At 67.0% G+C, this 113,777-nt stretch carries 101 protein-coding genes and 1 tRNA gene (2 of these 102 only partly in view); 56 read left to right on the top strand and 46 right to left on the bottom strand.

The window, feature by feature from the left end; genetic code table 11:
• The 4 genes from M1L61_RS06280 to M1L61_RS06295 all read left to right on the top strand — a co-directional run.
• Positions 1-2,690, top strand: the 3' portion of a protein-coding gene (locus M1L61_RS06280) for an autotransporter outer membrane beta-barrel domain-containing protein (protein WP_248854452.1). 181 nt of this gene lie to the left of the window's left edge; 2,690 of the gene's 2,871 nt are visible here — the last part of the coding sequence; its start codon lies off the left edge, out of view; its stop codon occupies positions 2,688-2,690.
• A gap of 97 nt (positions 2,691-2,787) precedes the next feature.
• Positions 2,788-3,792 carry a 2-hydroxyacid dehydrogenase gene (locus tag M1L61_RS06285; protein WP_248854453.1) on the top strand — a complete coding sequence of 335 codons (1,005 nt, stop codon included), beginning with the start codon at positions 2,788-2,790 and terminating at the stop codon, positions 3,790-3,792.
• A 50-nt stretch (positions 3,793-3,842) separates the two neighbouring features.
• Positions 3,843-3,918, top strand: a tRNA-Thr gene (locus tag M1L61_RS06290).
• Between the two features lie 194 nt (positions 3,919-4,112).
• Positions 4,113-4,547 (top strand): hypothetical protein, encoded by a 435-nt coding sequence (locus M1L61_RS06295; RefSeq protein ID WP_043396702.1) that lies wholly within the window; start codon positions 4,113-4,115, stop codon positions 4,545-4,547.
• Between the two features lie 118 nt (positions 4,548-4,665).
• Here the strand turns inward: M1L61_RS06295 and M1L61_RS06300 are convergent, their stop codons facing one another.
• Positions 4,666-5,001, bottom strand: coding sequence for a hypothetical protein (locus M1L61_RS06300; RefSeq protein ID WP_248854454.1), 336 nt, complete (start codon positions 4,999-5,001; stop codon positions 4,666-4,668).
• Positions 5,002-5,014: 13 nt separating this feature from the next.
• Positions 5,015-5,650 (bottom strand): GyrI-like domain-containing protein, encoded by a 636-nt coding sequence (locus tag M1L61_RS06305; protein ID WP_248854455.1) that lies wholly within the window; start codon positions 5,648-5,650, stop codon positions 5,015-5,017.
• 351 nt (positions 5,651-6,001) lie between these two features.
• Between M1L61_RS06305 and cyoA the strand changes: the two genes are divergently transcribed.
• The 4 genes from cyoA to cyoD are packed head-to-tail and all read left to right on the top strand — an operon-like array spanning position 6,002 to position 10,018.
• A complete protein-coding gene (gene cyoA / locus M1L61_RS06310) occupies positions 6,002-7,042 on the top strand; it encodes a ubiquinol oxidase subunit II (protein ID WP_049455618.1) in 1,041 nt (346 codons plus the stop codon).
• A 2-nt stretch (positions 7,043-7,044) separates the two neighbouring features.
• Complete coding sequence (gene cyoB / locus M1L61_RS06315) at positions 7,045-9,042, top strand: cytochrome o ubiquinol oxidase subunit I (RefSeq protein WP_005408582.1); 1,998 nt, start codon at positions 7,045-7,047, stop codon at positions 9,040-9,042.
• Complete coding sequence (gene cyoC / locus M1L61_RS06320; RefSeq protein ID WP_005408583.1) at positions 9,039-9,677, top strand: cytochrome o ubiquinol oxidase subunit III; 639 nt, start codon at positions 9,039-9,041, stop codon at positions 9,675-9,677. Before cyoB ends, cyoC begins: the two co-directional genes overlap by 4 nt.
• Positions 9,677-10,018: a cytochrome o ubiquinol oxidase subunit IV gene (gene cyoD, locus M1L61_RS06325; protein WP_005408584.1), complete on the top strand. Its 342-nt coding sequence runs from the start codon at positions 9,677-9,679 to the stop codon at positions 10,016-10,018. Before cyoC ends, cyoD begins: the two co-directional genes overlap by 1 nt.
• A gap of 138 nt (positions 10,019-10,156) precedes the next feature.
• Here the strand turns inward: cyoD and M1L61_RS06330 are convergent, their stop codons facing one another.
• The gene (locus M1L61_RS06330; RefSeq protein WP_248854456.1) at positions 10,157-12,214 is read right to left on the bottom strand and encodes a bifunctional diguanylate cyclase/phosphodiesterase; all 2,058 of its coding nucleotides are present in this window, start codon (positions 12,212-12,214) and stop codon (positions 10,157-10,159) included.
• Positions 12,215-12,363: 149 nt separating this feature from the next.
• Between M1L61_RS06330 and radA the strand changes: the two genes are divergently transcribed.
• The 4 genes from radA to M1L61_RS06350 all read left to right on the top strand — a co-directional run bounded on the left by radA (position 12,364) and on the right by M1L61_RS06350 (position 18,744).
• Complete coding sequence (radA, locus tag M1L61_RS06335; protein ID WP_049482731.1) at positions 12,364-13,740, top strand: DNA repair protein RadA; 1,377 nt, start codon at positions 12,364-12,366, stop codon at positions 13,738-13,740.
• 239 nt (positions 13,741-13,979) lie between these two features.
• On the top strand, positions 13,980-15,836 hold the full coding sequence (locus M1L61_RS06340) for an ATP-binding protein (RefSeq protein WP_010483275.1): 1,857 nt from the start codon (positions 13,980-13,982) through the stop codon (positions 15,834-15,836).
• Between the two features lie 48 nt (positions 15,837-15,884).
• A complete protein-coding gene (locus M1L61_RS06345; protein ID WP_159359913.1) occupies positions 15,885-18,191 on the top strand; it encodes a tetratricopeptide repeat protein in 2,307 nt (768 codons plus the stop codon).
• Positions 18,192-18,285: 94 nt separating this feature from the next.
• Positions 18,286-18,744, top strand: coding sequence for a hypothetical protein (locus M1L61_RS06350; protein WP_029379862.1), 459 nt, complete (start codon positions 18,286-18,288; stop codon positions 18,742-18,744).
• Between the two features lie 41 nt (positions 18,745-18,785).
• On the opposite strand, the gene ccsA is transcribed toward M1L61_RS06350, so the two are convergent.
• Complete coding sequence (gene ccsA / locus M1L61_RS06355) at positions 18,786-19,580, bottom strand: cytochrome c biogenesis protein CcsA (protein ID WP_049482736.1); 795 nt, start codon at positions 19,578-19,580, stop codon at positions 18,786-18,788.
• 122 nt (positions 19,581-19,702) lie between these two features.
• Here ccsA and ffh point away from each other — a divergent pair, with 122 nt between their 5' ends.
• The 10 genes from ffh (at position 19,703) to M1L61_RS06405 (ending at position 26,773) form a co-directional block, all read left to right on the top strand.
• Positions 19,703-21,079 carry a signal recognition particle protein gene (gene ffh / locus M1L61_RS06360; RefSeq protein ID WP_010483267.1) on the top strand — a complete coding sequence of 459 codons (1,377 nt, stop codon included), beginning with the start codon at positions 19,703-19,705 and terminating at the stop codon, positions 21,077-21,079.
• Between the two features lie 144 nt (positions 21,080-21,223).
• Positions 21,224-22,300: a nitronate monooxygenase gene (locus M1L61_RS06365; RefSeq protein ID WP_248854457.1), complete on the top strand. Its 1,077-nt coding sequence runs from the start codon at positions 21,224-21,226 to the stop codon at positions 22,298-22,300.
• Entirely contained in the window at positions 22,297-23,079 is a 783-nt protein-coding gene (locus M1L61_RS06370; RefSeq protein WP_248854458.1) for an aminotransferase class IV family protein, read from the top strand. Before M1L61_RS06365 ends, M1L61_RS06370 begins: the two co-directional genes overlap by 4 nt.
• Positions 23,080-23,209: 130 nt before the next feature.
• Positions 23,210-23,470 carry a 30S ribosomal protein S16 gene (gene rpsP, locus M1L61_RS06375; protein ID WP_005415733.1) on the top strand — a complete coding sequence of 87 codons (261 nt, stop codon included), beginning with the start codon at positions 23,210-23,212 and terminating at the stop codon, positions 23,468-23,470.
• Between the two features lie 44 nt (positions 23,471-23,514).
• Positions 23,515-24,027 carry a ribosome maturation factor RimM gene (gene rimM, locus M1L61_RS06380; RefSeq protein ID WP_248854459.1) on the top strand — a complete coding sequence of 171 codons (513 nt, stop codon included), beginning with the start codon at positions 23,515-23,517 and terminating at the stop codon, positions 24,025-24,027.
• Between the two features lie 8 nt (positions 24,028-24,035).
• The gene (gene trmD / locus M1L61_RS06385; RefSeq protein WP_248854460.1) at positions 24,036-24,794 is read left to right on the top strand and encodes a tRNA (guanosine(37)-N1)-methyltransferase TrmD; all 759 of its coding nucleotides are present in this window, start codon (positions 24,036-24,038) and stop codon (positions 24,792-24,794) included.
• A 154-nt stretch (positions 24,795-24,948) separates the two neighbouring features.
• Positions 24,949-25,350: a 50S ribosomal protein L19 gene (gene rplS, locus M1L61_RS06390; protein ID WP_005415736.1), complete on the top strand. Its 402-nt coding sequence runs from the start codon at positions 24,949-24,951 to the stop codon at positions 25,348-25,350.
• 82 nt (positions 25,351-25,432) lie between these two features.
• On the top strand, positions 25,433-25,813 hold the full coding sequence (locus tag M1L61_RS06395) for a DUF6404 family protein (protein ID WP_010483248.1): 381 nt from the start codon (positions 25,433-25,435) through the stop codon (positions 25,811-25,813).
• Positions 25,814-25,892: 79 nt separating this feature from the next.
• Positions 25,893-26,327 (top strand): DUF1801 domain-containing protein, encoded by a 435-nt coding sequence (locus M1L61_RS06400; protein WP_248854461.1) that lies wholly within the window; start codon positions 25,893-25,895, stop codon positions 26,325-26,327.
• 38 nt (positions 26,328-26,365) lie between these two features.
• Complete coding sequence (locus M1L61_RS06405; RefSeq protein WP_010483245.1) at positions 26,366-26,773, top strand: DUF1801 domain-containing protein; 408 nt, start codon at positions 26,366-26,368, stop codon at positions 26,771-26,773.
• Between the two features lie 74 nt (positions 26,774-26,847).
• Here M1L61_RS06405 and M1L61_RS06410 read toward each other — a convergent pair whose 3' ends face one another.
• Positions 26,848-28,320: an MATE family efflux transporter gene (locus M1L61_RS06410; protein ID WP_043396657.1), complete on the bottom strand. Its 1,473-nt coding sequence runs from the start codon at positions 28,318-28,320 to the stop codon at positions 26,848-26,850.
• A gap of 62 nt (positions 28,321-28,382) precedes the next feature.
• On the opposite strand from M1L61_RS06410, the gene M1L61_RS06415 reads away from it, so the two are divergent.
• The 3 genes from M1L61_RS06415 (at position 28,383) to M1L61_RS06425 (ending at position 30,340) form a co-directional block, all read left to right on the top strand.
• Positions 28,383-28,622, top strand: a complete 240-nt coding sequence (locus tag M1L61_RS06415) for a hypothetical protein (RefSeq protein ID WP_010483240.1) — start codon at positions 28,383-28,385, stop codon at positions 28,620-28,622.
• A 9-nt stretch (positions 28,623-28,631) separates the two neighbouring features.
• Positions 28,632-29,039 carry an RNA-binding S4 domain-containing protein gene (locus tag M1L61_RS06420; protein ID WP_010483238.1) on the top strand — a complete coding sequence of 136 codons (408 nt, stop codon included), beginning with the start codon at positions 28,632-28,634 and terminating at the stop codon, positions 29,037-29,039.
• Between the two features lie 113 nt (positions 29,040-29,152).
• Entirely contained in the window at positions 29,153-30,340 is a 1,188-nt protein-coding gene (locus M1L61_RS06425; RefSeq protein ID WP_248854462.1) for a cellulase family glycosylhydrolase, read from the top strand.
• Positions 30,341-30,412: 72 nt separating this feature from the next.
• Here the strand turns inward: M1L61_RS06425 and M1L61_RS06430 are convergent, their stop codons facing one another.
• From M1L61_RS06430 to mutS, 3 genes are all read right to left on the bottom strand, one after another.
• Entirely contained in the window at positions 30,413-31,015 is a 603-nt protein-coding gene (locus tag M1L61_RS06430; protein WP_010483234.1) for a DUF937 domain-containing protein, read from the bottom strand.
• 108 nt (positions 31,016-31,123) lie between these two features.
• The gene (locus tag M1L61_RS06435; protein ID WP_187296457.1) at positions 31,124-32,635 is read right to left on the bottom strand and encodes a catalase; all 1,512 of its coding nucleotides are present in this window, start codon (positions 32,633-32,635) and stop codon (positions 31,124-31,126) included.
• Between the two features lie 318 nt (positions 32,636-32,953).
• Positions 32,954-35,509 carry a DNA mismatch repair protein MutS gene (gene mutS, locus M1L61_RS06440; RefSeq protein WP_248854768.1) on the bottom strand — a complete coding sequence of 852 codons (2,556 nt, stop codon included), beginning with the start codon at positions 35,507-35,509 and terminating at the stop codon, positions 32,954-32,956.
• Positions 35,510-35,859: 350 nt separating this feature from the next.
• Between mutS and M1L61_RS06445 the strand changes: the two genes are divergently transcribed.
• A complete protein-coding gene (locus M1L61_RS06445; RefSeq protein ID WP_043396651.1) occupies positions 35,860-37,137 on the top strand; it encodes an O-antigen ligase family protein in 1,278 nt (425 codons plus the stop codon).
• The gene (locus M1L61_RS06450; RefSeq protein WP_227199540.1) at positions 37,137-38,129 is read left to right on the top strand and encodes a glycosyltransferase; all 993 of its coding nucleotides are present in this window, start codon (positions 37,137-37,139) and stop codon (positions 38,127-38,129) included. Before M1L61_RS06445 ends, M1L61_RS06450 begins: the two co-directional genes overlap by 1 nt.
• Positions 38,130-38,159: 30 nt before the next feature.
• Here the strand turns inward: M1L61_RS06450 and M1L61_RS06455 are convergent, their stop codons facing one another.
• A complete protein-coding gene (locus tag M1L61_RS06455) occupies positions 38,160-38,552 on the bottom strand; it encodes a barstar family protein (RefSeq protein WP_049451902.1) in 393 nt (130 codons plus the stop codon).
• 282 nt (positions 38,553-38,834) lie between these two features.
• Between M1L61_RS06455 and M1L61_RS06460 the strand changes: the two genes are divergently transcribed.
• Positions 38,835-41,057, top strand: a complete 2,223-nt coding sequence (locus M1L61_RS06460; RefSeq protein ID WP_029379860.1) for a methyl-accepting chemotaxis protein — start codon at positions 38,835-38,837, stop codon at positions 41,055-41,057.
• 166 nt (positions 41,058-41,223) lie between these two features.
• Positions 41,224-41,592 (top strand): glycine zipper 2TM domain-containing protein, encoded by a 369-nt coding sequence (locus M1L61_RS06465; protein WP_005415760.1) that lies wholly within the window; start codon positions 41,224-41,226, stop codon positions 41,590-41,592.
• A gap of 128 nt (positions 41,593-41,720) precedes the next feature.
• On the opposite strand, the gene M1L61_RS06470 is transcribed toward M1L61_RS06465, so the two are convergent.
• The 5 genes from M1L61_RS06470 to M1L61_RS06490 form a co-directional block, all read right to left on the bottom strand.
• Entirely contained in the window at positions 41,721-42,848 is a 1,128-nt protein-coding gene (locus M1L61_RS06470; protein ID WP_248854463.1) for an ABC transporter permease, read from the bottom strand.
• Positions 42,845-44,032, bottom strand: coding sequence for an ABC transporter permease (locus M1L61_RS06475; RefSeq protein WP_057502540.1), 1,188 nt, complete (start codon positions 44,030-44,032; stop codon positions 42,845-42,847). The genes M1L61_RS06470 and M1L61_RS06475 overlap by 4 nt, the downstream gene beginning before the upstream one ends.
• Positions 44,017-45,030: an efflux RND transporter periplasmic adaptor subunit gene (locus M1L61_RS06480; RefSeq protein WP_019337572.1), complete on the bottom strand. Its 1,014-nt coding sequence runs from the start codon at positions 45,028-45,030 to the stop codon at positions 44,017-44,019. Before M1L61_RS06480 ends, M1L61_RS06475 begins: the two co-directional genes overlap by 16 nt.
• The gene (locus M1L61_RS06485) at positions 45,023-46,435 is read right to left on the bottom strand and encodes a TolC family protein (RefSeq protein WP_248854464.1); all 1,413 of its coding nucleotides are present in this window, start codon (positions 46,433-46,435) and stop codon (positions 45,023-45,025) included. Before M1L61_RS06485 ends, M1L61_RS06480 begins: the two co-directional genes overlap by 8 nt.
• Before the next feature lie 78 nt (positions 46,436-46,513).
• Positions 46,514-47,407 (bottom strand): LysR family transcriptional regulator ArgP, encoded by an 894-nt coding sequence (locus M1L61_RS06490; protein WP_010483208.1) that lies wholly within the window; start codon positions 47,405-47,407, stop codon positions 46,514-46,516.
• 104 nt (positions 47,408-47,511) lie between these two features.
• Between M1L61_RS06490 and M1L61_RS06495 the strand changes: the two genes are divergently transcribed.
• Positions 47,512-48,132 (top strand): LysE/ArgO family amino acid transporter, encoded by a 621-nt coding sequence (locus M1L61_RS06495; RefSeq protein WP_248854465.1) that lies wholly within the window; start codon positions 47,512-47,514, stop codon positions 48,130-48,132.
• Between the two features lie 175 nt (positions 48,133-48,307).
• Positions 48,308-48,976, top strand: coding sequence for a hypothetical protein (locus M1L61_RS06500; protein ID WP_010483204.1), 669 nt, complete (start codon positions 48,308-48,310; stop codon positions 48,974-48,976).
• On the opposite strand, the gene map is transcribed toward M1L61_RS06500, so the two are convergent.
• The 15 genes from map to M1L61_RS06575 form a co-directional block, all read right to left on the bottom strand.
• Entirely contained in the window at positions 48,973-49,755 is a 783-nt protein-coding gene (gene map, locus M1L61_RS06505) for a type I methionyl aminopeptidase (protein ID WP_029379858.1), read from the bottom strand. The genes M1L61_RS06500 and map overlap by 4 nt on opposite strands.
• A gap of 10 nt (positions 49,756-49,765) precedes the next feature.
• Positions 49,766-49,978: a ParD-like family protein gene (locus tag M1L61_RS06510; RefSeq protein WP_005412680.1), complete on the bottom strand. Its 213-nt coding sequence runs from the start codon at positions 49,976-49,978 to the stop codon at positions 49,766-49,768.
• 68 nt (positions 49,979-50,046) lie between these two features.
• Entirely contained in the window at positions 50,047-50,406 is a 360-nt protein-coding gene (locus tag M1L61_RS06515; protein WP_010483197.1) for a VOC family protein, read from the bottom strand.
• Positions 50,407-50,578: 172 nt separating this feature from the next.
• Complete coding sequence (locus tag M1L61_RS06520; protein ID WP_171954037.1) at positions 50,579-51,463, bottom strand: arginase family protein; 885 nt, start codon at positions 51,461-51,463, stop codon at positions 50,579-50,581.
• A gap of 3 nt (positions 51,464-51,466) precedes the next feature.
• Positions 51,467-52,531, bottom strand: coding sequence for a GNAT family N-acetyltransferase (locus tag M1L61_RS06525; RefSeq protein WP_248854466.1), 1,065 nt, complete (start codon positions 52,529-52,531; stop codon positions 51,467-51,469).
• 28 nt (positions 52,532-52,559) lie between these two features.
• Positions 52,560-53,960 (bottom strand): aminotransferase class III-fold pyridoxal phosphate-dependent enzyme, encoded by a 1,401-nt coding sequence (locus M1L61_RS06530; RefSeq protein ID WP_005408663.1) that lies wholly within the window; start codon positions 53,958-53,960, stop codon positions 52,560-52,562.
• Between the two features lie 48 nt (positions 53,961-54,008).
• The gene (locus M1L61_RS06535; RefSeq protein ID WP_248854467.1) at positions 54,009-54,725 is read right to left on the bottom strand and encodes an MtnX-like HAD-IB family phosphatase; all 717 of its coding nucleotides are present in this window, start codon (positions 54,723-54,725) and stop codon (positions 54,009-54,011) included.
• Positions 54,726-54,899: 174 nt separating this feature from the next.
• Entirely contained in the window at positions 54,900-56,102 is a 1,203-nt protein-coding gene (locus tag M1L61_RS06540; protein WP_248854468.1) for a DegT/DnrJ/EryC1/StrS family aminotransferase, read from the bottom strand.
• Positions 56,103-56,112: 10 nt separating this feature from the next.
• On the bottom strand, positions 56,113-56,511 hold the full coding sequence (locus M1L61_RS06545) for a DMT family transporter (RefSeq protein ID WP_010483185.1): 399 nt from the start codon (positions 56,509-56,511) through the stop codon (positions 56,113-56,115).
• The gene (locus M1L61_RS06550; protein WP_012479558.1) at positions 56,508-56,867 is read right to left on the bottom strand and encodes an EamA family transporter; all 360 of its coding nucleotides are present in this window, start codon (positions 56,865-56,867) and stop codon (positions 56,508-56,510) included. Before M1L61_RS06550 ends, M1L61_RS06545 begins: the two co-directional genes overlap by 4 nt.
• Position 56,868: 1 nt before the next feature.
• The gene (locus M1L61_RS06555; RefSeq protein ID WP_019337582.1) at positions 56,869-57,705 is read right to left on the bottom strand and encodes an alpha/beta fold hydrolase; all 837 of its coding nucleotides are present in this window, start codon (positions 57,703-57,705) and stop codon (positions 56,869-56,871) included.
• A 79-nt stretch (positions 57,706-57,784) separates the two neighbouring features.
• A complete protein-coding gene (locus M1L61_RS06560; RefSeq protein WP_010483178.1) occupies positions 57,785-59,164 on the bottom strand; it encodes a sensor histidine kinase in 1,380 nt (459 codons plus the stop codon).
• The gene (locus M1L61_RS06565; RefSeq protein WP_019337583.1) at positions 59,161-59,844 is read right to left on the bottom strand and encodes a response regulator; all 684 of its coding nucleotides are present in this window, start codon (positions 59,842-59,844) and stop codon (positions 59,161-59,163) included. Before M1L61_RS06565 ends, M1L61_RS06560 begins: the two co-directional genes overlap by 4 nt.
• Positions 59,845-59,978: 134 nt before the next feature.
• Positions 59,979-61,106 (bottom strand): metallophosphoesterase, encoded by a 1,128-nt coding sequence (locus tag M1L61_RS06570; RefSeq protein ID WP_248854469.1) that lies wholly within the window; start codon positions 61,104-61,106, stop codon positions 59,979-59,981.
• Between the two features lie 73 nt (positions 61,107-61,179).
• Complete coding sequence (locus tag M1L61_RS06575; RefSeq protein ID WP_010483172.1) at positions 61,180-61,629, bottom strand: helix-turn-helix domain-containing protein; 450 nt, start codon at positions 61,627-61,629, stop codon at positions 61,180-61,182.
• A gap of 78 nt (positions 61,630-61,707) precedes the next feature.
• Between M1L61_RS06575 and M1L61_RS06580 the strand changes: the two genes are divergently transcribed.
• Positions 61,708-62,925 carry an MFS transporter gene (locus M1L61_RS06580; protein ID WP_345779129.1) on the top strand — a complete coding sequence of 406 codons (1,218 nt, stop codon included), beginning with the start codon at positions 61,708-61,710 and terminating at the stop codon, positions 62,923-62,925.
• A gap of 95 nt (positions 62,926-63,020) precedes the next feature.
• On the opposite strand, the gene M1L61_RS06585 is transcribed toward M1L61_RS06580, so the two are convergent.
• The gene (locus tag M1L61_RS06585) at positions 63,021-64,436 is read right to left on the bottom strand and encodes a GGDEF domain-containing protein (RefSeq protein WP_248854471.1); all 1,416 of its coding nucleotides are present in this window, start codon (positions 64,434-64,436) and stop codon (positions 63,021-63,023) included.
• A 286-nt stretch (positions 64,437-64,722) separates the two neighbouring features.
• Here M1L61_RS06585 and M1L61_RS06590 point away from each other — a divergent pair, with 286 nt between their 5' ends.
• Together M1L61_RS06590 and M1L61_RS06595 are read left to right on the top strand one after the other, a co-directional pair.
• Positions 64,723-66,972, top strand: coding sequence for a TonB-dependent siderophore receptor (locus M1L61_RS06590; protein WP_159359928.1), 2,250 nt, complete (start codon positions 64,723-64,725; stop codon positions 66,970-66,972).
• A 141-nt stretch (positions 66,973-67,113) separates the two neighbouring features.
• Positions 67,114-68,094 (top strand): cation diffusion facilitator family transporter, encoded by a 981-nt coding sequence (locus M1L61_RS06595; protein WP_043396598.1) that lies wholly within the window; start codon positions 67,114-67,116, stop codon positions 68,092-68,094.
• 38 nt (positions 68,095-68,132) lie between these two features.
• Here the strand turns inward: M1L61_RS06595 and nfi are convergent, their stop codons facing one another.
• Positions 68,133-68,807: a deoxyribonuclease V gene (nfi, locus tag M1L61_RS06600; protein WP_010483161.1), complete on the bottom strand. Its 675-nt coding sequence runs from the start codon at positions 68,805-68,807 to the stop codon at positions 68,133-68,135.
• 94 nt (positions 68,808-68,901) lie between these two features.
• Between nfi and gpmA the strand changes: the two genes are divergently transcribed.
• Complete coding sequence (gene gpmA / locus M1L61_RS06605; RefSeq protein WP_019337589.1) at positions 68,902-69,651, top strand: 2,3-diphosphoglycerate-dependent phosphoglycerate mutase; 750 nt, start codon at positions 68,902-68,904, stop codon at positions 69,649-69,651.
• A gap of 211 nt (positions 69,652-69,862) precedes the next feature.
• Positions 69,863-71,956 carry a M13-type metalloendopeptidase gene (locus M1L61_RS06610; RefSeq protein WP_049455646.1) on the top strand — a complete coding sequence of 698 codons (2,094 nt, stop codon included), beginning with the start codon at positions 69,863-69,865 and terminating at the stop codon, positions 71,954-71,956.
• Between the two features lie 95 nt (positions 71,957-72,051).
• On the opposite strand, the gene M1L61_RS06615 is transcribed toward M1L61_RS06610, so the two are convergent.
• The 4 genes from M1L61_RS06615 to rlmJ all read right to left on the bottom strand — a co-directional run bounded on the left by M1L61_RS06615 (position 72,052) and on the right by rlmJ (position 77,805).
• Positions 72,052-72,669, bottom strand: coding sequence for an HD domain-containing phosphohydrolase (locus M1L61_RS06615; protein ID WP_043396591.1), 618 nt, complete (start codon positions 72,667-72,669; stop codon positions 72,052-72,054).
• A 45-nt stretch (positions 72,670-72,714) separates the two neighbouring features.
• Positions 72,715-76,179, bottom strand: a complete 3,465-nt coding sequence (gene mfd, locus M1L61_RS06620; RefSeq protein WP_248854472.1) for a transcription-repair coupling factor — start codon at positions 76,177-76,179, stop codon at positions 72,715-72,717.
• A 127-nt stretch (positions 76,180-76,306) separates the two neighbouring features.
• Entirely contained in the window at positions 76,307-76,852 is a 546-nt protein-coding gene (locus tag M1L61_RS06625; protein ID WP_004150340.1) for a GNAT family N-acetyltransferase, read from the bottom strand.
• Positions 76,853-76,947: 95 nt separating this feature from the next.
• Positions 76,948-77,805: a 23S rRNA (adenine(2030)-N(6))-methyltransferase RlmJ gene (gene rlmJ, locus M1L61_RS06630; protein WP_019338445.1), complete on the bottom strand. Its 858-nt coding sequence runs from the start codon at positions 77,803-77,805 to the stop codon at positions 76,948-76,950.
• Positions 77,806-77,840: 35 nt separating this feature from the next.
• Here rlmJ and creB point away from each other — a divergent pair, with 35 nt between their 5' ends.
• The 7 genes from creB to M1L61_RS06665 all read left to right on the top strand — a co-directional run bounded on the left by creB (position 77,841) and on the right by M1L61_RS06665 (position 85,664).
• On the top strand, positions 77,841-78,566 hold the full coding sequence (gene creB, locus M1L61_RS06635) for a two-component system response regulator CreB (protein WP_191863873.1): 726 nt from the start codon (positions 77,841-77,843) through the stop codon (positions 78,564-78,566).
• A gap of 3 nt (positions 78,567-78,569) precedes the next feature.
• Positions 78,570-80,030, top strand: a complete 1,461-nt coding sequence (creC, locus tag M1L61_RS06640; protein ID WP_019338443.1) for a two-component system sensor histidine kinase CreC — start codon at positions 78,570-78,572, stop codon at positions 80,028-80,030.
• 81 nt (positions 80,031-80,111) lie between these two features.
• Positions 80,112-81,431: a cell envelope integrity protein CreD gene (gene creD, locus M1L61_RS06645; RefSeq protein ID WP_071305705.1), complete on the top strand. Its 1,320-nt coding sequence runs from the start codon at positions 80,112-80,114 to the stop codon at positions 81,429-81,431.
• A gap of 10 nt (positions 81,432-81,441) precedes the next feature.
• Positions 81,442-81,852: a hypothetical protein gene (locus M1L61_RS06650; RefSeq protein ID WP_049482784.1), complete on the top strand. Its 411-nt coding sequence runs from the start codon at positions 81,442-81,444 to the stop codon at positions 81,850-81,852.
• 196 nt (positions 81,853-82,048) lie between these two features.
• Positions 82,049-83,641, top strand: a complete 1,593-nt coding sequence (locus M1L61_RS06655; protein ID WP_248854473.1) for a M28 family metallopeptidase — start codon at positions 82,049-82,051, stop codon at positions 83,639-83,641.
• A 93-nt stretch (positions 83,642-83,734) separates the two neighbouring features.
• Positions 83,735-85,138, top strand: a complete 1,404-nt coding sequence (gltX, locus tag M1L61_RS06660; RefSeq protein WP_248854474.1) for a glutamate--tRNA ligase — start codon at positions 83,735-83,737, stop codon at positions 85,136-85,138.
• A gap of 34 nt (positions 85,139-85,172) precedes the next feature.
• Complete coding sequence (locus M1L61_RS06665) at positions 85,173-85,664, top strand: Fur family transcriptional regulator (protein WP_004150412.1); 492 nt, start codon at positions 85,173-85,175, stop codon at positions 85,662-85,664.
• A gap of 70 nt (positions 85,665-85,734) precedes the next feature.
• Here the strand turns inward: M1L61_RS06665 and M1L61_RS06670 are convergent, their stop codons facing one another.
• The 4 genes from M1L61_RS06670 to M1L61_RS06685 all read right to left on the bottom strand — a co-directional run bounded on the left by M1L61_RS06670 (position 85,735) and on the right by M1L61_RS06685 (position 91,501).
• Positions 85,735-86,883 carry an HlyD family secretion protein gene (locus tag M1L61_RS06670; protein ID WP_345779130.1) on the bottom strand — a complete coding sequence of 383 codons (1,149 nt, stop codon included), beginning with the start codon at positions 86,881-86,883 and terminating at the stop codon, positions 85,735-85,737.
• Positions 86,884-86,893: 10 nt separating this feature from the next.
• The gene (locus M1L61_RS06675; protein ID WP_248854476.1) at positions 86,894-88,567 is read right to left on the bottom strand and encodes an MFS transporter; all 1,674 of its coding nucleotides are present in this window, start codon (positions 88,565-88,567) and stop codon (positions 86,894-86,896) included.
• Positions 88,567-89,133, bottom strand: coding sequence for a TetR/AcrR family transcriptional regulator (locus M1L61_RS06680; protein ID WP_010483118.1), 567 nt, complete (start codon positions 89,131-89,133; stop codon positions 88,567-88,569). Before M1L61_RS06680 ends, M1L61_RS06675 begins: the two co-directional genes overlap by 1 nt.
• Before the next feature lie 163 nt (positions 89,134-89,296).
• Entirely contained in the window at positions 89,297-91,501 is a 2,205-nt protein-coding gene (locus M1L61_RS06685; protein ID WP_019338436.1) for a TonB-dependent receptor, read from the bottom strand.
• A 135-nt stretch (positions 91,502-91,636) separates the two neighbouring features.
• Here M1L61_RS06685 and M1L61_RS06690 point away from each other — a divergent pair, with 135 nt between their 5' ends.
• On the top strand, positions 91,637-92,050 hold the full coding sequence (locus tag M1L61_RS06690; protein ID WP_019338435.1) for a MerC domain-containing protein: 414 nt from the start codon (positions 91,637-91,639) through the stop codon (positions 92,048-92,050).
• 110 nt (positions 92,051-92,160) lie between these two features.
• The gene (locus M1L61_RS06695) at positions 92,161-92,340 is read left to right on the top strand and encodes a 30S ribosomal protein THX (protein WP_010483110.1); all 180 of its coding nucleotides are present in this window, start codon (positions 92,161-92,163) and stop codon (positions 92,338-92,340) included.
• Between the two features lie 130 nt (positions 92,341-92,470).
• Here the strand turns inward: M1L61_RS06695 and M1L61_RS06700 are convergent, their stop codons facing one another.
• The 3 genes from M1L61_RS06700 to M1L61_RS06710 form a co-directional block, all read right to left on the bottom strand.
• Positions 92,471-93,721 carry an ectonucleotide pyrophosphatase/phosphodiesterase gene (locus tag M1L61_RS06700; RefSeq protein ID WP_248854477.1) on the bottom strand — a complete coding sequence of 417 codons (1,251 nt, stop codon included), beginning with the start codon at positions 93,719-93,721 and terminating at the stop codon, positions 92,471-92,473.
• A gap of 425 nt (positions 93,722-94,146) precedes the next feature.
• The gene (locus M1L61_RS06705) at positions 94,147-94,638 is read right to left on the bottom strand and encodes a methylated-DNA--[protein]-cysteine S-methyltransferase (RefSeq protein ID WP_010483106.1); all 492 of its coding nucleotides are present in this window, start codon (positions 94,636-94,638) and stop codon (positions 94,147-94,149) included.
• The gene (locus M1L61_RS06710; protein WP_049455656.1) at positions 94,635-96,113 is read right to left on the bottom strand and encodes a DNA-3-methyladenine glycosylase 2; all 1,479 of its coding nucleotides are present in this window, start codon (positions 96,111-96,113) and stop codon (positions 94,635-94,637) included. The genes M1L61_RS06705 and M1L61_RS06710 overlap by 4 nt, the downstream gene beginning before the upstream one ends.
• A gap of 405 nt (positions 96,114-96,518) precedes the next feature.
• Between M1L61_RS06710 and M1L61_RS06715 the strand changes: the two genes are divergently transcribed.
• The 4 genes from M1L61_RS06715 (at position 96,519) to ubiM (ending at position 99,946) form a co-directional block, all read left to right on the top strand.
• Positions 96,519-97,682 (top strand): hypothetical protein, encoded by a 1,164-nt coding sequence (locus M1L61_RS06715; RefSeq protein WP_010486407.1) that lies wholly within the window; start codon positions 96,519-96,521, stop codon positions 97,680-97,682.
• A 58-nt stretch (positions 97,683-97,740) separates the two neighbouring features.
• Positions 97,741-98,286, top strand: a complete 546-nt coding sequence (locus M1L61_RS06720; RefSeq protein WP_010486405.1) for a DUF4019 domain-containing protein — start codon at positions 97,741-97,743, stop codon at positions 98,284-98,286.
• A gap of 11 nt (positions 98,287-98,297) precedes the next feature.
• Positions 98,298-98,687 carry an MAPEG family protein gene (locus M1L61_RS06725; protein WP_248854478.1) on the top strand — a complete coding sequence of 130 codons (390 nt, stop codon included), beginning with the start codon at positions 98,298-98,300 and terminating at the stop codon, positions 98,685-98,687.
• Positions 98,688-98,767: 80 nt separating this feature from the next.
• Positions 98,768-99,946 (top strand): 5-demethoxyubiquinol-8 5-hydroxylase UbiM, encoded by a 1,179-nt coding sequence (gene ubiM, locus M1L61_RS06730; protein ID WP_248854479.1) that lies wholly within the window; start codon positions 98,768-98,770, stop codon positions 99,944-99,946.
• An 11-nt stretch (positions 99,947-99,957) separates the two neighbouring features.
• Here ubiM and M1L61_RS06735 read toward each other — a convergent pair whose 3' ends face one another.
• Complete coding sequence (locus tag M1L61_RS06735; RefSeq protein WP_010486399.1) at positions 99,958-100,179, bottom strand: RNA-binding S4 domain-containing protein; 222 nt, start codon at positions 100,177-100,179, stop codon at positions 99,958-99,960.
• A gap of 267 nt (positions 100,180-100,446) precedes the next feature.
• Between M1L61_RS06735 and M1L61_RS06740 the strand changes: the two genes are divergently transcribed.
• The 6 genes from M1L61_RS06740 to M1L61_RS06765 all read left to right on the top strand — a co-directional run bounded on the left by M1L61_RS06740 (position 100,447) and on the right by M1L61_RS06765 (position 110,036).
• Positions 100,447-102,393, top strand: a complete 1,947-nt coding sequence (locus M1L61_RS06740; protein WP_019337605.1) for a DEAD/DEAH box helicase — start codon at positions 100,447-100,449, stop codon at positions 102,391-102,393.
• 218 nt (positions 102,394-102,611) lie between these two features.
• Positions 102,612-105,035 carry an EAL domain-containing protein gene (locus M1L61_RS06745; protein ID WP_248854480.1) on the top strand — a complete coding sequence of 808 codons (2,424 nt, stop codon included), beginning with the start codon at positions 102,612-102,614 and terminating at the stop codon, positions 105,033-105,035.
• Between the two features lie 110 nt (positions 105,036-105,145).
• Positions 105,146-106,810, top strand: coding sequence for a diguanylate cyclase (locus tag M1L61_RS06750; protein WP_248854481.1), 1,665 nt, complete (start codon positions 105,146-105,148; stop codon positions 106,808-106,810).
• Positions 106,811-106,844: 34 nt separating this feature from the next.
• Positions 106,845-107,567, top strand: coding sequence for a pseudouridine synthase (locus M1L61_RS06755; protein ID WP_010486389.1), 723 nt, complete (start codon positions 106,845-106,847; stop codon positions 107,565-107,567).
• 116 nt (positions 107,568-107,683) lie between these two features.
• Positions 107,684-108,754 carry a sensor domain-containing diguanylate cyclase gene (locus M1L61_RS06760; protein ID WP_248854482.1) on the top strand — a complete coding sequence of 357 codons (1,071 nt, stop codon included), beginning with the start codon at positions 107,684-107,686 and terminating at the stop codon, positions 108,752-108,754.
• 121 nt (positions 108,755-108,875) lie between these two features.
• Positions 108,876-110,036: an AAA family ATPase gene (locus M1L61_RS06765; protein WP_054171319.1), complete on the top strand. Its 1,161-nt coding sequence runs from the start codon at positions 108,876-108,878 to the stop codon at positions 110,034-110,036.
• 30 nt (positions 110,037-110,066) lie between these two features.
• On the opposite strand, the gene M1L61_RS06770 is transcribed toward M1L61_RS06765, so the two are convergent.
• From M1L61_RS06770 to M1L61_RS06780, 3 genes are read right to left on the bottom strand one after another with little or no spacing between them, the layout of a single operon-like run.
• Complete coding sequence (locus tag M1L61_RS06770; RefSeq protein WP_010486385.1) at positions 110,067-111,014, bottom strand: DMT family transporter; 948 nt, start codon at positions 111,012-111,014, stop codon at positions 110,067-110,069.
• Positions 111,015-111,048: 34 nt separating this feature from the next.
• On the bottom strand, positions 111,049-111,867 hold the full coding sequence (locus M1L61_RS06775; protein WP_126559942.1) for a DUF72 domain-containing protein: 819 nt from the start codon (positions 111,865-111,867) through the stop codon (positions 111,049-111,051).
• Positions 111,864-112,307, bottom strand: coding sequence for a VOC family protein (locus tag M1L61_RS06780; RefSeq protein WP_248854483.1), 444 nt, complete (start codon positions 112,305-112,307; stop codon positions 111,864-111,866). The genes M1L61_RS06775 and M1L61_RS06780 overlap by 4 nt, the downstream gene beginning before the upstream one ends.
• Positions 112,308-112,417: 110 nt before the next feature.
• On the opposite strand from M1L61_RS06780, the gene M1L61_RS06785 reads away from it, so the two are divergent.
• Positions 112,418-113,777: the 5' portion of a serine hydrolase gene (locus tag M1L61_RS06785; protein WP_057503243.1), read on the top strand. 200 nt of this gene lie beyond the right edge of the window; 1,360 of the gene's 1,560 nt are visible here — the first part of the coding sequence; the start codon lies at positions 112,418-112,420; its stop codon lies beyond the right edge, outside the window.

Here is a 113,777-nt window from a genome sequence, read left to right on the forward strand (position 1 = left end):
AAGGCCGGCCGGTCCGTGAGGTGGTGCTGCGCACGTCCAATGGTGGTGCGTTGATCGCCGGCGAGTGGCTGCAGGGCATCATCCGCACCTCCGGACTGAACACCATCGTGTCCGGCAATTGCATCTCGTCCTGCTCGATCATGCAGTCTGGCGGCGTCGAACGCTATCTGGCCGGCGATCTGCCGCTCATCGACTCGGTGCAGATCCACGCGGCCAGCAGCGGCGGCAAGGTGATCTACACGCCGTCGCCGCGCATGACCCAGATCTACACCGGCAACTACGGTGGTGGCATGGATGCCGGGCTGCTGCACAAGGCCATGTACGAAGTGGTGAAGCCGAACGGCCTGCTGGTGTTCCGCGATCCGGCACGCAGCACCGGTTCCTCGGTCACTTTCGACCCCGATGGCAGTGGCAGCAAGCTGGAGTCGTTCCCCGGTCAGGACATCTACAGCAACAGGATCATCACCGCGAACGGGTACCGCGATCCGGGCGACACCTTGAATGTCACCGCCAACGTGACCGGCGACATCAACCCCGGCTACCTGCGTACCGGACGCCAGTTGCAGGCGTTCGTCGATGATGATTTCGCGCGCTGGAATACCGACTGGCGATCCACCTACATCAATCTCGCGCAGAGCATCTACAACGCATCCAGCAAGGGTCCGCAGGGCATCGGTGCGCTGTCGGTGCAGGGTTACCTCAGTGACCCGGACATCCAGGACCTGTTGCTGTCCAAGCTGCGGCTGGCTGATCTGGATGTCTCCACGCTGGACAACGCCATGGGCGTGATCCGGGTGACCAACGGCGCCACCTGGCGCACGTCCGCGACGACGGGTGCGGATTTCATGCTGGTCGACAATGGCATCATCGCGCTGGAAGGCGGTGCCCTGCGCGCATCGGAAGTGCGCGTGCTCGGCGCAGGCATGCTGGTCGGCCATGGCGACGTGGCGGGTACGGCGATGGACCGCGCTGCATTGCTGGACGGCACCGGCCCGTCGTACCGCGAAGACGGTTTCAACCGCCTGCGCGTGTTCGGCACGCTGATGCCGCGCGGTGGCGACCTGGTCACCCATGGCTACGTCAACATCATGCCGGGCGGCAAGGTGCTGTTCGACGTTACAGAGAATGGCGGCACCGCTGCAGGCCGCCTGCGCGTGGGTACCTTCTTCGATGACGAGCAGACCGAGGGGGCACTGGTGATCTCCAAGGGGGCCTTCCTCGAACTGAACGTGGCGCAGGGCTACTACGGCCAGGATTTCCGTCGTGATCTGGTTGAGGGCCCGATCTACCAGGGTGGCTTCGAAGAGGCCGTGCGCCTGGGTGACACCGGCTACAGTGCCAGCATCAGCGGTGATGTGTTCCGTCCCCGCCACAATTCGCTGTTGAGCTTCAACGTGAAGCAGACGGCCGATGGCCTGTGGCTGACCGCCAACCCCGGCTTTGACCAGCTGGGCCTGTTCGCCAACGGTACGTCCGGCGACGGCCTGGGCCGTGCGCTGGCGACGGCCTCCGATCGCCAGGACAAGGGGCTGAGATCGCTGCTGGGCGCACTGCAGTTCGCCGACCGCGATGTGATCGCACAACAGGCCGGTGCCCTGCGCGGTGATGCGCACGCCAGCCTGCGCCTGGCAGACACCGCACTGGTGGGCAGCATCGGCAACGTCGTGCAGCAGCACCAGTCGGCCATGCGCAGCGGCGGCGATGCCGATGGCCTGGCCTCGCAGGTGGCGCAGTCGGTCTCCTCCCAGCCGGGCATGCGCCATGGCAGCCTGTTCAACCAGCTGGCGATGCACCTGGTCGAACCGGCGCCGGGCAGCGTTGCGGGTAGCGGTGACGCCGGACGCAGCCATGGCATCTGGGCACGTGGTTTCGCCAGCCATGGCCGCATCGATGCCGACGGTGGCGTGGCCGGCCTGAGCCACAACATCGGCGGCATCGTGGTCGGTGCCGACACCCGCGTGGCCGATGACCGCGTGACCCTGGGCGTCAGCGTGGCCGCGGCGGACATGTCGACCAAGGCCAGCGATGGCTCTGGTTTCACCGGTGATGTGCGCGCGCTGGACGTGGGCGGTTACCTCGATGTGACGTACGCGCGCGGCTATCTGTCGGCGGCCGTGCGCTACACCGATCTGCGGCATGACACCCGTCGCAGCATCGGCGGTATCGATGGCCTGCAGCAGCCCCTGCGCGCGAAGTACAGCAACGATGCGATCTCCGCACGTGTTGAACATGCGTTCTCGTTCACCACCGGCAAGGGCCTGGTGATCCAGCCGTTGCTGCCGGTGGTGGACTACGCGCGCACGTCGGCCACCCGCTTCAACGAAGGGCAGGGCGCCGGTGCGCTGGTTGGCCGCAGTGGCAGCCTGGAGAGCATCCGCGTGGGTGCGGGCCTGCAGCTGTTCAAGACCTTCGAAGGCAACAACGGTGAGCGCATCACCCCGCGCGCCCGGGTGGTCTGGCAGAAGGAGCTGGGCGATTCGCAGGCCCGCTACAGCACCGGCTTCGCCGCAGCTCCGGATCTGGTGTTCGGCGCCAGCAGCCAGGCGGTGGGCGAGCAGGTGCTGGCCTGGAACCTGGGTGTGACCAGCCGTGCCAGCGAGCGGCTGTCGATCATGGCCGATTACGTGGGCGAGCGCCGCGACGGGCAGATCCAGAACGGCGTGATGCTGGGCCTGGGCTACAGGTTCTAAGTGGCACCCGGCACCGGCGATGACGGCATCGCCGGTGCCATCCCAACGCGGGCGCTGGTGCGGTATGGTCGGTATGGCATTCCACCCAGGCCCATCCATGCAGATCGCCGTCTTCAGTGCCCGTCCCTACGACCGCCGCTTCCTTGATGAGGCGAACCAGCGCGATGCGGCTGGGGACGGCTTTGCGTTCGTGTACTTCGATGTGGCGCTGGACGTGCACACGGCGGCGCTGGCGCAGGATTGCGCAGCCGTATGCGTGTTCGTCAACGACCGCCTGGATGGGCCGGTACTGCACGCCCTGCATGCGGTGGGGGTGCGGGCCGTGCTGCTGCGATGCGCAGGTTTCAACAACGTGGATCTGGCGGTTGCAAAAGCGCTGGATCTGTTCGTCGCACGCGTACCGGCCTATTCGCCGGAGGCGGTGGCCGAGCATGCGCTGGCGCTGGTGATGACCCTCAACCGGCAGACCCATCGCGCCTACAACCGGGTGCGCGAAGGCAACTTCATGCTCGATGGCCTGCTCGGGCGCACCCTGCATGGCCGCACCGTGGGCATCGTCGGTACCGGCAAGATCGGGCTGGCCACCGCGCGCATCTTCAGGGGCATGGGTTGCATCGTGCTGGGGCACGACCCGTACCCGTCGCCGGCCTTCGCCGGCGTGGGCGACATGGTTGGGCTGGATGAACTGCTGGCGCGCGCCGACATCGTGTCGCTGCATTGCCCGCTGACGCCTGAGACCCACCACCTGATCAATGATGCGTCGCTGGCGCGGATGAATCCGGGCGCGATGCTGGTCAACACCTCGCGCGGCGCGCTGGTCGATACCCATGCGGTGATCCGCGCGCTGAAGTCGCGGCGGCTGGGTCATCTGGCCATCGACGTCTACGAGCAGGAAAGCGCGCTGTTCTTCCAGGACCTGTCCGGCGAGATCATCGATGATGAGGCCTTCCAGCGCCTGATGACCTTCCCCAACGTGCTGGTGACCGGCCACCAGGGGTTCTTCACCGTAGATGCGCTGCAGGAGATCTCGGCAATCACGCTGGGGAACCTGCGGGATTTCGCCGAGGGGCGGGTGTGTTCGAACCGGGTGGAGGCGAGCTGAGCCGGGTGAATTGACCGCCGGGGCGCCCAGCCCGTAAAATCGCGGGCTCCGCCGGAATAGCTCAGTTGGTAGAGCGGCGCATTCGTAATGCGTAGGTCGCAGGTTCGACTCCTGTTTCCGGCACCAGTTGTAATGAAAAGCCCCGGCCTAGGTCGGGGCTTTTTGTTTGGGCTGTGCTGGCGCGGCCCGGCCCTGGCGGAAGCGTCCGATGGAACTGCAGGCATGTACTGGCTCAGTCGGGGTCATTACCATTGCCGTCGTGGATTGCTTGCGGCCCTGGGCTGGATCGGGCAAGTCAGTTTCAATCAACAGGGGGTGTCATGAAGAAGATCGTGGTGAGTCTGATGGCGTGCGTCGTTCTTGCCGGCTGTGCAACCCGTCAGATCAGCTCCGAACAGGCGCAACCGGTGCCTGCCGAGCGGGTTTTCGCCTTCAATGGGATAGGTGACAGTGCTTCCGGACAGGTAATCGTTACGCGCGACGTTGGCGCGGTTGGTGGGGCGTGCCCGCTTGCACTGTATATCGACGGCACCCTGGCAGCCCATCTGCAGCGGGGAGAGTCTGTCTCGCTGTCTGTTCCCTCCGGGAATCGCATTGTCAGCGCAATTTTCGCGGGCAAAGGGCTCTGTTCGTGGGGGGATGAATCGGCGCATAGGCGCGAGATTTCCCAAATGGTCACGGCGGGTGGCAGGACCAAGATCCGTCTCGCGTTGGCCCATGATGGCGTGATTCAGATCGGTCCGACCGCGTTCTAGGCGCGCTCCACGCAAGGCGAGCAGGTCCATCAACGGAACGCCCCAGCCCTTGCGCGGGCTTTCTGTTTCTGCCCAAGGGAAGGGGGCGGTCTGCAACGTCACCGATGGGAACACACCTTCATTTACGTCCAGCGATCACCGCGTCCCGCGCCAGCCACCACGCGAGCTGCCGGAGATAACCACCTGCTGCTCCCGCCGATGCGGCGATCAGCAGGCGTGCGAGCACTCTGGTTCCGCACGTGGCCCGCTCCCGCACCCAAGGCAGGACCGCCACCACCTGCGCAGCCAGCAGCAGCATCAGCACGTCCAGCTCCAGCGCATCCACGACCGGCAACAACGGCAGCAGATCCGGATTGCAGGCCAGCACGATCACCAGCGCGGCACCCAGCACGGCCATCAGGCGGCGCCCGGCGGGCAGGGTGGTCCAGTGCAGCAATCGGTTGATCAGGCGCATGGCATTCCTTGTCTCATATGCGGGAATCCTCATCAGGCCCGATCGGCCGCACCGGCTGTCGCAGCACGGTTTTCAACCGCGCTGCGTCGGTCCTGCGCGGGTCGCTCAGGTAGATCTCATGATGGGGGCCGGCAAAGGTGTATCCCAGTGCGGGCATCACTTCGTCATGCATCTGCGCCAGGGTGGGGCCTTCGTCGTCGTAGGCGCCCACGTGCAAGGTCTGCAGGCTTGGGCCCTCGGCAAGGATCTGATGGCGAAGGCTGGGTGGAGCCTCTCCCAGCTTCGTGCGCGCCTTGCTGATCGCGGCCTGCCACTGTGCAGGGTCGATGCCCTCGGGCGTGCGGATCATCACCGTCCAGACCCACTCATCCTTCCGCCGCGCGACGAAGCTGGCCGGGTCCTCGGCGCTCCACAGTGCTTCCAGCGGTGGCACCACGTAGTCCTGGCCCGTGGCCTTCAGTGCGAACTTCAGTGCATAGCTCACCGAATACAGCCACTGCACGGCCTGCAGGTAGGCGGGGGCCGTGTTCGGGTCGCCGCGACCATCGACCATCACGTAGGGCAGGGGCAGCACATCGACCCGTACGAACTTGCCGGCGGGCGGTTGATACAGCGCCCGGTCGCGCTTCTTGAAGTCGATCTTGTCCATGGGCTTCCTCCAGCGCCGAGCATCCCATGCATTACCTTCGCAGGCATGCCTGAACATGTTCAGGCGACTTTGCCGAACACGGGCGGAGCAGCCGCCATCGCCCGATGCTAGGATGCCGCCCCCGGGTGTTCTGCCCGCCGCGCCTGCGCGGTGCGACAACGTGTCGCAGCCAGAAACGGGCCTTTCCTGCGCTCGATCATTGTCAATGCCTTTCTTAAATGGTGGGTGACGGCCTAAAATTGAAAGGCTGACTCGACCCCACCTCCCTACCTGTCTTCCGGACCGGTGGGACCGGCTTTGGCCGGAACAGGCAGGACGGGGAACGGCATTCCCTCGCAATTGGATCGACCGATGATTCCGTTGAAAACCCTTGGGCGCTGGTTGCGCCCGGGCCTGCTGCTGTCGTTGCTGGTGATGCTCACCGGCTGCGATGCCGTGGCCATCCTCAGTCCGAAGGGCCAGATCGGCCAGGATGAGAAGACCCTGCTGATCACGGCTACCGTGCTCATGCTGCTGGTCGTCATCCCGGTCATCATCATGACCCTGACCTTCGCGTGGAAGTATCGCGCCTCCAACACCAAGGCCCGTTACGAGCCGAAGTGGTCCCACTCGACGGCGATCGAGGTGGTGGTGTGGTCCATTCCCTGCATGATCGTGCTGGTACTGGCGGTCCTGACCTGGCGCTCGTCGCACGCACTGGACCCGTACAAGCCGCTGGAATCGGACGTCAAGCCGGTCACCATCGAGGCGATCTCGCTGGACTGGAAGTGGCTGTTCATCTATCCGGAAGAGAAGGTGGCGGTCGTCAACGAAATCAAGTTCCCGGTCAACACGCCGCTGAACTTCAAGATCACGTCCGATTCGGTGATGAATGCCTTCTTCATCCCGCACCTGGGCAGCATGATCTACTCGATGGCTGCGATGGAGACCAAGCTCCATCTGATCGCCAACGAGACCGGTGAATTCCCGGGCATGTCCTCGCACTACAGCGGCGCGGGCTTCGCCAAGATGCACTTCACCGCCTACTCGGTCACCGATGCCGAATACCGCCAGTGGCTGGACCAGGTCCGCGCCGGCGAGCAGACGCTGGACAAGGCTTCGTTCAAGGCCCTGGGTGAAGCACGCAACGCCGAGTGGTACCCGGTGACCTACTTCGGCAAGACCGAAGAAGGCCTGTTCGACTGGGTCATCGCCAAGCACATGGGCGACAACAAGCACTACGGCATGAAGCACTCGCACGCTGGTGCCGCCGCTGCCGATGCCGCCAGCCATGAAGCGCACGAGGGCCATGCCCCCAGTGACGCACATGATTCCAAGGAATCGGGTGAAAACCTGGATGCCAACGAACACGAACACGCGGGCCATGCCGGCCACGCGGGTTCGGGAGAATGAACATGTTGGGAAAACTCTCTCTTGAGTCGATCCCCCACGATCCAATCGTGCTGACCACCCTGGTCGGCGCGGTGCTGGGTGGCCTGGGCGTCATGGCCCTGATCACCAAGTTCAAGCTGTGGGGCTATCTGTGGAAGGAGTGGTTCACCTCGGTGGATCACAAGAAGATCGGCGTGATGTACCTCATCGTCGCCTTCGTCATGCTGCTGCGCGGTTTCTCCGACGCCATCATGATGCGTACCCAGCAGGCGCTCGCCGTCGGCGGGTCCGAGGGTTACCTGCCGCCGCACCACTACGACCAGATCTTCACCGCCCACGGCGTGATCATGATCTTCTTCGTGGCGATGCCGCTGATCACCGGCCTGATGAACCTGGCCGTGCCGCTGCAGATCGGTGCGCGCGACGTCGCGTTCCCGTTCGTCAACTCGCTCAGCTTCTGGCTGTTCGTGTCCGGTGCGGTACTGATCATGCTGTCGCTGTGGATCGGTGAGTTCGCCGCCACCGGCTGGCTGGCGTTCCCGCCGTTGTCGGGCATCGAATACAGTCCAAGCGTCGGCATGGACTACTACATCTGGGGTCTACAGGTCGCAGGCCTGGGTACCACGCTGAGCGGTATCAACTTCTTCATCACCATCCTGAAGATGCGTACCCCCAGCATGAAGCTGATGCAGATGCCGGTGTTCACCTGGACCGCCCTGGTGACCAACGTGCTGATCGTCGCCGCCTTCCCGGTGCTGACCATCACCCTGGTGCTGCTGACCCTGGACCGTTACCTGGGAACGCACTTCTTCACCAATGACGGTGGCGGCAACGCCATGCTGTACATCAACCTGATCTGGATCTGGGGTCACCCGGAGGTGTACATCCTGGTCCTGCCGGCGTTCGGTGTGTTCTCCGAAGTCATCGCGACCTTCTCGCGCAAGGCGCTGTTCGGCTACAAGGGCATGGTCTACGCCACCGCCTGCATCGGCGTGCTGTCGTTCATCGTGTGGCTGCACCACTTCTTCACCATGGGCTCGGGTGCCAACGTCAATGCCTTCTTCGGCATCACGACGATGATCATTTCGATCCCGACCGGCGTGAAGATCTTCAACTGGCTGTTCACCATGTTCCGCGGCCGCGTGCACTTCACCACCCCGGTGCTGTGGACCATCGGCTTCATGGTCACCTTCGTCATCGGCGGCATGACCGGCGTGATGCTGGCGATCCCGGCCATCGACTTCGTGCTGCACAACAGCCTGTTCCTGATTGCCCACTTCCACAACGTCATCATCGGCGGCGTGGTGTTCGGCATGTTCGCCGGCATCACCTACTGGTGGCCGAAGATGTTCGGCTTCCGCCTGAACGAGTTCTGGGGCAAGTGCGCGTTCTGGTGCTGGTTCATCGGCTTCTACGTGACCTTCATGCCGATGTACGTGCTGGGCTTCATGGGCATGACCCGTCGCCTGCAGAGCACGGTCAACCCGGCCTACGAGCCGCTGCTGCTGATCGCCGCCGCAGGTGCCTTCATCGTTGGCGCCGGCATCCTGTGCCAGATCATCCAGGTGGCCGTGTCGATCCGCGACCGCAAGAAGACCGTCGACCTGACCGGCGACCCGTGGGATGCCCGTACGCTGGAGTGGGAAACCTCTTCGCCGCCGGCCTTCTACAACTTCGGCACGCTGCCGGAAGTCACCGAGCTGGACGATTTCTGGGAGCGCAAGCAGCGTGGTGAAGCCTGGCCGAAGCCGGCCAAGTACACCGACATCCACATGCCGCGCAACACCGGCACGGGCGTTGTCATCGGTGCCTTCAGCCTGGTGTTCGGCTTCGCGATGATCTGGCACATCTGGTGGCTGGCCATCGTCGGCTTCGTCGGCATGATCGCCACGTTCATCTACCGCACCTTCGACCAGGACGTGGACTACTGGGTCCCGGCCGCCGAGGTGGAACGCATCGAGAACGAACACCGCAAGCACCTGGAAGCCCAGGGCCTGGTGAAGTCGGAGCTGAAGGCATGAGCACCAATACCTCGACCCTGAGCCACGGGCACGCCGCGCACGCGGCGGCCCATGGCCATGACGACCACGAGCACCACGACACCGGCGGCAATACCGTCTTCGGTTTCTGGGTGTACCTGATGAGCGACTGCCTCATCTTCGCCTCGCTGTTCGCCACCTACGTGGTGCTGGCGGGCGGCACCGATGGTGGCCCCACCGCGAAGGACCTGTTCGAACTGCCGTTCGTTGCATGGGAAACCGCGCTGCTGCTGACCTCCTCGCTGACCTTCGGCCTGGGCATGATCGCCATGCACCGCAAGCAGATGGGCCAGATGTACCTGTGGCTGGGCATCACCTGGCTGCTGGGCTTCGGCTTCATGTGCATGGAAGTGTGGGAGTTCCAGCACCTGATCCACCAGGGCTACGGTCCGGACCGCAGTGCCTTCCTGTCGGCGTTCTTTGCCCTGGTCGGTACCCACGGCCTGCACGTCAGCGCCGGCCTGCTGTGGCTGCTGGTGATGTTCGTGCAGCTGAAGAAGTACGGCCTGACCCCGACCAACAAGACCCGCATGGCGTGCCTGAGCCTGTTCTGGCACTTCCTGGACCTGATCTGGATCGGCGTGTTCTCCGTCGTCTACCTCAATGGAGCCCTGTAATGGCACATGACAACCATGCACACGACCACGGCACCGGCGGCGAAAGCCATGGCACCGTGAAGTCGTACCTGATCGGCTTCGTGCTGGCGGTGGTGCTGACCGTCATCCCGTTCTGGATGGTGATGTCGGGTGATTTCTCGCGCACCGTCAACGGTGTGGTGATCGCGATCACCGCGGTGCTGCAGATGCTGGTCCACCTGGTGTTCTTCCTGCACCTGGACCGCTCTTCGGAAAGCCGCTGGAACGTCAACGCTGCGGCCTTCACCGTGGTGGTGATCGGCATCATCGTGGTCGGCACCCTGTGGGTCATGCACAACATGAACGTGCACATGATGCACTGACGTCTTCGCGACGTTGCCACGCAGAAAGGCCGCCCTCGGGCGGCCTTTCTGTTTGCCGTGGGGGGGGCGGCGAGGAACATCCACGCACGGCGTGGATCTCCTGATGAGGTGGGTGCGGAGCTTGCTCCGCACATCGGCTCAGCCCACTCGGCGCAGAAATTCCTCGGCGTCCATCGGTCGGCCCAGGTGGTAGCCCTGCAACTGGTCGCAGCCCAGTTCGCTCAGGTACTCGCGCTGCGCCTGCGTCTCCACGCCTTCGGCCACCACCTGCAGCTGCAGGGTGCGTCCCAGCGCGATGATCGACGAGACGATGGCGGCGTCCTCTTCATTGCATTCCAGGTCATGCACGAACGCGCGGTCGATCTTCAGTTCGGTGGCCGGCATGCGTTTCAGGTACAGCAGGCTGGAATAGCCCGTGCCGAAGTCGTCGATGGCAATGTGCACGCCCATCGCGGTCAGGTCGTTGAGGATCGCCAGGCTGGCGTCGACGTCCTTCATCGCCGTGGTCTCGGTGATCTCCAGGGTCAGCCGCGCCGGCTCGATGTGGTGCCGTTCGAGCACCCCGCGCACGCTGTCCAGAAGGGCCGGGGAGGAGAACTGCAAGGGCGACAGGTTCACTGCCATCGACCATTCGGCATGTCCGGCATCGTGCCACGCACGCAACTGCGCACAGGCGCGGTCCAGCACCCAGTCGCCGATCGGCAGGATCAGGCCACTGCGTTCGGCAATGGGGATGAACACGTCCGGCGCCAGCAGGCCCAGCTCCGGATGCTGCCAGCGCAGCAGCGCCTCGGCGCCGGTGGCTGGCGCGCCCGCGGCCGGGAACTTGGGCTGGTAATGCAGGATCAGTTCATTGCGCATCACGGCCTTGCGCAGGTCCTGCAGCAGGCGCAGCTGACGGTTGGCGCTGAGCTGCATCGAGGGGGTGAAGAACGTATAGCCGTTCCGCCCGGTTTCCTTGGTGTGGTACATCGCAGCGTCGGCGTGTGCCATCAGCTCGCGCTCGTTGCCGGCGTCATCCGGGTACAGGGCGATGCCCAGGCTTGCGCTGACCTGCAGCTCGGCTGCATCCAGCAGGAACGGTTCGCCAGCCGCCGCGATGATCCGCTCGGCCACCACCACCGCATCGTCGGGAATATCGATGGCCAGCACGATCACGAACTCGTCGCCGCCGAGGCGGGCGAAGGTATCCTGCGGACGCAGCAGGCCGCTGATACGCTGCGCCACCGCCACCAGCAGGCGGTCGCCCAGCTGGTGCCCGTAGGCATCGTTGACCGCCTTGAAGCCGTCCAGGTCGCAGAACATCACCGCCACCGCATGGTTGCGGCGCCGCGCCTTCTCGATGGCCTGCTCGATGCGGTCCTGCAGCAGCATGCGGTTGGGCAGCTGGGTCAACGGGTCGTGCAGGGCGGCCTGGATCAGCTTGTTGTTGGCATGCGCCAGCGAATCGGCCAGCAGGCCGGTGCGCACGCGCATCTGCCGGTCGAACAGCGAGGCGACCAGGGCGATACCCAGAGTGGCCACGGTGGTGACGATCACCAGCACCGCCAGCCAGCGCGTGTCGATGCCGCCACTGCCGACGGCGCCACAGATGCTGCCTTCGGGGAAGCGCGCCGCCGCCATGCCGGTGTAATGCATGCCGACGATGGCCAGGCCCATCACCAGCGAGGCCAGTGCGCGCAGGCGCATGGTGTTGCGCTGCTCGGCACGCAGGCGGAATGCGATCCACAGCGCAGCACCGGCGGCGCCGATGGCCACCGCAATGGAGGCGGCGAACCAGCCCGGGTGATAGTCGATGCCCGGCTGCATGCGCATCGCGGCCATGCCGAGGTAGTGCATCGTGGCAATGCCCAGGCCCATCAGCACGGCGCCGGCCAGCAGCCGTCGCCAGGGCAGGCTGGGCCGCGACACCAGCCACAGCGCATAGGCAGAGGCGCCGATCGACACGGCCAGCGAGTAGAGGGTGATGCCGAGGTCGTAGCCGACCGGGATCGGCAGGTCGAAGGCCAGCATGCCGATGAAATGCATCGACCAGATACCCAGGCCCATCGCCGCTGCACCGCCGGCCAGCCACCAGCGGGCCACGCGGCCCTCGGCCGTGGCCAGGCGGCCGGCCATGTCCAGCGCTGTGTACGAAGCAAGAATGGCCACCAGCAGGGAGATGGCGACCAGGCTCTGACTGTAACTGCCAGTCATGTTGAATCCAGAGGGGGAGGGAGGGGCGCCCGCAAGGCGCACGCCCGCGACCCCTATCGGCGCGGGTGGGCAGGACTTGAGCGGTCGCAGCACCTGCGACCCGGCTCGGCTATCCTGCCACGCCTGTTCCCGTTGCTGGAAATCATCCAATGGCAAAAGCCCGCATCGCCTACGTCTGCAATGAATGCGGCGCCGAATTCAGCAAGTGGCAGGGCCAGTGCACCGAGTGCAACGCCTGGAACTCGCTGTCGGAAATCGTGCTGGAGAGCGCGGCGGCGGCCAAGGCGCCAACGTCGCGCCGGGCCGGCTGGGCGGGCAAGATCGACCCGCCGAAGATCACCGCGCTGAAGGACGTGGAGCAGACCGAGCACCGCCGGGTCAGCACCGGCATCGGCGAGTTCGACCGCGTGCTCGGCGGCGGCCTGGTCGAGGGCGCGGTGGTACTGGTCGGTGGCGACCCGGGCATCGGCAAGTCGACCCTGCTGCTGCAGGCGGTGGCGAAGATGGCGGCTGAATTGCCGGTGCTGTACGTCACCGGCGAGGAGTCGCTGGCGCAGGTGGCTGGCCGCGCGCATCGCCTGGAGCTGCCGCTGGATGGCGTCAATGCGCTGGCCGAGACCGGCGTCGAGTCGATCCTGCAGCATGCCTCCAGGGCTGGACCGCGGCTGATCGTGGCCGATTCCGTGCAGACCCTGTGGACCGAGAGCCTGACCGCCGCGCCGGGCTCGGTCAGCCAGGTACGCGAGAGTGCTGCGCGGCTGGTGCGCTTCGCCAAGGAAACCGGCACCGCCGTGTTCCTGGTCGGTCACGTGACCAAGGAGGGCGGCATCGCCGGCCCGCGCGTGCTCGAACACATGGTCGATGCGGTGCTGTATTTCGAAGGCGAGAGCGGCAGCCGCTTCCGCCTGCTGCGCGCCTTCAAGAACCGCTTCGGTGCAGTCAACGAGCTGGGCGTGTTCGCGATGGGCGACAAGGGCCTGAAGGAGGTCTCCAACCCATCGGCGATCTTCCTGTCCGGTGGCAGCACCCATCAACCGGGCAGTTGCGTGATGGTCACCCGCGAGGGCACCCGGCCGCTGCTGGTGGAGGTGCAGGCGCTGGTTGATGCGTCGCCGCTGTCGAACCCGCGCCGTGTCGCGGTTGGCCTGGAGCAGAACCGGCTGGCCATGCTGCTGGCGGTGCTGCATCGCCACGGCGGTGTGCTGGTCGGCGATCAGGATGTGTTCGTCAATGTGGTCGGTGGCATTCGCGTGCAGGAGACCGCGGCCGACCTGCCGGTGCTGCTGGCGGTGCTGTCCTCGCTGCAGGATCGGCCGCTGGCGGAGAAGACCATTGCCTTCGGCGAAGTCGGCCTGTCCGGCGAGATCCGGCCGGTGCCCAATGGCGAAGACCGCCTGCGTGAGGCGGCCACCCATGGCTTCAAGCGCGCCATCGTGCCCAAGGCCAATGCGCCGAAGGGCGGTTCGGTGAAAGGCATGGAAGTGATCGCGGTGGAGCGCCTGTCCGAGGCCATCGACGCGGCGTGATGCCAGCACTGTAGAGCCGAGCCCACGCCCGGCTGCTTTCTGTAGCGTCGAGCCATGGTCGACGGGTGGTCGAACAGCAGCCGAGCATGGCTCGACGCTACAAAGAGCGAACAGCAGCCGAGCATCGGCTCGGCTCTACACATGTCCAATGCAGCAACGGTCAGCTTCCCTGTGCTAGTTTTTCCCGCTCGACGAAGACGCCCTCTGGCGTCTTTCCGTGCCCAGGAGTAAACGATTACATGCAGGACACCGCGCTCACCGCCCCCAACGCCGAAATCCGTCGCGCCGGGGTCGATCTCAATGGACTGATGACGGTGCTGGGCAAGCACCTGTATTCCACCCCGGTGGTGGCGCTGCGTGAGCTGGTGCAGAACGCGCACGATTCGATCATCCGTCGCCGCATCGAACAGCCCGGCATCGAAGTGCCTTCGCGCATTTCGGTGCAGGTCGATGCCGCCGCTGGCGTACTGCGCATCACCGACACCGGTGCCGGCCTGACCCGTCAGGAAATCCACGATTACCTGGCCACCGTCGGCGTCGGCTACACCCGTGGCCTGCGCCAGGGCGGCGAGGACGATGAAGGCCTGATCGGCATGTTCGGCCTCGGTTTCCTGTCGGCCTTCGTGCTTGCGCGCCGGGTCAGCGTGCGTACCACCTCGTACCAGACGCCGGATCTGGGGCACCTGTACGTGTCCAGCAATGCCGAGCAGTACACCGTCAGTGAGGTGCCGGCACGTGCGATCGGTACCGAGGTGGAACTGGAGCTGCATCCGGATTTCCTGCCACTGGCCAACGAAGCGCGCCTGCACGAGGTGCTGGGCCGTTACTGTGCGCTGCTGTCCGAGCCGATCTTCATCGGCGCTGCCGGCGAGGCGCTCAATCCCGAGCCGCCGCCGTGGCGTGGGCAGGGGGATGTTGCTCCGCATCCGGTGCAGGCGCGCCGCCAGGCGCTGCAGTTCGCAGCGCGCTTCGAGCATGATTTCGAGCCGATCGTCACCGTGCCGTTGCGTGCCGATGGCAACAGCGATGCCACCGGCCTGCTGTGGGTGCAGGACGGCGCTACCTACGGCACCAGCGACAACCGCAACCTGTCGGTGTTCGTGCGCGGCATGCTGTTGGATGACGATGCGCGCGACCTGCTGCCGCCCTGGGCTGGGTTCATTGGCGGGGTGATCGAATCCTCGCGGCTGACGCCTACCGCCAGCCGCGAAGATCTGCAGCGCGACGACCAGTACCGCGCCGTGCAGCATGCGCTGCTGGAAGCGCTGATTGATGGCCTGGCCGACGTCGCGCGGCAGCAGCCGGAGGCCTGGCGACGCGTTCTCACGCGCCACAATGAGGCCTTGCTGGGCGCAGCGCTGTGCGATGATCGCCTGTTCGACCTGTTGCTGGAACACGTGCGCGTGCCGACCTCGCAGGGCGACCTGCCGGCCAGTGCGCTGCCCGCACGTGGCGCCGTGCACGTAATCCTCGACAACGGCGGCGGCTTCGAGGAAATGCTGTTCCGCGCGATGGGCGTGCCGGTCGCGCACGGCCATCGCTATGCGGTGGTGCCGTTCCTGCGCCGTTGGGCCCAGGCCAAGGGCCTGCGCTTGGTTGAATTGGGGACCGAACAGGGCAACCGTGCACTGTTCCGCAGCGATGACAGCCTCGACGAGGCGCAGCTGGCATGGCTGCGCGAGCAGCTCGGTGACGGCGAACAGCTGCTGCCGGCACGCTTCAGCCCCGAGTCGCTGCCGGTGGTGGTGGTGCCCGACCGCGAAGCCGAGCTGAAGCAGCGCCTGGAAGACGACGAGAACGACAAGCGCGTTTCGATGGCCGCGCTGCGCCTGGCCCGGCAGTTCACCGCGCGCATCGAATCGCGCGCACCGTCGCGGCTGTACCTCAACCTCGACAACCCGGCCGTGCAGGCGCTGTTGCGCGCCCAGCGCGAGGGGCATCCACAGGCCGAAGCCGCAGCCCGCCTGCTGCGCTCACTGAAGATCATCGTCGCCGCGCAGGGCCGCCCGCTGGCACGCGCGAACCCTACGCCCGGCCCGGATCTCAACGGCGCCTTTACCGATATCGCCGGTGCCCTGCAGCAGATGCTGCGCTGAGCACCGTACCTTCTCATCCAGCCTTCGCTAGACAGGAGCACTTACCCCATGGACATCTGGAACTGGGTCGAAAAACTGCAGGGTGACCTGCGCCAGGCGGGCCAGGCGCAGAACGCGCACCTGCTGAACCGTCTCGCCGACGAGGTGAGCGAACTGCGTGTCGACCGCGTCGACGCGCTGCTGCCTGAAGCGCGTGCGCTGGGCAAGGCGCTGGACAACCCGTGGGTCGACGTCTACGTCGGCCACTGGGCGCTGCGCAATCGCGTCGGCAACCGCGTCGAAGGCGAAAGCGCGCTGGGCGAAGCCGTGGCGCTGTTCGAGCGTGCGCATCGTGAGGACACGATGGAGTGCCCGCAGTCGATCTGCGTGACCCAGGATCTGGCTGCCTGCTACGGCAACATCGATGGCCCGGGCTGGGTTCCCGAACGTGTCGAGGTGTGCGATGAAACGCTTGCACGCATCGATCCAAGCTGGGCCTGCTTCCAGTGCCTGAGCTGCGAAAAGGCCGATGCGCTGCTGGATGATGGCCGCGGCCAGGATGCGCTGGATTACCTGCAGGTGCAGTCGGATGCGATCGAGGCCTGCGGCAAGGAAGTGTTCGACAGCTTCCCGGAAATGCAGATCAAGATCCTGCTGGGCATGGGCCGCGCCGAAGAAGCGCTGTTGCTGATCGAGAAGCGAGAGGCCGAAGTGGCCGCGTCCGGCGAGTACGAGCCGGCCAACTGCACGGTGCCGCGCCGCCTGTCCAAGGCATGGGCGCTGGCCCAGCTGGGCCGCGACGAAGAGGCCGTGCAGCAGCTGGTGCCGTGGAGCGAACTGACGCCTACCTACTGGCGACTGTGGGCGAACACGGCCGCAGCGCTGTGCCGGCGCGATCCTGCACGCAATACCTGGGATCTGGGCACGCGCTTCAACACCATCATCGAACATTTTGCCGAGGTTGGCTCGCACCGCCTGCTGATCGAGGTTGCTGCGCTGAGCCTTGAACTGGCGCTGCAGCGAGGTGCACGCTGGGTGGCGCTGCGCCAGCTGGAACTGGCGCGTACCCATCTGGCGCAGCTGCGCCAGGACCGTGGTGCGGCAGCATTGGTGGCCGACCTGGCCGCGCGTATCGATGCATTGCCTGACGTTGCGCCGCTGCCGGTGCCGGCCAGCGAACTGCTGGCCTGGCTGAGCGAGCAGGGGGAGCAGAACCAGTCGCGCGATCCGGAGCGCGAGGCCCAGTGGCTGCTGCAGGCACAGGCGCAGCTGCCCGATGACGAGGCGCTGGCTGAGATGGCTGCCTCGGCATTGAGCGCCTGTGGTGCGCAGGCGGAAGCGCGCGCATTGCTGTGGCGATTCGTGCGCGCACACGATCAGGATGATGGCCCGGCCGCCTACACGCTGATGCGCTGGCTGACCGAGCAGGGCGACGACGAGGGCCTGCGTCAGCTGGCCGGGATCTACCGTGGCAGCGTGCCGGTGTTCGCGCACTGGTGCGAGGTGCAGCGTGCACGTCGCGTGTCCGATTGGCCGGCGCTGGAGCAGGCCGCGCAGGCGCTGCTGGCCGCCTCGCCGGGTTCGCACGGCGCGCGGGGCACGCTGGCGCGCATGTACATGGAAACCGGCCGTTTCAGCGAAGCACAGGCCTGCTATGCGCAGCTGGTGGAGCTGCTGGAGGAACCCAACGCCGCGCACTGGGACCACATGAGTGCGGCCAGCGCGGCACGCGACTGGGATGCGGTGCGCCGCTCGGCGGCGGCGATCGGCATGGAGTTGTCCAGCCAGGATGGCGTGGTCGAGGAGCCGTGGGGCTGGGTGATCATCCGCAGTGAAGAGAATGGCGAGCCGATGGAGTACTACGCCCGTCGCAGTGGCCCGGTGACCGCACGCATCGTCGAGAACGCACCGGCCAACCGTGCCCAGCAGGTCGGCGACTGGGTGGTGTTTGATGCCGCGCTGGTGCACCCGGCGCCGGAGGAAGAAGAGGCCCGCGAGCACTTCATTCCGACCTATGCGCAGGTCCATGTGCTGGAACGCGGTGGTTTTGCCCGCAGCTGGCTGGTCGATGGCGCGCACCCGGGCGAAGAAGCCTGGAATGCCCTTGTCGAAGCTGCCGAAGCACAGGGTTGGAAGGTGTGGTCGCACAGCCGCGCGGACTACACCGTCACCGACCCCGACATGGAGGGAGGCACCCTGCCGGGCGTGCTGTTCACCGTTGCGCAGCCGCAGGACCACGCACCGCTGGCGCTGCACCGCTTCCTGCAGCAGGAGACCGCGAAGTGGCCGCACCCACACTGCTGGCTGCGGCTGGCCGAAGCCTGCGACCAGGACCGCCAGCCGCATCTGGATGTGATCGAGCGTTACGGGTTGTAAGTAGAGCCGAGCCTGCGCTCGGCTTATGCTGGAACGCAGCCGAGCATGGGCTCGGCTCTGCAACAGATCGCCATCACGACCAAAGGGATTGGACATGCGAAAGACAGGGATGTTGATGATTGCCGGCCTGCTGCTGGCGCCAGCAGCACAGGCCGCGCCCGCCTGCCAGGAACCGGCAGCTGTGGCCCGCGCGTTCTACGAGGCGACGACGGCCGATGGCGACCTGCTGGAACCGCCGCCCGCGCTGGTCAGCCCGGCCTTCGGCAAGGCCCTGCGCGGCGAGCGCGCCTGCCAGCAGCGCGAAGAGGGCATCTGCACGATCGATTCCGATCCGTGGCTGGACGCGCAGGACGGCGACATCGAAACCCCGGTGCGTTACAGCTGGCAAGAGGCGTCGGCCACCGCCGGCGAGGTCGAGATGCGCTATTCGGTTTGGAAGAAGGCCTACGTGACCCGTCTACCGATGGTGCGCCAGGGGCAGGGCTGCTGGCAGGTCGATGACATCCTCACCAACAGCGGCCGTTCGGTGCGGAAGATCCTGGCCCAGCCTTGACGTTAGCGCCGGTGGGTGCCGACCGTTGGTCGGCACACCGCCTATCGCGAATGCCCGAACACCAGTTCGATCACGAACTGGCTGCCGAAGAACGCCAGCAGCAGCAACAGCATCGCCGCCAGCGTCCAGTGCACCGCCTTCATGCCTCGCCAGCCATAGCGGCGGCGGCCGATCAGCAGCACGCCGAACACGATCCACGACAGCACGCTCAGCACGGTCTTGTGCACCAGCTTCTGTGCCAGCAGGTCGTCGACGAACAGCACACCTGTGACCAGGGTCAGGGTCAGCAGCGCGAAGCCGACGGTGATGACCCGGAACAACAGCGATTCCAGGTCGGCCAGCGGCGGCAGCGCCCGCAGCCACGGGCGGAACTCGCGGCGGCGCAGTGCGCGCTCCTGCAGCCACAGCATGATCGCCAGCAGCGCGGCGATGCTCAGCGTGGCGTAGGCCAGCAGCGCCAGCCAGGCGTGGCTGGCCAGGCGCCAGCCCAGCACCTTGCTCGGTTCGTGGCCGTAGCCGTGGTAGGCCAGCAGCAGTACTGCGGCCAGCGGGAACACAACCACGCCCAGTGCCGACATCCGCCCGCGCGCGCCGACCAGCGAGGTCAGCCAGGCCATGCCCAGTCCGACCAGCGACAGCGCGGCGAAGAAGTGCATGTCCGGCCCGCCGTTGGTACGCATCGCCACCATCACGTGGTAGCCGCCATGCAGCAGCATCGCCGGCAGGGCGGGCCACAGCCAGATGGGGGAACCGGTGCTTTCATCGCGGCCGAGCGCGCACACCAGCAGGGCACTGGCAGCCAGGTAGAGCAGGACGGCGATGAGAACGATTGTCATCGTTGCAGTTTCGCATACCCCTGCGATAGTGGCGACGGCCCCGTGGTCGCAGTCCGGGGAGGTGAGCGGACCCGTTATACTGTCTGCCTTATTGTCCCCCGCTTTCAGACAGGTTGCGCCGCATGTTCGAGTCCCTGACCCAGCGCCTTTCCGGCACCATCGAGCGCCTGCGTGGCCGCGGCCGCCTGACCGAGGAGAACATCCGCGAGGCGACCCGCGAAGTGCGCATCGCGCTGCTTGAAGCCGACGTTGCGCTGCCGGTGGTACAGGCCCTGATCGAGCGCATCAAGGTGCGCGCGGTCGGCCAGGAAGTGCTGAAGTCGCTGACCCCGGGCCAGGCCCTGATCAAGGTCGTGCGCGACGAGCTGACCGCGGTGATGGGGGCTGAAGCCAGCGACCTGAACCTGAATGTCCCGGCCCCGGCCATCATTCTGATGGCAGGCCTGCAGGGTGCCGGCAAGACCACCACGGTGGGCAAGCTGGCCAAGCACCTGAAGGAAAAGCGCAAGAAGAAGGTGATGGTGGTGTCGGCCGACGTTTATCGTCCGGCCGCGATCGAGCAGCTGAAGACCCTGGCCGAGCAGGTCGGCGTGCTGTTCTTCCCGTCCAGCGCCGACCAGAAGCCGGAAGCCATCGTGCGCGCCGCCATCGACGATGCACGCAAGTCGTTCGTCGACGTGCTGCTGGTCGATACCGCCGGCCGCCTGGCCATCGACGAAGCGATGATGGCCGAGATCAAGGCCCTGCACGCGGCGGTGAACCCGGCCGAAACCCTGTTCGTGGTCGACGCCATGACCGGCCAGGACGCAGCCAACACCGCGAAGGCCTTCGGCGATGCGCTGCCGCTGACCGGCGTGGTGCTGACCAAGACCGACGGCGACGCCCGCGGCGGTGCCGCGCTGAGCGTGCGCTACATCACCGGCAAGCCGATCAAGTTCGTCGGTGTCAGCGAAAAGCCGGAAGGCCTGGACGTGTTCCACCCGGACCGCATCGCCAGCCGCATCCTCGACATGGGCGATGTGCTGTCGCTGGTCGAGCAGGTCGAACAGCAGGTCGACAAGGACAAGGCCGCCAAGCTGGCCGAGAAGGTCGCCAAGGGCAAGAAGTTCGACCTGAACGACATGCGTGACCAGCTCGAGCAGATGCAGAACATGGGCGGCATCGGCGGCCTGATGGACAAGCTGCCGGGCCTGGGCAACATCCCCGACCATCTGAAGCAGCAGGTCAGCCAGGGCAAGGAAGTGCCGCGCATGATCGCCATCATCAACTCGATGACCAAGAAGGAACGGCGCAATCCGAACCTGCTCAACGGCTCGCGCCGCGCGCGCATCGCCAAGGGCTCGGGCGTGACCCCGGCCGACGTCAACAAGCTGATGAAGCAGTACATGCAGATGGAAAAGATGATGAGCAAGATGGCTGGCGGCGGCATGAAGGGCATGTTGCGCAGCATGAAGGGCATGATGGGCGCCATGGGCGGCCGCGGCATGCCGTTCCGTTGATGACGGCCCGGTCGCAGTCTGATGTAGCGCTCGAGCCTGTGCTCGGGCGGCGGCGCGCAGGCGACGCAACAAGCCGCCGGGCAGGCTCGACTCTACCCCCGCCCTGCGCGCACCATGGGGGCCTGTCCGAAACGATGGGCCGTCATGCAGAGTTCCGCTGTATCTTCCCGCGTCGAGGCGTTCTGCCGGCGCTTTGACGTTTCCGTTCCGATCCTGCTGGCACCGATGGCAGGCGCCTGTCCGGTGCCGTTGTCGGCCGCGTTGGCCAATGCCGGCAGCATGGGGGCGATGGGCGCGGTGCTGTCGTCATCTGCCGATATCGGTCGCTGGATGGAGGACTTCCGCGCGACCTCCACCGGCCCGGCACAGGTGAACCTGTGGGTGCCTGACCCCGTGCCGACCCGTGACGTTGCCGCCGAGGCCGCCAGCCGCGCCTTCCTCGCGCAGTGGGGCCCGGACGTGCCGGCCAGCGCCGCCGATGCCACGCCCGCCGACTTCGAAGAACAGTTCGCCGCGCTGCTGGCGGCGCGTCCTGCGGTGGCCTCGACCATCATGGGTGTGCTGCTGCCGCGCCACGTGCAGCAGCTGAAGGACGCCGGCATCGCCTGGATCGCGTGCGCGACCACGTTGTCTGAAGCACGCGCTGCCCAGGACGCCGGCGCCGATGCCGTGGTGGCGCAGGGCGTGGAAGCGGGTGGGCATCGCGGTGCGTTCGATCCGGCGATGGCCGAGCGCCAGCTGGTCGGCCTGTTCGCGCTGCTGCCACGGCTGGCCGATCACCTGCACATTCCGGTGATTGCCGCCGGCGGCATCGCCGATGGCCGTGGTATCGCCGCCGCACTCACCTTGGGCGCCAGCGCCGTGCAGATCGGCACCGCGTTCCTGCGCACGCCGGAAGCGGCGATCGCCTCGGCGTGGGCCGATGGGCTGGCCGCCAGCGAACCGGAAGACACCTGGCCGACCCGTGCCTTCAGCGGTCGTCTGGGCCGTGGTCTGGCGACACCCTACGTGCGCGCCGCCGCCGCAGAAGGCGCCCCGGCGCCGCGTCCGTACCCGGTGCAGCGCGGCCTGACCGCGCCGATGCGCAGGCAGGCCGTGCAGGAAAACCGCCTGGCCGCGATGCAGGCCTGGGCCGGGCAGTCGGCATGGATGGCGCCGGGACAGCCGGCCGCAGACGTGCTGCGCGGCATGTGGAGCCAGGCGCAGGCACTGCTGCGATGACGCTGACCTGCAACGGCCAGCCGGCGCAGGTGGAGGATCTGCTGCCGGCGCTCGTCAACTACGGCCACTTCACCTCGCTGCAGGTGCGCGACCACGCGGTGCAGGGACTGGACCTGCATCTGGCGCGGCTGTCGCATGCCACGCGCGAGCTGTTCGGTAGCGAGCTGGATATAGCGCAGGTGCGGGCTTGGATGGTGCAGGCGCTGCGGCAAGCGGGGCAGGGCGATGCCTCGTTGCGGGTGACGGTGTATTCGCGCCACTTCGATTTCCGCAATCCGCTGGCGGCGGTGCCCGTGGACGTGCTGGTGGCGGCGTCCGCGCCGGTGACGCTGACCGCCTCCAAGCGTGTGCGCAGCGTGGCCTGGCAGCGTGAACTGCCGCAGATCAAGCATGTGGGCACCTTCGGCCTGTTCGCCGAGCGCCGCGCGGCGATGGCGGAAGGATTCGACGATGTGCTGTTCGTGACCGTCGATGGCGAAATGAGTGAAGGCAGCACCTGGAACCTGGCCGTGCACGATGGTGAACGGCTGCTCTGGCCGCAGGCGCCGGCCCTGCGCGGGACCGCCGAGGCGCTGCTGAAGCAGCATTGGCCGGGGGCGCAGGCCACGCAGCCATTGCGGCTGGCGGATATGGCCGGCGTGAAAGCTGCTTTTGCCTGCAACGCCAGCGGTCTGTGGGCGCTGGAGGCCATCGACGGGCATGTCCTGCCCGGCTCGCAGGCACTGGCTGAACAGGGCAGAGCGGTGCTTGCGGCGGTGGCTTGGGACGGTTTGGGGTGAAAAGCCCGCCGGGCATGGCCCAGCACTACCGTGAAGGCTGGTCACCCATGGGGTTGGCTCGGCCGGGCTCTGCCGCTATAATCGCCCGCTTACCTCGCCATCCTGGCGACTGGGCAATAGGAAAAACACCATGGTCAAGATTCGACTGACCCGCGGCGGCGCCAAGAAGCGTCCGTTCTACCACATCATCGTGACCGACGTGCGCAGCGCGCGCGACGGCCGCAACATCGAGCGCGTTGGCTTCTACAACCCGGTCGCCCAGGGCGCCGAGAAGCGCATCGAGCTGGACCTGGCCCGCGTTGACCATTGGGTCAAGAACGGCGCCCAGCCGACCGACAAGGTCCGCAACCTGATCAAGGAAGCGACCAAGTCCCAGGCCGCTGCGGCCTGATCCTGACGGGCCACGCTTCGGCGTGGCCCTCTTGGTTGAAGCAGATGAAAGATATCGAGCGCCGCATCCTGCTGGGCAGGGTTGTCGGCGCTTTTGGTGTGCGCGGCGAGATCAAGCTCGAGTCCTGGACCGAGCCACGTTCCGCCATTTTCCGTTACCAGCCGTGGATCGTGCGCAGCGCGTCCGGCGTGGAAACCACGATTGAAGGTGTACGCGGCCGCGACAGCGGCAAGCACCTGGTCGCCCGTTTTCCCGGCGTCGAGGACCGCGATACCGTCGAAGCGATGCACGGCACCGAGATCTACGTGGCCCGCAGTGCATTGCCGCCGCCGAAGCCGGACGAGTACTACTGGGTGGACCTGGAAGGCCTGGATGTGAAGACCACCGAGGGCGTTGCCCTGGGCCAGGTCTCGCATCTGTTCAGCACCGGCGCCAACGACGTGGTGGTGGTCCGGGGTGACCGCGAGCGGATGATTCCGTTCGTGCAGCCGGACTTCGTCAAATCGGTCGACTTCGAGGCCAACCTGGTCGTGGTCGACTGGGATCCCGAGTTCTGAGTGTGAGCATGCGTTTCGACGTCATCACCCTGTTTCCCGAGTTCCTCGCCCAGTCCGCCGGATTGGGCGTGGTCGGGCGCGCGCAGGAGAAGGGGTTGTTCAGCCTGCATGGCTGGAACCCCCGTGATTACGCCGAAGGCAACTACCGCCGGGTGGACGATCGTCCGTTCGGTGGTGGCCCGGGCATGGTGATGCTGATCGAGCCGCTGCAGGCCTGCCTGCAGGCGATCCGCGATGCTGATACGACGCCAGCACGGGTGATCTACCTCAGCCCGCAGGGGGCGCCGTTGACCCAGGCCAAGGTGCGGGAACTAGCGGCCCTGCCGCGCATGGTCCTGCTCTGCGGCCGCTACGAGGGCATCGACGAGCGTTTCCTGGAAGCCAATGTCGACGAGGAGATTTCCCTCGGCGACTATGTGCTGTCCGGTGGCGAGCTGGGCGCGGCGGTCATCATCGACGCCGTGGCCCGCCTGCAGGACGGTGCCCTGAATGACGCGGAATCGGCGGCGCAGGACAGCTTCGAGGGCGACCTCGGCCTGCTCGACTGCCCGCATTACAGCCAGCCGGCCCAGCACCCGCTGGGTGACGTGCCGGAGGTGCTGCGCTCGGGCAACCATGCGGCCATCGCGGCCTGGCGCCGCCAGCAGTCGCTGGTCCGTACCGCCCAGCGACGCCCGGACCTGCTGGATGAACAGGCGCTGGGCAAGGCCGACCGCAAGCTGCTGGACCAGGCCCGCCAGGTCCGGAAACACAAGGCCAGCCCCTAGCGCAGGGCTGGCTTTATCGGCTATCATGACCAATTCCCGTCGACCCTGGTCGGCGCGCGCAGTACCCAAAACAAACGTGCAGCACAGTCCGGTGACTGCATGAGCCTACGTTGTCGATACGACACGCCCACCCGAACAAGAATCGGTGTAACCCATGAGCAAGCTGAACAAGTCCATCGTCGCGGAATTCGAATCCGCCCAGATCACCCGTGAACTGCCGAAGTTCAGCCAGGGCGACACCGTTGTCGTCAACGTGAAGGTGAAGGAAGGCAGCCGCGAGCGCGTGCAGGCCTACGAAGGCGTTGTCATCGCCACCAAGAATGCTGGCCTGAACTCCTCGTTCACCGTCCGCAAGATCTCGCACGGCTACGGCGTCGAGCGCGTGTTCCAGACCCACAGCGCCATCATCGACTCGGTCGAAGTGAAGCGTCGTGGTAAGGTCCGCGCCGGCAAGCTGTACTACCTGCGTGGCCTGGAAGGCAAGGCTGCCCGCATCAAGGAAGACCTGGCTGCCGCTGCTGCCGCCAAGGCTGCCCGTCTGGCCGACAAGGCCTGATAAACAACTTCGGTTGTTGCCGCAACGGCCACCTTCGGGTGGCCGTTTGCGTTTCCGGCATCGCATCGGCCACGATCGGGTGATGAATGACATCAACCGGCACTATCCGCCCGTGATCCAGTCGGCGTTGCGCTTCCTCGACGGCAAGGGGCTGGCACGCGTGCAATCGGCGCCGTTGCTGCATCGCCTGCTGTGGCGCGTGGGCATCGCACTGCCACCGCCGATCCTGGCCGGCTTCGGCACCAACGCGCTGGTGCAGGGCCTGTTGTTCGGGCTGTTCTGGACCGCGCTGATGTGGCTGATGCTGTGGCAGGGCAGCGAGCGCCCGCTGGCGCTGTTGCTGGTGGCCGGGCTGTTGGCCGGTGCGCTGTTCGGCGTGGTGATGGCGGCCCTGATGCGCTCGCTGCGCCGCCACCGCAAGCTGCCGGACTGGCGGCAGTTCCGCGCGCGGCAGGCGGACTGAACCGATGGCGCACCGCGCCGTGACCGCACGGTACAGGCCGCGCTAGGCTGCGGTGTCATCCCGATGGACGTGCCGTGCGATGCCCGCCAAGCGAACCGCACCCTCCGCCACACCCACGCTGCTGTCCGGCGGCAACCCGCAGATCGCCAAGGGCGAGGGCAATGCCCCGGTGCAGGCGTACATTGCCGCCATGCCTGGCTGGAAACGTCCGATCGGCGAACAGCTGGATGCGCTGATCGAACAGGCAGTACCCGGGGTGCACAAGGCGGTGAAGTGGAACTCGCCGATGTATGCGGTGGCTGCGGGCGAAGGCTGGTTTCTCAGCTTCCATTGCTTCACCCGCTACATCAAGGTGGCGTTCTTCCGCGGCGCTGCACTGACGCCCGTGCCGCCGGAGCCGTCCAAGAGTGCCGATACGCGCTACCTGCACATCCCGCAGGATGGCGCGCTGGATGAAGCGCAGTTCCTCGACTGGGTGCGCCAGGCCGCCGCGCTGCCCGGTGAGCGCATGTAACCCCGACGTTCTGGTTTCCTCCCCGACGAGAGCTGCTGATGGCCACGCATGCACCGAACCCTGCCGATGCCGGAACCCCGGCAACTGAACTGATCGATGCGCGCATCGCCGAGCTGGGCGACTGGCGTGGCGAAGTGCTGGCACGCGTGCGTGCGTTGATCCATGAAGCGCTGCCGGACGTGCAGGAAACCTGGAAGTGGCGCGGTACACCGGTGTGGGAGCACAACGGCATCCTGTGCACCGGCGAGACCTACAAGCAGGCGGTGAAGCTGACCTTCGCCAACGGGGCGGCGCTGGCCGATCCGAAAGGCCTGTTCAACGCCAGCCTGGAGGGCAACACGCGGCGCGCGATCGACATCCATGAAGGTGCGATGCCGAATGCCGCTGCGTTGAAGGCGTTGCTGCGCGCGGCGGCGGCGTTCAACGCGGCGAAGAAGAAACGCTGACCGCCTCCTGTAGCGCCGAGCCCATGCCCGGCTTGGAGGGCCGCGCCTGTGCGGACCAACGGTCCGCACCCACCTCAGCGCGGCGGAGTGGCATCCAGCGCGGCATCCGGGTCGGCCACCGGTGACGGTGGGCAGGCCGGAATTTCCGACGGCGTGGCCAGTTCTTCGGCGTGCGAAGGCTTGCCCATCATCTTCGCCTTGCGCCAGCCACCCCAGCGGTAATACGCCAGCGACAGCAGCATCGACACCAGCGAACTGACCGGGAAGCTCCACCAGATCGCATCGGCGCCCCAGTACGGCTGCAGCAGCTCGGCGAACGGCACGCGCACGCCCCACAGCGAACCGGCCAGGATCAGCAGCGGCGGAATCACCGCGCCGGTGGAGCGCACCACGCCGGAGATCACGAAGCTGACGCCGAAGAACAGGAACGAGCCGATCACCACGTGGTTGAGGTGGCGGGCGATGTCCAGCGCCTGGCTGGCCGGCGGCAGGAACAGGGCCAGCAGCTGGCGATCGAACACCACCAGCGGCAGGATCAGCGCGCCGGTCAGCAGGAAATTGAACAGCACGCCCTGGCGCGCGGTGCCGCGCACGCGGTCCCAGCGCTGCGCACCGACGTTCTGCGCGGCCATCGACGAGCACGCGGCGCCGATCGCCATCGCCGGCATCTGCAGGTAGTTCCACAGCTGCAGCGCGGCGCCGTAGCCCGCGCCGGTGTCGGTACCGTACTGGTTGACCATGGTCATCAGCAGGATCACCGACAGCGAGATCAGCACCATCTGCAGGCCCATCGGTACGCCCTTGACCACCAGCGCCTTGAGGATGGCCAGGTCGAGCTTGAACAGGCGCATGTCGGCACGGCCCAGCCACAGCGTGTGGCGCTTGTGCCGCATGTACAGCAGCAGGCCGGCCAGCGACAGCGTCTGCGCGACCAGCGTGGCCCAGGCCGAGCCGGCAATGCCCAGCGCCGGAAACGGGCCCATGCCGAAGATCAGTACCGGGTTCAGCACGATGTCCAGTGCCACCGAGACCATCAGGAAACGGAACGGCGTGCGCGAGTCACCGGCACCGCGCAGCGCGGCGGTGAGGAAGGCGAACGCATACAGCGTCGGCATCGCCAGGAAGATGATCTGCAGGTAGGCCTCGGCCAGCGGCAGCGAGGCGGCCGGCGTGCCCATCGCCGCCAGCAGCGGATGGGCCATGAACCAGCCGGCGATGGCGATGATTACCGACAGGCCGATGAAGAAGGTGGCGCTGGTGCCGACCACGCGCCGCGCCTGCGCGATGTCGCGCGCGCCGATCGCCTGGCCGATCAGGATGGTCGAGGCCATGCCGAAGCCGAACACCGAGCCGATGAGGAAGAACATGATGTTGTTGGCGTTCGCGGTGGCGGTCAGTGCCGCCTCGCCGAGGAAGCGCCCGACCCAGACCGCATTCACCGAACCGTTCAGCGACTGCGCGATGTTGCCTGCCAGGATCGGCAGGGAAAACAGCAGGAGATTGCGGCCGATCGGGCCGGAGGTCAGGTCAATCGGCGCTTTGGCCATGGAGTGGTGATCGAATCCCGGGAGGCGCACACTAGCACCAAGCCGGTTTGCAGGATGTGGCAATGCATCAACGACTGCAGATGAAGCGGAGCGTGGCGCTGGCCTTGATCGGCGCCGCACTGGCCGCATGTTCGACAGGTGACCGGCTGGGCGATACCCAGGTGCGGCCAACCGACCGCCCCGAGTGCCTGGTCGGCAGCCAGCGCCAGGATCTTTCCGCCGGCGTACCTACCCTGATCGGGGGCAGCGGCTGCCGCACCGATCCCGACAACCCGCGTCCCCTGAACAAGCGAACGGAGTAGTCCCTGCCGATGACCGAGCTTTCCCCGCTGTCGCCCAGTGTCCGCCTGGACATCTGGTTGTGGGCGGCCCGCTTCTTCAAGACCCGCAGCCTAGCCAAGCAGGCCATCGAAACCGGCAAGGTCAGCGTCGCGGGCCAGCGTCCGAAATCCTCGCGCGCGGTGCGTGTGGGTGAGCAGCTGCAGGTGGATCGCGGCGAGGAGCATTTCGAGATCCGGGTGCTCGGCCTGAGCGACCAGCGCGGGCCCGCACCGGCGGCGCAGCAGCTGTATGCCGAGAGCGAGGCCTCCAAGGCCCGTCGTGCCGAACAGCGTGCGCTGCGCATCGCCGCACGCGATGGGTTCCAACCGCCAGAGCACAAACCGGACAAGCGCGCGCGGCGGTTGATCCGCGCGTTGGGCGATATCGACGCGCTCTGACCGAACGGCGATTCCGGTGCATGGTTCCTATCGCGGCGCGAAAGCAGGCGTGAGTCACGGTGCATTCGGAAAGGGCGGGGCAGGCTGGAAGTCCACTTTCTGGAAGCCTGCCCATGCATCGCATGCTGTTGTGCCTGTCCCTGCTTGCCGCCGCGCCATTGCACGCGGCCGACATCACGTTCTGGGACACTCCGCAGCGCGGGGGCAACAGCATGAACATGTCGCCTCCGGACCGGAGCTACTTCGAGGCCCTGCGCGCGACCGGTGCGACCTGGGTACGGCTGGTACCGGACAAGTGGAAGGGGCAGGGCGGGCGTGACTTCCTGATTGGCAACGCCGACGACTACCGTAGCCTGGTTCCGGCCGACCTGGCCACGCTGCGGCGGGTGCTGGATGATGCCGACGCGGCTGGGCTGAAAGTGGTGCTGACTCCTTTGTCGTTGCCGTTGCTGCGCTGGAAGCAGCACAACGGCGACAAGGTCGATCCGCGCCTGTGGCAGTCCTTCGACAATCACGCGCCGGCCCGGCGCTTCTGGAGCGACCTCGCCACGGCATTGAAGGGCCATCCCGCACTGGCCGCCTACAACCTGATCAACGAGCCGGTTCCCGAGTATGGTGCTGGCCTGGCCGAGCATGCCTCGGCCGCGGCCATGCAGCAGTGGTACGCCGGTGTGGAAGACGGTCCACGCGATCTGCGCCGCTTCTATTCGGAACTGATCGCCAGCATCCGTGCGGTCGATGCGGACATGCCGTTGATGCTGGATGCCGGCTGGTACGCCGCTGCCGACGGTTTCAACTACTGGCCGGCGCCGCTGGCAGATTCGAAACTGCTGTACAGCGTGCACATGTATGAGCCGTATGCCGCAACCAGCGCGCCTTACCAGAGGCGCACCACGCCGTATCGCTACCCAGGCGTGGTGCCGTTTGGCGAACACAGCGAACGCTGGGATGCCGCGCGGGTCCGCAGTTACCTGCAGCAGCCGATGGACTGGGCGAAGACGCACGGCGTGAGGGCCAACCGCATGGTGGTCGGCGAATTCGGCTGCATGCGGCGCTGGCCCGACTGCGGCCGCTACCTGCAGGACGTGCTGCAGGTGCTGGAGCAGGACAAGGTGCACTGGGCCTTCTACGCGTTCCGCGAGGACGGCTGGGATGGCATGGACTACGAGCTGGGCGACAGTCCGCTGCCGTGGTCGTACTGGCAGGCGCAGGAGAAGGGGAAGACCGTGGCGCCGCCGCGTTCGATGAAGGCACCGGTGTTTGCGCCGATCCTGGAGCGGTTGAAGGCGGGCAACCGGTAAGACGCCGGGCATTGCCCGACGCGTCCCATGGAGATGCCGATCACGCCGGGCCACGCCCGGCGGCGGCATCGTTCAGCGCTTGCCACCCAGCAGGCTGCCGCCGATCTTGAGCAGATCGCCCACGCCGAGCTGGCCGTCACCGTCCTGGTCCAGCAGGCTGCCGAGCAGGCCACCGGCAAGACCGCCCTGTTGCTGCACCTGCTGCTTTTCCTGGCCCAGGGCCTGGCTGAGCGAGCCGGCATCGGCCTGGCCGCCACCGAGGCGCTGGGCAAGGAAGGCCATCACGATCGGCGCGAGGATCTGCAGCAGCTGGCTGGTGCGGCCGCTGTCGAGCTGGGTGGCCTGGGCCAGGCCGGTTTCCACCTTCTGCTGGCTGCCGCCGAAGATGTGGCCGAGGATGCCGGCGCCATCGCTGGCGGCACCGCCGCCGCCGCCACCCAGCACCGAGCCGAGCACGCTGCCCAGGTCCAGGCCACTGTGGTTGTTCTGCAAGGCGCCGAGCAGTGCCTGCGCGCCCTGCGGCTGCGAGGCGTTGTTGCCCAGCGCGCCCATCAGCACCGGCAGCGCGGCACTGATCGCGCCGGAAGCCTGGGTATCGCTGATGCCGAGCTGCTGCGACACCTGCTGCAGCGGGGCGCCCTGCAACTTGGCGAGAAGTTCATCGGTCAGGCTCATCTGCGGGATCCTTGATTGGGGTTGGGCGTGCAGAAGGTACGACGCGGACCGTTAAAACGGCGACGCCGCCTCGCAGGGAGGCGGCGTGCCGTTCACGGGGGAGGGCGATCAGAGCTCGATGTCTTCGGCGCCCGGGGTGGCGGTGGGGAAGTCCGCTTCCGGCTGGGCCGGCTTGAACGGATCCGACGGCTGGCTGGCCAGCGCCTTCAGCGCCGCGGCCACACCGGCACCGTAGGCCGGGTCGGCCTTGCTGCAGTTGTCGATGTGGCGCTGCTTGATGAAGTCCGGCGCATCGCCCAGGGCACGGGCGGTGTTGGCGAACAAGCGGTCCTTCTGCGCCTGGTTGTAGCTGCGGAACAGCGCACCGGGCTGGCTGAAGTAGTCGGCGTCGTCTTCGCGGAAGTTCCAGAAGTCGGCGTCGCCGCGGATCTTCATCGGCGGCTCGCGGTACTCCGGCTGCTCCTGCCACTGGCCGTAGCTGTTCGGCTCGTAGTGCGGCAGGCCACCGTAGTTGCCGTCCACGCGCATCGCACCGTCGCGGTGGTTGCTGTGCACCGGGCAGCGTGCGGCGTTCACCGGAATCTGATGGTGGTTCACGCCCAGGCGATAGCGCTGCGCATCGGAGTAGGCGAACAGGCGCGCCTGCAGCATCTTGTCCGGCGAGGGGCCGATGCCCGGCACCAGGTTGCTCGGTGCGAACGCGGACTGCTCCACGTCCTGGTACCAGTTGACCGGGTTGCGGTTCAGTTCGAACTGGCCCACTTCGATCAGCGGGTAGTCGCTCTTCGGCCATACCTTGGTCAGGTCGAACGGATGCACGCGATAGGTTTCCGCCTCCAGCTCCGGCATGACCTGGATGAACAGCTTCCACTTCGGGAAGTCACCCTTCTCGATCGCGGCGAACAGGTCGCGGCCGTGGCTTTCGCGGTCATGGCCGACCAAGATCTGTGCCTGCGCATCGGTCAGCGATTCGATGCCCTGCTGGCTGACGAAGTGGAACTTGACCCAGAAGCGCTCGCTGTCGGCGTTGGTGAAGCTGTAGGTGTGCGAGCCGAAGCCGTGCATGTGGCGGAAGCTGCGCGGGATGCCGCGGTCGCTCATCACCACGGTCACCTGCAGCAGGGCTTCGGGCAGCAGCGTCCAGAAATCCCAGTTGTTGCGCGCGCTGCGCAGGTTGGTGTGCGGATCGCGCTTGACCGCCTTGTTGAGGTCAGCGAACTTGCGCGGGTCGCGCAGGAAGAACACCGGCGTGTTGTTGCCGACCAGGTCCCAGTTGCCTTCTTCGGTGTAGAACTTCAGCGCGAAGCCGCGGATGTCACGCTCGGCATCGGCGGCGCCACGTTCGCCGGCCACCGTGGTGAAGCGGGCGAACATCTCGGTCTGCTTGCCGACCTTCTCGAACAGCTTGGCGCGGGTGTACTTGCTGATGTCGTGGGTGACGGTGAAGGTACCGAACGCGCCCGAGCCCTTGGCGTGCATGCGACGCTCGGGAATGATCTCGCGGTTGAGGTTGGCCAGCTTTTCCAGCAGCCAGACGTCTTCCATCAGCAGTGGGCCGCGTGGGCCGGCGGTCTTGCTGTTCTGGTTGTCCACCACCGGCGCGCCGAAGGCCGTGGTCATCGGGGTCACCGGATCATCGCCCTGCTTCTGTTTCGGCGTGGTGCTCAGCTCGCGCTGCTGCTGGGCGCCTTCCGCAGGCGACGGCGCGGCGTGATACGGGCATTTGGGGCTGTTGTTATCGGACTGGCTCATGGCTGGCTCCTGCGGGTGAAGACGGGGTGGAACATCTTCACTCGACTTTAGCTAGCGCCAGATGAAATGAATAATCGAATGATTCGTTCAGGTTGATAGATTCTGTCAATTGAAACTCAGAATCAGATCTGCGAAATCTTTCGATGGGCCTCCTGCGAGGCAGGAGGCCAAGCGCTTGCGCTGCGGCTACAGCAGCGCTTTCAAGCGATACAACGCTTCCAGCGCCTGCTTCGGCGTCAGTTCGTCCGGATCGATGGCGGCCAGTGCTTCCTGTGCCTTGTTCGATGGCGCCGCGAACAGGCCGAACTGCTGCGGTGCATCCAATGCCTGTGGTGCCAGCTCGGCGGCATGGCTTTCACCACCGCGCTGTTCCAGCTCGGCCAGGCGACGGCGCGCCTGCGCTACGGTGGCGCGCGGCAGGCCTGCCAGGGCCGCCACCTGCAGGCCGAAGCTGCGGTTGGCCGGGCCGTCCTTCACCGCGTGCATGAACACCAGCGCCTCACCATGCTCGACCGCGTCCAGGTGCACGTTGGCAATACCGCTGCGGCCGCCTTCGTGCTGCTCATCGGCCAGCGCGGTCAGCTCGAAGTAGTGGGTGGCGAACAGCGTGTAGCAGCGGTTCTGGTAGGCCAGGTGGCGGGCCACCGCGTCGGCCAGCGCCAGGCCATCGTAGGTGGACGTGCCGCGGCCGATCTCATCCATCAGCACCAGCGAATGCGCGGTGGCGTGGTGCAGGATGTAGCTGGTCTCGGCCATTTCGACCATGAAGGTGGACTGCCCGCGGGCCAGGTCATCGCCGGCGCCGATGCGGGTCAGGATGCGGTCGATCGGGCCGATCAATGCGCGGCTGGCCGGCACGAAGCTGCCGATGTGGGCCAGCAGCACGATCAGCGCGTTCTGCCGCATGTAGGTCGATTTACCGCCCATGTTCGGGCCGGTGATGACCAGCATCCGGCGGTCCGGATGCAGGTCCAGGTCGTTCGGTTCGAACGGCTGCTCGCGTACCGCCTCGACCACCGGGTGGCGGCCGCGTTCGATCTTCAGGCACGGCTCGGCCTGCAGTTCCGGCCGGGCCCAGTCCAGCGCCTGCGCGCGTTCGGCGAAGGCGGCCAGCACGTCCAGTTCGCTGAGTGCGGCGGCGCACTGCTTCAGCGGCTCCAGCTGCCCGCCGAGGGTATCCAGCAGCTGCTCGTACAGGTACTTCTCGCGCGACAGCGAACGGTCGCGCGCGGACAGCACCTTGTCCTCGAACGCCTTCAGTTCTTCGGTGATGTAGCGCTCGGCATTGGTCAGCGTCTGGCGGCGGGTGTAGTGCACCGGCGCGCGGTCGGACTGGCCCTTGCTGATTTCGATGTAGTAGCCATGCACACGGTTGTAGCCCACCTTCAGGGTGGCAATGCCGCTGCTTTCGCGCTCGCGCTGTTCCAGGTCGACCAGGAACTGGTCGGCGTGGGTGGACAGGCGGCGCAGTTCGTCCAGCTCTTCATCGAAGCCATCGGCCAGCACGCCGCCGTCGCTCAACTTCAGCGGCGGCATCTCGGCGATGGCGCTGGCCAGCAGCTGCGCGCACTCGTCGTGCTCGCCCAGCGCCGCATGCAGGGCCTGCAGGCGTGGTGAGTCCAGCGGGGCCAACACGTCGCGCACCGCTGGCAGCAGGCCCAGGCCGTCGCGCAGGGTGGAGAAATCGCGCGGGCGCGCCGAGCGCAGCGCCACGCGGGTGAGGATGCGTTCCAGGTCGCCAAGGCGGCGGAAGTGCTCGCGGATGTCAGCGTCGCTGCCGCGATCGATCAGGGTTTCCACCGCATGGTGGCGCTGTACCAGCACCTCGCGCAGGCGCAGCGGACGATGCAGCCAGCGCCGCAGCAGGCGGCCACCCATCGGCGTCACCGTGCTGTCGAGCACGCCCAGCAGCGTATTGCGGGTGTCGCCATCAACACGCGTATCCAGTTCCAGATGGCGGCGGGTGGCGGCGTTCATCGCGATCGCCTCGCCGGCAGTCTCCATCGCGATGGAGGTCAGGTGCGGCAGGCGCTGCTTCTGGGTTTCCTCGACATAGCCGAGCAGGGCGCCGGCGGCAGCGGTCGCGCGCGGCTTGTCATCGATGCCGAAGCCGCTCAGGTCATGCAGTTTGAAGAAGTTCAGCAGCTGGCGGCGGCCACTGTCGGCATCGAACAGCCACGGCGCGCGGCGACGCACGCCGGTGCGCTGGCGCAGGAACTCCGGCCAGTTTTCTTCGTCGGGCACCAGCAGCTCGGCCGGCTCCAGCCGTGCCAGCTCGGCTTCCAGGGCGTCGTCGGTTTCCACTTCGTTGACCAGGAAGCGGCCGCCAGCCAGGTCGGCCCACGCCAGGCCGTAGCCCTGCTTGCTGCGCGACAGGGCCATCAGCAGGGTGTCGCGGCGTTCATCCAGCAGCGCCTCGTCGGTGACCGTGCCGGGGGTGACGATGCGCACTACCTTGCGCTCGACCAGGCCCTTGGCCAGCGCCGGGTCGCCGATCTGTTCGCAGATCGCCACCGACTCGCCCAGTGCCACCAGCCGCGCCAGGTAGCCTTCATAGGCATGTACCGGCACGCCGGCCATCGGGATCGGTGCGCCCCCGGAGCTGCCGCGCTGGGTCAGGGTGATGTCGAGCAGGCGCGCCGCCTTGCGGGCGTCGTCATAGAACAGTTCGTAGAAGTCACCCATGCGGAAGAACAGCAGCAGGTCCGGGTAATCGGACTTGGCCGCGAAGAACTGCTTCATCAGCGGGGTGTGGTCCTTGGACGCCTTGGCGTTGCTGGTGTTGTCTTTTGTATCAGTCACTTGGGGCGTTTCGCGTCTTGGCAGGGCGTCGGGGCGTGGCCACGCGCAGGCATGGCCGGAGAGATCGTTAGTGTAGCGACCTGGGGCGGTCGATGATCCCGACCGGAAGCCCAGAGACAAGGGCGGTTGCCCGCGACTGTCCGTACGCCAACGCAGGCCCCCGTACACCTGCGGTTTGGTTGATTTCCACGGGGCCCCACGGTAGTGTCAGCCCCGGCGATTTCCGCCAAGCGGCCTCCATGGAAACCGGGGCGACTCACCCCGGGCGGGCGTTGATGGAAAGAACAAGCATGACTGCAGCCTGCATGGCCGCCGAACCTCGTTACACCTGGCGTACCGTCCTGCTGAGCATCCTGGTCGCCATCGTTCCGCTTGCCGGCTCCGCACCCTACACCTTGCTGAAGGCGGTGCTGCTGCTGGCCCTGCTGGTCACCGGCGTGGTTCTGATCCGCCGCCAGCCCGATGTCCGCCTGCGCTACCGCATCGCCCGGTTCATCGTGATCGTCTGCTTCCTGCGCCTGGCCTATGCCTTCTACAGCATCCTCTGGCACGGGCTGCGCTGGAACGAACTGGACCTTCCTGCACAGACACTGCTCTACCTGGGCACCGCTGCGGTGTTCGCCACTGCGCTGGACTGGCGCCTGATCTGGAAGATCTTCGCCCTGTCCACCCTGGTCTTCGGCGGGTCGTGCATCGTGCAGCACCACGTGATGGGCCTTGAACGCGCGCACGGTTTCAGTGGCGGCGAATGGACCGCCATCGAGTTCACCATGGTGACGCTGTGCATGGCGCTGTTCTCGGTCATCCGGTTGATCCAGCCCAATGTCCATCCGGCCGAACGCTGGCTGCACGGCGTGGCCATCGCCGTCGGCGTCTATGGTTCGATCCTGGCGCAGAGCCGCGGGCCGATCCTGGCGTTCATTCCCGCCATGCTGATGGTGATTGCGGTGCACGTCCGGCGCACCCGGCGCTGGCGGGGGGCACTGGCCTTCGTCGGTGCCCTGGTCATTGGCGTGGTCGGCGCCACCTCGGTGCTGAACCATGAGGTGATCCAGCGCTTCGGTGAGGTCAGTGGCGAGATCTCCGGTTTCAACCAGGAAAACGAGGTCGGCTCGGTCCGCGAGCGCATCGCCATGTGGGGCGTGGCGGTCGACGCCTTCGCCGAGCATCCCGTGGCGGGGGTGGGCCTGAACCAGTTCGGTACCTATGCACGTGAGGGCATCGCCCGCGGCGAAGTGTCCGAGTCGATCTTCCGCTACAACCACCCACACAACGAGTACCTGGAAGCGGCGGTGACCGGTGGCGTGCCGTTGCTGCTGATCATGCTGCTGGTCTTCATCCTGCCCGGCATCCATTTCGTGCGACGTCTCGGACACGCCGACGACATCACCGCGATGATCGCCACCGCCGGACTTGCCGTGGTCATCGTCTATGCGCTTTCGGCGTTCACGGACAACGTGTTCTACCGGGCAATGCCGCATTCGTTCTATTTCTACCTGGTGCTGGGTTTCATGCTGGCGACCGCCTTGCCGGCGCGTGACCTGCTCCGGCCAGGGAGTCCTTCCTGATGGCGCATATCCATCTGCTGGCCGCCGACAACCAGCGTGGGCTGTCCCATGACATCCAGGTGATCGAGCGCTCGTTGCAGCAGCTCGGGCACACGGTGACGGTCAGCCGCCTGGACGCGGTGCGCAATGGTGGCGCCTGGAAACTCCGCGGAATGCGCCTGCGCAGGCTGCTGGCCTCGTGGCTGAGCCTGGGGCGCACGCCGGCCCGGTTCGACGTCAACATCTCGCTGGAACATGTCCGGCCGGCGAGCTTCGGACTGGCCAACGTCAATCTGTTGATCCCGAATCCGGAATGGGTGTCCGCACGCAGCCTGCGGATCCTGCCGCGGTTCGATGCGTTGCTGACCAAGACCGAAGAAGCCACGCGCATCTTCAACGCGCTGGGCATGCGCGCGCTGGAAGTCGGTTTCTGCAGCCGTGACCGCTACGACCCGGCAGTGCCGCGCAGGCCGCGCAGCTTCCTGCATGCGGCCGGTACCAGCCGTATGAAGGGAACGGCTGCACTCGTCAATGTCTGGAAACGGCACCCCGAATGGCCCTTGCTGACCATCCTGCGCAGCGGCCCTTCGGACGAAGATGAGGGCGGTGCCGCGAACCTGAGAATCGTCCGCGAGCGGCTGCCCGACCAGGAGGTGCAGCGCCTGCAGAACGAACATGCGTTCCACCTGTGCCTGTCGCAGACCGAAGGCTGGGGCCACTATCTGGTGGAAGCGATGAGCTGCGGGGCGGTGGTGATCACCTGTGACGGCGCGCCGATGAATCAGATGATCGACGACAGCCGCGGCATCCTGGTTGCCGCGCACGAGGGCGAGCCCTGCCATCTGTCCAGGACCTGGCATGTGGATGAGAAGGCGCTGGAACAGGCCGTCGAGCGCGCGCTGGCGATGGATGAGGCCGAGTGGACCCGGCTGGGCGCCAATGCACGCGCATGGCACCTGGCCAGCGAGGTGGCGTTCCCGCGCCGTCTGGGCGAGGCCCTGGCCAAACTCTGAGCTGATGTGGGGCTGGTCGCTGCAGCCCGCTCAGCCAGGCACCAGGGTGATCTGCGGATGGCTGCCGAAGATCTCCATGACGATCTCGAAGTAGGTCTGTCCCTGGCCAAGCGCCAGTGCCGTCAACTGAGCGTGGATGGCCGCACCGTTGAACCTGCCGCCCTGAGCGAGTTTCGATTGCAGCCAGGCGCGCGTGGTCTCGCGGCCCAGTGCATCGCGGCTGTGGGCGATGTCACGCCACACCACCGTGGCGATGGCATGGCCTGCGAGAGCGCCGTAGCCGCCGTGAAGCAGGTCATCAAGCGCATCCAGGCTTGCGCCCAGTTGCCAGTCTTCGTCGGCCATGAACACGCGATTGATTTCCACGTAGAGGCTGGCGATGTCGTTGATGGACGCGCCTTCGATGTGCAGGATTCGTGTCATCTGCAGACTGTAGCCCTCCCGGGCGGCGGTTGTGTCCGGCGCAGATAATCCAGGGCCGCTTCGGATGGAGTTGGCATGATTATGGTGTTAAACCTGCGTGATTTTCATCGGGCGCTGGCGTGTCAGCGGTATTCGATAATGATATGGCGCCATTATCTGTCGCCTTGTTTTCTGACTGCCTGCACAGTTCCATATATTTGGATCGGTCCATATATAAAGTCCTGTAAAGTTTCCCTTCGCTGCGCCGCCATCGAACGTACGGCCACGATCAAGGGAATTGAGATGCTTGCCTTACGTAATCTCCGTGTGGGATCCCGGCTTGGCGCCGGCTTCGGTCTGCTGCTGCTGTTCATCATGGCCATCGTTGGCCTGGTGCTGTATGGGAATCAGCTGAAATCCGCCCAGTTCGAGAAAGTGGTGGACGTCAACATGGTCAAGATGCGTTTGTTGAATGACATGCTTGATACCAACAACGCGGTGCTGATGCATCGCCGCCTGATGGTGATCAAGCGGGGTGATGAGTTCGACAGGGATTACCAGCGTGCCCAGGAGTTGTCGCGGACCTATGACGGTATCTGGGCCAAGTACATCAAGATTCCGCGTGACGCCACCGGCGATACCCTGGTCGCGCGCATCGAGGCGGCACGAAAGGCCACCGATGCATCAACCCAGCAACTGCATGAGCGCATGAAGGTGGGGGATTTTGATGGGGCAGCGAAGGAGCTGCTGGCCGAGCACGGTCTGGCAACGGCCTGGAATGAATCCATCTCGGCCCTGCTGCGCCACCAGGAAACACTGACCGAACGCAGCCGCGAAGAGTACCGCGCAACCGAATCGTGGACCGGCACGCTGTCGATCGCGTTCGGGGCACTGAGCCTGCTGCTGGGCACGTTGGCGGCCTGGGCGATCACCCGCAGCCTGACCCGTCCGCTGGAAGGCGCGGTGAAGCTGGCCGACGGCATCGCCAGTGGCCGCCTGGACAGCAGCATCGACGCCACTGGCAACGACGAGGTGACCCAGCTGCTGAAGTCGATGCAGCGCATGCAGGCACAGCTGCAGTCGGTGATGGCGGCGCAGGGCGAGCTGGCACGCCAGCACGATGCCGGCAGCCTCAGCTACCGCATGGACGAGAGCGCATTCCCCGGCGACTACGGGCGCATGGTGCATGAGACCAATGCGCTGGTTGGATCGCACGTGCAGGTACAGAACCGGCTGATCGAGGTGATGAAGCACTACGCACGCGGCGATCTGTCGGTGGACATGGACCCGCTGCCCGGCGAGAAGGCGGCGATCACCCAGGCGATGGACGAAACCAAGTCCAGCCTGTCGGCGATCAACAGCGAGATCCGCCGGCTGGCGACAGCGGCCGCGGCAGGCGACTTCAGCCTGCGCGGTGATGAAGATCGCTTCGCCTACGATTTCCGCGACATGGTGGCAGGGCTCAATCGCCTGATGCAGACCACCGACGAGAACCTGGTGCAGGTCTCGACCCTGCTGCAGGCCATCTCGCGCGGCGACCTGACCGTGCGCATGCAGGGGGATTTCCACGGCGTGTTCGCGCGCATGCGTGATGACTGCAACGCCACCGTCGATCAGCTCAAGCAGATCGTGGGCCGTATCCAGGCCAGTGCTTCCAGCATCAACCTGGCAGCGGGCGAGATCGCCTCGGGCAACACCGACCTGTCGCGGCGTACCGAACAGCAGGCGGCGAACCTGGAAGAAACGGCAGCGTCGATGGAGGAACTGACCTCTACCGTGAAGCAGAACGCCGAGCATGCACGCCAGGCCAACCAGCTGGCCATCGGCGCGCATGGTGTTGCCTCGCAGGGCGGTGAAGTGGTCGGGCAGGTGGTCACCACGATGTCGGCCATCGAAGCCGCGTCGAAGAAGATCGCCGAGATCATCTCGGTCATCGATGGCATCGCCTTCCAGACCAATATCCTCGCGTTGAACGCGGCGGTCGAAGCTGCGCGTGCTGGCGAGCAGGGCAGAGGCTTTGCAGTGGTGGCCAGCGAAGTGCGTACGCTGGCGCAGCGCTCGGCGGGCGCGGCCAAGGAGATCAAGGGCCTGATCGAGGATTCGGTCGGCAAGGTCGCCGATGGCTCGGCGCTGGTCCGCCAGGCCGGCACCACGATGGGCGAGATCGTGGCCTCGGTGCAGCGCGTGACCGACATCATGGCCGATATCTCTGCTGCCTCCCAGGAGCAGAGCTCGGGCATCGAACAGGTCAACCAGGCGGTGGTGCAGATGGATGAGACCACCCAGCAGAATGCCGCGCTGGTCGAAGAAGCCAGTGCCGCAGCGCGCTCGATGGAGGAGCAGGCGAACCTGCTGGCCGAAGCCGTGTCGGTGTTCCGCACGGGGGCGGTGACCGCCGCCGCCGCAGTACGCCCGGCGCTGGCAGCCGTGGCGGCATCGGTTGCGCCGGTACGCCGGCCTGCGGTGCTGTCGCCGCGGCTTGAGCCGACGCTGGCCGCCAATGCGGGTGGTTGGGAAGAGTTCTAGCAGAGGGCAATGCCGGCAGGGAGACGGCGCCCATCGCGACGGCTGGTCGCGATGGGCGCGGATTTTCTTCCTGAACGTGCGATGGCCGATGAAGTGGCGGACACGCGCATTTCACTTCCGGTTGCCAACCGCGGGAGGACACTGGTGCCATACCGGAACTCAGGAGATGGCCATGAAGACCTCGACCCGATTGCTTGTGCTGGGCACCCTGCTGGCGGCTTCGTCGGTGGCCGGCGCGCAGACCTATGGGCCGCGCGATGAGGGACGCAAGTTCAATGACGGCAGCCGCGTGGTCTGCAAGAACGTGGAAGTGCAGCGTAATTCGCGCGATCCCAACCGCATCGCCGGTACCGCCACTGGCGCTGTGATTGGTGGCCTGCTGGGCAACCAGGTGGGCGGTGGCAACGGCAAGAAGCTGGCCACCGTGGCCGGTGCCGTAGCGGGCGGCGCTGCCGGCCGCCAGATCCAGGGCAACAGCCAGCAGAAGAACGGCGACCGCGTGGTCGAACGCCGCTGCGAACGCGTTTACCGCTGATCGCTCGCAGCCGTACCCCGTTTCCCCTTCCACACCGCAGTACTCGAACGCCGGCCCCGCGCCGGCGTTCGTCGTTAGGGGAAAAAGGGGACGGAGGGGATTAAGTCGCAATTCCCCAGTCTTGCCGTTTACGACTTAATCCCCTCCGTCCCCTTTTTTGCGAGGAGGCGCCAGGTGGCGAGGCTGCCGTAAAGCAGCAGCAGGACGGTGAGGGTGATCAGTTCGTGGCCGACTTCAGTCAGGCGGGCGTCCATCTGGTTCAGGCGCACCATCAGGTTGATGCCCGAGGTGGTCGGCAGCAGCTGCGCCAGCCAGACCAGCGGTTGCGGCGTCATCACCGCCGGCCACGACAGGTTGGCCAGGAAAAACAGTGGGATCGAGGTGGCGATGATGTACTGGAAGGCGCGTTCGCGGGTGCGGAAGAAGCTGCCGACGAACAGGCCGAACGCCACCGTGGCGGCGATGAACAGCGTGCCGCCCAACAACTGGCCCAGTGGATTGCCGCCGCGCGGATAGTCCTGCACCCACGCGGTGAAGCCGGCGTACCAGAACAGACCGAACAGGCCGATCAGGCTGAAGCCCAATGCCATGCCCGCCAGCGTTGGCAGGTCGAAGCGCAGGCGCCGGCCCAGCGCGAGTCGGCGGCCACCGAGCAGCACGCCGATGCCCATCAACAGGGTCTGGTGAACGATCAGCTCGGCCACGCCGGGCACGATGGCGCTGCCATAGCCTTCCTGCGTGTTGTACAGCGGGCGCTGCACCAGGGTGACCGGCGGTGCCTGCGGTGCGCCCATGAAGGCCGCCTGGCCGACTACCGCCTCACGCCCGAACGCGCCCAGTGCATCGGCCACGCTGCCCAGCACCCAGCTGGCACGGCCCAGGTAGGCGCCGTTGCCGAGCAGCACCAGCTTGGCCGGATGGCCGCGCAGGATGTCGCGTTCCAGGTTGGCCGGGATCAGTACGATGCCCTCGGCGTGGCCGGCTTCCAGCTGCTGGCGTGCACTGTCGATGTCGGCCGGTTGCCCGACCACGCGTGCAACGCGGAGTGCATCGAGCTTTCGCAGCAGCGCGCGGCTGGTCGCGCTGTGGTCTTCGTCCACCACCAGCACCGGCAGGTTGCCGGCCACCTGGTGGCGGTACGCGGCCGGGTAGAAGAACGAGTACAGGATCACCGCGCCGACCATCACCACGATCGCGTAGCGATCGCACAGGACCGCCATCAGGGTCTGCCGGAGGCTGCGCCAGAGTGCGCTCATGCGTCTGCCCCTGCCGGTTGTGCGGCTTCGGGCGTGCGCGCAAAGGCGATCAGGCGCAGGCCGCCGATGCCGCCGGCCACCATCGTCATCAACAACAGCGTGGTCAGCGGCCATATCGAAACCTGCAGCGGCGAACCGATGAACTGCTGCTGGGTCTGCAGCTTGATGTAGGCGCTGAGTGGCAGCAACTGATGCCAGATACGGGTGAACAGGGGGCCATCCAGCACCGGGAAGGTGGCGCTGGAGAATGCCAGTGCGGTGCCGATGCTGAGGCCGACCGCGGACAGCGCGGTACCCATGTCGCGGGTGACGCCGACGAAGAACAACGCGTAGGCGGCCGTGGCCAGGTAGAACAGTGGCTGTGCGAGCAGCAGCACGAGCGCGCTGCCGGCCACACCATCGCCGCGCAGGCAGGCCAGGTACCCAATGCCGAGCGCGCCATACAACGAGAACAGCAGAGTGTACGGCGCGACCTTGCCGGCAATCGCCGACCACGGCGTGCGACCCAGCCAGGCGGGCAGGGTGCCGTCGCGGATCTCGCGGCCAAGGCTGCCGGCTACGGCCAGCGCCAGTACCAGCGACAGCACCGCCGGGAAGATCAGTGGCAGCAGGAACAGTTCGTAGCTGCGTGCCGGGTTGTACAGGATGTCCGACTGCACCGCGATCGGCGCCGCACGCAGCTTGCCCGGGCCGACCTGCAGGCCGATGCGCTCGCGCAGCAGGCGCGCGTTCCAGGCCGAGACGGCGTCGCCGATATCGCGCGCCGCCGACTGGCCAGTGGTCATGTAGGTGGCGTTGTAATAGGCGAACACCGTGCCCTGCCGTCCACGCAACGCTTGTCGGGTGACATCACGCGGCACCAGTACGATGGCGAACACATCCAGGCGGCGCAGCTGCGAACGGGCGTCTTCCATGTCCACGGGCTGGCTGGCGATGCGCACGCCGGGGCTGGCATCGAGCATGCGCAGCAGCAGGCGGCTGTCACTGCTGTGGTCGAGGTCGACCACAGCAATGGGGATATCGCGCATCACCGACGGCGTGAACATCCACGCCATCACCGCCAGCATCAGCAGGGGCAGCAGGGTCACCAGCAGCAGGTCGGCACGGTTGCCGCGCAGCGACTGCAGCTCGCGCCGCCACGAAGCGGCGAAGCCGTTGCGGTCGGGGCTCAGTGCTGGGGCCATGCGAACAGCACGCTCATGCCGGGGCGGAAGCCCTCGATGCGGCGTACCGGGCGCACCCGCACCTCGAAGCTGCGGACGTCGTAGCCGGACGACTGACGGGTGGTGCGCCAGGTTGCATAGTCGCCGGCCGGATTGATGAAGTAGACCTCGAACTCACCGTCCTGGTTGAGTGCCGGCACGCTGCCCTGCAGCTTGCTGCCGACCTTCAGGCCCTGCATCTGCGATTCGCGCAGGTTCATCGCCACCCACATGCGGTCGATGTCGACCAGGGTGAACACGGGATAGCCGGCTGGCACCAGCTCGCCCGGGTCGGCCATGCGCTTGTTGATCTCGCCGGCCACCGGCGCGCGCCCTTCGACTTCGACACGCGCAGCGTTGACTTCGGCCACCGCGCCCTGTGCCTGCTGCACCTGGCCCTGCGCGGCGCGCTTGTCCTGCTCGCGTGCGCCGGCCAGCGCCATGTCGTACTGCGCACGGGCGGCACGGGCCAGTTCACGCGAACTGGTGGCCTGGGCATGCGCTTCATCGCGCTTCTGCCGGGTCATCACCCCTTCGTTGAACAGGTTCTGCACGCGCTGGTAGGTGGCCTCGGCCAGCGTCGCACCGGCTTCGGCGCGCTTCCAGTTCGCTTCGGCGGCGCGGATGTCCTCGCTGCGCGCGCCTTCGTCGGCCTTGTCGGCCACCGCCTGCGCGGCGGCCAATGCGCCATGCGCCTGCTGTTCCTTGGCGGCCACTTCGGGGCTGTCGAGCAGGAACAGCACCTGGCCGGGCTGCACGCGGTCGCCCTCGCGCACCTTCAGTTCGGCCACGCGCGCGGTGATCTTGGCGGCCACGTTGATCGTGTCCGCATCGGCCATGCCCTGGATCTGGTCGGCCGGGCTGCGCCAGGCCAGCCACAGGCCGAGCACCACCACGACCAGCAGCACCACTATCAGGATCGGGCCCAGACGGCGCTTGGCTGGGGGCGTCGTCGCATCGTCGTGCAGCACATCACTCATGGTCGATCACCTCGTCCGCACGCCGCCGGAACTCTTCGAAACGGTCCATCTGTCCACTGACCTCCAGCAACTGTGCCAGCGCAATATCGTATTGGTAGGCGGCCTGCGCGCGCTCGACACGGGCACCGCCCAGGCCGAGCCGCGCGTCGATTACATCAAGCGAAGTCGCCTGGCCTTCGCGGAACGCCAGTTCCTGCAGGCGCAGGTTTTCCTGTGCCTGGGCGATGCTGCTGTCGAGCAGCACGTACTGCTGGCGCGCGGTCTCCAGCTCATTCCAGGCCTTGCGCACGCCCAGTGCGACCTGGTTTTCGGCCTCGCGCAGGCCGGCTTCGGCCTGCTCCTGCTGCGCGCGCGCAGCGCTGATCTGCGCCGGCCGCGAGTTCGGCGACAGGAAGGTGTACTTCAGGCCGATGCCGAACGCCCAGTCCGGGTCGGTCAGCATTTCGTCGCGGCGGCGGAAGTCGTACTGGCCGAAGGCGAAGATCTGCGGTTTCAGCTTGGCCTGCTGCACGCGCACGCCCTGTTCGGCCTGCGCCACCATCGCCCGCAGGCGTGCGATCTGCGGCTGGCGCGCCTGCGCGGTGCGCTCGAAGCTGGCCACCGGCTCCAGCGGCACGCGCTGCACGAACAACGGCGATACGGGCTGTACTTCGCCACCACTGCGCAGCAGCGTGGCCAGCGCAGCCTTCAACGTGGCCAGATCGTTCACCGTCTTCTGGTACTCACGCTCGGCCTTGTCGCGGGCCACGGTGGCCTGCAGGCGCTGAGCACGGGTGGCGAAGCCCTCGCGCTCCAGCTTCTCCGCATCGGACAGATGTTGGTTGAGGCCATCGCGCACGTCGCGGCGTACGTCCACTGCCTGCTCGGCCAGGCGCTGGCCAAAGTAGGCCTGGGCCAGCTGCACGGTCAGCGATTGGCGCTGTGCTTCGCGTTCGGCACTGGCCTGTTCGTGGGCGGCGCTGGCGGCACGTTGCGCGGCCGGAATCACGCCGCCGGTGTACAACGGCAGCACCGCAGTGACCACGGGCCGGGTACGCCAGTCGCGCTCGGTGAACGACAGCGGCGAATCGATGCCGAAGGCTTCAGCCACGGGGGCCAGCGAGCCCAGCGGCAGGGTGAGGGTCTTCTGGAACTGCAGGCGGCGCACTTCGCCGGTGATCTCCGGCAGGCGCAGCAGGCGGGTGGCGTCCTGCAGGTCCTGCTTGTTGCGTACCGCTGCGTCAGCGGCCGCCAGTGCATCGGAGACCTGCTCCAGGCGTTGCCGCGCCTGTTCCCAGTCCAATGCAGGTGCGTCGGTGTTGTTCTGCGCGGACGCAGCGAATGGCAGGCAGGTCGCCAGCGCCAGTGCCAGCGCCAGCGCGGGCTTCGCGCGGTGCATCCTTGTACGTCGGCCGATCACGCCCATGCCGTCCCAGTGGTGAAGAAGTGCGCAAACGGTAGTGCGCGCGGCGTGAAGCCCGGGTCTGCGGTCATCGGATTGTCCTCAACGAAGGGTGCCGCTGGCCGCAGTGCGCAGCGCCTGGGTGATGTGCTGCAGCGTGCTTGAACGCACGGCGGCATGCTGCCAGTACAGCGGCACATCGAGCCAGCGGCGGGGTTCCAGTACCACCACGCGGCCGGCGCGCACGGCGGGTGCGACCAGCGTTTCCGGGGCCATGCCCCAGCCGAGTCCGCACGCGGCGGCTTCGACGAAACCGGTGGAGGAGGGCAGGTAGTGTAGCGGTGGCTGCAGCCGCGCGCGGGTCAGGCGTCGCACGAAGCGCCACTGCAGTTCATCCTTGCGGTTGAACACCAACATGGGGGCGTGCGCCAGGGCCGCGGCCTGCATGCCGTCACTGAAGTACTGGCGGGCGAAGCCGGGCGAGGCGATGGCGTGGTAGCGCATCGCGCCGAGCGGGTGTACGTTGCAGCCCTTCACTGGCTGGCCTTCGGCGGTCACTGCACCCAGCACACTGCCGTCGCGCAGCAGCTGCAGGGTGTGGTCCTGATCGTCCATGCGCAGGTCGAACAGGTAGCCATGGCGTTGGTGCAGGTCGGCGATGGCCGGCACGAACCAGGTATCGAGCGAGTCGTCGTTGACCGCCAAGGGGATCGGCGTACGTGCGGCGTCGCTGCCGCGTTCGGGCAGCAGTTCGGCCACTGCCTCGGCCTCCAGCGCCTGCATCGGCCGTACCCGGCGCAGCAGTGCCTCACCGGCGGCGGTGGGCCGGCACGGTGCCTGGCGCACCACCAGCACCTGGCCAAGCCGGTCCTCCAGGGCCTTGATCCGCTGCGACAGTGCCGACGGACTGATCGACAGCCGGCGCGCCGCAGCCTCGAAGCTGCCTTCTTCCAGCACTGCGGCAAATGCGGACAGTTGCGGATGTACCAGGTCCACCAGTACCTCTTCAGTATTTCTGCACAGGATAAAGAAAAATCAGTTTGTCTTAACGTGTCCGTTGGCCGCACCCTGCGCGTCCCCCCGCTGCCTGGCCTGTCCTGATGTGGATCGCCGCTACCGCCGCCGGCCTGTTCGCAGGTGCCGGCCTGATCATCGCCATCGGTGCGCAGAACGCCTTCGTGCTGCGCCAGGGCCTGCAGCAGCGTCATGTGGGGAGGGTGGTGCTGGCCTGCGCCGGTACGGACATCGCCCTGATCCTTGCCAGCGTTGGCGGCATGGGCGCGCTGGTGCTGCAGTGGCCGCTGCTGCTGCAGGTGCTGCGTTTCGGTGGTGCGGCCTTCCTGCTCTGGTATGGCCTGCAGGCAGGCCTGCGCGCGTGGCGCGGGGGCAGTGCGCTGGCCGCCGCCGAGGCGCAGGGCGGCAGTGGGCGCCAGGTGCTGCTGACCTGCCTGGCCTTCACCCTGCTCAACCCGCACGTCTATCTGGATACGGTGGTACTGCTGGGCAGTCTGTCCACGCGCTACCCGGGCGATCTGCGCTGGGCCTTTGCCGCCGGTGCGTGCGTCGCCAGCGTGGCCTGGTTCTGTTCTCTTGGTTATGGCGCGCGCCTGTTGCAGCCGGTGTTCCGCAGACCGGGCGCCTGGCGGATGCTGGACGCCGGCGTGGCGGTTTTCATGTTCTGCCTGGCCACGCTGCTGCTGTTGCGTCCTTTATCGCCATGAGTGCGTGACGCACGCCGGTGTTGCGTATGTGTTCCATCGATACGGTTCACGTGGCCGGATACAGCGCGGATAATGCGCGCCTGGTCGCGACCCCGCCGCGCATGCCGTTGTTCGGCAGCCCCCCGGTCGCCTGTGTTCTCGTTGTACGACCGCCACGGTGCGGCATCGGTGTTGCATGAAAGACAATCTACAGCTGCTCCTGTCCCACCTGGGGCGCACCTCCCTGTTCGGCCTGATGATGGCGCTTCCGCCTGCGTTGGCCTGGCTCGACATCCATTGGCTGGGCAATGCCGTCGGCGAGTGGTCGCTGGTCGAACTGACCCAGGAAGGCTTCCTGGTCGCCAGCGTGGCTGCCTTCGTCCGGCTTGCGTTGCGGCGTGCCGATGATCGGGCCTTTGCCGTGCTGGCGGCAGCGCTGTTCGCCTGCATGCTCCTGCGTGAGATGGATGAGGCGCTGGACCTGATCGCACACGGTTTCTGGAAGTATCCGGTGGGTGTGCTGATCATCGGCTCACTGGCCTGGGCCAGCCGCGACTGGCGCCGGGCCATGCAGGCGCTGGTGCGTTTTCTCGTATCCCGGCCGGGTACCGTGATGACGATTGGTCTGGTCCTGCTGCTGTTCTATTCGCGCCTGATCGGCATGACGTCGTTGTGGACCGGACTGTTGGGTGATCAGTACATCCGTGTGTTCAAGAACACCATCGAGGAGACCACCGAGCTCCTTGGTTACACCTTCATTCTCGCAGCCAGCGTCGGCTATGTGGCACATCGGGTGCGCGAGCCGCTGACGGCGCGCAAGCGCACCGTGCACGAGGACGCCGGGATGCAGCAACGGCCACTCTAGGCGCCATCCACCGCGCATAACGGCGTCTCGCCGGGGCGCAGGGTCAGTACGCGCACGCCGCTGCGGGTGACTGCCACGGTGTGTTCGAACTGCGCCGACAGCTTGCCGTCGCGCGTGTAGACCGGCCATGCGTCCGGCTGCTGGCGGATGGCCGGCTTGCCCTGATTGAGCATCGGCTCGATGGTGAACACCATGCCTTCTTCCAGCACCATGCCGGTGTGGGGATGGCCGTAGTGCAGGATCTGCGGTTCCTCGTGCATTTCCTGGCCGATGCCATGGCCGCAGTATTCCTTCACTACGCTGTAGCCGTGGCTGCGCGCGTGGCGGGCGATGGCGTGGCCGATGTCGCCCAGGCGTGCGCCGGGGCGCACCGCGGCGATGCCTTTCCACATCGCCTGGTAGGTGGTCTGCACCAGCCGGCGCGCGGCGTAGTCGACCTCACCGACCAGGTAGGTGGTGCTGGAGTCGGCGATGTAGCCGTTCTTCTCCAGGGTGATGTCGAGGTTGACGATCTGACCGTTGTGCAGCACGTCGGTGGTGCTGGGCACGCCGTGGCAGATGATGTTGTCGATCGAGGCATTGAGCACGTACGGGAAGCCGTACTGGCCCTTGCTGGCCGGCCGCGCCTGCAGCTCATCGACGATCATGCGTTCGACGAAATCGTTGATCTCCATCGTGCTGCGGCCCTGCAGCGGCAGCTGGTCGAGTGCGGCGAACACCTGCGCCAGCAGGCGACCCGATTCGGCCATCAGCGCGATCTCGTCGGGGCGCTTGATGATGCCCATCGGCTCAGACCTGGCCCGGGGGCAGCAACGGTGGCTGCACGCCGGCCGCGCGCAGCTCGCTGGCGACGATGTCCTGGAAACTCAGCGTAGGGTTCAGCTCGCACAGCATGCCGACCCGGATCCAGAAGTTGGCCTGGGCGTTGATCGAACGGCTGGAGACGGTGCAGGCACGGCGCAGCTGGTCGTGCAGGGTGTCATCGATGTTGACGATGCCCATGGGCGGTCCTGGAGGGTTCAATATACGAAGCGTATATGTTTCGTATATTCATCTCAACCCGGCGTCGTTCAGTCCACGCGTGTGGCGAAGCGCAACCGGTTGTCGTCCGGGTCGCGCAGCAGCATTTCGCGGCTGCCCCATTCGGTGTCATGCGGGGGCTGCTCGATCGGCACGTTGGCCGCGCTGAAGGCGCGGTGCAGGCTGTCAACATCGTCGACGATGAAGTACACCGCGCCGCCGACCTCGCAGTCGCCGCTGTGCTCGGTGAGGAAGATCGTCTGGCCGTCGCGGGTGAGCTGGGCGAACAGCGGGAAGCCGGGTTCGAAGCGATGTTCCCAGTCGACCACGAAACCCAGCCCCTGCACGTAGAACGGCAGGGTGGTGTCGGCATGGCGCATGCGCAGTTGCGGGATGACGGTCTGGGGCATGGCGAGGGCTCCGAGGTGGGAACCCAGTGTAGAGCCGAGCCATGCTCGGCTGCTGTTCGCGGTGCCCGCAGTCGAGCATGGCTTGACTCTACAGAAGGCGCCAGCCGAGCGTGGGCTCGGCTCTACCCGGCTCTGGTAGTTGCCAACCTTGGTTGGCATTGCCGGACAGTGGTCAGCAGGCCGTCGGCACGGCGGCCATTGCCGCCAGCAGTTCGCGGTTCACCTGCTGGTGCCGGGCCTGCCAGGCAGGAAGATCATCGGCGCTGACGTCCGGCTGGCCATCCAGCGACGACAGCCAGCGCTTGAAGCGGCTCTGGTAGTTGGCCAACGACACTTCGCCGGTGATGTCACTGCCGACCAGGCCGCCGGCGCGCAGTGCTTCGATCACCACCAGCGCGTGTTCCAGCTGGAAGCGGCCCTGGTCCCAGTTGCTGCGGGCGACGTCCGCGGCGAACACGTCCTTGTCGATCGACAGATAGGTCGGCTGCGGCGACTTGGCCTGCTCGGCAGCGAACGCGGCGACCAGGGCCTCGGGATGCTCGAAGCGGCGGAAGGCGTGGCCCATGCCGAGGCGATGGCCCCAGTCGACATCCACGTCCATGCACCAGTACGTCAGGCGCCCGCCCAGCAGCGGGCGCCAGTGGTTCTCCCAGGCATGGCCGAGGCCGATGTCGCTGGAGGTGATGCCGAGTACATGGATGTGCGAGATTTGCGGCAGCTTGCTGGCGGCGTTGACCCACGACCCGCAGTGCATGCCGAACGGGAAACGCATGTTGTCCGGATGGTTGTCCAGCACCACCAGCTGGAACGACGCCTGCGCGCGCATGCGGCGCAGCAGCGGCAGGCTGAGATGGTGGAAGTCACCACTGCCGAGCATGACCGTGCCGAGCTGCGCGGGCAGCGGTGCCAGCACTTCGGCGGCGAAACGGTCCAGGGTGGCATTGCTGCAGGCGAAGCGCAGTGGATCGTGCCACTGCGGCAGGGCCAGGGTCTGCGCCTGTTGCAGCGGCAATACGCCACCGTCCAGGTCCAGGATCAGCGGGGAACGCACCAGCATCGCTCAGCCACCTCCATCAGGTTCGCCCTGCAGGTACGGGGCCAGCCGGCGCAGGGCGGCACGCAGCAGCGGGGAACGGGCATGGATCGCGTGCCGGGTGGAGGTGAAGCGCGCCCCCAGCTCGGCCTTGATCCGCGAGTCGGTCCAGCCGGCCACGTAGTGGCTCAGGCCGTGCTGCAGGGCGTACTCGAGGTTGTGCATCCAGCTGACCGCGTACAGGTTGTGCTCGCGCGACTGCGGGTAAGCCAGGCCGATGTACTTGTCCACCAGCTTGCCGGCATGCACGTAGCACAGGTTCCAGCCGATCAGCTGGCCCTGGTGGCGGTACAGGAACATCCGTCCCTGGCCCTGGCTGTCGGCCAGCAGATGCTGGAAGTAGGGCAGGCCGAGCTGGTCGAAGTGCACCGCGCTCTGCGCATACACACCCAGGTACAGCGCATGCAGTTCGGCCTGCAGTCGTGGGTCGGCCAGGGCCGGATCACCGGTGGCGATACAGTCGATCTGCAGGTCATCACGCGAGCGCAGCTTGCGCCGGATGTTCTTGCGGCGCGAGGACGACAGGCGGCCGAGATAGCCGTCGAGCGAATCGAAATCGATCGCCACCCAGGCCAGCGGCATGCCTTCAAGTTCAACGAAGCCGCGCGCCAGCAATGCCTGCAGGAAGGCAGCACTGTGCGCGTTGGCCGCATCGTCCAGCAGTGGTGAATCGATCGCCAGGTCCTTGACCACCAGCAGCCGGGTATCGCCGATCGCGTGACGCGTCACGTCCTCGGCCAGCGCCTCCGGCGCGACGTGTGCCGGCAGCGGGGTGTACTCGGTGCTGGTGGCGCCAACGAAGCGGGTCTGCCAGGTGATCCACGGCCGCCATAGGCGCGACAGCGGGAGGCCGAGCAGCCTGCCGCGCAGTTCGTCGTCCATCGTCGTGGTCAGGTCCAGCGGTGCACGGAAGGACGGCAGGCCGCTGGGAAGGCGGCCTGCCTCGAATCCGAGCGGCGGGTGGGCCAGGAAGCCCTCCAGCAGCGCGGCCGGTTCCAGCGCGGTGCTGGATGCGCGTGACGTCATCTCCATCGGCACGGGAACCGGCAGCGCATCGACCTCAGCCCTTGGCCTTGGTCAGCGCCTGGTCGAGCAGGGTGATCGCCAGGTCGATTTCTTCGTAGCTGATGTCCAGAGACGGCGCAAAGGTGATCACGTTCTTGTACCAGCCACCCACGTCGAGCACGAGGCCCATGCGCTTGCCGTCGTGCAGCAGGTCACCGGCCAGGCCGATGTCGACCATGCGGTCCAGCAGTTCCTTGTTCGGGGTGTAGCCGTCGGCCTGGCAGATTTCCGCGCGCAGGGCCAGGCCCAGGCCGTCGACGTCGCCGATTTCCGGGTGGCGCTTCTGCAGGCCACGCAGGCCGTCGAGGAAGTACGCGCCCTTCTCCGGCACGGTGCGCTCGTAGTCCATTTCCTTGCCCAGCTTCAGCACTTCCAGGCCCAGGCGGGTGCCCAGCGGGTTGGAGTTGAAGGTGGAATGGGTGGAGCCTGGCGGGAACACGGTCGGGTTGATCAGCTCTTCGCGAGCCCACAGGCCCGACAGCGGGTTCAGGCCGTTGGTCAGCGCCTTGCCGAACACCAGCACGTCCGGGGTGACACCGAAGTGCTCGATCGACCACAGCTTGCCGGTGCGCCAGAAGCCCATCTGGATTTCATCGACGACCATCAGGATGCCGTACTTGTCCAGCACGCGCTTGAGGCCGGTGAAGAAGTTGCGCGGCGGAATGACGTAGCCGCCGGTGCCCTGGATCGGCTCAACGTAGAACGCGGCGTACTCGGCCTGGCCGACCTTGGGATCCCACACGCCGTTGTACTCGCTTTCGAACAGGCGCTCGAACTGCCACACGCAGTGGTCGGAATACTCGTCCGGGGTCATGCCCTTCGGGCGACGGAAGGGGTACGGGAACGGGATGAACATCGCACGCTCGCCGAAGTGGCCGTAGCGGCGGCGGTAGCGGTAGCTGGAGGTGATCGAAGACGCACCCAGGGTGCGGCCGTGGTAGCCGCCTTCGAAGGCGAACATCAGGCTCTTGCCGCCGCGCGCGTTGCGCACGATCTTCAGCGAGTCTTCAATGGCCTGCGCGCCGCCGACGTTGAAGTGCACGCGGCCGTCGAGGCCGAACTTCTCGTGCATGTCCACGGCAATGGTCTTGGCCAGCTGCACGCGGGTCGGGTGCAGGTACTGGCTGGCGACCTGCGGCAGGGTGTCGATCTGGTCCTTCAGCGCGTCGTTCAGGCGCTTGTTGCTGTAGCCGAAGTTGCAGGCCGAGTACCACATCTGCAGGTCGAGGTAGGGCACGCCCGCACCGTCGAACATGTAGCTGCCTTCGCCGCGCTGGAAGATCTTCGGCGGGTCGACGTAGTGGACGGTGTCGCCGAAGGAGCTGTAGCGGGCTTCGTCGGCCAGCAGCTGCGCGTCGGAGGCAGCGGCGTCGGCGTTCTTGTCAAAAATGTTCATGCAGTTCGGTTCCGTGAAGGGCGTTCGAAAGAGGTGGCGGGGGCGTGCTCAGGCGGTGGCCAGCAGCAGGGGCAGTGCGGTGGGCTGCGGGCTGGCGTCGATGCGGCGTGGCTGCAGCAGGTTGCCATCGAGCAGGCGCGGCAACAGCGCGATTGCATCGTGGAAGGTAGCGATGGCGGCATGCCCGATGCCGGCATTGGCGCAATGGGTGATCAGGCGGCGCTTGGCGAACACGAAGTCGGCATCTTCGGATACGCAGAAATCCGAGCTGCCGTCACCGATCATCAGCACGCGCGGTGCTTCGTTGGCGCGCGCCTGCGCGGCGCAGGTGCATTTGCAGGTGCCACTGCGGCAGCCTTCGGCCTGGTAGGGCGATTCCAGTTCCCAGTGGTCCCCGCACCAGCGCAGGTGGTTGGCCACCACCGGCAGTCGCGACAGGCCATGGTTGGCGAGGATGCGGTGGATCGCATAATCCAGGCCGTCGCTGACGATGCGCAGCGGCACGCCCAGCTGCTCGGCGCGGGCGACGAAGGCGACGAAGCCCGGATCGATCTGCACCTGGTCCAGGTGCGCATCGAGCGTGGCCGGGTCCAGCTTCAGCAGCCGCACCTGGCCCTGCATGCATTCACGCGAGCCGATCTTTCCAGCCTTCCATTGGTCTTCCAGTTCCTGCCAGCCCGGCTGGCCGTACTTTTCCAGCAGCGAGTCGATGACATCTTCGAGGCTGATGGTGCCATCGAAGTCACACAGGATGCTCCAGTGCATGGGCAGGTCCGTCGATGAAAGAAACGCCCGGCCCGATGCCGGGGCAGAATCAATGTAGGCAGGCCGCCTTTCTCGTTCCTTTCCTGTTGAAAGGCTTCATTGACGGGCTGGGAAAGCGTTCAGGAAGGTGCATGGATGAATGCGTGAGGTGCAGTCCATCCGTGGGTCTTGAAGTCACGCGCGGGCCAGCACCTGCAGTATTTCGGCCGTCTCTTCACGGGTCTGCCAGGCACTGTTGCCAAGGGTAAGCATGCGTGCGGCGAAGTCGCGTGCGTTGGGCATGTCGTCCTGCGGCACGATGCCGCGCAGGTACGCGTAGTCGGGCAGGGCATGGATGAACATGCGGCTGGCGCCGAGCCCGCGTGGCCACAGGTCTTTCAATACGGCATCGCGGGCGCGCTGGCTGGGCAGCAGCAGCATCAGCATCGGCCAGGTGCCACCGCTACCGGCAAGGCCGTCGACCACCTCAACGGCTGGCAGCTGTGCCAGCTGCACGCGCAGCTGCAATGCACGCAGGCGCCCTGCCTGCAGGAAGGCCGGCAGGCGCCGCGCGGCATGGGCACCGATGTTCTGCCGCCACTGGCTGACCCGGTGCTGCGGAATCTGCAGCGGGAAAATGTCACCGACCGCTTCTTCCAGGTCGCCACGCTGCAACGCACTGCGCAGCGGATTGCCGTACACCAACGACAGCAGCGATGGCCGATAGCAGGCGGCCAGGCCAAGCAGCTGCAGACTGCGCAGCAGTTCCCAGCGCAGGCTGGAACGCACCTGTTCGGCGGCATGTCCGGCCAGCGCGGCACGCAGCTCGTCATCGCGGCTGACCAGCAGGCCGCCTTCGTGCAGGCTCAGGCCCTTGCCGGCGGCTAGGCTGAAGAATCCGATATCGCCACGCAGGCCGACACTGCTGCTGCCGACCCGTGCACCGAGCGCCTGCGCGGCATCCTCGATCACCCAGGCGCCAGCGCCGCGCGCAACCTCGCAGGCCAGCTCGACATCGGCGATGCGCCCGCCCAGGTGGGTGGGCAGGATCGCCAGCGTGCGTGCGTCGGCCAGGCGCTTGAGCTGGCCGGGGTCGAAGTCGAAATGGCCGTGGCGGGTATCGCACAGCCGCACGCGCAGGCCCAGGCTGTGCACCGCGATCGGCACCAGCGGGCAGGTATAGGCCGGCAGGATCACGGTGTCGCGCTTGGGCGCACGCTTGCGCAGCGTACGCAGCGCGATCAGCAGCGCGTGTGTGCCGGAACAGGTCAACTGCAGCGGCGGTGTGCCGAGCTGGCTGGCCAGGATCGCGCGCAGGTCGCCACCACCGGGCAGGAAATCGCTGGCCTGCATCGGCAGGCCAGCCGTCGGTGGCAGTTCGCGCGCGAACAGGCTCATCGCAGGGGGCTCACGCGGCGCTTTCGGCGGGGCTGTGCGGGTCGTCGGCTTCCGCGCGGCCGAGGCAGACGATGCCGGCCACGATCAACACCGCACCGAGCAGATGGTGCAGCGTCAGCGGCTCGTTCAACAACCACGCCGACAGCAGCAGCACGCTGATCACTTCCAGGTGCGAGGCGGCGAATGCGGGGCCGATCGGCGCATGCCGCAGCAGGCTCATCCAGGTGAAGAACGCACCCACGTAGCCGAGGATGGCGCCGTACACCCACGGCTGCGACAGCACGCGCAGCAGCCACGCAGTGTTGGCCTCGACCGGCAGCGCGGCATCGCCGGCGTACTTGAAGCACAGCTGGGCCAGCGTGTCGAAGGACATCAGCAGCGGGAAGCCGATGACATACAGGCGCCTCATGAGCCGGCCCCCACCACCGCCACGCCCGCCGTGACCAGCAACATGCCGGTCACCCGCAGCGGCGTGAGTTTCTCGCGGAACAGGAAACGGCCGGCGATCATCAGCGCGACGATGTTGATCGAGCCGAGCAGCACGCCCTTGGACAACGGCACCAGCGACAGGAACGCGATCCAGGCGACAAACTCAAGCACGTAGCAGGCGATGCCGATCCACAGCCAGGGGCGGCTGAGCATGTGTTTCCAGCGTTGCAGTCCTTCGCCTTCCTGCGGATCGCTGGCGGCGGCCTTGAAGGCGAGCTGGCCACCGGTATCGAGTACCACATTGGCCAGCCACAGCAGCGTGGCAAGTGCCCCCATTTCAGGCCACCGCCTTGAGCACGCCCGTGCGTTCACCGATCTCGGTGAAAAAGCGCGCGCTGCGGCGGATCACGTCGCGGCGTTCGCGGTCGATGGTGATCATGTGGTAGCTGTCTTCCAGCACCACCAGTTCCTTCGGACCGCTGACCCGCGACATCACCAGCTCGGCGTTGCCCATGCTGGCCACGTCGTCTTCGCGGGCGTGCATCACCAGGCACGGTGCGGTGACCTGGTGCAGATGGCGTCGGGTCCAGTTGCTCAACGCACGCATCTCGGCCAGCGCATGCCAGGGGTTGCCCGGTAGGCCGGCGGCGGCGCTGTCGCCGGACAACATGGCGGCGCTCACCTGCGCACGCAGGCGCTCGTCACGCAGGCCGTACGGCGGTTCTTCCATGAACATGCGGTCGCGGCCGATGTTGAAGCGCTTGAACCACGGCAGCAGGAACGAGAAGCGGGCCACGGCGGGAATGTTCCAGCCGTCGTAACGGAACGTGGCGCCGTACACGCCGACCCCGGACACCCATTCCGGGCGCCGGGCAGCCAGGGCCAGCGACAGCACCGCGCCCATCGACAGGCCGCCGACGAACAGCTGGTCAACCTTGCCGCGCAGGGTTGCCGCCGCATCTTCCACGCCCTGGTACCACTGTTCCCAGGTGGTCGCCAGCAGGTCATCCACGGTGCCGCAGTGGCCGGGCAGCTGCACGCCGTGCACGGTGAAACCGGCGTTGTTCAGCCCTTTGCCCAGCATGCGCATTTCCGCCGGGGTGCCGGTCAGGCCATGGACCAGCAGCACGCCCTGTGGGCCACCGGGGAGGAAGAAGTCGTGCGATTCGGTCACCTGGCGGCTCCGGGACGGCAGTGGGGATGGCAGGATCGCAAGCGCGATTTTCGCCAGCCTTTCAGCGCCCCGGGCCGGGTCAGGGCGCCTTCAGCAGCGGCAGCGTGATGGCGACCTTCAATCCGCCACCTGGGCGGTTCAGGAAGCTCAGGCGGCCGCCGAAGTGCTCCACCGCCTCATGCGCGATGGCCAGGCCGAGGCCGGTGCCGCTGGCAGCGGTGCCCGGCGCCCGGAAGAAGCGCTCGCCCAGCCGTGGCATCACGTCGTCGGGCACGCCGGGACCGTTGTCTTCCACATACAGTTCGACATCATTGTCGTCCAGCGCATGCACGCCCACCGTGACCGTCGCATTGCGGCCGGCATAACGAAGGGCGTTGTCGATCAGGTTGTCCAGCGCCTCCTGCAGCATGGCGCCGTTGCCGAGTACACGCAGCGGATGGGGGCTGCCGCGGTAGCCCAGATCGATGCCATCACGGATTGCTTCCGGTACCCGCATGCCGACCCACTGCGGTACCAGAACGCCCAGATCCAATGCCTCGACCGTTTCCGGCACGGTCTGTGCCCGGCTCAGCGCCAGCAGCTGGGTGCTGACCCGTGCCGTGCGCTGGTTGAGCCGGCGGATGTGCTGCAGTGCCTCGCGCACCGTGTCCGGGTCGCCGTGCGCCAGCGCCTGGTCCACGTGCAGTGCCATGCCCGCCAATGGGGAGCGCAGCTGGTGCGCGGCATCAGCGATGAAGCGGTTCTGCAGGGTGATCATTTCCGCCTGGCGCGCGAACAGATCGTCGATGGTGCTGATCAGCGGCTGGATCTCTTCCGGTACGTCGGCATCGGAGATCGGCGCCAGTTCGCCGCGGCGCTGCGCCAGGCGGGTCCTCAGCGGGGTCAGGATGCGCAGGCCGTACGTCACGCCGAACCAGACCAGCGCCGCGGTGCCCAGCGCCAGCATGGTCATCAGCGGGATGATGATCATCAGGATCTCGCGCGCACGCTGCCGGCGGTCGGCCATGCTCTCGGCCACGGTCACCGCCAGCTGGTCCTGCGGATCGTTCATCGCCTGCGTGCAGACGGTGGCCATGCGCACCTGCTGGCCATTGAGGTTGCCGTCGTACAGCGCCGGATGCACGCCGGTGCAGTCCTGCGAAGGGGCATACGGGCTGAAGTCTGCATTGCCGCTGAGCGTACCCATGCGGCTGCTGTCGACGTTGAAATAGCGATGGCCGTCGGGGTCGTACTCGATCAGGAAGCGCGCCTGCGGAGACAGGTCGCTGGTCACCGGCATGGTGCTCAGCATCTGTGCGAACGAATGCGTGTCGTCGATCAGGTTGCGGTCGTGGATGCGGTTGGAATAGTCCAGCGCAACGTAATAGGCCAGGATCGTGTTGAAGGTGAGCAGGCCCAGCATCGGCAACGCCAGGAAGGCGAGCAGGCGCCGGCGCAGGCTGGGCGGTCCACTGATCACGGGGTGCCGTCGTCCTGCGCGTCTTCCAGCATGTAGCCCAGCCCGCGCACGGTGCGGATGCCCATGCCGCCGGGCTGCAACTTCCGGCGCAGGCGGTGCAGGGCGATGTCCAGGCCGTTGTCGGTGAGGTCCTGGCCCCAGTCGCACAGCGCTTCCACCAGTTGCGCGCGCGACACGATGCGCTCGGCGCGTACCGCCAGTGCCGACAGCAGGCCGAACTCGCGCGCGGTCAGTTCCAGCGACTGGTCGTCGATCCATACCCGATGCCCGGCCAGGTCGATGCGCAGGCGGCCGATGCGCAGGTCCGGGTTGCCATTGCTGGTGACCCGGCGCAGCTGCGCACGCACGCGCGCTTCGAATTCGTCCAGTGCGAACGGCTTGACCAGGTAGTCATCGGCGCCAAGGTCGAGCACGCGCACGCGCTCGGCCAGGCCATCGCGGGCGGTCACCACCAGCACCGCCAGGCCATCGCCGCGCTGGCGCAGGCGTTGCAGCACGTCGCGGCCATCCAGCTGTGGCAGGCCCAGGTCCAGCACCAGCAGCGCGTATTGGGTCGAGCCCAGCGCGGCGTCGGCGTGCGCGCCGTTGTCGACGTGGTCGACCACATGGCCCTGGCGGCGCAGCGAGGCGCACAGGCCGGAGGCGATGTCCGGGTCGTCTTCAGCAATCAGAACGCGCATGCGCGGGGGCTCCTGTAACAGTCAGGCCCACCGAATGGACGGGGTGGGCCTCTCTCGGCTGCCGAGGGTAGCCGCAAACCGGGTGAAGGTGGAGCGGGCCGCCACCGCCCGGTGCCGTCGCGCTGTCCCTCCATTCAGTCCTGCAGGCCCGGCTCACCCAGCGCCAGCGGCACCCGCGAGCCATCCAGCAGGCCACGGCTGAGCCTGCCATCCTCGATGAACAGCAGTTCGCCGTTCTCGCCGTTCTTGATGCTGCTGTCGATCGCAATCACGCGGTCGCCATGGAAGCTGCTGACGTGCGGCATCGAGGTATGGCCGACCACGATGCGCGTGAGCTGCAGGCGGTCGAGTACGGCCTGCACCCCTGCGGTGTCCAGTCGCCCATCGAAGTAGCCGCGGTACCAGATCGGGCTGGTCTTGCCGTCATACAGCGGTGCGGTGGCCGGGTCGGCCTTCACTTCGGCCTTGGCCAGGCCGAGCGAGGCCTGGTAGGCCGCATTGGTGCGCGCCGGGTCCAGCGCCAGCTGTACTGCTTCGGGCGAAATTCCGCCGTGCAGGAACAGGGTGTCGCCGATCTTCAGCAGCACCGGGCGGGTGCGCAGCCACTGGCCGATCACCGAGTCGGCGCCATACAGCTGCGGGTAGCTGCGCCCCAGCAGCTGGGCACTGCGCAGGTACTTCGGGTTGACGTAGCGCAGGTCGTCGTACAGCACCATGGTCTCGTGGTTGCCAAGCACGAAGTGCACCGCGCCACCGGCGGCAGCCGCCTGTTGCTGCAGGCCGTAAAGCAGCCAGAACGCTTCGGTCACCTGTGGGCCACGGTCGAACACATCGCCGGCGATGACCAGGGTGTCCTTGCCCAGCGCCCAACTGTCCTGTGCGTCGATCACCTTATTGGCGCGCAGCAGGCGCACCAGCAGCCCGTACTGGCCGTGGATGTCGGACAGCGCAACGATGCGCGGCACGGCCGGCAACACGGAGATCGAAGGTGCATTGGGTGCAGCCACGTGCACGCTGTGTTCGTAGCCGCAACGCGGTGCGATGTCGGTGCCTGAGGCCTGCGTGGCAAGCGTGTGCGACTCGACCTTGTCGCCGCAGATCCATCTGGCCTGCAGCTGGTTGCCCTGGCGGAACACATAGGGGCCATCGGCCTGCACGTGGTCGGCGGGCGCGGCAACCTCGCGGGCCTCCGTGGTTGCTGTGGCGCAGGCCAGCAGGGGTAACAGCAGGGCGCTCAGCAGGGAAGGGCGATCGCGCGACATCGGGGGCATCCAGTGGCGGAAAAAACCGATGCTAACCGGCGCGGGCGTTCGTCGGTGTGCGCGAATGGGCGGGTCAGGTGTCGCGCCCGTCGTCCTTGAGTTTGCGTACGCGGGTGGCGGCGGGCTGAAGCGGCTGGCCGTCGCGCCCGCGCGGCTGCATGTAGGGCAGCGGCCGCCGCGTCGCCAATTCGATCAGCTGTGAATGGGCTTCCCCCATACCGAAGCGATGGCGCTCTCCCCACTGGCGCAGCGCGACCAGAAGCGGGAACAGTTCCTGGCCGGCGGCGGTGAGCACGTACTCCTGGTAGACCGATCCATCGGAGGCCGGCCGCAGCTGCAGGATGCCGGCCTCGACCAGCCGGCGCAGGCGGTCGCTGAGGATGTTGCGCGCCGCGCCGAGGCTGCGCTGGAAATCACCGAAGCGGGTGATGCCGTCGAACGCGTCGCGGATCACCAGCAATGCCCAGCGGTCACCGAGCAGGTCGGCACTGCGGGCTACAGGACAGGGACTGTCGGCGTGCATGCTGGGTACCTCCGAATGTGGTTGCAGTTTAAAACCAATGGCGATAGCCTGCATCGGGTTTCAAATTGCAACTACAAGATGAGTGCCGCATCTCTTCCCCGCCCGCTGCTGGTCCTGCTTGCGGTTGCCGCCGGCGCCAGCGTTGCCAATGTCTACTACGCGCAACCGCTGCTGGATCAGCTTGCACGCGCCTTTGCACTGGACCGGGCCGTGGCCGGCGCGGTGCTGGCTGCCACCCAGGCCGGCAGCGTGCTGGCGTTGCTTGGCCTGCTGCCGCTGGCGGACCGCGGTGACCGGCGACACCTGCTGCGGCTGCAGCTGATCGCACTGGTGCTGGCCCTGTTGTGGCTGGCGGCGTCGCGCACGGCGAGCTGGCTGTTGTCTGGCATGCTGCTGGCCGGATTGCTGGGCACGGCGCTGACCCAGGGCCTGATCGCCTACACCGCCACGCTGGCACCGCCCGAGCAGCGCGGTCGCATGGTTGGCGTGGTGCAGGGCGGAGTGTTCATCGGCCTGCTGCTGGCGCGCGTGGTGTCGGGTACGGTGGCGGCGGCCTTTGGCTGGCGGGCGGTCTATCTGCTGTCGGCAGCGATGATGGCGGCCCTGGCCGTGCTGTTGTGGCGGCGCCTGCCGGCCGTGCCGGTACCGGTGGTGCCGCCGCGTTGGGGCGAGCTGCTGGGCTCGATGCTGGACATATTGCGCGAAGATCGAACGCTGCGCGAGCGCGGTCCGCTTGCGCTGCTGCTGTTTGCCGGGCTCAACGTGTTCTGGGCGGCGGCACCCTTGCCGCTGTCGGCCCCGCCGCTGCACTGGTCCACCGCGGCCATCGGTGCGCTGGGCCTGGCCGGGGTGGCAGGTGCATTGATGGCGGCACGGGTCGGGCACTGGATGGACCGCGGTTTCGCCGATCGGGTCAGTCTTGGCGCGTTGCTGCTGATGCTGGTCGCGTGGTGGCCGCTGCTGGGCCTGCCGCAGTCGCTGTGGTTGCTGCTGCTCGGTGTGATCGTGCTTGATTTGGGTGGGCAGGCGCTGCATGTATCGAACCAGGCGCTGCTGCTGCGCGCGCCGGGTGAGCAGCATGGACGTCTGGTGGCCTTGTATATGCTGTTCTATGCCGTGGGTAGCGGTGCCGGTGCGGCGGCCGGACCCTTGGTGCAGGCCCGGCGTGGCTGGCCTGCCGTGTGCCTGCTGGGCGCCGGCATCGCGGTGCTGGCACTGCTGTGGTGGGCGGCGTGGCGGAGGGGGTGGGGGAAAGCAGCGACTGGCGGTCGTATTGGTAGAGCCGGCTGTCGGTAGAGGCGACTGTCAGTCGACTGCGCTTCGCCCCGCGTGCGAAAAATCCCGCGCTGCGCGCGATAGTCGACCAGCGGTCGACTCTACCTGTCCTGCCGTCATCGTTGCAGCGCGCGCCGTCCCGGGGCTTCCTGAAGGTCCGCACTGGCCACCACCACGCGGTTGCGGCCGCTGCGCTTGGCCTCGTACATCGCCGCGTCGGCGCGTGCCATCAGCCGCTCGTAGTCCGGGTGGCCGTCATGGCCGGCCACGCCGATGCTGGCGGTCAGTGCCAGTACCTGGCCATTGGCCAGCGCTACCGGCGACTGTGCGATCTGCCGGCGCAGGCTCTCGGCGATCACGGTCGCCTGCGATTCGCTGGCGGCCACCAGCACCACCACGAATTCTTCGCCGCCATAGCGGAACAGGTAGTCGCTGCCACGCGTGAGCTGGCCGAGCAGGCCGGCCACATGCTGCAACGCGCGGTCGCCGGCATCGTGGCCATGGCCGTCGTTGATTGCCTTGAAATGATCCAGGTCGAGCAGCAGCAGCGAGAACGGTGTGCGGTTGCGCGTGGCCAGCTCGATTTCCCGGCGCAGTACGGTGGGCAGGAAGCGGCGGTTGAGCAGATTGGTCAGGGCATCGCTGCCGGCATCCAGTTCGCCGATGCGCTCGAACAGCAGTGTCATCAGGGTGCGGATGGCGGCCAGGTCCTCGCGTATGGCCGGCAGCACCGCCAGCCGCTGTGCCGGGGCATCGCCGCTGGCCCGCTGCAGGTGGCCGTCAATGCGGGCCATCAACTGGCCCACCTGCTGCGTTTCGCTGCTTTCGCCGAAGCTGGGGATGCCCTTGTGGGTGAACCACAGGCCGAACTCCGAGGTGGCCAGGCTGGCGTTGTCGCTGGCCTGCACATGACCGGCGAGTGCGTAGAGCAGGGCGTTCTCCCAGTCCAGCAGCAGTGCGCGCTGGCGCTCGCGTTCGGTGCCGACGTTCTGCACCAGCGAGAACAGCCGGTACGCAGCATCGGCACGGGTGGAGCGCTCGCGTGCATGGGTGTAGGCCAGGGTCATGCCTTCCATGGCGATATCCATGATCGCGCTGAGGCAGTCGATGGCGGCGAACGCGGTGGCGCTGTCGGGCGCGTCGTCGCGCAGGCGCACGAACAGTTCGTGCTTGAGCACGCGCGCGCCGCGGGTGACCAGATCGACCGGAATGCCGACCCGGGCATGCACATCGCCGATCACGCGCTGTGAGGCAACGGTGCTGGCAATACCGTCGGCATCGGTGGTCAGCAGCTGCACCAGCCAGCGTTGCATGGCTGGCTGCAGGCGCTGCTTGACCTGGTCATGGGACAGGAAGCGGCGTGCACGCCCGTCCTGCAACAGTACTTCGTAGAAGCGTTGGGCCAGCGCCGGCGGGGCATCGGCGGCGGCGGCGTGCAGCAGCGCGGTGGCGGCAGGGCCGGCCTGTTGCAGGCAGTGCTGCCAGGCCTCGGCCAGCGGCTGGCTGGCATCGTCCAGTTGGGGTGGTTCCACGTCGATCTCTGACTGCGTACGGCAAACCACGGGTATCGGCCGCGGTGGCGTACGGTTGATGGCAGGTTGGCCGGCCAGTTTACGCGCGATGCAGGGTTGCACGGTGCGCAAAGCACAACGGTGCCGCTGCGGCAATGAGTGAACGCATTTGAGAATCACTCGCATTGATGGGAGAATACGCGCACGGATCGGGCCGCAGGCGACTGCAGCGACGCTCCGCCTCCCCCTCGTCGTTGCCTCAAGCCCTTTGCCAGAGGCCCCGTTGCCCTGCCAGAAGGTCCAGATCATGTCTCCTGCCGTTGTCCTTTCGCCGCGCCCGCTGGCGCTTGCCGTTGCCGCCCTGCTGGCGGGCAGCGCCCTGACCGCCAAGGCTGAAACCGACGCCACCGATATCGACACGGTGCATGTCACCGCCTCGCAGATTGCCCGCCAGGCATTGGGCACTTCGACCATCACCGCTGAGGACATCGCCAGGCGCCCGCCGGCCAACGACATCGCCGAACTGCTGCGCACCATGCCGGGCGTCAACCTCACCGGCAACAGCGCCTCGGGCCAGTACGGCAACAACCGCCAGATCGACCTGCGTGGCATGGGCCCGGAAAACACCCTGATCCTGGTCGACGGCAAGCGCATCGGTGCGCGTGATGCCGTGCGCATGGGCCGCAGCGGCGAGCGCAATACCCGCGGTGACACCAACTGGGTGCCAGCGGAAATGATCGAGCGCATCGAAGTGCTGCGCGGCCCGGCGGCGGCACGCTATGGCTCCGGTGCGTCCGGCGGCGTGGTCAACATCATCACCAAGCGCCCGACCGGCGACCTGACCGGTGCGGTCGACCTGTACGGGCTGGTGCCCGAGCACAGCGCCGAAGGTGGCAGCGAGCGTGTCGGCCTGCAGCTGAGTGGGCCGATGACCGACACCCTGTCGTTCCGCCTGTACGGCAATCTCAACAAGACCGACGCCGACTCGCTGGACCTCAACCGCCAGTACGCCACCAACCCGAACGCAGTGCCGCCGGCTGGCCGCGAGGGCGTCAAGAACCGCGACATCAACGCGCTGCTGCGCTGGGACGTGACCGCCAACCAGGTGGTCGAGTTCGAGGCCGGCACCAGCCGCCAGGGCAACATCTATGCGGGTGACCGCGCGGTCAGCACCACCGGCACTTCGACCGGCATCGATCTGGCCGCCCTGGCCGAGGACAAGGCGGAAACCAACCGCATGTACCGCAACACCGGCGCGATCACCCATCGTGGCCGCTGGGGCGATGTCACCTCGCGGGTGACGGCCGCGGTGGAAGCGGTGAACAACTCGCGCATCAACGAAGGCCTGGCCGGTGGCCCGGAGGGCAGCTTCAACGGCACCGACTGGTCGACCTCGCGCCTGCGCAACTACCAGCTGGATGGCGAAGTGAGTTTCCCGACCACGCTGGGCGGTGCCGAGAACATCTGGACGCTGGGCTTCGAGTACCTGGACAGCCGCCTGACCGACCCGTATTCGATGAGCCAGTCCAGCAGCAGTGGCGGCGGACTCCCGGGATTGTCGGCCGATCGCGCGCGCGGCAAGTCCGACGCGCAGACCACCGCCGTGTTCGTGGAAGACAACATCTACCTGGGTGAGCGCTGGATCGTCACCCCGGGCCTGCGCTTCGATCATCACAGCCAGTTCGGCAACAACACCAGCCCCAGCCTCAATGCGCAGTTCCGCATCAACAGCGACTGGGTGGTGAAGGGGGGTATCGCCCGTGCATTCAAGGCACCCAACCTGTACCAGTCGAATCCGGACTATCTGTATTACACCCGTGGCAATGGCTGCCCGAATGCACTGCCGAGCCTGGGCGCCGGCTGCTACATGCGCGGCAACGCGGACCTGAAGGCGGAAACCAGCCTGAACAAGGAACTGGGCATCGAGTGGGCACCGCAGAGCGGCTGGCAGGCGTCGTTGACCTACTTCCACAACGACTACAAGGACAAGATCCAGGCCGGCTACACCCAGATCGGCCTGACTGCCGACACCAGGGGCCGCATCTTCCGCTGGGAGAACGCGCCCAAGGCGATCGTGCAGGGGCTTGAAGGCAACCTGGTGATCCCGCTGCTGGGTGAGCAGGGCAACCGCCTGAAGTGGAGCAACAACTTCACCTACATGGTGGAGAACGAGAACAAGAGCACCGGCCAGCCGCTGTCGGTGATTCCGAAGTACACCGTCAACACGATGCTGGACTGGCAGGCCACCGACAAGCTGTCTCTGCTGCTGACCGGCACGTTCTACGGCAAGCAGAAGCCGGCCACCACCAACATCAACAACGACCCGCGCTGCACCGGCACGTGCGATCCGTCGGTGGCGCTGCAGGATCGCGGCGCCTACAACATCTGGGGCGTGAGCGCGCGCTACAAGGTGACCGACACGGTCAGCTTCGGTTTCGGCGTGAACAACCTGGCCGACAAGCGCCTGTTCCGCGAGGCCAACAGCAGTGATGCTGGTGCGGCGACCTATAACGAGCCGGGCCGCGCGTACTGGGCCAGCCTGCGCTTCGGGTTCTGACCCAGGCCAGCGTCGTTCCACGGGGCTCGCCAGGCATGCCTGGCGGCTCCGGACCGGTACGCCTGCAATGTTATAAACACCGTAATAGTCTCCCCCGCCAGCACGGCGTAGCCTGCACCGCATCGCAAAGGAGCTGTTGCCATGGGCCACGACCACGATCACCTGCCATCCGAGATCCGCCACGAGAAACCCTTGTGGTGGGCGCTCGGCCTGACCTCCACCTTCCTCGTCGTCGAGGTGGTGGGCGCGTTCTGGACCAACAGCCTGGCGCTGCTGTCCGACGCGGCGCACATGGCCACCGATGCGCTGGCGCTGATGATCGCGCTGGTCGCGGTACGGCTGAGCCGTCGCCCGCCCGACGCGCGCCGCACCTACGGCTATGCGCGCCTGGAAGCGCTGGGCGCGATGATCAACGGTGCGATGCTGTTCGTGGTCGCTGGCTACATCCTGTGGGAGGCCATTGGGCGTTTCCGCGAGCCGCAGGAGATTGCCTCGTCGGGCATGCTGGTGATTGCCGCAGCGGGCCTGGTCATCAACCTGATCTCGATGCGTCTGCTGCAGGCCGGCAGCGGCGAGAGCCTCAACGTGAAGGGCGCCTACCTGGAAGTGTGGGCGGACATGCTTGGCTCGGTGGCGGTGATCGCCGGCGCGTTGTTGATCAAGTGGACTGGCTGGAAGCCGATCGATCCCATCCTGGCGGTGCTGATCGGCCTGTGGGTGCTGCCGCGCACCTATGTGTTGATGCGTGAGGCGATCAACGTGCTGCTGGAAGGCGTGCCCAAGGGCATGGACGTGGCCAGGGTGCGTGACAGCCTGTCCGGTCACGCTGCGGTGCTGGACGTGCATGACCTGCATGTGTGGGCGCTTGCTTCCAGCACGCCGGCGCTGACCGCGCACATCGTGATGCGCGACGGCACCGATGCCGATGCGCTGCGCCGTGCACTGGGCGGGCGCCTGCACGATGACTTCGGCATCGAGCACGTGACACTGCAGATCGAAGCGGACCACTGCGGCGAAGCCTGTGGTGAGCCGGTGCCGGCCAAGGGCGGCGAGCACGAGGGCCATGAGGGCCATGACCACGGCGAGGACGCGCAGGGCCATCGCGGTCACGTGCATCGCTGATCGAAGATGACGCGCGTGCCGGGAGATGCCCGGCGCAGCTATTCGTCCCGTCGCGAGGCGAGCCGATCCGCCAGCCGGGTCGGCTCCGGCAGCCGGTAACCGCGCAGGGTGCGCTGCACCCAGGCCAGCGCGGTATCGGCACTGACCCGATGGCCGCCGGCCACGAACAGCGGCTTGCAGCGCACCTTGCTGCGCAGCACCCAGCCCAGTTGTTCATCGCCCTCCAGCAGCGGCGTATGTGCACCGGCCTCGGCGCCCGGCTCGACGAACCGGCCCACCAGCTTCGACTTGGCCACGCCGATGCTCGGCAGGTCGGTGACCACGCCCAGATGCGCGGCCACGCCCAGCCGGCGCGGATGGCTGATGCCGTGGCCATCGACGAACACCAGATCCGGCGCCTGCGGCAGCAGCGCCAGTGCCGCCAGCAGCGCCGGCAGCTCGCGGAAACTGAGCAGGCCGGGGATGTAGGGCATCACCGTAGGAATCCGCGCGATCTCCTGCGCCACGGGCTGCAGCGTCTTCGCATCCAGCAGCACCGCCGCGGCGCGGGTGATGGCGCCGTTGTCTTCAAAGCCGACATCCAGCCCGGCCAGCCAGCGCATGTCGCGGGGCAAGCGGTCCTGGCGCTCCACGCGGCCGGCCAGCTGGATCTGCTGCGCGCGGGCAGTGGCGACGCTGCCTTCCCAGCGTCCGGGGTCGATCACCGTATTCATTGGCCGCAGCATCGCATGCGCGGCGCCACGGCCCGGTGAGTGGCGCCCGGGGCTACAATGGCGGCCTGCCTTTCCTCGCGTTGGAGACCCTGCAGTGACCCGTAAACTCGTACTGTTGCGCCATGGCCAGAGCCAGTGGAACCTGGACAACCGCTTCACCGGCTGGGTCGATGTCGACCTGACCGAGCAGGGGCGCCGGGAAGCGGCTGCCGCCGGTCGCCTGATGCGCGAGGAAGGCCTGCAGTTCGACGTCGCCCACACTTCCGTGCTCAAGCGCGCCATCCACACCCTGCAGGGTGCGCTGGCCGAGCTGGAGCAGGACTGGCTGCCGGTGAACAAGTCCTGGCGGCTCAACGAGCGCCACTACGGCGGCCTGCAGGGCCTGGACAAGGCAGAGACCGCTGCCAAGCACGGCGAAGACCAGGTCAAGGTGTGGCGTCGCTCGTACGACATCCCGCCGCCGGCCATGGACCTGGAAGATCCGGGCCACCCGATCCACGACCGCCGCTACGCCGGCCTGGACCGCAACGCGCTGCCGGGCACCGAATCGCTGGCCACGACCCTGGACCGCGTGCTGCCGTACTGGCATGACGCCATCGCGCCGCAGCTGAAGGACGGCAAGACCGTGCTGGTCACCGCCCACGGCAACTCGCTGCGCGCGCTGTACAAGTACCTCAACAATGTCTCGCGCGAGGAAATCCTCGAGCTGAACATCCCGACCGGCATCCCGCTGCTGTTCGAACTGAATGATGATCTGACGGTGCAGTCATTCCGCTATCTGGGCGACCCGGAAGCGGCACGCAAGGCTGCTGAGGCCGTGGCCAACCAGGGCAAGGCGAAATAAAGAAGCAGAAGGCCGGCGCAAGCCGGCCTTCGCTTTTTGTAGAGTCGAGCCATGCTCGACTGCTCTCCGTTGCGGGTTCATGACCCCTGCGGGAGGCCAACCGCAGTCGAGCATGGCTCGACTCTACAGGAAGCTCGCCCCTGTGACCTTTGGCCGGTCCCTGTCGTGGGCGTACCCGGCTACCCTGTGAAATTACCCGCAGGAGAGCCACATGAACGTCCGCAACCTGGTCCCGCTGGGCCTGACCATCGCCATTGCTGCCTCGCTGGCGGCCTGTGGCAAGAATGAAGCCGCACCGGCGGCCAGTGCCGACGCCAAGCCGGCCTTCGACCAGTCGCAGATCAAGACGCCGCTGATCTCGCTCAACAGCGCCGATCTGGACCCGTCGATCTCGGCCTGTACCGACCTCAATGGCTTCGTCAACAGCAAGTGGCTGAAGGCCAACCCGGTGCCGGGCGATCAGACCACCTGGGGCAGCTTCGAGATCCTGCGCGAGCGTTCGCTGGAAGTGCAGCACGCGCTGGTCCAGCAGGCCGCCGCCAGCCAGGCCAAGGCCGGTTCGGTGGAAGCCAAGATCGGTGATATCTGGAAGACCGGCAACGACGAAGCCAAGATCGAAGCCGCCGGCCTGGCGCCGCTGCAGCCGCAGCTGGACAAGATCACTGCACTGAACGACACCGCTGCCATCACCCAGTACCTGCGCGACAGCCAGGCCGAGGGCAAGGGCGTGCTGTTCTCGCTGTTCGCCAATGCCGACTACAAGGATTCGGCCAACGTCATCGCCTACGTCGGCCAGGGCGGCCTGGGCCTGCCTGAGAAGGGCTACTACTTCGACGACGCGCAGGCCAAGATCCGCGACGCCTACGTGGCCTACATCGCACAGGTGCTGACCCTGTCCGGTGTGGACGCGGCGCAGGCCGCCGAGCAGGCCAAGGCCGTGATGGCCTTCGAAACCCGCCTGGCCAAGGCCTCGATGTCGCGCATCGAAATGCGTGACCCGGCCAAGCGCTACAACCCGCTCAGCGCCGCAGATGCCGACAAGCTGACCCCGAACTTCAGCTGGACCGCGCTGTTCGACACCCTGAAGGTGCCGGCCGCACAGAAGTTCTCGCTGGCGCAGCCGGCCTTCTTCGGTGAAATGGACAAGATGCTCGCCGATGTGCCGGCCAGCACCTGGCAGGCCTACCTGCGCTTCCACACCATCGACGATGCCTCGCCGTACCTGAGCAGCCAGTTCGAGAAGGCCAACTTCGATTTCTACGGCACCACCCTGCGTGGCCAGAAGGAAATGCAGCCGCGCTGGAAGCGCGTGCTGGAGTCGGTCAACGGCGGCATGGGTGAAGCGCTGGGCCAGCTGTACGTCGACGCCGTGTTCCCGGCCGAGTCGAAGGTCGCCATGCAGCATCTGGTGGAAAACCTGTCGCAGGCACTGAAGGCGCGCCTGGAGCAGCTGCCGTGGATGGGCGAAGAAACCAGGAAGAAGGCACTGGAGAAGTGGGCCAGCTTCACCCCGAAGATCGGCTACCCGGACAAGTGGCGTGACTGGGCAGGCCTGCAGACCAACGGGGACAGCTACCTGGGCAACATGCAGGCGGCGCGTGCGTTCAACTACCGCTACATGCTGGACAAGATCGGCAAGCCGGTGGACAAGACCGAGTGGGGCATGACCCCGCAGACCGTCAACGCGTACTACAACGCCACCAAGAACGAGATCGTGTTCCCGGCGGCGATCCTGCAGGCACCGTTCTTCGACGCCAAGGCCGATCCGGCGCTGAACTACGGCGGCATCGGTGCGGTCATCGGCCACGAAATGATGCACGGCTACGATGACTCGGGCAGCCAGTTCGCCGCCAACGGCAATTTCGACAACTGGTGGACCGACGCCGACCGCAAGGCCTTCACCGAGCGTACCGACCAGCTGGTCGCGCAGTTCGACGGCTATGAATCGGTGCCGGGCGTGTTCGTGAAGGGCAAGCTGACCCTGGGCGAAAACATCGGCGACCTGGGCGGCCTGACCGTGGCCTACGACGCGCTGCAGATGGCGCTGAAGGAAGATCCGAAGGCGAATGTCGAGGTTGATGGCCACAGCCAGGACCAGCGCTTCTTCATGAACTGGGCCACCGTGTGGCGCCGCAACTTCACCGATGGTGAGCTGCGCGTCCGCCTGAACACCGACCCGCATGCGCCGGCCAACTTCCGTGCCAACGGTGCGCCGTCGAACATGCCGTCCTATGCCGCTGCATTCCAGTGCAAGGCTGGTGATGCGATGGTGCGTGCCGACGACAAGCGCGTGGTGATCTGGTAATCGATCATCCGTGATGCATGATGCGAAAGGCCCGGCGAATGCCGGGCCTTTTGTTTTGCGCGGCCGGTAGTGCCGGGCCATGCCTGGTGGGCATCTCAGGCCAGCTCGGGCTCCCGCGCCAGCATGCGATGGAAGCGCTGCAGCACGTAGGGATCCACCAGCCCGCCGGACTGCGCTTCGATGATCCGCAATGCGGTTTCATGCTCCATCGCATCGCGATAGGGGCGCACGCTGGTCATTGCATCGTAGGCATCGACAACGGTGACGATACGTGAGCCCAGCGGAATGCTCTCGCCACGCAGGCCGTCGGGGTAGCCGCTGCCATCAAACGCCTCGTGATGGGCGCGGATCAGTCGTGCGACCGGTGCGGCGTCGCTGCGGCCGGTGGCCAGGAAGATGTGTTCGCCGCGTACCGGATGCTCGCGCATGATCGCGCGCTCCTCATCGGTATGCCGGCGCGGTGCCAGGAGCACATCGTCGGGAATGCCGATCTTGCCGACGTCGTGGAAGCGCGCGGCCAGGCCGATCTGCGCACAGGCATCGTCGTCGAGATCGCAGTGCGTGGCCAGGCGCTGCGCGAGCAGGCCAACGCGGTCGCAGTGGTGGCGGGTGTAGGCGTCGCGCATCTGCAGCGACATCGAGAGGGCATCGATCAGGCAGGCCTGCGCGTGCAGCAGGTCGGGGGCGGGTACGGCGTCAGGGAACATGGTCATCCGCCCGCACCGGGGGGGGCCGGTGCGGGGTGTTCGGGGGGGCGATCAACCCGGGGCGAGGGTGGTCAGAAGGGCGCGGGCCGCATTGAAGCGGTCTTCCGGCAACGGCAGCGGGTGCTTGATGCGCAGCTTGTCGGGCCCTTCCATGGCGTAGAGGTTCGGTTGTTTCTGGATCAGCTGGATCACCGCCATTGGATCGATGTTCGGCTTGGACTCGAACACGATGCGGCCACCGTTCTCGCCCAGGTCCAGCTTGCGGATGCCCAGCGTGTTGGCTTTCAGCTTCAGCTCGGCGATGGCGAACAGGTGCTTGGCCGCATCCGGCAGCAGGCCGAAGCGGTCGATCATCTCCACCTGCAGTTCGCGCAGCGCATCACTTTCGCGCGCGCTGGAAATGCGCTTGTACAGGGTCAGGCGGGTGTGCACGTCCGGCAGGTAATCTTCCGGAATCAGCGCCGGCACATGCAGCTCGACTTCGGCGCCGCGCACTTCCTCGCCGGCATCCAGGTCGGGCAGCTTGCCCTGCTTGATGCTGCGCACCGCGCGCTCCAGCAGTTCGGTGTACAGGCTGAAGCCGACCTCGGCCATCTGTCCGCTCTGGTCCTCGCCGAGCAGTTCACCGGCACCGCGGATCTCCAGATCGTGCGTGGCCAGGGTGAAGCCGGCGCCCAGTTCGTCCATCGACGCGATCGCTTCCAGGCGCTTCTCCGCATCCGGGGTGATCGATCGGCGGTCCGGCGCCACCAGGTACGCGTAGGCGCGATGGTGCGAACGACCGACGCGGCCGCGCAGCTGGTGCAGCTGGGCCAGGCCGAAGCGGTCGGCACGGTTGATGATGATGGTGTTGGCGTTGGGAATGTCGATGCCCGATTCGATGATCGTGGTCGACAGCAGCACGTTGAAGCGCTGCTTCTGGAAATCCAGCATCACCTTTTCCAGCTCGCGCTCCGGCATCTGCCCATGGGCGATGCCGATGCGCGCCTCCGGCACCAGCTCGGACAGCTCGCGCTGCATGCGGCCGATGCTTTCCACGTCGTTGTGCAGGAAGTACAGCTGGCCACCGCGCGCGAGCTCCCGCTGGAAGGCCTCACGCAGCAGCGCGTTGTCCCACTGGGTGATGAAGGTCTGCACCGCCAGCCGGTTCGGCGGCGGCGTGGCGATGATCGACAGGTCGCGCAGGCCGGCCATGGCCATGTTGAGCGTGCGCGGAATCGGGGTGGCGGTCAGGGTCAGCAGGTGCACGTTGGCGCGCAGCGCCTTCAGCGCTTCCTTCTGGCGTACGCCAAAACGCTGTTCCTCGTCGACGATGACCATGCCCAGGTCCTTGAACTTCACGTCCGGCTGCAGCAGGCGATGGGTACCGACGATCACGTCGATGGTGCCGGCGGCGACCTTTTCCAGCTCGGCCTTGATCTCCTTGGTGCTCTTGAAGCGCGACAGCACTTCGACCTTCAGCGGGTAATCGGCGAAACGGTCGCGGAAGTTGCGGTAGTGCTGCTCGGCCAGCAGCGTGGTCGGCACCAGTACGGCCACCTGCTTGCCGGCACTGGCGGCGGCGAACGCCGCGCGCACGGCGACCTCGGTCTTGCCGAAGCCGACGTCGCCGCAGACCACGCGGTCCATCGGCTGGCTGCTGGCCAGGTCGCGCAGGGTGGCATCAATCGCGGCCAACTGGTCCGGGGTTTCCTCGAACGGGAAGCCGGCCGCGAACGGTTCGTACATCGCGCGGTCCACCTGCAGTGCCAAACCCGCACGCGCCTGGCGGCGGGCCTGGATCTCCAGCAGCTCGGCAGCGACGTCGCGCACCTTCTCGGCGGCCTTGCGCTTGGCCTTGCTCCACTGCTCGCCACCCAGCGAATGCAGCGGCGCGGTTTCCGCCGAGGCGCCCGAGTAGCGGCTGATCAGGTGCAGCTGGGCGACCGGCACGTACAGGCGGTCGCCCTTGGCATATTCGATTTCGAGGAATTCGCCGGGCATGCCGCCGACCTCCATCGCGATCAGGCCCCGGTAGCGGCCGACGCCATGGTCCTCATGCACGATCGGTGCGCCCTCGGTCAGTTCGCCGAGGTCGCGGATGATCGCTTCCGGCTCGCGGCCGGCACGGCGCGTGCGGCGGGTGCTGCCGGCGCGATCGGGGAACAGCTGGCGCTCGGTCAGCACCGCGATGCGCGGGTCGTCCAGCGCGAAGCCATCCTCCAGCGGCGCCACGGCGATCGCGAAGCGCGCATCGTCGGCGAGGAACGCGGGCAGGTCGGCCACCACCGGCGGCTTCAGCTCGGCGGCCTGCAGCACTTCCAGCAGGGCCTCGCGACGCCCGGGCGAATCGGCGGCAATCAGTACCCGGCCCGGATAGTGGCCGAGGAAGGACTTCAGCGCGTCGCCAGCGGGGGCCTCGCGCGCGGCCACCGGCAGCGGCGGCAGCGGCTGGTCACCCAGCGCATGGGCATCGGCGATGCGCGCGTGGTCAGCCGACCACACCTCGATGCGCGGGGCATCGTTCAGGCGCTCGCGCAGCAGTTCCGGCGACAGGTACAACGCCGACGGCGGCAGCAGCGGCCGTTCGACGTCGTGGCGGCGCTGTTCGTAGCGCTCACCGGTCTGCGCCCAGAACGCCTCGGCGGCTTCGCCGGCACCGGCGCAGACCACCGGCAGGCTGCCGTCGGGCAGGTAGTCGAACAGGGTTGCGGTGCGCTCGAAGAACAGCGGCAAGTAGTACTCGACGCCGGCCGGAGCCAGCCCGGACTTCAGATCCTGGTACAGCGCGCTGCGCCGGGTATCGACATCGAAGCGCTCGCGCAGCGTGGCCAGCACGCGGGCGATGCTGGCCTCGTCCATCGGTACTTCGCGGCCGGGCAGCATGTGCACGGACTCGACCTTGTCCAGCGAACGCTGGCTTTCCGGGTCGAAGGCGCGGATCGAATCGATGTCCTCGTCCAGCAGTTCGACGCGCAACGGCTCGTCGGCACCCATCGGGAATACGTCCAGCAGGCCGCCGCGCACGGCGAAATCACCCGGGTCCATCACCTGCGGCACGTTGCGGTAGCCGGCGCTTTCCAGGCGGCGCTTCTCGGCCTCCAGATCCAGGCGCTGGCTGACCTTCAGGTCGAAGCTGCCACCGATCACATAGCTGCGCGGGGCCAGCTGCTGCAGCAGGGTCTGCACCGGCACGATCACCAGGCCGCGCTTCAGCGCGGGCAGGCGGTGCAGGGCGGACAAGCGCTGCGAAATGATGTCCGGATGCGGGCTGAAGCGGTCGTAGGGCAGGGTTTCCCAGTCCGGGAAGGCGACCACCGGCAGGGCCGGGTCGCCGCCGAGCAGGGTCTGCAGGTCGGCTTCGAGCTGGTTGGCACCGTGGTTGTCACGGGCGATCACCAGCAGCGGCGCGTCGTGCGCGCGCGCGGCCTGGGCCAGGTACCAGGCCAGGGCGGTCGGCGAGGCGGGGGCGCGCCACCAGGCGCGGAGCTGGCCGGCACGCGGCAGCGGCGGGGCGGGGTATGAGGTACGCGACATGGACCCCGGATTTTAGCAGAAGCCCCTGCCGGGCCCATGATCGTGACGTGAGCGGGTGTAGCGCCGGGCCAAGCCCGGCGAGCGCAGCGGTTGAATCAACGTCGCCGGGCATGGCCCGGCGCTACCTTCAGTTGTCCAGCTCCAGCACCATCCGCACCAGGCCTTCGGCACCGGTCGGGTGCGGCACCGGCTTGAAGCCCAGCGAGGCGGCCAGCTGCTTCATCGGCTCGTTCTCGGCGGCAACGTCGCCGTACAGGCGGTCCAGGTACTTGCCGCGGCCCCACTTCACCAGCTTGCGCATCAGCTGCCGGCCCAGGCCCTGGCCGATCAGGAAGCGGCTGATCAGGATCGCGTACTCGGCTTCACGGGTACCGGGGATGATCGAGGCCCGGGCGACCGCACCGACCACTGCTTCGCCAGCAGGCAGGGATTCGGCAGCGACCAGGGTGATCTCGGTCTTGGGATTCGGGTGGGTCAGGCGCTGGGTGGTTTCCGGCGACAGCTCAGTCACCGCCTGCAGGAAACGATCACGGATTTCTTCCGGTCCGAACAGGCTGAACGCCGCTTGCAGCGGTGCGCCATCTTCCGGGCGGATGGGGCGGATCAGCAGCTCGTGGCCGCTGGGAGCCTTGAAGATCTCATGCCAGGGCGGCATGCGGTTGCGAGTGGCCATACCGGGTGATTCCTTGGTGGTCCATCGATTGTGGCATCACCGGGGCTGCATTCCGTGAACGGAAGGCTCACGGCGGTACAGCCTCGTGAAGGCCGTTATTCGGGTGCTTTGAGCCAATCCAGGCGGGTGCTGGCCCCCGGTTCGCCCAGGTGCTGGCGCAGCGCCGGCAGGGCCGGGCCGACCACCCGGTCGAACTGCCAAGGCGGGTTGAGCAGCAGCATGCCACTGCCGTTGAGGCGCAGCGGCGAGTCGTCCGGGCGCACCAGGAACTCGATCGTCATCGCCGATTTCACCGGCAGGGCGGTGGCCTTGCGCAGGAAATGCAGGATGGTGCGGCGCTGCTTGATCGGGAACCAGACGGCACACGTGGCCTGCGGCCAGCGCGCCAGGGTTTCGGCCAGGGCGGCCAGCACCGCCTGGTACTCGGCATCCTGGGCTTCGTAGGGCGGGTCGATCAGGACCAGGCCACGGCCGATCTTGCTGCCGTTGAACTTCGGCGGCAGCAGCGAGCGCAGCAGTGCATAGCCATCGCCAGAGCGCACATCGACGCGGCTGTCATGGGCGAACAGGGCCTTCAACGTGGCCGTTTCGGCTTCCTGCAGCTCACAGACCGCCATGCGGTCCTGCGCACGCATCGCCTGTGCGCTCAGCAGCGGCGAACCTGGATAATTGGTCAGCGCGCCGACCGGGTTGTCGGCCTGTACCGCCTTCAGGTAGCGCTCGACCACCTCCGGCAGCTTGGGCTGGGCCATCAGCCGCATGATTCCGGATTCGGCCTCCAGGGTCTTGCGGCTCTCTTCGCTGGCCAGCAGGTAGCGGCCGGCACCGCCGTGGGTGTCGAGCACGAAGAACGGGCTGTCCTTGCGCTTGAAGCTGTCGATCAGGGCCAGCTGCACGATGTGTTTGAGCACGTCGGCATGGTTGCCGGCATGGAAGGCGTGGCGATAGTTCATGGGCGGCAGTGTACGGGGCGGCGGCCGCAGCGGCTATGCTGCGCGCCATGACAGCTCCTGTTGCCCATGTCCTGGTGGTCGAGGACGAAGCCGCCATCGCCGAAACCGTGCTCTATGCGCTGCGCAGCGAGGGCTATGCCGCCAGCCACTGCCTGCTGGGCGGCGAGGCCCTGCAACGGCTGCAGGCCGGGGATATCGACGTGGTGGTGCTGGACGTGGGCCTGCCCGACCTGGGCGGCTTCGAGGTCTGCAGGCGACTGCGCGCGCAGCCCGGGCCGTCGGCGCAGCTGCCGGTGATCTTCCTGACCGCCCGCAACGACGAAGTGGACCGGGTGCTCGGCCTGGAGCTGGGCGCCGACGACTACATGACCAAGCCGTTCTCGCCGCGCGAGCTGGTGGCACGGGTGCGTGCGCGCCTGCGCCGCTCGGCACCGGTCGTGGCAGCACCCGGCGCCGATGCGGGCTGGCAGGAACATGGCGCCTTTGCCATCGACCGCGAAGGCCGGCGCATCCGCTTCCGTGGCCAGGCACTGGACCTGACCCGCTACGAGTACGCGCTGCTGGAAGCGCTGCTGCTGCGCCCGGGCGCCATCCTCAGCCGTGCCCAGCTGATGGACCGTGGCTGGGACAGCAGCGCCGACAGCGCCGACCGCACCGTTGATACGCATGTAAAGACGCTGCGCGCCAAGCTGCGCGCGGCCGGTGCCAGCGACGACCCGATCCGTACCCACCGTGGCCTTGGCTACGCGCTGGAGGTCTAGCCGATGCGCCTGGTACTGAAGCTGTTCCTGGGCTTCTTCCTGATCACCGGCATCGCGGCGTTCTTCGTGATGCGCGTGTTCGTCAACGAAGTGAAGCCCGGTGTGCGCCAGGCGATGGAATCGACCCTGGTCGATGCGGCCAACGTGCTGGCCGAAATGGCCGCCGCCGACGTCAAGGCCGGCACCATCCGCAGCGGCAGCTTCACCCGCAACCTCGCCAAGGCACGCCAGCGCGACCTGAAGGCGATGGTCTGGCGCTTCCCGAAGCGCTCGCTGGATTACCGGGTGACCATCACCGATGCCAAGGGCATCGTCATCTACGACTCGCTGGGCCGCGACCTGGGGCGCGACAACTCGCGCTGGAATGATGTCTATCGCACCCTGCGAGGTGAGTACGGCGCGCGTTCCAGTCCCGAGATTGCCGGCGAAGAGGGCGACACGGTGATGCATGTGGCGGCGCCCGTATATGACCCGGCCGATGGGCGCACCCTCATCGGCGTGCTCAGCCTGGCGCAGCCCAACCGCAGCATCGATCCGTTCATCGCCGCCAGCCAGCGCGCTATCATCGAGCGCGGGGCCTGGCTGATCGGCTTGTCGGCGCTGGTCGGTGTGCTGGTGACGATGTGGCTGACCACCGGCCTGGGCCAGCTCAGCCGCTATGCGCGTGCGGTCAGCGCCGGCGAACCGGTGCCGCCGCCGCGCCGCCGCCGCGACGAGATCGGCGATCTCGGCCAGGCGCTGGAAACAATGCGCCGCAAGCTGGAAGGCAAGGCCTACGTCGAGCAGTACGTGCAGTCGCTGACGCATGAGATGAAGAGCCCGCTGGCGGCCATCCGCGGTGCCGCCGAGCTGCTGCAGGAGCCGCTGCCCGAAGCCGATCGCGTGCATTTCGCGCGCAGCATTGTCGACCAGCAGGAGCGGCTGACCGAGACCATCGACAAGCTGCTGGCACTGGCTGAAGTGGAACAGCACGGCTGGCTGCAGACCCGCGACCGGATCGCGCTGCCGGCATTGCTGGCCGATGCGGCCGCTGCCGCGCAGGTGCGCGCACAGGCGGCAGGCGTGCAGGTCCGCATCGGCAGCGTGCCCGACCTGCAGGTGCAGGGCGACGGCTACCTGCTGCGGCAGGCACTGCACAACCTGATCGACAACGCGATTGCCTTCTCGCCGGCTGGCGCGGAGATCGCGCTGCAGGCCGAGGTGGACGGGCAGGGCGTGCGCCTGCAGGTGGCCGACCGTGGCGCCGGCATTCCCGACTACGCACGTGAGCGGGTGTTCGAACGCTTCTATTCGCTGGCGCGCCCCGGCAGCGGGCGGCGCAGTTCCGGCCTGGGCCTGCCGTTCGTGCGGGAAGTCGCGCGCCTGCACGATGGGCGCGCCAGTGTCGATGCACGCGACGGCGGCGGTACCGTAGCCAGCCTGTGGTTGCCGCTGGGTACACCGGGCCAGCGCCCGCGCCGCTGACTTCACACTCGCTTCAAATTCGCCACAAACCCTGCTCACTGCAGCGGTCCATCCTGCAGTCCTCTCCAACGAGGATGGACCATGAAATCCCTGAAGATGCTGCTGCGGTTCGCCATTGTCGGCGGGCTGATCCTGCTGCTGCTGATCCCGCTGACGATGATCCGCGGGGTCATCAACGAACGCAGTGCGTACCGCGATGAGGCCTTCGCGCGGGTGGCCGACAGCCGCGCCGGTGCGCAGCAGCTGGTCGGGCCGGTGCGGGTGGTGCCGTGGGTGGAGCGCAAGCAGGTTGAACTGGTCGATCCGCTGGGCGTCAAGAAGACCGAGGTGCAGGTCACCGAGGGGCACTGGTTGCAGATGCCGGCGTCGCTGGAGGTGGGCGGTGAGATGCTGCCGAGCCAGCGTGAGGTCGGGCTGTTCAAGGTGCCGGTCTACAGCTGGAACGGCCAGATGAAGGCGACGTTCGCCGAAGACGACTATCCGGTGAAGGCCGGCCGCAGTTACGGCCAGCCGTATGTAGCCGTGGGCATTTCCGATGTGCGTGGCCTGGTCGGTACGCCGAATCTGCGCGTGGATGGCAAGCAGCTGCGGCTGCTGCCCGGCGTGGGCGCGGCCAGCGAAGTAGGGCGAGGCCTGCATGCACCGGTGGCCGGTTTCGCTGCGGATCAGGGCGGCACGCTGGCTGCCAGCACCGTTGAACTGGAGCTGCGCCTGGACGGCAGCCGCATGCTGTCGGTGGTGCCGGTAGGCGACGATACGCATATCGCGCTGCGTTCGAGCTGGCCGCACCCGTCGTTCAGCGGGGCGTTCCTGCCCAATGAGCGACGCGTTGATGCACAGGGTTTCGATGCGCGCTGGGCCGTGTCCTCGCTGGCCTCCGACGCACAGCGACAGCTGCGCAATGACGGTTCGGTCGATTCGCAGGCGGTGACGGTATCGCTGGTCGATCCAGTCGATGCTTACACCCAGGCCGATCGCGCCTCGAAGTACGGCGTGCTGTTCGTGCTGCTCACCTTCGTCGGCTTCATCCTGTTCGAACTGATCAAGTCGCTGCGCATCCACCCGCTGCAGTACCTGATGGTGGGCCTGGCGTTGGCGATCTTCTTCCTGTTGCTGATCAGCCTGTCCGAGCACATCGCGTTCTGGAAGGCCTACCTGGTATCGGCGGTGGCCTGTATCGGCCTGCAGGCGGTGTACCTGGCCAACGTGCTGGGCCATTGGAAGCGCGGTCTCGGCTTCGCTGCGCTGCTGACCGTGCTGTACGGCGCGCTGTATGGCCTGCTGGTGTCGGAGAACAACGCGCTGCTGATGGGTTCGCTGCTGCTGTTCGTGATCCTGGCGCTGGCGATGTGGGTGACGCGCCGGGTCGACTGGTACGCGCTTGGCGCGGAACTGAAGTAAGGAGTACGTCATGGGCTGGCGCCAGGGATTGCGGCAACGGGCACGGCAGGGCATTCCGGCCCTGCTGGAAGTGGATGCACTGCTGCAGGCACATGGCGTGCTGGCGGCCCTGCCGGGGGCACGGATCGCCCCCGGCCTGGTCCGCTTCCAGCTGGCTGCGGTGACCTGCGAGGGATTGCAGGGGCAGGGACTGCGCTGGCTGCAGGACGCGCGGCAGGGACGCGGCGCGGTGGCCGGCCGGGTGCCGCGCTACCGGCCATGGAAGGCCGGGGCGGAGGCGCTGGCCGAGATCGGCATCGGCGGCCTGCCGGATGACTGGCCGGCACACGCGTCGGTGTATGGCTGCAGCAGCATCGATCGGCGGCATTGGTTGTTGTTGCTGCCGGAGCGGGCGCAGTTGTGGTTGGGGTGGAGTGGGTGATCGGGTTGTTCATCCACGCATGGCGTGGATCTACTGGCGGGAACCCAGCCCTCTGGTGGGTGCGAGCTGACCGGTCACCTGTGGGTGCGAACCTTGGTTCGCATGCTCCTGCCCATGACCGATGGGACGGTATCGGCGCGCCCCTGCTGGCTAGACTCGATGGGTTGATGATCGAGCCGAAGGGCAGGGGTGCGATGTGTTGAAGTGGGGCGTGCTGGCCGTAGCGCTGGCGATGGGTGGCAATGCAATGGCGCAGCAGCGCGAGTCGGTGGACCTGGACATGGTCAGCCGCATCCGCCAGGAGGCCTTCCACCGTTCGCAGGTGATGGATACCTTCAGCTACCTCACCGAACGCATCGGCCCGCGCCTGACCAATTCGCCGGCGATGGGCCGCGCCAACGCGTGGACCCGCGGCAAGTTCAGCGAATGGAAGCTGGACAACGTGCACGACGAAGCCTTCGATGACTTCGGCCGTGGCTGGGAGTTCACCTCGGCCAGCGTGGAAATGCTGGGTGACCGCGTGCAGCCGCTGCATGCGCTGCCCAAGGCCTGGACGCCAGGCACCAAGGGACCGGTTGAGGGCGAGCTGGTGCACGTGGAGATCAAGAAGCCCGAGGACATCGAAAAGTATCGCGGCAAGCTGCGCGGCAAGATCCTGCTGCTGGGCGAGGCGCGCGAGTACAAGCGCGGCACCGAGCCGGACTCGCACCGGCATGACGCCACCTCGCTGGAGGGCCTGCAGGAATTCACCCTGCCCAAGGACGTCGCCGCCGAGCGGGCCAAGCGGGTGAAGGAATACAAGGAACGCCAGGAGCTGGCCGCCAAGGTCAACGCCTTCTTCGTCGAAGAGGGCGCGCTGGCCTCGATCAGCATCAGCAGCTGGGACAACGGTATCATCCGCGTCGCCGGCGGCGGTTCGCGCAAGGCCGGCGAATCGGTGGGCATCCCGGAACTGGCGATGATCGCCGAGCACTTCAATCCGCTGGTGCGCGCGCTGGATGCCAAGCAGCCGGTACGCCTGCGCGTGGATGTAGCCGCGCGCTTCACCGACGAGGCTGACCAGCCCGGCTACAACACGCTGGCCGAGATCCGCGGCAGCAGCAGGCCCGACGAAGTGGTGATGATCGGCGCTCACCTGGATTCCTGGCACAGCGGCACCGGCGCGGCTGACAACGCGGCCGGCGTGGCGGTGATGATGGAGGCGATGCGCATCCTCAAGGCCACCGGCGCCAAGCCGAAGCGCACCATCCGCGTGGCGTTGTGGAGCGGTGAGGAGCAGGGCCTGATCGGCTCGCAGGCCTATGTGGCCAAGCACTTCGGTCGTTTCCCGGAACCCACCGACCCGGCCCAGAAGGCGCTGCCGGCCTCGCTGCGCGAGCCGACCGGTGCATTGCAGAAGACCCGCGACTACAGCAAGTTCCAGGTCTACTTCAACATGGACAACGGCTCGGGCCGCTTCCGGGGCATCTACGCGCAGGAAAACCTGGCGGCGATGCCGATCTTCGAAGCCTGGCTGGCGCCGTTCCATGACGTGGGCGCCACCACCGTGGCCACCCGCAACACCGGCAGTACCGACCACATCAGCTTCGACCGCATCGGCCTTCCGGGCTTCCAGTTCATCCAGGACCGGCTGGACTACTTCACCAACGTCCACCACAGCCACCTGGATACCTGGGACCACGCCGAGCCGGAAGACCTGAAACAGGCCGCCGCCATCGTCGCCTCGTTCGCCTACAACGCGGCGATGCGCGAGCAGTCGTTCCCGCGCAAGGCTGAACCGCAGCCCTGAAAAACCTGGCGGGAGGGGCGGGATGCGTCCGCCCCTCCTTGCCTTTCCGGGGCTGGTGGTAAAATCGGGGGATTCCCGTTCCTCGAGCCGTCCATGACCTGCCGCACCCGCTTCGCCCCCAGTCCCACCGGCTACCTGCACATCGGTGGTGCCCGCACTGCGCTGTACTGCTGGCTGGAGGCCCGCCACCGTGGCGGCGAGTTCGTGCTGCGCATCGAGGACACCGATCGTGAACGCAGCACCCAGGGCGCGATCGACGCCATCCTGGAGGCGATGGAGTGGCTGGGCCTGGACTACGACGAGGGCCCGATCTACCAGACCGACCGCGTCGCCCGTTACCAGGAAGTGGCCGAGCAGCTGATCGCCGACGGCAAGGCGTACTACGCCTACGAAACCCGCGAAGAGCTGGATGCGATGCGCGAGGCCGCCATGGCCAGGCAGGAAAAGCCGCGTTACAACGGCGCTGCACGCGAACTGGGCCTGCCGTACAGGGACGACCCGAACCGCGTCATCCGCTTCAAGAACCCGCTGGAAGGTACGGTGGTGTTCGACGACCTGATCAAGGGCCGCATCGAGATCGCCAACAGCGAGCTGGATGACATGGTCATCTTCCGTCCGGACGGCTACCCCACCTACAACTTCGCGGTGGTGGTGGACGACTGGGACATGGGCATCACCGAGGTCATCCGCGGTGACGACCACATCAACAACACCCCGCGCCAGATCAACCTGTACGAAGGCATCGGTGCGCAGGTGCCGAAGTTCGGCCACATGCCGATGATCCTGGACGAGCAGGGGGCCAAGCTGTCCAAGCGCACCGGCGCGGCCGACGTGATGCAGTACAAGGACGCCGGCTACCTGCCCGATGCGCTGCTGAGCTACCTGGCCCGGCTGGGCTGGTCGCACGGTGACCAGGAGCTGTTCAGCCGCCAGGAACTGATCGACCTGTTCGACGTGAAGGACTGCAATTCCAAGGCCTCGCGCCTGGACATGGCCAAGCTGGGCTGGGTCAACCAGCACTTCCTGAAGACCGAGGACGTGGCCGCCCTCGTGCCGCACCTGGTCTACCAGCTGCAGAAGCTGGGCCTGGACGTGGCCGCCGGCCCGGCCCCGGAGGACGTGGTGATCGCCCTGCGTGAGCGCGTGCAGACCCTGAAGGAAATGGCCGAAAAGGCCGTGATCTGGTACCAGCCGCTGACCGAGTACGACGAAGCGGCGGTGGCCAAGCACTTCAAGGCCGGTGCCGAGGTGGCGCTGGGCAAGGCCCGCGAGCTGCTGGCAGCCCTGCCGGAATGGACCGCCGAGTCGGTGGGCGTGGCCCTGCACGACGTCGCCGCCGCGCTGGAGATCGGCATGGGCAAGGTCGCCCAGCCGCTGCGCGTGGCCATCACCGGCACCCAGGTCAGCCCTGACATTTCCCATACCGTGTACCTGGCCGGCCGCGAGCAGGCCTTGAAACGCATTGATGTGGCCATCACCAAGGTAGCAACGGCCTGAGGCATCCTTGCCAGGCCCGAACCGGAGAACACGCATGCCCGCCAAGACCGCCACTGCCTGTACGGCCCCGCACCACCACGTCCACGATGCATCGGATTTTGTGGCGGTGGTCGAGCGCGTCTCGCGCGAACGCGGGCTGCGCCTGACCCCGATCCGCGCCAATGTGCTGAAGCTGATCGCCGAGGCCGGCAAGCCCGTCAAGGCCTACGAGCTGCTGGAATGGGTGCGCAACGGCAAGGGCGTGGGCGCTGATGCCCCGCCCACCGTGTACCGCGCGCTGGATTTCCTGATGGCCAATGGCTTCGTGCACAAGCTGGAGTCGGTCAATGCCTTCGTGGCCTGCCACCATCCCAGCAGCGCCGCGCATTCGGTGCCGTTCCTGATCTGCAACAGCTGCCACAGCGCGGTGGAGCTGGAAGACCGCGAAATCGTCACCCAGCTGGAGAAGCGCGCCAAGGAGCTGGGTTTCCAGCCGCAGGCGCAGACTCTGGAAGTGCACGGCCTCTGCGCGCGCTGCGCGGGCTGAGCAATGGGTCCTGGGGTCAGATCCCTTTTGCCTTGGCAAAAGGGATCTGACCCCCGTTTCATGACAAACGCTAGTCCATCGGCTTGCTTGCGGTATCCACCCGCACGATCACCGACATGCCGGGCCGCAGTTGTGCCGCCAGCTTCTGGCCCTCGTTGATCGAAATCCGTACCGGCAGCCGCTGCACCACCTTGGTGAAGTTGCCGCTGGCATTGTCCGGGCGCAGCACGCTGAATTCCGAGCCGGTAGCCGGCGCGATCTCCTGCACGCGGCCCCGCAGCACCTGCCCCTGGAACGCGTCCACCGAGAACGTGGCCGGCTGGCCGATCGCCATGCCCCAGGTCTGGCCTTCCTTGTAGTTGGCCACCACCCACAACGTGTCAGGTACCAGGAACAGCAGCTGCGAACCGGCAACGACGTACTGGCCCACGCGCACGCTGGCCTCGCTGATCTGGCCGTCGCGCGGTGCGTGGATCACCGTGTTGGCCAGATCGATGCGGGCCAGTTCCAGTTGCGCCTGCGCGCTCTCCACCTGCGCCTCCAGGCTCTTGCGCGCCACCTGGGTCGATACCAGGGTTTCCTCGGCAATGCGGATCTGCGCCTGTGACTGCTGGACGCTGGCCTGTGCCGACGCCTGGGTGGTGCGGAACTTGTCGCGGTCGTTGACTGACACCAGTTGCTGCGCGGCCAGCTCCTCGTAGCGCTTCAGCTCGTTGCGTGAGCGTTGCAGCTCCGCCTGGCCGGCCGATAACGTGGCGTGTGCGGAGGCGATCTGCGCACGGTTCTGCGCCTGCGACTGGTCCGAGTTGGCCAACGCCGCGCGTGCGCTGTCCAGCGTCGCCTGCGCCTGGGCGACGCGCTGCGCGTAGATGCGGTCATCGATGCGCAGCAGCGGCTCGCCCTGCTTCACGTGCTGGAAGTCCTTCACCAGCACTTCGGTCACGTAGCCGTTCACCTGCGGCGCCATCACCGTGATCTGCCCGCGTACATAGGCGTTGTCGGTCACCATCACGCTGCTGGTGAATGGCCACAGGTGCCAGGCGCGCAGGATCAGCGCAATGCCCAGCAGGGCGACCACCACCATCACCACTACGCTGCGCGCGCTGGGCTTGAGGTACTTCGGCGCGACCGCCGGCTCAACGGGCGTGGGCGCAGGTGCCGCGTCGGTCGGCGGCGGAGGGGTCACGTTGTCGTCGGGTCGGGGCGGGACGGGAGGCATGGCGGAGGACTCAGCGGGGCGCGGCCGGCGTGGCCGCAGCGGGGGAAGTGGGGTGGCGCTTGCGCCATTGCTTGAGCACCGCGGTGCGCAGCGACAGCAGCAGCAACCAGCACAGGAAGCCGATGGCCAGCCAACCGCTCAATGTGAACACATCATTGAATCCACGCACGTTGGCTTCGCGGCGAGTGGTCTGCGCCAGCTGCGCGCTGCCCTGCGCACTGCGCAGCACCGGGTCGGTGATCTGTGCGCTGTACAGCTGCTGCTGGATGCGCAGGCGTTGTGCCACCACCGGGTCGGCCGGGTCGAGCTGGCTGGTCAATGCGCTGGAGTACAACTGCTCGCGATGCAGCTGGAAGGTGCCCAGCACCGCCGAGCCGGCCAGGCCACCCAGCGTCTGGGTGATCGACAGCGTCACCAGGAAGGTGATCATGTGATCCACGCCCTGTTTCAACGCGGCAGAGATGCCGAGCATGATCAGCGGGCCCATGAACATACCGGCACCGACCGAGGCCAGGAACTGGCTGGCGTAGAAATCGTGTGGCCGGTCCAGGCTGGTGCGGTGCTGGTCGAAGAACGCGGCGGCGCCCAGCAGCAGGATCGCCATCAGCAGCTGGGGGATCAGCCGCTTCGGGCCGAAGGTCAGCGATGCACCGGCGATGCCGGTGACCACGCCCGCCAGGATCACCACGAACAGCGGGCGCATCTGGTCAGGCCCCATGCCCAGCGTGCGCATCAGGTTGACCACGCCGTAGGACTGCTCGGTGGTGAGGAAGCGGATCAGGAACGCACCGACGATGAAGTGCAGTACCGGCAGCTTCGACAGCCAGCGGATCTGCAGCAGCGGATTGCGCCGGTAGTGCTCGATGATGAAGGCGGTGGTGGACAGCGCGATCGAGGCGACCAGAGCCCAGCCCAGCCATGGCGTGTTGAGCCACCAGCGGGTGTAGCCCTGCGCCAGCACGATCACCAGCAGGGCGACGGCCGGTGCGAGCAGGGCGAACGTGAGGAAGTCCAGCGGCTCGAACGCCTTCACCTGGATGCCGGGCGGCAGCTTCAGCACCACCACCGCCGCGAACGCGCACAGTGCCAGCCCGGCCTCAAACGAGTAGAGCTGGTGCCACTGGCCGGTATCGACCAGGCCCGGCGACACGATCCAGGCGATCGGCACCGCCAGCTGCGAGAGGCCGACACCGACGACCAGCAGATTGCCGGTGAAGCGACGCGGTAGCGCCTGCAGCATGTACAGCGTGCCCAGTGTCGAACAGGCCGCACCCGCGAAGCCGCTGGCGGCGCGGGTCAGCATCGTGGTCTCGAAGCTGCCGACGAACAGGTGCAGTACCGCCAGCGCCGCATACAGGCCCAGCCCGATCTCGGCGAACAGGCGGATGCCGTACTGCTGGCGGAACTTGAAGGCCAGCAGGTTGGCGGTGACATTGACCATGGCATAGGCGGCCACCAGCCAGCTGCCCTGGGTCGGGGTCAGTGCCAGTTGGCCCTGCAGGAACGGCAGGTTGGCGGTGACCAGCGCATTGCCGAGGCCGCCGGTGATCGCCACCAGCAGCGATACCAGTGCATAGGCCAACCGACGGTACGGTGGGTGCCAGGGCATCGAAGCCGAACCGGGCATGGTCGGCTTCTCGTGCTCCTCCCAATCCGGAACCGGCTTCAGATACGGCTGGACCATCAGCGGGCCTCGCTGGTTGCTCCCTGGAGACCCCCGCGCAGCAGCTGCAGGGCGCGCCCGGCCAGGTGGGCGCGCTCGTCGCGGGTCTTGCCGCGCAGGGCCGCGCCTAGCATGCCCGAGATGAGTGAAATGTCCGTCTTCTCCAGGTCGGCACGGCACAGGCCGGCGGCCTTGGCACGGGCGATCGGTGCTTCCAGCAGATCGCGCACGGTCTCGCGCGCGGTACGCATGGCCGGCACGTCCGAATCCACTGCGCGCCAGTAGTCGGCCAAGGCAGGCGAATCGATGATGCGCTGGGCCATGCCCTCGAACACCTCGAACAGGGCATCGTCGCGGTCGCCGAGCTGTTCGACCTGGCGCCGGATGCGGTCGACCGTACGCTGCAGCAGTGCCTGGATCAGCGCGGTGCGGTCGGGAAAGTTGCGGTACAGGGTGGCGCGGCCCACCTGGGCGCGTTCGACCACCAGGTCCAGCGGGGCGGTGACACCGTGTTGGCCGAACACATGATCGGCGGCGTCGAGGATGAGGGCACGGCGGGCAGCAGCATCGGCACGTTGGGCAGTCATGGAATTATGTTCGGACAAAAATGTCCGATTGGCGAGACTTTGAGTGACGGGATTGTCCGCTTGTTGTGGTACGCACATCTTTGTGACGAATGTGTGATGGTGCGGATCGAAATGAAAACGGGGGCCCGAAGGCCCCCGTGGGATCCGACCCCGCCTTACGCGATCAGAAGAACGCGCGGATGCCGAATGCGACACCACGGCCCGGCAGCGGCGAGTAGTCGCGCAGCAGCGAGGTATGCGGACGCACTTCGCGGTTGGTCAGGTTGCTGCCATCCAGGAAGACTTCGTAGCTGTTGCTGGCGTTGCGGTCCCAGCGGTAGGCCAGGTGCGCATCGACCAGGGTGTAGCCGTCGCTCGGTGCTTCGTTCTGCGCGACGTCCTTCTGGCGGCTGTAGCGCACCGCACCGACCGAGGCGCGCCAGCCGTCCTTCGACCAGCGCAGGTCGGCACCGACGCGGGCCGGGGCGATACGCGGCAGGTAGCCGGTGTTGGCCAGTTCCACGTTGTAATTGTGGTTGTGGTCGCCGTGCGGCACGGCGATGTCGAGGTTGCGGCTGCCGCTGCCATCCAGCTTGGCCTTCACGTAGTCACCGAACAGGCGCAGATCCCAGTCACCGGCGCCACCCTCGAACAGGTGCACCAGCGCTTCGGCCTCGGCGCCGCGGAACACCGCGTCCTGCTGGGTCCAGGCGCGGACCGGCAGGCCTTCGGTAACACCGGTGTCGGCCAGGTAGATGAAGTCCTTGAACCTGGTCTGGTAGACCGACGCGGAGAAGTCCAGGCGCTCGCTGTGGGTGTGGATGCCCAGTTCCACGCGCTGGCCGCGCTCGGTCTTCAGGTTGGCGTCGCCGATTTCCAGCGAGCGGGTGGCGATGTGTGCGCCGGCGGCATACAGCTCTTCGTTGGTCGGTGCACGCTCGGAGCTGTCCACGCCGATGCGCAGGTCAACGGCGTCGTTGAGCTTCCAGATACCGGCGGCAGACAGGTTGGTGGCACCGAACGTACGGCGGCGGTAGTCACCGGTCGGGTCCAGCTTGACCTGGTCGTGGCGGCCGCCCAGTTCCAGCTTGAACGGGCCGAACTGCTTTTCCTGCAGTACGAACAGGCCGATGTTCTTCGTGCCGGTATCCGGCACGAACGCCTCTTCGCCCTTGGCGCCGAAATCACTGTTGCCAAACTGCAGGCCGAAGGCACCGTCCCAGCCACCGATCTGCTGCTGTACGGCTTCCAGACGCGCTTCGATGCCACGGTTGGTGAAGCGGGTGGACGGCGTGCCGGCTTCCAGCTCCACGTGTTCGTAGTCGGTGTAGGCCACGCGTGCGTTGATGTTCTTCAGGAACGAGACCGGGTCGTAGATGCCGGCCTTGGTCTCGAAGCGGTTCTGCACCATGTCGATGCGCACGTCGTGCTCGTCGCCGCCTTCTTCTTCATCGCCATGGTCGTGACCGTGGTCATGGCCATGATCATCACCATCGGCGTGCACGTGCGCGCCATTGGGAATGCCGTAGTTGGTGCGGTAGGTGCTGGCCGATACGCCGAAGTAGCCGCCGTCGCCCAGCCACGTTGCGCCGACGCCACCGGCGCGGGTGCGGATCGAGCTGTTGTCCAGGCGGCCGCGACGCGGCTCTTCACCCTCGGCCGCGTCATGGTCGTGATCGTGGTCATGATGATCTTCAAGGCTGTCGATCACTGCATAACCGGGGATGCGGTAGTCGTCGCCATTGCGGACCAGACCATCCACGTGCAGCACGACATTGCCGCTGACGCCATCGAGGCGGAACATGCCGCTGCGTTCGTTGTTCACCGAATTGCCGCGCAGTTCTGCGCGGCCGCTCAGAGGGCGCTCCGGCAGTTCGCGCGCGATGCGGCCATCGACCACATTGACCGCACCACCGATGGCGCCGCTGCCGAACAGCAGCGTGGCCGGACCCTTCAGCACTTCGATCTGGTCGGCCAGGAACGGCTCGATGCTGGTGGCATGGTCGGCGCTGACGGTGGATGCATCCATGTTGCCCATGCCGTTGGACAGCACGGCCACGCGCGGGCCTTCCTGGCCGCGGATGATCGGGCGGCCGACGCCGGGACCGAAGAAGGTGCTCTGTACGCCGGGCAGCTTGGCCACGGTATCGCCGAGGGTGCCGGCCTTCTGCTCGTCCAGGCGTTCACCGGCCAGAACCTCCACCGGGCGTGCCAGCGATTCTGCGTCGCCCTGCAGCGGCGACGCGGTGACCTGCACCGACGACAGTTCAGTCAGGTGGCGGTCACGATGGGAATCGTCTTCGCTGGCGGCGAAGGCAACGGTCGGAAGCAGGGCGGTCAGGGCCAGGGCGAGGGAATGCGGCTTCAACCGCGGGGTACGGGCGGGCATCGGTGGGTCCTTTGTTACACTGTATCAATCGCTGGGCGCACGCATCCCGTCAGCGGGACAGGGGGAGGGAAACCGTGCGGGTCGGGAAGGGATGTTATATTATTCCATAACGATTCGCCGACCCTGCTGGAAGTCATGTCCCTGTCCTCACGCCTGCGCCACCTGCTCGACCGTTTCGGCGCCACGGGTTCGATGCTGTGCGCGGTGCATTGCGCGGTGATTCCGGTGCTGCTGGCCGCAGCGCCCTCGTTGGGCCTGTCGTTCTGGCTGAGCGACGGCGTGGAACAGGCGCTGGTGGTGTTCGTGACCCTGCTGGGGCTGTTCAGCCTGGTCTGGGGCTACCGTCGCCACGGTGCGCTGCGTGCGCTGGGCTTCCTGATTCCCGGCCTGGTGGCGTTGTGGGCCGGCGTGCTGTACGACCCGTTGCACCACAATGCGGTGCCGCACGCGGTGGTGATGACCGTCGGCGGCCTGCTGGTGGGTGTGGCCCATCTGGTCAACCTGCGCCTCAACCACGGTCACGTGCACGACGCCAGCTGCGCGCACTAGGCGCTCCATGGTAGGATTTTCGATCGTGCGCGGGGGCGCCCAGCAAGGCGGCCCCGCCGAACCCGTGTCAGTACGGGGTAACCAGATTTCACATTTGAGGAGTTGAAGACATGGGTAAGGGTGACCGCAAGACCGCCAAGGGCAAGCGCTACAACGCCAGCTACGGCAACGCCCGTTCGCACACCGCGAGCAAGGTCGCCGTAGGCGCCGCCGCTCCGGTTGCCAAGAAGACCGTGGCCAAGGCTCCGGCGAAGAAGGCTGTGGCGAAGAAGACCGTCGCCAAGGCCTGATCCGGCCCAGACCGGTTCAACGAAAAACGCGGCGCCTGGCGCCGCGTTTTTTTATGCACGTTTTTGTAGAGCCGAGCCCATGCTCGGCTGGCGCAATGCAGCCGAGCATGGGCTCGGCTCTACAACCGGATCAGCGCAGGGCGTTCTTCAGCGTTTCCGGATTGCCGTCGTTCGGCGCGGCCGGCACCTGCAGCAGGTGCGCCAGCAGCGGGTAGACGTCGACATTGTCGAAGCCATCGATCACCAGGCCCTGGCGGAACGACGGACCGCTGGCCACGAACACCGCGCGCATGGAGGGCAGGGCGTTGTCGTAGCCATGCGAGCCTCGATCCTGCCTGGCGCGCTTGGCGATCTTCTCCAGGTGAAGGGCGTCCCAGCCTTCATCCATGGCACAGACGATGGCCGGAACCCGCGGATGCGTGCCGTAGTGCCAGCGCGCCGGCAGGTTCTCCTTCTTCCAGCACTCGTAGTGCGTATGGCGGCCGAGCAGGGCGCGTTCCGCTTCCGCTTCGCGGCCCGCGACCGGCGCAAAACCTACCGACTGGCCCTGGCTGACATTGCGCGCGATGGCCGGATCGGCCATTGATTCGGTGGCGATCACGTGGCCGTCGGCGACACTGGCCATGCCGTGGTCAGAGACCACGATGATGTTGGTGGTCGCGACCAGGCCGCGCTGTTGCAGTCCATCGAGCACCTGGCCGACGATCTGGTCGGCGCGCACGATGGCGTCGGCGTACTGTTTCGACTCGGGGCCGTAGTTGTGGCCTGCCTTGTCCACGTGTTCCATGTAAAGCGTGGTCAGGCGCGGTGCATCGGCATCGGTCTGCGCCAGCCAGTCGAGCACGATGCCGGCGCGCTGCTCCAGTGGTTCCTTGCCATCGTAGACGCGCCACTGGCTGGGGCGCACGCCACGGATTTCCGACTCGCTGCCCGGCCATGACGTGGTGGCCGAACGCACGCCGGCGTTCTCTGCACTGACCCAGATCGGTTCGCCACCCCACCAGCCGCTGGTAGTGACCGCGTCGCGGTTGCTCAGTTCGAAACGGCCCAGGGTTGCATCGTCCATGCTGTTGTTGACGATGCCGTGGTGGTCCGGGCGCAGGCCGGTGACGATGGTGTAGTGGTTGGGGAAGGTCAGCGACGGGTACGAAGGCGTCATCCAGCGCGCGCGTACCCCGCCGTCGATCAGTCGCTGCAGATTCGGTGTCAGGCCGCGATCCAGCGCATCGGCGCGCAGGCCGTCGATCGAGATCAGCAGCAGCTTCGGCGGTGCAGCCGTTGCAACAGTGGTGGGAACAGAGGCGGAAGGGGTGGGCGCGGTGGTGCAGGCGGCCAATGGCAGCAGCAGCGCCAGCGCGCAGGTCAGGCGTACGGAAGTCATCCGTCCATCATAGTGCGAGGTAATGACGCGCCCAAGACACGGCGCACTATCGCGCGCCGTGTCCGCGCATTTTTCCTTATCCCCGCGCCTGTCGGCGCGCCCCCTTCAACAAGAAGGGGGCTTTTCTCCAGACATATTCCTGATGCTTCCATCCACGCATGGCGTGGATCTACCGTGTCGACCAAGGTTGACACCTACCAGCAGCCGCGCAGTGCGCCGTCCCGACAGATCGCAGGAATCTGTCGAAGGCGTGGTGGGTCCGGTTGCGGGGGTGTCCGCGGCATGGATGCCGCGGCCAAGCCCCCATGGACGGGTTTACGGCGTCCCCCGCAACCGGACCCACCACGCCATGCCTCGGAATGCCGCTGTTGCTTCGGCCGTTGCGGTTGCCTCTGCGGGTGCCGGGCGCAGCCCGGCCAGCCCTCTCAGGCGAACAGCGGTGCCTGGCGTTGTTCCAGCCGCAACAGCGCGGCCTTGGTTTGCAGTCCGCCGCCGAAACCGGTCAGTGCACCGTTGCTGCCGATCACGCGATGGCAGGGCAGGATGATCGGCAGCGGGTTGCGGCCGTTGGCAGCGCCGACCGCACGGGTCGCACTGGGCTGGCCGAGGTGCTGCGCCAGCTGCAGGTAGCTCCAGGTCTGGCCGAACGGAATCAACGCCAGCGCCTGCCATACACGCAGCTGGAACGGCGTGCCACGTGGTGCCAGCACGAGGTCGAAGCTGTTGCGCTCGCCGTGCAGGAACTGCAGCAGTTGATCGCGTGCTTCCGGCAGTGCATCCGGGGCGTAGTGCCAGTCTTCGCGGCCGCGTGCCGGATGGCGGTTTTCCGGGAACAGCACATGCGACAGGCCACGCTCGTCACCGGCGATGGTCAACACGCCGATCGGGCTGTCGAAACGATCGAACAACAGGGTCATGTCGGTTCTCCAACGAAGGTGCCGGACAGGTGCCACAGATGCAGCACGGCATAGGCGCGCCACGGGCGCCACGGTTGCGAGCGGGCTTCGGTCGCACGCTCGCTCAGGCGCTGGCCCTGGGCGTGGCCGAGGACCTGCTGCAGCACCAGGTCACCGGCGGGGAAGGCATCGGGCTGGCCAAGTCCGCGCAGCGCGATGTACTGCGCGGTCCACGGGCCGATGCCGGGCAGTGCCACGCAGCGCGCAACGAATTCCTCCAATGCCTGACCGGGCCCGAAGTCGAGCTGGCCGCTGGCGCAGGCAGCGGCCAGCGCACGCACGGTGGCGGCGCGGGTGCGCGGCAGGCCGATCGATTCCAGCGGCGCCTCAGCCAGTACCTCGGGCGCGGGGAACTGGCGATCGAATTCCGATGGCATGCCCGGCAGGTGTGCGCCATAGGCATCGACCAGGCGCCGCGCGAAGGTGGTGGCCGCGGCCACGCTGACCTGCTGTCCGAGCACGGCGCGTACGCCCACCTCGAAGCCATCCCAGCCACCGGGCACGCGCAGACCGGGACGTTCGGCGATGCCTCGCGCCAGCAGCGGTTCCTCGCCCAGCGCGGCATGCACCTGCTGCAGGTCGGCATCCAGATCGAACACGCGACGCACGCGGCGCACGATGTCGGGGATCAGGCGCGGATCGACCGCGCCCAGCTGCAGGCGCAGTTCCGGGCGTTTCGGGTCGGCGGTGACGCGCAGCAGGGTGGGGCGCTCGGGTGTGCCGAGCACGCGCTGATAGCTGTCTTCGCCGATCAGTTCGATGCCGGGCAGGCTGCGCTTGCGCAGGAAGGCCAGCATGCGCGGGAAATCCAGCGGTGGACGGTACACCAGGCGCAGTACCAGGCCGCCGTCATCGGCGGCCGGCGGCTGATGCTGGCGACGCAGTGCCGTCGGTGCCATGCCGCAGCCCTGCAGGAAGGCGGTATTGAAGCGGCGCAGGCTGTTGTAGCCGGCGGCCAGCGCAACATCGGTCACCGGCAGCGTGGTCTCGGTCAGCAGCTGCTTGGCCAGCAGCAGGCGATGGGTGGCGTGGATCTGCCCCGGCGTCGCGCCCAGGTGTTCAACGAACAGGCGCTGCAGCTGGCGCGCGCTGAGGCCGATCTTCTGCGCGAGGTCGGCAACGGGCTGCTCCTGCAGGAAGCCGCCATGGATCAGGGCGAGGGCGCGCTGCACGATCTGCCCAGCCAATGCCTGCTGTGCCTGCGGCGCCAGTTCGGGACGACAGCGCAGGCACGGGCGGTAGCCGGCGGCGGCGGCCGCAGCGGCGGTCGGGTAGTAGGTGATGTTGCGCGGCTTCGGTGGCGGTGCCGGGCACACCGGGCGGCAGTAGATGCCGGTGCTGCGCACGGCGGTGAAGAACACGCCGTCGAAGCGTGCGTCGCGGGCCAGGCGGGCGCGGTCGCAGGCGGCGGTGTCGAGGGCGAGGGCGGTATCCATGGCGCCAGTCTAGGCGTGTGCGGGTGGAGATACTCGCCACATTCGGACATGGATGCTGAAGGGGGATCTGGCAGGGCTGCGCCCTGCACCCGCAGAATCAACGGCAACAGCTGAAGCAACAGCAGAAGCAACAGCAGAAGCGGGATTCCTGTGGGATGGCGTGGTGGGGCCGGTGGCAGGGGACGCCGTGAACCCGTCCATGGGGGCTTGGTCGCGGCATCCATGCCGCTCACACCCCTGCCACCGGACCCACCCCGCCTTCGACAGGTTCCTGAGGCTGTTGGTGGGTGTCGACCTTGGTCGACACGCTTTCCCAAGGGTCAGAAGGGGTTCAGTACCACGCGCTGAATGCGCGCTCCGGACGGGTAGACTGTGGCCCTTGCTCCCTTGAAATCCGGTTGCCCGATGTCCGCCAAACTCCGCTGGTTGCCCCTGTTGTGCCTGGCCCTGGCGGGCTGCAGTCAGCTGGAGAATCCGGGCAATGTGACCGCTGCCGACAAGGCGGCGCGGGCACCGGCCAGTGATGGCGAGAACATGGTGTCGATCAACGCCGCCGATGCGCCACCGCCGCCGGCGCCGCCGCGCAGCCGGGCGGATCGGCCGTGGCCGCAGGCGCAGCTGGAGAACGGGCGTGCGTGGGTCAGCTGCAGCACCGAATATGCCGGTGACGCGGGCGACGGTGTCGAGCTGGAAGGCCTGCAGCGCGAGCAGATCAGCCAGGCGCTGGCGCCTTGCGCCGAACGTGGCCTGATGCGCGTGCGCTACGCCGGCAAGATCAACCCGGGCTTCGCCGAGATGATGTGGCGGCTGGCCGTGGTTGCCGACCAGCAGAAGATCCACAAGCGCATCCTCGACCTGGATTCCAGCGGGGGCCAGGTGGAATCGGCGATCGTCGCCGGTGACAGTATCGGTGAATCCGGCTGGACCATCTGGGTGCGCGAAGGCTCGATCTGCCACAGTGCCTGCGTGTTCGTGCTGGCCGCCGGTGACAACCGCCTGCTGTCAGGCAAGGTTGGCATCCACCGCATGATGCGCATCAGCTCCAAGGCCACCTCGCGCGCAGAACTCAACCGCGAGCTGCACGAGGTCTACGACAACGTAAAGGACTACCTGCAGCGCAACGGCGTGGCGGTGGGCGTGGCTGATCTGATGATGACCGTGCCCAACCGCAGCCTGCGCCTGCTGACCGCGGACGAGCTGCGCCAGTACGGCCTGGATGGCACCAACGCGGTGCAGGACGATCTGGAACGGATCAAGCAGATGCGGGCCTGCGGCGATGATTTCGTGCAGCGCAAGGACGCGTTCCTGATCGCCTTCGACCAGCAGTGCAAGCGCGAAGGCGCCGACATGGAATCGATCAACAGCTGCGGCCAGGCACTGAAGCAGCGCTTCGGTTTCCCGGATGCAGTGTGCCCGGAAGAAAGCCCGCTGTCGGAGATCGACGTGGCGACGCTGCCGCCGGCACCGTCGGAGCCGCCGCCGGTGGCCGAACAGGCGCCGGCAGACTCCGGCACGCCTGCCGCGCAGGCCGATGCCGCCACGGTGGAAGGCAGCGCCAACGCGCGCTGACGAACAGCTCACCGCGCTGGCGTAGACTGCGGTTCTTTCCCGAGAACCGGCGGTGTCCATGAAGCGCGTGCTCCTGCTGCTGTCCCTGCTGCCCCTGACCGCATTGGCGCAGGCACCTGCACCGGCCACGCCCGCCCCGGCACCCGCGCGCCCGGCACCGGCCTCGCCAGCGGCTGCAAAACCGGCTACCGCCGGCGCTCCGGTGTTGACCGCCGCGCAGCAGGCGCAGGTGCAGAAACAGGACGCGGAAATGGGTGCGGCCGCAGTGAAGGCAGCGCAGCTGGTGGATGCCAACCGCGCAGGCGAATTGTGGGACGGCGCTTCGGCCGTCGCGCGTCGTGCGGTACCGAAGGCCGCCTTCGTCAGCCAGTTGACCAGCGAGCGCACGCGCCTGGGTGCGTTGGCCGGCCGCGGCCAGCCGACCATTACCCGGGTCAAGTACAGCGCCGGCGCTGCGGTGCCGGAAGGGTTGTACATCAACGTCAGCTTCCCGACCCGTTTCGCCAACAGCGCGCAGCCGGTGCGCGAGCTGGTCTCGTTCCGTTTCGACGAGGACCAGGTGTGGCGCCTGGCCGGTTACAGCCTGCGTGCGTCGGCACCCTGAGGAGATGCATGATGGCAACTGAACTGACGATGCTGGCCTGGTCGGTGCTGCTGGGCTTTGTCTACATTTTCGCCACCTCCACCGTGGTCACCCGCGAGCGCGGGATGAAGTGGAATGCTTCGGCACGCGATGGCGATGCAAAGCCGGTCAGCCCGCTGGCCGGTCGCCTGCAGCGGGCCCAGGCCAACTTCCTGGAAACCTTCCCGTTCTTTGCCGCTGCCGCCATCGCAGTGGTCGTGGCTGGGCGCGGCAACGACACCACCGCGCTGGCCGCGCAGGCCTACTTCTGGGCGCGCGTGGCCTACTTGCCGCTGTATGCCGCAGGCGTGCCCTACGTGCGCAGCCTGGTGTGGCTGGTGTCGCTGCTGTCGATCCTGGCGCTGGTGTTCGCGTTGTTGTGACCCGGGCCTGATCCAGATCAAGGCCGGTCAGGTGTGTGGCGCTATGCTGGCCCGGACTGAATCAACGGCAGGAGGCGCGCATGCGCAGGATGGACGTGGTGGTGGTCGGCGCCGGACCGGCAGGCCTGTGCTTCGCGCGCGCGCTGGCCGGCAGCGGGCTGCAGGTCGGGCTGGTCGAAGTGCAGCCGCGCCAAGCCTTGGCCGAAGCCGCCTTCGATGGCCGCGAGATCGCGCTGACCCATGCCTCGCGGCAGAGCATGGAGCAGCTGGGGTTATGGCAGCGCCTGCCGCACGCCGAAGTCGCTGAACTGCGCGATGCCAAGGTGATGAATGGTGGCTCGCCGTTCGCGCTGACCTTCGCCAGCAGCCAGGTCGACGGCCAGCCGCTGGGCTGGCTGGTGCCCAATCATCTGATCCGCCGTGCTGCATGGGATGCCGTGCAGGGCCAGGACGGCCTGGAGCTGTTCGACGGGCGCAAGGTGCAGGGCGTGCAGGCCGATGCACAGGGCCATGTGGTCAAACTCGATGACGGCAGCCAATTGCATGCGCGGCTGCTGGTGGCCGCTGACAGCCGCTTCTCCGCCACCCGCCGCATGCTCGGCATCGGTGCGCAGATGCGCGACTTCGGCAAGTCGATGCTGGTGTGCCGCATGCAGGTCGAGCGCGACCATCACCACACTGCCTGGGAATGGTTCGGCTACGGCCGCACGATGGCGCTGCTGCCGCTCAACGAGGGCCAGGAGTCGGCGGTGATCACGCTGCCGCCGCGGCAGATTGAAGAACTGCTGGCAATGGATGAGGTGGCCTTCGGTGAGGCCATCAGCGGTTGCTTCGAACATCGCCTGGGCCGCATGCAGCCGGTGGCCACGCCGCAGGCGTATCCGCTGGTAGGTGTGTACGCGCACCGCTTTGTCGGCGAGCGTTCGGCACTGATCGGCGATGCCGCAGTCGGCATGCACCCGGTCACCGCGCATGGCTTCAACCTGGGACTGGCCAGCGCACAGCGGCTGGCGCAGGGCATCGTCGAGCAGCAGCGTCGCGGTGCCGACATTGCCGCGGCCGGCATGCTGGCCAGCTACCAGCGCGGTCACCGGCTGGCGTCGCGGCCGCTGTACGAGGCCACCAATGCGATCGCCAGCCTGTACACCGACGATCGCCGTCCGGCGCGCCTGCTGCGGGCGGCCGGCCTGCGCCTGGCGCAGGGCGTAGCACCGTTCAGGCAGCTGATTGCCTCGCACCTGACCCAGCGCGTGGCCTGAACAGCTTCAGATCAGCCGGCAGCCAGCACCCGGATCTGGCTGTCGGCGAATTCGACCACCTGGCCTGCGCGAATCTTGCAGGCCTTGCGCAGTTCGACTTCGCCATCGACCCGCACCTGGCCGTCACCGATGACCATCTTGGCTTCGCCGCCGCTGGTGACCAGGTCGGCCAGCTTCAGCAACTGCTTGAGTTCGACGTAGTCACCGTCGAGGTCGAATTCGAGAATCTGCATGGAGCGGGTTTCCTGGGAAGGGGAGGGGGCCAGCGGCCGGGCCGGGGAAGAGGGCGCGTATTGTGCGCCAGCACGGGGCATGACGACACGCGCACGGCAAGCTGTACACCTTGTTCAGGATCAATGCGGTATGATTCCGCTCTGAGCGAGTGAAATCTCCTCCAACCGAGCAGCGCCAGGGCACGCGATAAGAAGGGCGCCCAAAGCGCGGACCATCACCTTTTTTATCGCACTGCCAGGAAGACGGCAGTGTCTTCGGAGTTCCCCATGTCCCAAGATTCCCAAGCGCCGCTGCAGTTTGCGCAGCTCGGCCTGTCCGAGCCCGTGATGCAGGCGGTCACCGCCATCGGCTACGAAACCCCGTCGCCGATCCAGGCCGCCACCATCCCGGCGATGCTGGAAGGCCGCGACGTGCTGGGCCAGGCCCAGACCGGCACCGGCAAGACCGCCGCGTTCGCGCTGCCGGTACTGTCCAACATCGACCTGCAGCAGATCAAGCCGCAGGCCCTGATCCTGGCACCGACCCGCGAGCTGGCCATCCAGGTTGCCGAGGCGTTCCAGTCCTATTCGTCGAAGATCCCGGGCTTCCGCGTGCTGCCGGTGTACGGCGGCCAGCCGTACGGCCAGCAGCTGTCGGCCCTGCGCCGTGGTGTGCACATCGTGGTCGGTACCCCCGGCCGCGTGATCGACCACCTGGACCGCAGCACCCTGGACCTGTCCGAGCTGAAGACCCTGGTGCTGGACGAAGCTGATGAAATGCTGCGCATGGGCTTCATCGACGACGTCGAAGCCGTGCTGAAGAAGCTGCCGGAGCAGCGCCAGGTGGCCCTGTTCTCGGCCACCATGCCGCCGCAGATCCGCCGCATCGCGCAGACCTACCTGCAGGACCCGGTGGAAGTGACCATCGCGGCCAAGACCACCACCTCGGCCAACATCCGCCAGCGTTACTGGTGGGTGAGCGGCATGCACAAGCTGGATGCGCTGACCCGCATCCTGGAAGTCGAGCCGTTCGACGCGATGATCATCTTCGCGCGTACCAAGGCCGGCACCGAAGAACTGGCCAGCAAGCTGCAGGCCCGTGGCCTGGCCGCTGCCGCCATCAACGGTGACATGCAGCAGGCCCAGCGTGAGCGCACCATCGCCATGCTGAAGGAAGGCAAGCTGGACATCCTGGTGGCCACCGACGTGGCCGCCCGTGGCCTGGACGTGGAGCGCATCAGCCACGTGCTGAACTACGACATCCCGTACGACACCGAAAGCTACGTGCACCGCATCGGCCGTACCGGCCGTGCCGGCCGCAGCGGCGAGGCGATCCTGTTCGCCACCCCGCGCGAGAAGGGCATGCTGCGCCAGATCGAGCGCGCTACCCGCCAGCCGATCGAAGAGATGCAGCTGCCGAGCGTGGAGGCGGTCAACGACACCCGCATCAACAAGTTCACCTCGCGCATCAGCGAAACCCTCGGCGCCGGTGGCCTGGACTTCTACCGCCAGCTGCTGGAGCGCTTCGAGAACGAGCAGAACGTGCCCGCCATCGAGATCGCCGCCGCGCTGGCAAAGCTGCTGCAGGGTGACACCCCGTTCCTGCTGCAGCCGCCGGTGCGCGCCCCGCGTGAAGAGCGCGCGCCGCGCGAGCGCTTCGACCGTGGCGACCGTCCGGAGCGTGGCGATCGATTCGACCGCAACGAGCGTGGTCCGCGCTTCGAGCGTGGCCCGCGTCGTGACGACGCCGAAGGTGGTTTCGAGCAGCGTCCGCGCCGCGAGGTTCCGCCGCGTGGTGCACCGGAGCAGGGCATGGAGACCTACCGCATTTCGGTGGGCCACCAGCATGGCGTGAAGCCGGCCAACATCGTCGGCGCCATTGCCAACGAAGCCGGACTGGAAAGCCGCTTCATCGGCCGCATCGACATCCACGACGACTTCTCGCTGCTGGACCTGCCGGCGCAGATGCCGCCGGACGTGCTGTCGCACCTGCAGAAAGTGTGGGTGTCCGGCCAGCAGCTGCAGATGCGTGCGCTGGCCCCGGGTGAAGACACCAACCCGGCCCCGCGTCCGTTCAAGCCGCGCTTCGACAAGCGTGGTCCGGGCGGCCCGGGTGGCCCGCGTCGTGGCGGCCCGGGTGGTCCGGGTGGCCATGGTGGCGACCGCGGCGGTGACCGCGACAGCCGCCCGCCGCGTCGTGATGGCTTCAAGCCGCGCGGCCCGCGCAGCTTCTAAGCCGCACCCGCAGCCGTCCTGATCAACGCCAGCCTCCGGGCTGGCGTACAGGAAAAGGGGACGGAGGGGATTAAGTCGTAAATGGCAGGCCGCGCGCTTATGCCGAAAACGACTTAATCCCCTCCGTCCCCTTTTTCGCATGGCCCACACATTGCCGGTCATAGGCTGGGCCGGTTCCAAGGGAGGTTGTCACCGCAGCACATTCGGGGGGATCCGGGATGGGTAGAAGTGGCACGGACCAGCAGAGCCGGCGGGTGCCGATGACCCGTGGCCTGGGATTGCGCTTTGCGTTGTTGACGGGCATGGCGATCGGGTTGGTCGCGCTGTCCGCCTTGATCCAGGAGCTGCAGGCGGCCTCCACCGCATGGATCGCCGGCCAGGGCTACTGGTCGCGTGGTCAGCAGGATGCGACCGCCGCACTCAGCCGCTATCTGGCGCGCGGTGATGCCCAGGACCTGGACGACGCGCGCCAGGCGCTGCGGATTCCGTTGGGGGATCTGCAGGCCCGGCTGGCGCTGGAACAGGCGGTACCGGACGAGGAGAAGGCCAGGCAGGGCTTCCTGCAGGGCGGCAACGCGCGCGCCGATATTCCGCGCCTGGTGTTCTCGTTCCGCTATGCACGCGACATCGGTGCATTCCGGGAAGCAAGCACGCTGTGGCGACAGACCGATGATGACCTGTTGGCCGTGCAGCGGCTGGTCGCCGAGCTGCAGTCGGGGCATGCCCACGGGGCGCTGCCAGTGGCGGACCGCGACCGGTACCTGCAGCAGCTGCGTGATCTGGACCGGCGGTTGCAGGTGCAGGCACAGGCATTTTCCCAGGCGTTGCTGCGCATGGCCACGATGGTGCGGATCGCCACGCTTGTGGTCGGTGGGCTGTCGGTGCTGGCGATCAGCCTGATGGCCGTCGCGCTGGCGCGCCGCGTCGGCAAGGACCTGACCGAGCACGAAAGCCGCTTCCGTGCGGCCTTCTACCAGGCCAATGTCGGCATGCTCAAGCTCGACACCGACGGCAAGGTGATCGAAGCCAACCAGGCGATGGCCGATATCCTCGACTACCGACGCGACGTGCTGCTGCAGATGTCGCTCGGTGATCTGCTGATGGAAGGCGAACTGGTCATCGATGGCGTCGGCCGCATTGACTGGGACCGGCAGCTGCGGCCGAGTGAGCTGCGCTTCTGCCGCCGCGATGGCAGCCTCGTGTGGGGGCGCTGGAGTGGCACCGGCGTGCGCAGCGCGGGAGGTGGCCTGTCGGTGTTTGCGATCATCGAGGATGTCAGTCAGAACCATGCCCTGGCGCGCGAGATCGAACACCACGCCAGCCACGATCCGCTGACCGGCCTGATCAACCGGCGCGAGATCGAGCGGCTGCTGGAACGTTCGCTGCTGCAGGTGCGCAGCGACGGCGGCACGCATGCGCTGTGCTACATCAACCTGGACCACTTCAAGCTGGTCAACGACAGCTTCGGCCACGCCGCCGGTGACCAGATGCTGCGCAGTTTCGCCGACTATCTGGTGGCTGCAGTGCGTGACGGTGACTGGGTCGGCCGCCTGGGCGCCGACGAGTTCGCCGTGTTCCTCGCCCATGCCGGGCAGGACGAGGCCAAGCGGGTGCTGCAGCGGGTGATCCGCAACCTGGGCCAAGCCACGTTCCCGATCAGCGAGGGCAGCCCGCAGCTGAGCTGCAGCATCGGTGTGGTTGAAGTCAGCGCCGACGCCCCCGATGCGAACTGGCTCATGAGTGCTGCCGACAGCGCCTGCTATGCCGCCAAGCAGGCCGGTCGCAACCGGGTGCACTGTTTCAATGAGAACCGCATGGCGCTGGAGGAGCGCCGCCGGGAAGCCGAGCGGTTGCAGGGCGTCAGCCTGGCGATGGCCGAGAACCGCATGCTGCTGTATGCGCAACGCATCGCCCGCGTGGGCGATCCGACCTACCTGCACTACGAAGTGCTGGTGCGCATGCGCGGTACCGACGGCAGCCTGCACCTGCCCGGACAGTTCATGCCGGCAGTGGAGCGCTATGGCATGGCGGTGGCGCTGGATCGTCACGTGCTCGGGCTGCTGTTCCGCCACCTGCAGGTGTGCCCGGCACACGTGCGCCAGCTGGGCCTGTGCAACGTCAACGTCTCGGCGCAGTCGATCGCCGAGCCCGGCTTCCTCGCCTTCGTCTGCGACCTGCTCGAGCGCAACCGCGCGCTGGCCTCCAAGCTGTGCTTCGAGATCACCGAGACTGCGGCGATCAGCAACCTCACCCAGGCCCGTGCATTCATCGATGCGGTCAAGGCGCGGGGCTGCCGGATGGCACTGGATGACTTCGGCTCCGGCCTGTCTTCTTTCGGCTATCTGCGCCAGTTGCCTGCGGACATCCTGAAGATCGACGGCGCCTTCGTGCGGGACATGGATACTGATCCAGTCAGCCACGCCACAGTTCGCGCGATCAGCGAGCTCGGGCGCGAGCTGCAGATGGAAGTGGTGGCCGAGTGGGTGGAGACCGCCGAGGTTGCCGGTGCGCTGACCCGGCTTGGCGTGCAGGGCCTGCAGGGCTATGCCATCGAACGCCCGCAGCCGCTGGAGCGGCTGACCCTGGCCGATCTGCGCCCGGTGCGGCTGGTCGCGGTGAAGGGGCCGCCGGGGGCTGGCTGAACGGCGTGGCGGCGACTTTGGTCTACACGTGCGGCGTACGTCCGGCTGCGATAATGCCGGCCAGGGGCGACGCGCAGTGGGCGCGGGCGTAAGCAACAACAGGATGTGGCGTGGGCGGCAGGCAGTGGCAGTACGGAACGGGAGCGGTGCTGGTCGTACTGCTGGCGTGGTTGGCGACGCCGTGGCCGCTGCAGGCCGCAGTGGTGGAATCGGGGCGCGATTACCTGCTGGTCGGTGGCGCCACCGATGAGCCCACCCCACATCGTGCGTGCACGCCGCACATGCTGTCGGGCCCGCGCCAGCAGGTGCTGGTGCCGGCTCCGCGGGAAGGCTGGTCGGGCCAGCCACAGGCGCTGGACGTGTTCAATGTCTTTGCCGGCGAAGTGCGGGTACAGCACGGTGACCGCGAAATCTGCGGCAACATGCACGACGCCCGCACCCGTGATTCGCGCTTCCGTGCAGGCATCGGCCTGGTGGCCGTACCGCCGGCCGGCAGCCATGAGCCGTTCCTGGTTTCCTGGCAGACACCGCTGAAGACACGTTGGGTACCGACCCTGCGGCTGGGCGCGCCCAGCCCGGTGCAGCAGAACGACACCGCCCGCCTGCTGATGCGTGCTGCCTGCATCGCCGTGGCGATCGCACTGGCGCTGTCGGCGTTGATGGCCTTCCTGACCACGCGCGATCGCAGCTTCCTGGTTTACGTCGCCGGCACCACGGTACTGGTGCTGTGGCAGGCGATCCTCGGTGGCCTCAGCGGCTACCCGGAACCGTGGCTGCCGGTGGGGGAGCGTGGGGCCTGGTGGCTGCTCTCGCTGACCGCCGCCACGCAGGCGCTGGTACTGCCGGCACTGTGGCGGCTGAACGGCGGTGACCGCGTATGGCCACGGTCGCGGCCGCTGCAGGCGACCGTGCTGTGGGGCCTGCTGGCGCTGGCCGTCCTGGTGCCGTGGCTGCGCTGGGAACAGCTGGCCTGGGTCGCGCAGGGCCTGCAGGTGACCTATCTGCTGGGGTGTGGCCTGGCGTTGCTGATGGGCGTATGGGCACGTTGGCGTGGCGACCGTTGGTCGCAGGCAGGACTGGCCGCATTGGCACCCATGCTGGTCCTGATCATCGCCGATGCCTGCCGTGCGGAATGGTTGTTGGAGTACCGGGTCGAAGCACTGCAGCTGGCGGTGACCTGGCTGCTGATGATGGCGGCCTATGCCATGAACCAGCGGCTGGGCCGACTGCGCCAGCAGCGCGATGAACTGCGTCAGCTGGCCGAAACCGACGGCCTGACCGGACTGCCGAATCGCCGCGCCGGCCTGCAGCAGCTGGCCCGTCACCTGGCACAGGTCGACCGTGAGCGTGGCCCGCTGGTGATCGGCTTCCTCGACATCGACCTGTTCAAGGACATCAACGACCGCCACGGCCATGCCGTGGGCGACCAGGTACTGGTGGCGGTGGCACGCGCGCTGCGCACTGCGGTGCGCAGCCAGGACGAAGTGGTGCGGATGGGCGGCGAGGAGTTCCTGCTGCTGATGCCCGGCATGCCGCGCGAGGCGGCGTCGGCGCGGCTGGACCGCCTGCGCCAGCGCATCACCGAGGCCGGGCAGGCCCTGCAGGTGCCGGGGCTGGAAGTGACCGCCAGCATCGGCCTGGCGCGGTGGCGGCCGGGCGAGGACGATCTGGCCGGGCTGTTGCGGCGGGCCGACCATGCCATGTACGTGGCCAAGCGCGCCGGCCGCAACCGGGTGTTCGACGGTGAAGAGCTCGATCCGCCCGGCCTGGCATGAAGCGCTGCGAGCGGCGATGCCGGATAATAGGGCGATGACCACCCGACTCAACAAACATATCGCCGACACCGGCTTCTGCTCCCGCCGCGAGGCCGATCGCCTGATCGCCGCCCGCCGGGTCACCGTCAACGGCCATCCGGCCGGCACTGGCGCGGTGGTGGGCGACGAAGACCAGGTGCTGGTCGACGGCCAGCCACTGCGCGCGCGCGTGGCCCGCAAGCCCGGCGCACGCCGCCATGTCTACATCGCGCTGAACAAGCCGGTGGGTGTCACCTGCACGACCGAAACCTCGGTCAAGGGCAACATCGTCGATTTCGTCGGCCACGAGCAGCGCATCTTCCCGATCGGGCGCCTGGACAAGGAATCCGAAGGCCTGATCCTGATGACCAGCAACGGCGACATCGTCAACCAGATCCTGCGTGCCGAGAACGGCCACCAGAAGGAGTACCTGGTGGCGGTGAACAAGCCGGTTACCGATGAGTTCCTGCGCGGCATGGCGCGCGGTGTGCGCATCCACGACCAGATGACGTTGCCGTGCAAGACCTCGCGCATCGCCAAGTTCGGTTTCCGCATCACCCTGCAGCAGGGCCTGAACCGGCAGATCCGCCTGATGGCCGCCGAATTCGGCTATCGCGTGACCCAGCTGCGCCGCGTGCGCATCGACAACATCAAGATCGGCGCGTTGAAGCCGGGCCAGTGGCGTAACCTGACCGAGCAGGAGCTGCAGGGCCTGTTGCCGAAGCAGCTGGACTGGTAAACGGCCTCTGTAGAGCCGAGCCCTGCTCGGCTGCCCTTTTGTCCGGGTGCAGCCGAGCATGGGCTCGGCTCTACATCGGCTAGACTCCGCAGTGACCTGCCGGAATGTGACGCTGCATGATCAAGCCCGACAAGCCTGCCAACGAAGCGCTTCGGCTCGAGGCGCTGTACCGCTACCGGATCCTTGATTCGCAGCGCGAGAAGTCATTCGACGACCTGGTGGCGATCGCCAAGACGGTCTGCGGTACCTCGATGGCGGCGGTGACCCTGATCGATGTCGAGCGGCAGTGGTTCAAGTCGATCCAGGGCATCGACGCGGCGGAGAACCTGCGCAGCGAATCGATGTGTGGCCACGCCATCCTGCAGCCGCAGGAAATCATGGTGGTCGAGGACGCGTTGCAGGACATCCGCTTCCACGACAACCCGGTGGTGACCGGCGACCCGCACATCCGCTTCTACGCCGGTGCGCCACTGATCAGTTCCGATGGCCTGCCACTGGGTACGTTGTGCGTGTTCGATGCACATCCGCAGCACCTGCCCAGCGACAAGGCCGAGGCACTGGCCGCTCTGTCACGGCAGGTGATGCTGGTGATGGAGCTGCGCCGTTTCGCGCTCGACATCCAGAAGCACATGCTGGAACGCGATGACTACGAGCGCCTGCTGTCGGAGTACCAGGACGTGCTGCTGGCGCAGAATGCCGACCTGGCCGAGCAGAGCCGCACCGATGCGTTGACCGGACTGCCGAACCGCCGCGCGATGGCGGCGGCACTGGAAGAGGCGGTGGCGGAGATCGATGGGCAACCGGGAGTGGCCTGCGTGGCCCTGCTGGACATCGATCACTTCAAGCACATCAACGATTTCCAGGGCCACGCCACCGGCGACCGGGTGCTGGCCGAGCTGGGCGTGCTGCTGCGCTCGCATTTCGCCGGCCGTGGCATGGCCGCGCGCTATGGCGGCGAGGAGTTCGTGGCGGTGATGCCGGGCACTGATCTGCGCACGGCCGAACTGCAATGCGAGTTCCTGCGCCTGGCCGTGGCAGACCTTCCGCTGGGTTTCCCGGTCACGATCAGCATCGGCGTTGCCCAGCACCAGGCAGGTGAAAGCGTGGATGACATGCTGGCGCGCGCCGACAAGGCGCTGTACCGGGCCAAGGGCAACGGTCGCAACCGGGTGGAACGGGCAGGCTGAGCCCTGCATGCAGTAGGTCCACGCCCTGCGTGGATGATTTTGCCGATGGGATAACGCCGTGTCGCGGCCTGTGCGATTGTGCCCGGCGAATATGCCGTTTCTGTTCCCACGGACGCCGACCATGCTGCAGACCCTGGCCATCGCCCACTATCGTTCGCTGCACGGGCTGGTACTGCCGCTGCAGCAGTTGAACGTGGTGACCGGTGATAACGGCAGTGGCAAGTCCAGCCTGTACCGCGCGCTGCGCCTGCTGGCGGAGACCGCACAGGGCGGCGTTGCGGCGGTGCTGGCCCGCGAAGGGGGGCTGGGTTCGGCGCTGTGGGCCGGCCCCGAATCCATCGATCGCCGGGTTGCGGCCGGCGATATCCCGCTGCAGGGTGGCCCTCGGCAGGCATCGGTGGGATTGAAGCTCGGCTTCACCACCGACGAATTCGGCTATGCCATCGACCTGGGCTATCCGCCGCCCAGCCGTTCGGCGTTTGCGCTGGATCCGCAGATCAAGGCGGAGGCGATCTGGGCCGGGCCATTCCTGCGCAGCGCCAACCTGCTGGTTGATCGCCGTGGGGTAATGGTGCGGCAACGTCATGCGCGCGGCTGGGATCTCGTGGATGACCGGTTGTCGCTGTTCGACAGCCTGTTCACCCAGGTCGGCGATCCGCAGCGCATGCCGGAAACCATCGCCTTGCGTGAGTACATCCGTCGCTGGCGCTTCTACGACCATTTCCGCAGCGACGCCCATGCCCCGGCGCGACAACCGGCGATGGCCACGCGCACGCCGGTGCTGCATCACGACGGCCGGGATCTGGCGGCAGCGTGGGTGACCATTCTCGAGATCGGAGATCCGGTCGCGTTGGCACGCAGCGTCGACGATGCGTTCCCCGGCGCCACGGTCGGCTTCGAAGAGCTGGACGGTCGACTGGCCCTGCGCTTCCACCAGCCGGGGTTGCTGCGGCCGTTGTCGATGGCCGAACTGTCCGACGGTACGCTGCGCTTCCTGCTGCTGGCTGCTGCGCTGCACACGCCACGCCCGCCGCCGCTGCTGGTGCTCAACGAGCCGGAGACCAGCCTGCATCCGGACCTGCTGCCGGCGCTGGCGCGGCTGATCATCGCGGCCAGTGCGCGCAGCCAGGTGTGGGTGGTGTCACACGCCAGCCGGTTGATCGCAGCACTGGAGCAAGCGCCCGGCTGTCATTCGCTGCACCTGCACAAGGAACAGGGCCGCACGCTGCTGAGCGGGCAGGGCCTGCTGGATGCTCCGGCATGGCACTGGCCGCAGCGTTGATACGGCCATCCACGCCCTGCGTGGACGCGCTCAATCGGCGATGTTGCGTGCCTCGGCCGTGCCAAGGATTTCCGGATGCTGCACCGGCTTGCGGCGGTTCAGCAGGGGATGCAGGAACACCGCGCCGACGATGATCGCCACGCCCAGGTAGAACCACGGGGTGACCTCGTGCTGCTCGCGCAGCAGCACCACCGCCAGCACCACCGCATAGACCGGTTCCAGGTTGGTCACCAGCTGCACCGTGTAGGCGCTCAGGTGGCGCAGCGCGACCAGGGCCAGGGCGAACGGCAGCAGCGTGCAGAAGCCGGCCAGGACCAGCAGCAGGATGCCGTCGTGCAGGTCCGGAACCACCCACAGCGGGCTGGCCAGCGCCGGCAGCAGGTAGGGCATCAGCGGTGCCAGCAGGGTCAGGGTGAGGGTGCCCGCACCCAGCTCCAGTGCGGTGACCGTGAGCGGATCCGCGTGGCTGACCATGCGCTTGTTGAGCGAGCCGAACACTGCCACCAGCAGCGCCGAGATCGCGCCGATCAACACACCGAGGCGCATGCCATCGGGCACGCCGCCGACCACCAGCGCAACACCCGGCAGCACCGCCAGGCCGAACGCCAGTTCACGCAGCTGGAACGGCCGCTTGGCCACCCATGGCTCGATGATCGAGGTGAACACCGGCGCCAGCGCGATGCAGGTGGCGGCCACCGAGGCATTGGCCAGCTTCACCGCACCGTAGAACGTCAGCCAGTGCAGGGCGACCAGCGCGCCGATGCCGGCGTAGCCGGCCACCAGCCGCAGGGGCAGGGTACGCAGCCCGCGCCACACCCGTGGCAGCAGGGCCAGCATCGCCGTCACCAGCAGCATGCGCCACCATACCAGCGGCAATGCGGGCAGGGTGATCAGCTTGCCGAGGATGGCGGTGATGCCCCACAGCAGGACACAGAAATGGATCTGCCACAGCGCTTTGCGGGTGTCGGGTGTGCTCATCTGCCTATTGTGAGGCAAGGCGAACGTCGCAGCGCTACCCGCGTGTGGAATGACTGCTCTGGTCAACCTGCCGCTGCAGCGCCATCGCTGCCGCCGGGTTGCGCGCCTTGCCTGCGCCGATGCACAGGAGGTAGACCTCGCGCGGGCTTTCAGGGGCGGGCCCTGCGAGGCAGGGCAGGTCGTCCACCGGCTCTCCGCGCGACCAGCGGCGTGCGCGTTCGGCCCAGCGCTGCTGCACGGATGCTGGCAGGCCCGCGTTCAAGCGGGCCTGGCTGCGCTTGATCCGCGCGTAGACGAAGCCGGCACTGACATCGCCACGCAATGGCGCCTCGTCGCTGTCCTCGATCACCACGGCCACGCCATGCGCGCGTGCGGCGGTAACCAGTGCCGGGCCATGCGCCTCGGCATTGCGGACTTCCAGGGCGTGCTGCAGCGGCACGCCGCCCAGCTGCTTGGGCAGCTGCGCCATCAGCCGTTCCAGCGCTTCGGCGTCGGCCGGATGCCGCGGATCGAACTGCCACAGCAGGGGGCCCAGCCGGTCGCCGAGTGCGAGTGCGGCCTGCAGGAAGGGCGCGGCTGCCTCCACCGTGCTGGACAGGTCGCGGCGCTGCACCAGGTAGCGTGGTGCCTTCATCGAAAACCGGAAGCCTTCCGGCGTCTGCGCGGCCCACTGCGCGCACTGTGCTGCGGTGGGCGTGCGGTAGAAGGTGCCGTTGATTTCGATGCAGCGCAGGGCCCGGCTGGCATGGGCCAGTTCTTCACGCTGCGGCAGGCCCACGGGGTAGAAAACGCCGCCGCGCCATTCGGGAAACACCCAGCCGCCGATGCCGCAGCGGATCGCTGCGGCGGTCACTGGTCGTGGTCCGCGCGCCACGGATCGTAGCTGCCGAACCACCACAGGTAGCCTTCCGGATCGGCGCAGGCATAGCCACGGCCGCCGTAGTCCTGGTCGGCGATGTCGATGACGATGCAGGCGCCTGCGGCCTTGGCCCGGGCGTAATGGGCGTCGGCATCGGTGACGATCACGCAGGCACTCTGGGTCTGGCGGCCGCCCACCTCGTCCGGCATCGCGGCATGCTGGCTCCAGGCGCTTTCCTTGTCGGCCGAGCCGAGCATGATCATGCCGCTGCCGAAGGTCAGCGGCGCATGGAACACCGTATCGCCATCGGCGTAGACAGCTTGGGCATGGAAGCCGAAGGCGCGCTGCAGCCAGTCGATGGCGGCCTGCGCGTCGCGATAGCGCAGGCACGGAATGATGGTGGAGCCGTTGCTCGGTTGGCCGTTCCCGCCCATGACACCCCTCCTATGGCACAGGGCAGGGTGCGCCGCAGAACGTTACCATCCCGCGAAACCCCGGTGACGGCCTGCACATGGCCGCCACCCCTGTTCGGAGATCGTGCTGGATGAAACCCTGGATTGGAGGAGCCGTGCTGCTGGCGTGCACGACCATGGCGAGTGCTGCCACCCCGGCGCAGCTGCAGGACCTGGATGCGACCGTCGAGCGCGTGCGCGCGCAGTTCGACGTGCCCGGCATTGCCGTGGCCGTGGTCAAGGATGGCGAGGTGGTGCTGGAGCGCGGCTGGGGCGTGCGCGAGCAGGGCAAGCCGGAACCGGTGCAGGCCGATACGCTGTTCGCCATTGCTTCCAACACCAAGGCGTTCACCGCCACCTCGCTGAACCTGTTGGCCGAGGACGGCAAGCTGAAGATGGACGACAAGGTGATCGACCACCTGCCGTCGTTCCGCATGTCCGACCCGTTCGTGACCGGGCAGATGACGATCCGTGACCTGCTGTCCCACCGCAGTGGCCTGAGCCTGGGCGCTGGTGACCTGCTGTTCTGGCCGACCACGTCCTACAGCAATGCCGAAGTGGTGGAGCGGTTGGGCAGAGTGCCGCTGAAGGGCGGTTTCCGCGAAAGCTATGCCTACGACAACATCCTGTACGCGGTCGCCCAGCAGGTGATCGAGCATGTCTCTGGCATGAGTTACCAGCAGTTCCTGCAGACCCGCATCTTCGACAAGGTGGGCATGGCCGGCACGCGCTACAACGCCGATCACCTGAAGCCCGGCGACAAGGCCGCGGTCGGCCACGCCAAGTACGATTTCAAGGACCTGCGCACCGTTGCGCCGCTGACCTGGTCGAACAACGCCGGCGCCGGTGGCATCTATTCCAGCGCGCATGACATGGCGCGCTGGATGAAGGTGCAGCTGGCCGAAGGCAAACTGGCCGATGGCACGCCGCTGTTCAGTGAAAAGAGCCAGCAGCAGATGTGGCGGATGATCACCCCGCAGTCGATCCCGGCGCCGAGCGTGCCGGAGCTGGCACCGGCGCGAGCCAATTTCGCCGGCTATGGCGAAGGCTGGAGCCTGAGCGATTACCGTGGGCAGAAGCTGGTCTGGCACACCGGTGGCTGGCCGGGCATGGTCTCGCGGCTGACCCTGGTGCCGGGCGAGAAGCTGGGCGTGGTGGTGCTGACCAACCAGGAAGTGGGCGCGGCGTTCAATGCGATCACCCTGAGCGTGCTCGATGCCTATCTGGGCGGCGGGAAGCACGACTGGGTGGACGCCTATGCCAAGGCCGTGGCCAAGGGCCAGGACAAGGCCGACGAAGCCTGGGCCAAGCACCAGAGCGCGCGCGACAAGGGCAGCAAGCCGTCGCTGGCACTGGCCGGCTACACCGGCACCTTCCGTGACCGCTGGTATGGCGACATGCAGATCAGTGCCGAGGGCAAGGGCCTGCGCCTGCGCTTCATGAAGACCGCGC

Origin of the sequence: Stenotrophomonas sp. NY11291, assembly GCF_023277365.1 — a bacterium.
Classification (GTDB): domain Bacteria; phylum Pseudomonadota; class Gammaproteobacteria; order Xanthomonadales; family Xanthomonadaceae; genus Stenotrophomonas; species Stenotrophomonas geniculata.

Bases quoted from the DNA above. Each gene is read 5' to 3' on its own strand.
- M1L61_RS06285 (WP_248854453.1), top strand. From the start codon at position 2,788: ATGCAGATCGCCGTCTTCAGTGCCCGTCCCTACGACCGCCGCTTCCTT.
- M1L61_RS06295 (WP_043396702.1), top strand. From the start codon at position 4,113: ATGAAGAAGATCGTGGTGAGTCTGATGGCGTGCGTCGTTCTTGCCGGC.
- M1L61_RS06300 (WP_248854454.1), bottom strand. From the start codon at position 5,001: ATGCGCCTGATCAACCGATTGCTGCACTGGACCACCCTGCCCGCCGGG.
- M1L61_RS06305 (WP_248854455.1), bottom strand. From the start codon at position 5,650: ATGGACAAGATCGACTTCAAGAAGCGCGACCGGGCGCTGTATCAACCG.
- cyoA (WP_049455618.1), top strand. From the start codon at position 6,002: ATGATTCCGTTGAAAACCCTTGGGCGCTGGTTGCGCCCGGGCCTGCTG.
- cyoB (WP_005408582.1), top strand. From the start codon at position 7,045: ATGTTGGGAAAACTCTCTCTTGAGTCGATCCCCCACGATCCAATCGTG.
- cyoC (WP_005408583.1), top strand. From the start codon at position 9,039: ATGAGCACCAATACCTCGACCCTGAGCCACGGGCACGCCGCGCACGCG.
- cyoD (WP_005408584.1), top strand. From the start codon at position 9,677: ATGGCACATGACAACCATGCACACGACCACGGCACCGGCGGCGAAAGC.
- M1L61_RS06330 (WP_248854456.1), bottom strand. From the start codon at position 12,214: ATGACTGGCAGTTACAGTCAGAGCCTGGTCGCCATCTCCCTGCTGGTG.
- radA (WP_049482731.1), top strand. From the start codon at position 12,364: ATGGCAAAAGCCCGCATCGCCTACGTCTGCAATGAATGCGGCGCCGAA.
- M1L61_RS06340 (WP_010483275.1), top strand. From the start codon at position 13,980: ATGCAGGACACCGCGCTCACCGCCCCCAACGCCGAAATCCGTCGCGCC.
- M1L61_RS06345 (WP_159359913.1), top strand. From the start codon at position 15,885: ATGGACATCTGGAACTGGGTCGAAAAACTGCAGGGTGACCTGCGCCAG.
- M1L61_RS06350 (WP_029379862.1), top strand. From the start codon at position 18,286: ATGCGAAAGACAGGGATGTTGATGATTGCCGGCCTGCTGCTGGCGCCA.
- ccsA (WP_049482736.1), bottom strand. From the start codon at position 19,580: ATGACAATCGTTCTCATCGCCGTCCTGCTCTACCTGGCTGCCAGTGCC.
- ffh (WP_010483267.1), top strand. From the start codon at position 19,703: ATGTTCGAGTCCCTGACCCAGCGCCTTTCCGGCACCATCGAGCGCCTG.
- M1L61_RS06365 (WP_248854457.1), top strand. From the start codon at position 21,224: ATGCAGAGTTCCGCTGTATCTTCCCGCGTCGAGGCGTTCTGCCGGCGC.
- M1L61_RS06370 (WP_248854458.1), top strand. From the start codon at position 22,297: ATGACGCTGACCTGCAACGGCCAGCCGGCGCAGGTGGAGGATCTGCTG.
- rpsP (WP_005415733.1), top strand. From the start codon at position 23,210: ATGGTCAAGATTCGACTGACCCGCGGCGGCGCCAAGAAGCGTCCGTTC.
- rimM (WP_248854459.1), top strand. From the start codon at position 23,515: ATGAAAGATATCGAGCGCCGCATCCTGCTGGGCAGGGTTGTCGGCGCT.
- trmD (WP_248854460.1), top strand. From the start codon at position 24,036: ATGCGTTTCGACGTCATCACCCTGTTTCCCGAGTTCCTCGCCCAGTCC.
- rplS (WP_005415736.1), top strand. From the start codon at position 24,949: ATGAGCAAGCTGAACAAGTCCATCGTCGCGGAATTCGAATCCGCCCAG.
- M1L61_RS06395 (WP_010483248.1), top strand. From the start codon at position 25,433: ATGAATGACATCAACCGGCACTATCCGCCCGTGATCCAGTCGGCGTTG.
- M1L61_RS06400 (WP_248854461.1), top strand. From the start codon at position 25,893: ATGCCCGCCAAGCGAACCGCACCCTCCGCCACACCCACGCTGCTGTCC.
- M1L61_RS06405 (WP_010483245.1), top strand. From the start codon at position 26,366: ATGGCCACGCATGCACCGAACCCTGCCGATGCCGGAACCCCGGCAACT.
- M1L61_RS06410 (WP_043396657.1), bottom strand. From the start codon at position 28,320: ATGGCCAAAGCGCCGATTGACCTGACCTCCGGCCCGATCGGCCGCAAT.
- M1L61_RS06415 (WP_010483240.1), top strand. From the start codon at position 28,383: ATGCATCAACGACTGCAGATGAAGCGGAGCGTGGCGCTGGCCTTGATC.
- M1L61_RS06420 (WP_010483238.1), top strand. From the start codon at position 28,632: ATGACCGAGCTTTCCCCGCTGTCGCCCAGTGTCCGCCTGGACATCTGG.
- M1L61_RS06425 (WP_248854462.1), top strand. From the start codon at position 29,153: ATGCATCGCATGCTGTTGTGCCTGTCCCTGCTTGCCGCCGCGCCATTG.
- M1L61_RS06430 (WP_010483234.1), bottom strand. From the start codon at position 31,015: ATGAGCCTGACCGATGAACTTCTCGCCAAGTTGCAGGGCGCCCCGCTG.
- M1L61_RS06435 (WP_187296457.1), bottom strand. From the start codon at position 32,635: ATGACCACGGCCTTCGGCGCGCCGGTGGTGGACAACCAGAACAGCAAG.
- mutS (WP_248854768.1), bottom strand. From the start codon at position 35,509: ATGAAGCAGTTCTTCGCGGCCAAGTCCGATTACCCGGACCTGCTGCTG.
- M1L61_RS06445 (WP_043396651.1), top strand. From the start codon at position 35,860: ATGACTGCAGCCTGCATGGCCGCCGAACCTCGTTACACCTGGCGTACC.
- M1L61_RS06450 (WP_227199540.1), top strand. From the start codon at position 37,137: ATGGCGCATATCCATCTGCTGGCCGCCGACAACCAGCGTGGGCTGTCC.
- M1L61_RS06455 (WP_049451902.1), bottom strand. From the start codon at position 38,552: ATGACACGAATCCTGCACATCGAAGGCGCGTCCATCAACGACATCGCC.
- M1L61_RS06460 (WP_029379860.1), top strand. From the start codon at position 38,835: ATGCTTGCCTTACGTAATCTCCGTGTGGGATCCCGGCTTGGCGCCGGC.
- M1L61_RS06465 (WP_005415760.1), top strand. From the start codon at position 41,224: ATGGCCATGAAGACCTCGACCCGATTGCTTGTGCTGGGCACCCTGCTG.
- M1L61_RS06470 (WP_248854463.1), bottom strand. From the start codon at position 42,848: ATGAGCGCACTCTGGCGCAGCCTCCGGCAGACCCTGATGGCGGTCCTG.
- M1L61_RS06475 (WP_057502540.1), bottom strand. From the start codon at position 44,032: ATGGCCCCAGCACTGAGCCCCGACCGCAACGGCTTCGCCGCTTCGTGG.
- M1L61_RS06480 (WP_019337572.1), bottom strand. From the start codon at position 45,030: ATGAGTGATGTGCTGCACGACGATGCGACGACGCCCCCAGCCAAGCGC.
- M1L61_RS06485 (WP_248854464.1), bottom strand. From the start codon at position 46,435: ATGGGCGTGATCGGCCGACGTACAAGGATGCACCGCGCGAAGCCCGCG.
- M1L61_RS06495 (WP_248854465.1), top strand. From the start codon at position 47,512: ATGTGGATCGCCGCTACCGCCGCCGGCCTGTTCGCAGGTGCCGGCCTG.
- M1L61_RS06500 (WP_010483204.1), top strand. From the start codon at position 48,308: ATGAAAGACAATCTACAGCTGCTCCTGTCCCACCTGGGGCGCACCTCC.
- M1L61_RS06510 (WP_005412680.1), bottom strand. From the start codon at position 49,978: ATGGGCATCGTCAACATCGATGACACCCTGCACGACCAGCTGCGCCGT.
- M1L61_RS06515 (WP_010483197.1), bottom strand. From the start codon at position 50,406: ATGCCCCAGACCGTCATCCCGCAACTGCGCATGCGCCATGCCGACACC.
- M1L61_RS06520 (WP_171954037.1), bottom strand. From the start codon at position 51,463: ATGCTGGTGCGTTCCCCGCTGATCCTGGACCTGGACGGTGGCGTATTG.
- M1L61_RS06525 (WP_248854466.1), bottom strand. From the start codon at position 52,531: ATGGAGATGACGTCACGCGCATCCAGCACCGCGCTGGAACCGGCCGCG.
- M1L61_RS06530 (WP_005408663.1), bottom strand. From the start codon at position 53,960: ATGAACATTTTTGACAAGAACGCCGACGCCGCTGCCTCCGACGCGCAG.
- M1L61_RS06535 (WP_248854467.1), bottom strand. From the start codon at position 54,725: ATGCACTGGAGCATCCTGTGTGACTTCGATGGCACCATCAGCCTCGAA.
- M1L61_RS06540 (WP_248854468.1), bottom strand. From the start codon at position 56,102: ATGAGCCTGTTCGCGCGCGAACTGCCACCGACGGCTGGCCTGCCGATG.
- M1L61_RS06545 (WP_010483185.1), bottom strand. From the start codon at position 56,511: ATGAGGCGCCTGTATGTCATCGGCTTCCCGCTGCTGATGTCCTTCGAC.
- M1L61_RS06550 (WP_012479558.1), bottom strand. From the start codon at position 56,867: ATGGGGGCACTTGCCACGCTGCTGTGGCTGGCCAATGTGGTACTCGAT.
- M1L61_RS06565 (WP_019337583.1), bottom strand. From the start codon at position 59,844: ATGCGCGTTCTGATTGCTGAAGACGACCCGGACATCGCCTCCGGCCTG.
- M1L61_RS06570 (WP_248854469.1), bottom strand. From the start codon at position 61,106: ATGTCGCGCGATCGCCCTTCCCTGCTGAGCGCCCTGCTGTTACCCCTG.
- M1L61_RS06575 (WP_010483172.1), bottom strand. From the start codon at position 61,629: ATGCACGCCGACAGTCCCTGTCCTGTAGCCCGCAGTGCCGACCTGCTC.
- M1L61_RS06580 (WP_345779129.1), top strand. From the start codon at position 61,708: ATGAGTGCCGCATCTCTTCCCCGCCCGCTGCTGGTCCTGCTTGCGGTT.
- M1L61_RS06590 (WP_159359928.1), top strand. From the start codon at position 64,723: ATGTCTCCTGCCGTTGTCCTTTCGCCGCGCCCGCTGGCGCTTGCCGTT.
- M1L61_RS06595 (WP_043396598.1), top strand. From the start codon at position 67,114: ATGGGCCACGACCACGATCACCTGCCATCCGAGATCCGCCACGAGAAA.
- nfi (WP_010483161.1), bottom strand. From the start codon at position 68,807: ATGAATACGGTGATCGACCCCGGACGCTGGGAAGGCAGCGTCGCCACT.
- M1L61_RS06610 (WP_049455646.1), top strand. From the start codon at position 69,863: ATGAACGTCCGCAACCTGGTCCCGCTGGGCCTGACCATCGCCATTGCT.
- M1L61_RS06615 (WP_043396591.1), bottom strand. From the start codon at position 72,669: ATGACCATGTTCCCTGACGCCGTACCCGCCCCCGACCTGCTGCACGCG.
- mfd (WP_248854472.1), bottom strand. From the start codon at position 76,179: ATGTCGCGTACCTCATACCCCGCCCCGCCGCTGCCGCGTGCCGGCCAG.
- M1L61_RS06625 (WP_004150340.1), bottom strand. From the start codon at position 76,852: ATGGCCACTCGCAACCGCATGCCGCCCTGGCATGAGATCTTCAAGGCT.
- rlmJ (WP_019338445.1), bottom strand. From the start codon at position 77,805: ATGAACTATCGCCACGCCTTCCATGCCGGCAACCATGCCGACGTGCTC.
- creB (WP_191863873.1), top strand. From the start codon at position 77,841: ATGCTGCGCGCCATGACAGCTCCTGTTGCCCATGTCCTGGTGGTCGAG.
- creC (WP_019338443.1), top strand. From the start codon at position 78,570: ATGCGCCTGGTACTGAAGCTGTTCCTGGGCTTCTTCCTGATCACCGGC.
- creD (WP_071305705.1), top strand. From the start codon at position 80,112: ATGAAATCCCTGAAGATGCTGCTGCGGTTCGCCATTGTCGGCGGGCTG.
- M1L61_RS06650 (WP_049482784.1), top strand. From the start codon at position 81,442: ATGGGCTGGCGCCAGGGATTGCGGCAACGGGCACGGCAGGGCATTCCG.
- gltX (WP_248854474.1), top strand. From the start codon at position 83,735: ATGACCTGCCGCACCCGCTTCGCCCCCAGTCCCACCGGCTACCTGCAC.
- M1L61_RS06665 (WP_004150412.1), top strand. From the start codon at position 85,173: ATGCCCGCCAAGACCGCCACTGCCTGTACGGCCCCGCACCACCACGTC.
- M1L61_RS06670 (WP_345779130.1), bottom strand. From the start codon at position 86,883: ATGCCTCCCGTCCCGCCCCGACCCGACGACAACGTGACCCCTCCGCCG.
- M1L61_RS06675 (WP_248854476.1), bottom strand. From the start codon at position 88,567: ATGGTCCAGCCGTATCTGAAGCCGGTTCCGGATTGGGAGGAGCACGAG.
- M1L61_RS06680 (WP_010483118.1), bottom strand. From the start codon at position 89,133: ATGACTGCCCAACGTGCCGATGCTGCTGCCCGCCGTGCCCTCATCCTC.
- M1L61_RS06685 (WP_019338436.1), bottom strand. From the start codon at position 91,501: ATGCCCGCCCGTACCCCGCGGTTGAAGCCGCATTCCCTCGCCCTGGCC.
- M1L61_RS06690 (WP_019338435.1), top strand. From the start codon at position 91,637: ATGTCCCTGTCCTCACGCCTGCGCCACCTGCTCGACCGTTTCGGCGCC.
- M1L61_RS06695 (WP_010483110.1), top strand. From the start codon at position 92,161: ATGGGTAAGGGTGACCGCAAGACCGCCAAGGGCAAGCGCTACAACGCC.
- M1L61_RS06700 (WP_248854477.1), bottom strand. From the start codon at position 93,721: ATGACTTCCGTACGCCTGACCTGCGCGCTGGCGCTGCTGCTGCCATTG.
- M1L61_RS06705 (WP_010483106.1), bottom strand. From the start codon at position 94,638: ATGACCCTGTTGTTCGATCGTTTCGACAGCCCGATCGGCGTGTTGACC.
- M1L61_RS06710 (WP_049455656.1), bottom strand. From the start codon at position 96,113: ATGGATACCGCCCTCGCCCTCGACACCGCCGCCTGCGACCGCGCCCGC.
- M1L61_RS06715 (WP_010486407.1), top strand. From the start codon at position 96,519: ATGTCCGCCAAACTCCGCTGGTTGCCCCTGTTGTGCCTGGCCCTGGCG.
- M1L61_RS06720 (WP_010486405.1), top strand. From the start codon at position 97,741: ATGAAGCGCGTGCTCCTGCTGCTGTCCCTGCTGCCCCTGACCGCATTG.
- M1L61_RS06725 (WP_248854478.1), top strand. From the start codon at position 98,298: ATGGCAACTGAACTGACGATGCTGGCCTGGTCGGTGCTGCTGGGCTTT.
- ubiM (WP_248854479.1), top strand. From the start codon at position 98,768: ATGCGCAGGATGGACGTGGTGGTGGTCGGCGCCGGACCGGCAGGCCTG.
- M1L61_RS06735 (WP_010486399.1), bottom strand. From the start codon at position 100,179: ATGCAGATTCTCGAATTCGACCTCGACGGTGACTACGTCGAACTCAAG.
- M1L61_RS06740 (WP_019337605.1), top strand. From the start codon at position 100,447: ATGTCCCAAGATTCCCAAGCGCCGCTGCAGTTTGCGCAGCTCGGCCTG.
- M1L61_RS06745 (WP_248854480.1), top strand. From the start codon at position 102,612: ATGGGTAGAAGTGGCACGGACCAGCAGAGCCGGCGGGTGCCGATGACC.
- M1L61_RS06755 (WP_010486389.1), top strand. From the start codon at position 106,845: ATGACCACCCGACTCAACAAACATATCGCCGACACCGGCTTCTGCTCC.
- M1L61_RS06760 (WP_248854482.1), top strand. From the start codon at position 107,684: ATGATCAAGCCCGACAAGCCTGCCAACGAAGCGCTTCGGCTCGAGGCG.
- M1L61_RS06765 (WP_054171319.1), top strand. From the start codon at position 108,876: ATGCTGCAGACCCTGGCCATCGCCCACTATCGTTCGCTGCACGGGCTG.
- M1L61_RS06770 (WP_010486385.1), bottom strand. From the start codon at position 111,014: ATGAGCACACCCGACACCCGCAAAGCGCTGTGGCAGATCCATTTCTGT.
- M1L61_RS06780 (WP_248854483.1), bottom strand. From the start codon at position 112,307: ATGGGCGGGAACGGCCAACCGAGCAACGGCTCCACCATCATTCCGTGC.